Here is a 115,343-nt window from a genome sequence, read left to right on the forward strand (position 1 = left end):
GCTACTGCTCTTTTAATCACTTCGTTTATATCTGCCGGACTTTTCTTTGGCGCTGATTGTCTAGCGAAATCGAGTAAACCTTTTACAATCTCCCGACTTCTCATAGTTTCTCTTACAATTACATTTAAATCCTCCTGCATCTGAGGATTGTCTTTGGTCCGTTTCATTAAAAAGCTGCTGTAGGTAAGCACACCTGTAAGGGGATTATTAATTTCATGAGCTACTCCGGCTGCAAGTCGGCCTAACGAAGCCATTTTATCCGACTGAACGAGTTGAAGCCTAGTTTCATCCAGCCGTTTTATCATATTGTTGAAAGACTTACCAAGATAACCTAACTCGTCATTACCTAGATCTTTAATTGAATAATTAAGATTTCCTAAGGCAACCTCATTTGTTGCTTTAACAAGCTCCTTTGCAGGATCATCCACCCATCTTTTCACAAAGAAACCAATTATAAAACCGATTACAGTAATTGATACAATAGCAAAAAGTAACACGCGCAGCTGGTTTTGAATTAATTGTTCATCAATTGGTCCGAGGGAGATACTTACATCAAGAACTCCGAGCACAGTAGCTTCCTTTGGGTGTGCATGGCAATCGGCTGCCCAGCAGGATTTCTCATTATAAATCGGATTTACAATTCCCATGATTCGAGTAGAGTCGGGATGTAATCTAAAAATTCTTGTCCGGTCTTTCATGGGAAGTTTTTCGAGTGGTTTATTCTCGGCATGACATGCATAGCAGCTTTCTGCTTTTTTATCGAGCATACTTCCAATTTCATCCTGCCGGGTCGAATAAATTATTGTTCCTTCCTTATTAAGTATTCTCACATCATGAATTGCAGGATCTTTTCCGATCGTGCTGATCGTTTCCTGTATGTGTTCTCTTTGGTTTAACAGCATGCTGTAGCGCATGCTGTTTTTAACCGTTTCACTTAACTGATTGGAATGTCTTTCCACTTCCGCCAGCAACACATCATTCTGGGATTTTATATTAAAATAAGAATAGACTCCGATAGTTATTATGGCAGTAAAGCTCACAACAAATATCAGCTTCAAACCAATTCTCTTATAAATCCCTATTTCAGAAAGTCCTTTCATTTTATTTTTTCACCAGTTTCCCGGGCTTATCCTTTGGATACGAAAGATCTTCATGGCAGTCGCTGCAGGAAGGTGCAGAATATGTTTTTTCTTTATGACAGCTTTCACAGTCGAACTCAGAATGAGTATCATCAAGAGCGAGACCTGTTATCTTATGGTCGAAGTTTTCACTGGACCAGCTGCCGTGACATGTTACGCATTCTTTATTCAATCCTGTAAAATTAGATGGTGTTGTATGGCACCTAACACAGGATAATTTTGAATGGAATTTCGATAGATCAAAACCGGTTGAGACCTTATGGCTAAAGCCTGACACTTCCGAATTTGAATGACATGTAGTGCAGTTTGTTTTCGTTTCATGACAGCTTGAACATTTTTTATGCTGTTCGGCAAAAGTTCTTTTTACACTTTCAGGTTTTTTGATCTGCGAGTGACACTTTGAACAGCTTTCATTTGAATGACAGTCTGCGCAATCGATTCCGAATAAATCGGTATGATCTTTATGATAGAAGGTAACGAACTTTCCTTTATCTGTTTTAGTGTCGAATCTGATCTTATCTGGAGCCTTAATTTCGGGATGGATCCGTTTTGATTTATCGTTCTGTGTCTTAACCGGCGCTGCTTTCGATTTATCTTTTAGATCATGACATTCAACACAGTCTGTTTTTCCGCTCCAGGATCTGTGGCAGTTCATACACTGCTGGTGATATGCACCCTTTAAATCCGGTTTGCTTATATCTGTTCTCTTTCTCGAAGTTTCGTGACAATCTGAACAGCCAATGACATTTCCGGGAGGATTATAATGATGACAGGTTTTGCAACCGCCGGTCATGTCGGACATCTCAGCATGAGCAAGGTGAGTAAATTTCACCGGCGCATAAATATCTGTATCGCGTAACTTATCAATCACTATTATTCTAGGCCCTTCCTCGGCTTTTTGATCTATTCTTACCAAACTCTCGCGCGGACACGGCTTGATACATGGATTCTCTTTTGTCGGTATTTCGCATGAATGACAATTAGAGCAAGTAAGATTTTGATTTGCATGCGTCGGGCTCAATTTTGATTGAGCATTAAGAACAAAAGGAAGTGACAAGGTGAAAAGTATTAGTAGCTTTTTCATGACTGCACACTCCTTATCGAGAATTTCGCTTTTGTACCTGATGGCTGTGGAACACTTATAATCGGGAAGATCATTACAAAAGCCCTGAATAAAAGAATCTCTAAAGCAATAAATCCTGCTGTTACAGCAATTTCACCTATTGAAGGTATGTAACTCTCGAATACATAAGGTGGATTGTAAGCCACAATAAAATTATTTAACCTGTTCAGGAATACTCCGAAAATTACCAGGAATGCCGCTATTGAAAGTCCTAACGGCGACTTCTGAATTTGCGGCGATAAGAAAAGTCTTAATGGTACAATTACACCGATAACGATTTCGATTATGAACATCACACTTGCGGTGTTGAACTCTGTAAGGTATACGAATGTCTGTCGGATTACCATATCGCCAATCTTAAACGAAAGATAGATTCCGAGCAGGGGAGCAACCATACTTCCAAGATTCGACATGATGTGGGTTTCAGGTTTTAAATTAAATGACTTGGAGGTTAAATAAGATTCGAAGATTACCATTGGAAATCCGACTGACATTGCCGATAATAAGAATAACAGGGGCAAAATCGGAGTCTGCCATAACGGATGCATCTTCTCTCCGGCAATAATCATCAATGTACCCAGTGAGGATTGATGGAGACATGAAAGTACAACTCCGGCAATAATGAAAATGAACATCGTTTTATCCAGACCTCTGTCCAGCGCTCTTAACAGTCGATCAAGAGGATTATTTAATTTTTGTAGGAAACCAGGGAGATTAACTCTTCCGATAAAACGTTCGGTTACAATTGGCAGAAACTCAATATATAAAACAGTAAGATAGATCATAACGCACATACCAACTTCGAAGAGAGCCGAATTTCCGTTCCACATAATCAGCGGATGCCAGATATAGTAGTATCTTCCAAGATCTATACCAACACCTGCAGCTACGAAAGTGTAGCCGAGCATGGCAGTTAATAATGCAGGTCGTGTTATGAGGTGGTATTCTTCTTTATGCATAATATGGCCAAGTGCGGCAGTCGTAAAACCACCGGCTGCAAGAGCTACTCCGGCGGCTACGTCTATTCCGATCCAGATACCCCACGGGAATTCATTCGATAAATTGGTCACTGCCCCAATTCCGAATATTAATCTTGCCAGAACAAATAAAAGTCCTATCGCCGCAATGGCGGCAATGACTATTACTGTTGGTGTAAAATATCTTCTCGGTAGAGGGACTGCTTTCATATGCTCACTCATGATGTCCCTCCTTCTCTTTATTCGATTCAGCTTTTTTCTTATTTATCCACATCACACCTCCGAGTAGAGCGTATAGAGCGATTGGAGGTACAAAGTATGCGAAGATTCCATGCTGAATGGCTTCGCTGACGCCGGGGGCGGGATTTGTACCGAGTTTTGGAAACTGGAGTTCGGCGAAATCCCTGCTTGCCAAATAAAGCCATGCAGTACCTCCAACTTCATATTCACCGTAAATATGTTTATGATATCGTTCGGGGTAAAGACTTATTCTCTGATCTGCTAATTCAATAAGCGATTTTCTGGTTCCGTAAGTCAGAACTTCCATAGGACAGATTTCAACACAGGCAGGGAGTTTACCGACTTTAGTTCTTTCGAAACAGAAATCGCATTTACGAATTTCTGGATGCCATGCTTTTTCAAATTCAAATGCAGGAATCTGAAATGGACATGCTACCATGCAGTACCGGCAGCCGATACATTTATCAGTATCCCAGATTACCGAACCGTTTTCTTCTTTAGTAAATGCGCCGACAATACATGCGGAAACGCATGCCGGTTTGTCGCAATGCATACACTGAACTTTAACATTAACCGGAAAATCCTCGGTTCCTAAAGGAGGATATTCGTTAACAATTGTTAGTGATATATCATCGGGTCTGCGCATTTTTGCAAATACTGATCTGTCGTCATAGCTTTCAAGCGGAGCGGTTGGAAGGTCATGTGCAGTCTTACAAGCCCATTCGCATTTTCTGCATCCAATACATACTGTCGTATCGACAAGGACACCCATCCTGTCTTCAGCAAGGATATTTTTGGGTCCGGCTTTAACAGACTTTGTAGAAAGTCCCGTTACTCCGGCTCCAACCAGCGCAGTAGTTTTCAGAAATTTTCTGCGGGATTCATTCATCATTTATTCCTCCATGGATTAATTGAACCTTACCGGTACAATTTGATTAAATTAATTGGAGTTTATTATCCATTTCTAACTTACAATTTTAAGAGAAGTTTGTCAATTTAAGCATTACCAAAATTTCATTTTCCCTCATTTTTGAAAATATTTTTTTATCTTCATTCCCCAAATTTCAAAACTGAACAGACTATGAAAAAAAGTAAATCGACAGATATTGAAAAACTCAGGATGCTGATTAATCGGGTTGACGAAGACCTTCTGACACTCCTCTCTGAACGCAGAAGACTTAGCAGGGAAGTGTTTTTAGCAAAGGAATCAACAAAAAGTCCCATACGCGACCAAATGAGAGAAGAAGAACTTCTGAAACGACTTATCAGAATTGGAAAGAAAGAGGGACTTGATTCGACTTACATATCGAGGATTTTTTATGAGATCATTGAAGATTCTGTTCGCCTCCAGCAGAAATTTGTTCAGGGTTTAGTAGTAGGAAAAAGCAAATCTGATAACCTCAAAATTGCAATTCAAGGAATACAGGGTTCATACAGTTTTCTCGCAGCAAATAAATACTTCAGACATACCAAACAGAAACTGGATTTTGAATTCAAGAAAAGATTTGATGAAGTAATTGAATCCGTTGAAAAAGGAGATGCTGATCTTGCGGTCCTTCCGATCGAAAATACTACTTCGGGCGGCATTAACGAAGTGTACGATCTTCTTTTAAATACTACTCTTTCAATCATCGGTGAAGAGAAATTTGAAGTGAAACATTGTCTTGTGGGAACGGGTGATTCAGATCTTCAAAAAATCAGAAAAATATATGCCCACCATCAGGCTGCTTCGCAATGCAGCCGTTTTATCGAGAGTGTAAAAAACGCTTCCGTAGAGTATTTTTTTGATACCGCAATGTCGGTACGGAAAGTGAAAGAGGAGAAGAATAAATATTACACTGCAATAGCAAGCGAAGAAGCTGCTAAACTGTTCGGTTTGAAAATTTTGAAAAAGAATATTGCTAATCAGAAAGAAAATTATACGCGCTTCCTGGTTGTTTCCTCAAAATCTGAAATAGTTGATAAAAGAATTCCTTGTAAAACTTCTCTTATAATGGCCACTTCTCATTTACCGGGATCTCTTGCAGAAGCTCTTAATGTATTCAGGAAGTATAATGTTAATCTGACAAAACTTGAATCGAGACCGATAATTGGAAACGCATGGGAAGAGATGTTCTACCTCGATTTTGAAGGTAATGTTCAGGATGAATTAATTCAGAAAGTAATTGATGAACTTGGGCAGCATACTAGATTTCTTAAAATTCTCGGAAGCTATCCCTCCCAGGATTTAGTAAGGACAAAGATTGATCAGCATAAACTTAACGGGACGGAAATACAACAGTCAAAAAATATAATTCAACAAATTAAAGAACCATCAGTTATTAGTAGTAAAAAATCGAGAAGTTATAAACTTGCAAGCAGGGAATACAAACAGGAAGACACAATTATCAAAATTAAGGATATCCTGATAGGAGGAAATAATTTTGTGGTTATTGCGGGTCCTTGTTCAGTTGAATCGAAAGAAATGATTATGGAATGTGCGCAGGAAGCAAGAGAAAACGGTGCTCATATTCTGCGCGGCGGATGTTTTAAACCAAGAACCTCTCCTTATAGTTTTCAAGGACTCGGAATGGACGCGCTGGAAGATTTAACATCTGCGGGCAAATATTATGATTTGCCGGTTATAACCGAAGTGTTGGATACGCCATATGTATCGATGGTCGCAAAAACTTCGGATATTATTCAGATTGGTGCCAGAAACATGCAGAATTTTGCGCTTCTTAAAGAAGTCGGAAAAACCCAGAGACCTGTATTGTTAAAAAGGGGAATAATGGCATCAATCGATGAGTTGCTTAATGCGGCCGAATATATCCTTTCGCAGGGAAACCGGCAGGTGATTCTGTGTGAGCGAGGAATACGCACATTCGAAACGGCCACCCGAAATACTCTCGATATTAGTGCGATACCTGTGCTGAAAGAACTGACTCATCTGCCGATTATTGTAGATCCTTCACATGCAGTAGGGCAACGAGATAAAGTCGCACCCTTAGCCAAAGCGGCAAAAATTGTCGGGGCACACGGAATTATGATTGAAATCCATCCCGATCCCGAAAAGGCATTGAGCGACGGCGATCAATCCCTTTATTTTAATCAGTTTGAAGAATTGATGAAAGAGCTTGCGGATTTGTAATCTTTATATGTTGAATTATAGAATGGCTTTTTGAAATTGCAGGTAGATTAAGTAATAACTTGCATTTGTTTTTATGAATGTTATTCCATATTCCAATCCTAATCCTAATTTTATTCCATCGGAATCATAGTCTGAAAAATCAATTCCCGCTAGTACATTGAATGATGCACCTGCTTCCCATTCGTTAATGTCGCCGAATGTCCGGTCATTCAAATAGATTAATCCCGCCCCCTGTTCTAAATAAATCTTCTGATTCAGATTTACTCTCAGCATACCCCTCAAATAATAAGATTTGATAAAAGGATAATACCGCTGCTGACGGTTTTCAGGCAGGAAGTATTCGATCTTCTGAGCATACGTAAAACCGGTTCTGAAAGTTAATTCATCTGAAAACCAGGGGACCAGATCCAGGTAAACTGAAACGCCCAGGCTTGCGACAGAAGGTGAATTACCTTGAATTTCACCAAGCCCTGCAGTAAATCCCCCGCTTACTTTTTTGATCTGTGCACCTGTATTGAGGTACAAGAAAAAAAATATTAACAGAAACGCCAGCCGGTTTAACTTCATTTAATTATTATCAATTTTTGATTTTAAAAAAGTACCCTGAACAAATAAAATAAAAAAAGATTAAGATGAAACAGCAAAAAAGGTACAGTCTTTATTCGTCGGGTGACTGCATCGTATTCCAGAGTATCAGATAAACAAATAAACCCGGAATCATAAATGTAATCAGTGTTAAAAATGCCCATACAATTCTAATAATCCAGGGATTAATTCCCAGGTGCTCTGCAATTCCCCCGCATACACCGCCGAGATACCGGTCGCTTGCTCGTTTAAGATTCATTACTATATATGATTATATCCCTGATTCAATAGTGAATTGTAAACCATACAGTATCTACAGCGGGATCGGTTTTTTCAACGCGATGCTTTTTCCGGGCGGGTATCGCGAGATAATCTCCCGGCTTTAGATAAATAGTTTTTTCTTTTTCGAATTTTATTTCAGCACTGCCGGATATTAAAAGTACAAATTCATTTGAAGGTTGATCATACCAGTAATTTTGCGGTGAAGAATGTCCTCGCGATATTATCCTTTCAATCCTGAACGAATTATTCTCCATTAACACCTCGAGAAATTCCTGATCAATTCTATCTGGAATTCCCTCGTAAATATTCCTTACAGAAATCTCCATCTCCATTATTCCGGGTAATCCGCAATTATTAATTTGAATTCATTTGATGTGCTCGCTTCCTTCAGCACCGATTCGACTTCGAAAGGATCGAGCGGATTTGCAATGTGCATCATATTTTTTTCGAATCCGGCAAGCAGGTGCCGTAAAATCTTTCTGTTTATTAACTGACCGCCTGTCGCGGCTGCCTGTTTATTGTAAAACAGAAGTATCTTAATCGGAATTTCCCTGTTTAATAATTCTATCAGTCCAAGCGAACCGGCGGCAATAAATCCGAAATCGCCTGTTAACGCCCATACATTTTTAAAACCTGCCATATATGCTCCGATAGCAAGCGGTATGCTTCCGCCCATATATGTCACAATATCGATACAGTCGTAAGGAGGAAACGCAAACGAACTCGATCCGCTTGTATCTCCAGTAACGACTTCTCCTCTGAAGTTCTTAAATACGTCGAATAACGGCGCGTATTTTACCGCTGTGTTCTTTGCCCGTTCGGGAAAATCAACAGGGACTATCGGGAGGTCGGGCCTTGCAATCGTTGTCTGATCGCCGCCTAATTTTTTTGCAAGAAAAACTTTGTACTGATAATCCGAAAGCATTGGATGGACTACATGCTGATAAATATCTCTTCGGTAAATAAATTTTTTTGAAAGGTTGCTTTTCTTTTCAAATGAAACTTCATTTTTTATTTCAAGCGCATTGATTAAGAGCGCTACAGGCCTTTTCTCCAATTCAGATTCGTGAAATGCATTTATAACATCATCGTATATATCAGCTGTTGACGACTGAATAAATTTCATCGGCAAACCCTGAAGCACCGGGATTATTTCCAGAATATTGTCTGAATGTTTTCCGCTCTTATCCTCAAATATCAGTGTAACAAATCCGGCTGTAGTCTCGGCATAGAGAGAGTCCATTAGACTGTTCGCGGCTTTCAGAAGTCCGTGCGATTTCATCATTGAAGCGGATCTTTTACCGCAAATGCTTGCGCCATGGGCAATTGTGAACGCAACTTCTTCATGAAAAGAGTATTTGTTAAGCTTCATACTCAGTTCATTATATGCCTGGAATGTCTCTGTCCCTCCATACCCCGGGACGTGTGTAACAATCTCAACACCTAAATCGATAAGCGCTTGAGCAATAGCATGTGCGGCGGTAGTCTTCATCTACATATCCCCGGGAATGGAACCCGTTTATTCTCAAAATATTAATTGCTTTTAAAAAGGGCTTCTTTAAAATCGCTTCCTGTCGGATTCTGAAAAATACTCAAATCAAATTGAGGTACAACTGCCAGTATGTGATCGAATATATCAGCTTGGATGTTTTCATATCTCGCCCAGTCGGTTGTTGAAGTAAAAATGTAAATCTCGATCGGAATTCCTTCCGAACCGGGAGAAAGCTGGCGGACCATAAAGGTAAGATCCTTTCTTATATCATCCCTCTGTTTTAAATACTCTATAAGGTATGCACGAAAAGTACCGAGATTGGTTAATCTTCTTCCGTTTACTAAAACGGATTCATCAAAATTTTTTTCTCTGTTGAACTCGCTGATTTCCTTCTGTTTAATATCAAGGTAATTCTTGATCAGAGCATATTTCGAAAACCTGGAAAGCATTTCCGCAGAACAGAATTTTACGCTTGATTGATCGATGTAAATAGCACGCTTAATTCTTCGTCCGCCCGATAATGTCATTCCTCGCCAGTTCTTGAACGAATCTTCTATTAGTTTGTAAGTCGGGACCACCGTTATTGTTTTATCCCAGTTTTGGATTTTGATTACGTTGAGTGAAATATCAATCACGTCACCGTCGGCATTATATTTCGGCACTTCAACCCAATCGCCGACTTTAACAAGGTCGTAGGATGAGATCTGAATACTTGCGACAAAAGATAAGATCGTATCTCTGAATACTAATAGAAGAACTGCCGTCAGTGCGCCCAGACCGGTCAGAATTGCCCACGGCGATTCACCGACCAGATTGCCTATCAGAAGTATAGTGCCGAAAATGTAAAGAATTATTATAACTACCTGAAAATACCCTTTGATCGGACGTTCTTTATATTTTTCAGTTTTCTCGAAATAATCGCTCAATGAATTAAGTAATGCCGTTAATACGGAAATGAATATCAATATTCCGAACGAACTGACAAGAAGTTTAAGAAGATTTATCTGATCGGGGAGGAGATATGTGAAATAGTGAATTATAAAGAGCGGAACGAAATAAGAAACCCTGTTTAATACCCTTGAACTGAACAGGATATCATCCAGATTGGTATTGGTCGATTTAACAAGTTTTCTGATGATCTTAATAACAAATTGTTTGGTGATATAATAGGAGAAAATTGCAAGAAGAATTACTGCCAGAAATTTTATTTCGTTATCTAACCAGCTGAATTGCTCTACTAATTTTTGAAGAGTCTTGATAAAGCAGTCCCTCCATTTTTTAAATACCTGATGCAAAGTTAATAAAATTTTGATTTGAATTTGTGACCAATCAGATTTACGGAAAATAAATTGTGAATGAAGCAGAAAAAGTTATTACTTTTGGCTTCGTTTTTTAGCAGGTTATATAAATGAAGAAGAATGAAAATTTTAAAGCATATCTTGCCTGGATTTCGATCTGTATCATCTGGGGAACAACATATCTGGCAATTCGGATTGGTGTTGAAGATATGCCTCCGGTACTCTTTGCGGGATTCAGATGGATTATTGCAGGGCCGATTTTATTTACACTTCTCCGTTTAAAAGGTATGCCCCTTCCTAAAAAGGGGGATCTCATACCGATGGCGATTGTTGGACTCGCGCTCCTTGGGATCGGGAACGGATTCGTTGTCTTTGCTGAACAATCCGTACCGAGCGGTTTAACATCCCTGCTTATTACAACCGTCCCTTTCTGGATTGTTGGAATGGAAGCTTTTATGCCGAAGGGAACCAGATTAAACGCACTTACACTTACAGGATTATTGCTTGGATTAGCAGGAATCGTTCTGATTTTCGGAGGAGATGTTGAAAGTCTTGTAGAACCGGAATTCTTGGCGGGAATTATCAGTCTGATGATTGCAGTCGTTGGCTGGTCGGCAGGTACTCTTTATTCAAAATATAAGAAAGTAAGTGTTCACCCTTTGATGGGTGCTTCGGTTCAAATGATTATTGCCGGTGCGATTATGACTTTATTCGGAATTGCAATTGGGGAAACATCTTCATTCCATTTTACAGGCGAGAGCCTGATCGCATTTATTTACCTGATTATCTTCGGCTCGATTATCGGTTATGCTTCTTATATTTATGCCGTAGCTCATCTTCCGGTTTCCCTGGTATCAACCTATGCATATGTAAATCCTATTATTGCGCTTTTCCTCGGCTGGCTTGTACTGGATGAAAAGATTACTACGGAGATATTCATAGGAGCTGCAATAATTCTTGGCGGTGTTGCATTAGTTAAAAAAGGGACTTCTTTGAAAAGAGCCGGACTTGTAAAGGAATAGACTTTTATTAATTATCTACCAAACTCAAATAAGACTATTTTCAATGTCGGTTGAATTTAGTTGTCCGTGATACAATCAATAAATAAAGTGTTTTATCTGTTCTCCTTTAACCCCTACATCCGTCATTGCATCAATTCCAATTTCCAGGTGAAGGTCTAAAAACTTCTGAGTCACAATTCTATCCGACTCTTCCGTTTTAACACCTTCAGGAATCATCGGAAGATCCGAAACTAGTAAAAGAGCCCCACGTGCAATCTGATTGGCGTATCCAACAACAAATAGAGTAGCGGTTTCCATATCAATACCGATAGCGCCGAGTTTTTTAAGATACTTTTTGAATTCGTTATCCCATTCCCAGACGCGTCTGTTAGTTGTGTAGATTACACCTGTTCGGTATTCAAGTTTTCTCTTAAGAATTTTATCCGATACGAATTTATGCAGCTTGAAAGACGGAAGTGCCGGCACTTCAGGAGGAAAATAATCGTCACTCGTTCCATCTCCCCTTATTGCTGCTGTTGGCAGTATGAAATGTCCTATCTCAGTTGAATGTTTAAGTCCTCCGCATTTGCCGAGGAACAAAACTCCTTTAGGTGAACGGGCAACTAGAAGATCCATTATAGTTGCTGCGTTGGCCGACCCTATTCCGAAATTTATAATTGAAAGTCCTTTGCTGTTTGTTGCTGTCTGCATTGGCCGGCCCACTCCGTTAATATCGCACTTAAACCTATCCGCAAATTTCGTTACATAGTTGTGAAAATTGGTCAGCAGCAGGTAATCTCCGAATTCATCAATCTTTGTCCCTGTGTAACGCGGGAGCCAGTTCTTTGCTATTTGAAGTTTTGTTTTCATCCCTATTCCCTAAATCGATTTTATTCTTTCGAATTTATCAGTAATCATTTTGTTTTTATTCTCGAAATAATTATCAATTCTTATAACTAGTAATGCAAAGATATATCCCAGAATAGCTCCGATTATTGCCCCGCCTAAAACATCGGAGGGATAATGAACTCCGACATATGGCCTGGAGAGGGCCATTAATGATGCTACTGATATTAATATCCATCTTAATTTGGGAAAAATCTTTCCGAAGAAGAGTGCGGCCGCAAAATTGTTTACGGCATGTGATGAAGGAAACGAATACGATCCGGTGCATCCGGCTAAAATGTTAACATCAGGAAGAGCATTGCATGGGCGTACCCGCTGGAAAAAATCCTTTAGAAATGTGCTGCTCAGCTGATCTGAAACTATAACCAGCAGAATCATTCCGGCAGCTGCTATCTTGCCGATTCTTCCCCCTTTGAAGATAGAAATAAAAAAAAGTATGATATATGCTATATACCAGTGCTTGACTTCGGTAGTGAATGTGAAAAATTTATCCAGAATCGGTGTTGAGAGGGTGTGGTTTATAAAATAGAAAATCGAAAGGTCAATTTGATAAAGAACATCTACCATAGAATTTTCTTTGATTATTTAACAAAAATTGAGTATTTAAAACATGCTTGTTTAAGAAATCTTCTCTTTTTTCGAATATAAGATTGAAAGCAGCAGCAAATTAGTTACTAATTGGAGTTTTTCAAAATTTCTTTAAGGAATTTCTCTTAATAATTGAAAATTTTATACCGTGATACAAAGCAACCCGAATAATAAGAATTTGTCAAAAACCTACGAGCATAAACTCCAGGATTATATTAAAGAAGAGAATAAGAAGCAGTTGATCTCCCCTTTAAAATCCCTTGCTTATTTTACGTCGGCATCCGGTATTATTGCCCTGGTGCTGGAAGTAAGGTATTTCGCCGCACATAGCGTTCAGATCTATACATCTCGGCTCTCTTCTATTCTTGTTGCTTTTCTGATTCTTCTCATTTCGAATACAAAGTTCGGCAAAAAATATTCAGTTCCGCTTATTCACATTCTGCTTCTCTCTATTATACTTTCTTTCGGTGTGATGATTTATCTGATCCCCAAGACACTCATTTTTAATTCCCATCTGATAAGTCTTATTATTTTTATTGCAGCCCTCTTTTTAAGCTGGGAAGTTACAAATCAGATCTTTGTAGCGATCTATTATAATGTTGTCTTTGCAACTTCTATTATTCTTAACAGCAAGGAGATCTATATTCTGCCTAATATGGTGGAATCTGTTATTCTCGTTTTGATAATAAGTATAATGGCAATAATTGCAAGTTACATTAATTACAGGCTGCGGCTTGAAGCTTTTACCAAAGGATATGAAGTATCCCTCTCCGAAAGGAAATTCAGGAACATCTTCGATAATTCTGCCGAAGGAATCTTTCAAATCTCCATAAAAGGAAATCTTATTACCGTTAATCCCTCTATTGTTAAACTTCTTGGTTACTCCAATGAAGAAGAAATTCTGAAGCTGAATTTTATAAAGGATTTTTTCATTAGAGAGACCGACTGGGAATTATTGAATAAACTTCTCGATAAGCAGGGCAAAGTTAAAAATTACAGGGTTCAGTTCAGGAAAAAGGATGGGAATGAAATAACCGTGAGGATGAATGTCCGTGTTAATCTGAACGACGACGGTTCAACATTCTTTGAAGGAAGCATACAGGATATTACGCAGCAGGTTCAGGCCGAAAATGAAAAACAGAAAGCACTCGAAGCCTTACGCGAAGAAAAACTTAAATCCGATATTAATGCTAAAAAAGCCCAGCAGGAAAGTAATTTTAAATCCAAGTTCCTTGCAAACATGAGTCACGAAGTCCGTACTCCTATGAATTCTGTAATGGGATTTTTGACATTAATTGAGAATGACCTTTTCGACAGCAAAGAGGAACTAAAGAATTTTTCAAGGGATGCCCGGCTTGCGGCCGAATCGCTTCTTGATATTATTAACAACATCCTGGATATCTCTAAAATTGAAGCCGGCAAAATGGATCTAGACGAAGTTGATTTTAACGTTAATGCGGAAATCCATAAAGCTGTATCGATTGTTGCCCAGGCTGCAAAACAGAAAGGGATTCAGATTGAGGAAAATTTCAGCGAGGAGATTCCTAAATCGGTTTTCGGAGATCCAACACGGTTCAGACAGATTATTCTAAACCTTCTCAGCAATGCTGTTAAATATACCGATGAGGGAAAAGTATCTATTCTATCGAAGGTAAACGCAAAATCGGCAAATGCGATTGAACTTGTAACTGTGATTGAAGATACCGGCCAGGGAATTCCTACAGAAAAAATTCAGCTGCTCTTTGAACCCTATGTTCAGGTGAAAAATAAAAAAGGGAAAAAAGAAGGTACCGGTTTAGGTCTTGTTATATCAAAGGAATTTATCAAACTGATGGGCGGTGATATCAGAGTCGAAAGTAAAGTCGGTGTGGGCAGTAAATTCACTTTCACGGTCAAACTAAAATCGAATCTTGAACCTCTTCCTGATTATATTACACCCGAAATTGAAACCGATCCGAAACCGGTTGTTGCCGAACAATCGTTGCAGAAAACCGGTGAAATCAGTTCCGGCACCGGCGAATTTAAGTACAACAGTTCAGCAAAAAAGAAGATCCTTCTCGTCGAGGATAATCCGATTAGCCAGAACCTCGAAATGAAAATATTGCGGGAAGTCGGTTATGATGTTGATGCTGTATCAAATGGTTTTGATGCAATTGAAGCAATAAAAACCGGATCGTTCGATGTTGTTCTGATGGACGTTGAAATGACAGATATGGACGGAATTACTGCAACAAAAAAAGTAAGAGAACTTCCGGGAGTTAACGGTAAAATTCCGATTATCGCGGTTACCGCTCATTCAAGTATGAAAGACAGGGAAAAATGTCTGGCAGCAGGTATGGATGACTATATTGCCAAACCGATTAATATCCACTTCCTGAAACTTACTATCGACCAGTGGCTTAATAATTCGAAGTAAAGATTTTTCCTGCCGGAATTTTCTGTTCACCAAAACGAATCTGATTTTCCGCCCGCTGACCTTTTAATTATTTGAGCCGATTTGGTTGTCACATTCTCATTTTATATTATTTGATTGTAAAAAGAGGAAAAATTGGAAGTAAAAACTTTATCCTTCCAGGTAAATTCAAAAGGCCATACCGATATAATCGATATTACGGAAAATGTAAAATCCAGATTGAATGAATCCGGTATGAGAAATGGAAATGTACTAATCTTTGCACCCGGTTCAACAGCCGGAATTACTACCATCGAAAATGAACCGGGACTGATGAGGGATTACCCAGATTTCCTGGAACGGATTATACCTTCCAGTGGAAAATATCACCACGATGAAACATGGCACGATGGTAACGGATACGCACACGTCCGCGCTTCCCTTCAGGGAGCTTCTTTTACTGTACCGTTTGCCGAACGAAAGCTTCTACTTGGAACCTGGCAGCAGATTATACTAATCGATTTTGATAACCGTCCAAGAACCCGGAATATAATTGCTCAATTTATCGGAGAATAAAATATGAAGTTGTTCAGATCATTTTTAATTATCCTTTTTATACCGGCTCTCATTTCCGGTTGGGGGGATAAAGGTCATAAAATAATTACGAAATATGCTATGCAGTTATTGCCTGTTGAAATGAATTTCCCTTTTGATATCAGGTCTGCTATTGTTGACCATTCGACAGATGCCGATCACAGGAAGAAAGATGTTAAAGATGAATATCCCAAACATTTTATCGATATAGATTTTTATAAGGAATACCGCGACGGGCGAATGATCCAATCCTATGATTCGCTTGCGGCTCTATACGGCGACAGCGTAGTTACTGAAATGGGAACATTGCCATGGGCAACAATGCGGACTTACTCCAACCTTGTAAATGCTTTTAAAGAGAATAATCGTGATGGAATAATTCTCTACGGTTCGGATATCGCCCACTATATTGAAGACGGACACCAGCCGCAGCACACAACGCTGAATTATAACGGTCAGCTTACTAATCAGAAGGGAATCCATTTCAGATATGAAAGCGATATGTTTAAAAAATTCGCCGGGGAGATTGAAGATAATTTTTATAGCGTTTCACCGGATTATGTTTCCGATATTACTCCATTCATTTTTGATTATATAACAGAATCGAACAGTTATAACGATCTTATTCTTTATGCAGATAAATCGGTTTCTGAAATTACTTCTGGTGAATTTAACGACCACTATTACAGTTTACTCTGGTTCAAGACAAAGTACGTTACGTTTAACCGGGTTAGTCTTGGTGCTTATCGAACAGCATCCCTCATTTATTCTGCATGGGTCGACGCCGGAAAACCGGTAATTAAATAATATGAAAAGAAAAACGGTTGTAGTTTTCGGCAGTTCTATTCCTCGTCCCGGCGATAATGAGTATGAATATGCTTATCAGCTCGGCAAACAATTTGCGCTGGCCGGTTTTGATCTATGTACCGGCGGATTTCAGGGGATTATGGATGCGGTTTCCAAAGGCGCTGTTGAACACGGCGCTCGGGCTATCGGTATTACCCTCGATATTTATAATGTCCTTCCAAGCAAATATTTAACCGAAGAAATAAGGTGTAAATCTTTGTTTGAAAGGCTTACACGTCTCATCGAAACCGGAGATGCATTTGTTGCCCTGCAGGGCGGAACAGGTACTCTGGTTGAGCTCGCTATTGTCTGGGAGTATATGAATAAGAATATGATGGAATTCAAACCGTTTGCATGCCACAGTTCAATGTGGAAAGAGATAGTTCGGGTTATGGAGGAACAGATAACAAAAGAGAAAAGGAAAAACGGGCTGATTAAATCTTTTGATGATATCAATAGTCTTGCAGAATATATAATCACTTCGCTCAGTTAGAGCCGGTATTCAAAAAATCCTTCGTAATATTGTATACCGTTTCTGCGTTTAACTCCCTGATGCATTTAAATTTCAAATCCTTTCTGCTGCAGGTAAGCGGTCTGGGTGAATAATAAAAACACGGTGAACATTCGAGCTGAAGTGACGCTACCCTGTATTCAGTTTGCCAGGGATAGATATAGTTTTTATTTGTCGGACCTAGTATTGCGACCGTTTTTAATTTGAGCGCCGCGGCAATATGCATAAGACTCGAATCGTTGCTTACAAAAACATTACACCTTTTCATTACAGAAGCACTCTCAAGTATTGAACGTGCTTCAACACTGATTACAGAAGTGGAGTTTACCCTGCTGCAGATGTCAAGTTTCAAATCTTTTTCTTCAGGACCTCCGAAAATCAGAATTTTCGCCGAATCTCTTTCTATTAATGTCGAAGCCAGTTTGGCAAATTTTTCGGTTTCCCATCTCCGTTTGTCGTGGTTCTTAAGAGTTGAACATCCGGGGTGAAATCCAATGACCAGATCTTTGGGTTCGATTCCTTTGTCATTCAGAAAATTAGCTGCATACTTTTCATCAGATTCTGATATTACTAACCGGAGCGGGGGAATCTGTTCCGGATCCTTTCCGCTTAATTTTCCGCAGAGTTTAAAATTCGTTTCGACATTATGTTGGTTATCATTTTCCGTTATTGTAACATTATTCAGAAATCCAAGGTTTACAAAATTCCTCCGCAGATAATTTACTCCGCATCTTAAAGGAGAACCGATAATCCGGCTTATTAAATTATACTCTCTTCTGTTGGATGGATATACATTGATGGTAATATCGTATTCGCCCCGGAGCCTTAATACAAAACCGAGCGACTTTAACACGGAGGAATTTATAAAATCGTGATATAATACCCGGTTCACATTATCAAGATTTTCAAAAATCTCCTTTACACCTTTATACATTGCCAGTACGTCTATGCGGGCAGATGGATAATCCTCCTTCAATTTGTTCAGGGAGGGGGTGAACATTAAAGCATCGCCGATTCCCGATAATGCAATTACAAGAATTTTCATGATTGGCTTATAAAAAAGGGACAGTTAATACTGTCCCTGGTGATAATTATTTATTTCTAAGTTCCTGACCGGGTATCTCGGAAGTATCCATTCCGGCCTGTTTGCGATACTGTTTTATAAGTTCTTTAATCTGTGGATCATCCGGTACAAGTGATTGCAATCCCAAAAGCAGATCAATTGCTTCTCTGTACATGCCAAGATTATCGTAGTGAGTTAGCAGAATATCGTAAGGATTATACCAGCTTGAAAAATCTCGCGGATTTCTCTCGAGAGATCTTTTAGCCGATTCAATTACCTCGGTAGCCAGTTCCTCATATTGTTTACGCGCATTCGCACTGTAGTAAATTTTTGCGACGTCATGTTTTATCCTATAATCCATTGTTATAACGTGCCGCGGAATTTTATTTTCCATTTCTTCAAGTGCTTCAATAACCTTGGCATCGCTCTTCTCCTCATATAAATAATAAAGTGCAAGTCGTATGAACGCGTTCCTGTAATTCTGTACTAATCTTTCATGGTTCTCATCAAAGAAAATCGATTTATCATTGAGCCCTCTGAATAAAAATCCCGACTGAAAAGTTTCGCTGATGTCTACGTTTTTCGTCAGAAGGTTTTTTCTTAATACTTCTTCATTTATATATTCAATTGATTTGGCTTTCGACTTTGCAGGGACAAGGCGTAATGCCATTCCCTCCATCTGAAGATAATCGTCCAGACTTAAGCGGCTGTCGTCCGAGCAGGTAACGGCATAATAGACCGGGCGGTTCCATTTGCTTTGCATTATTATATCAAGGCAGATAAGATCCTGAGTTCTTATTGCGTTGATGTCGCCGAACTGAACGCTGTTTTTCATAGTCCATTTCAGTTTACCGGTATTAACAATTGCGGAATCTGTTACGCCGAATTCCTTAATAACATCGGGGGGAACATCTATTTGCATCTCGCGCGGATCCCATCTCATCGGCATCATCTGATCAATCTCTTCATCTGTAAACGAAATATCTACTTTCTGCGCGCCATGCGGAGTGGTGTTTTTAAGCTGTTTAATATACCATCCGGTGTTAAGAAGGCTCAGGTTTGCAATCCGGACGTCGCGGCGTATCCCCTCAACATCCTGAAGATACCATAACGGGAATGTGTCGTTATCGCCGTTTGTAAAAAGGATTGCATTGGGTGCCACACTCTGAAGAAGGTTGTACGCATAATCCCACGGTACATAATTCCTTGCGCGGTTGTGTTCAAAATAATTTGCGTTAAGCATGTTGACCGGTACAGCAATAAATCCTGTTACCATCAAGCCTGCTATCAGCGGATTAATGGATTTTATCTGAGTAAATTTTTCTTTAATAAGTTCAATCATTCCGTTCATCCCGATCGCAATCCAGATTGAGAATACAAAGAATGCGCCCACGTAGAAATAATCACGTTCCCGCGGTTGAGGCTGCTGCTGGTTCTGGTAAAACGCTGTAAGGTAACCGAGGAAAATAAACATCACAAGAAATACGGCTCCCATTTTCCAGTCCCTTCTGAAATGATAATACATTCCGAACAATCCTATAAAGAAGGGTATTCCGAGAAGATCTTTCCAGTCAACCCCGGAATCCTGATACGATGATTCACGACCGACATAATTCCAGAGCAGGTAACGGTTGAACATGTGATTCATCTGATAGGTCCATAGGAAATCCAGATCGCTTGAGTAATCAGTGTAGATTTTTAACTGATGAGGCTCATTCGAAAATCTTCTTTTGAATGTAGGGAAATCACCGTACTGCTCGCGGTTCAGGTACGATTCCAGTTCGGTAAAAGTCTTAGGGCTGTTCATATTGATAGGCGGTTCCTGATTCGCACGTATAATAATAATTGCGTACGAGGTCGTTCCTATCAGTGCAAATAGAAAACACTTTAATATCAGGTTGAAAGTCGGTTTGCCTTTGTTGGATGTCCAGATTATTCCCGCAATCAAACCGATGAAAATTACTGCCACAATTATCAGATCCAATACTGTATTGTTCTTGCCGAGTGTGGTAATCAGTTTTGGTACATATTTTACTAGACCCGGATAAACCGCTACCAGGGCAATACCGCCGATAATAAGGGGAATGTAAAAGGAGTTGCGCTGAAAAATTTTCTTGTACATCGCTCCCATAAAAATCAAACTTATTGCGGCAAGAATCATAAAAAATCTGGAATCAACCGATTGAAATTGTTCAGGTGAGGGTGGTGCGCTTTCGGTTTGAGATCCCCACATAATCATAGCAATTACCAGAACTATTGCGGCGTGAATAAGGAAAATATAACCGGTCTTTTTCAATACTTCTTCGTCAGTTAAGTATTTTCTGAATATTACAACCATCACTACCGGAACAATTGCAAGTACTGCCATCAGGTGAACACCGGTCGAAAGTCCGATGAGATATGCAATCAGGATAAGGTATTTTTCATTGTCGGGCTGATCGGCTCTTTCGTTCCATTGAATCATAAGCCAGATAACAATTGCGATGAAGAAAGTGGAGAAAGCGTATACTTCAGCTTCAACCGCATTAAACCAGAATGTATCGCTGAACGCAAGCGATAGGGCTCCTATTGCTGCGGGAATGTAAACAGTTAGAGATTCAAAAATTGTTTCAGCCGTCTTTTTCCTGTATAACTCGATCAGCTTGACTGCCGTAAGGTATAGAAACATTACCGTGAAGGCACTTGATAAAACAGAAATCATATTAACGCGGAGACCGATATTTTCGGTAAACGGAATCATCGAGAAGAGGCGGCCTAAAAGAATAAAGAACGGCGTTCCGGGAGGATGCGGCACCTGAAGCAGGTATGATGATGCTATGAACTCACCGCAATCCCAGAAAGAAACGGTCGGTTGCACCGTCATTAAATAAACAATTAAACTCAATAAGAATACGGCAAACGCAATAATCCGATTTAAAACTTTATTGCTCATTAATTCACCAATTATTGTTGAATGGAAATATTATCCGACTCTTCTTCGGATGGTTTTTTGAAAAGGAAGTCCAGGTTCTTCTTCTCACGGTTTACATGGTATTTTTCATATAATTCTATTAACCGCTGCATAGAAAGTTTATCAAGATCCTCGTCGTCTTTGTCCCTCTTAACCAGCATTTTATAGTCGTCAAGTTCTTTGGGATTGAACTTGCGTTCGTACTTTTTTAATGTTTCAAAATACCTTTTTTGCTCTCGGAGGCCCATTTTTCAAAGCTGTTATCTTCAAAAATTGCGAGCCAAATTAATCAAAAAAACAAAGAATAAAAAACTATATTTGGGCAATTCGAAATCGGAAAGTTGATTATGATAAATGTTTACAAACATAAAATGCCGATTGTTTCCATTGTTATGCCGACCTTCAACAGGAAGGATTATCTTGAAAGATCCATTAATTCAATTTTAGCCCAGACCTTCAAGGATTGGGAACTGATAATTTCAGACGATGGAAGTTCGGACGGAACATTCGATATTGCCGATAAATACCTGTGTAAATACGAAAATATCAGATACATCAAACATTCCAACCGTAAATCTCCTCTTGCTACGAACGCGGGTATTCTCGCATCCTCCGGAAGATACATAACATTTATCGGAAGCGATGATCAGTATAAACCCGATCACATTCAACTGAGAATCGGTTACATGCAGAACAATCCTGAAGTTGATATGATCCACAGCGGTGCGGAAATAATCGGTCATCCGTTTGTAAAAGACAAAAACGACCTCACTAAAGAGATTCATATTTCCGAATGTGTTATAGGGGGTACATTCTTCGGAAAAAGAGAAATTTTTTTCGAACTCGGCGGATTCAAGGACCTCAGCTACAGCGATGACTCCGATTTTTTCGAAAGGGCTGTTCAGAAATTTAAAGTAAGGAAAGTCGACTGGAATACTTACATCTATTACAGGGATACGCCGGATAGCATCTGTACTACAATTAAGTAGTGCGGGACAGGAAACTGGTCCGGCCCCGCTTCAAAATTTATTTTTCAGATTTGTAGAAAAGATATAGATAAATTGACAATACTGCTGTTACTACTACCTGCAGATAAATTGGAGTAGCAATTAATCCGCCTTCCATTATACCAAATGAAAGCAATCCGAATTTAACCGTGTAGTAAAACACTTTACTTATCAGGATGCTGGCAAACACCGCACCGAAAGTATTCCTGATGTAATTAAGAAAAAGACCGAAGAGGAATACGTTTAATATCAGTTCTGAACTTATCAATAAGGTCTTGATAACAGAGGGATGAGTTGATATGATAAACGAAAAAACAGGTAATGCCAGTGCGATCAGGTAACTGTTCTTTCGTGATGTATGAACAATAGACAGTATAAGCATTATTCTCATCGGCTCGAGCATATAAATCGGCAGCGCAAACATATGTGACAATGCCGGTGCAAAGGCGATAAAAAGTATAGCTATCAAATCGAGAAGAACCGATCTTACTTTAATATTGGAAAGAGATATTGCAGCAACATTCATAATTGATCCTCATTTCTTATTTCCTTGAATGCAATATAATATATTGATAAGTTTTAGACACAAAAAATGTAGTGTAAAATAACAGGTAACTATGGATAGAAGAGATTTTTTGAGAACCGCCGGACTCTTAACCGGTGCGGCAACTATTACGCCGGGTATTTATGGTAAAATGTTCGCACGAAGCAGTTATTCTGTCTCTCAGGCATACGACCTTGTGGCTATAAAAGGTGGAGAGCCGGATGTAATGTTCGATGAGGCTATAAAACAATTCGGCGGGATGAAATCATTTGTAAAGAAAAATCAGAAAGTGGTAATTAAACCGAATATCGGCTGGGATGTTATTCCGGAATTAGGCGCCAACACTAATCCTAAACTGGTTGCCCGGGTTATTAAGCATTGCTTTGATGCCGGCGCCAAAGATGTCTATGTTTTTGATCATACGTGCGACGACTGGAGAAGATGTTATTCCAACAGCGGGATTGAAAATGCAGTGAAAGACGCCAAGGGTACAATGGTACCGGGTAACAGCGAAAGCTACTATCAGGAAGTTTCAATTAAGAACGGTAAGAAACTAAATAAAGATAAAGTCCATGAACTGATCCTCGACAGCGATGTTTTTATCAACATGCCCATTCTAAAAAATCACAGTTCTACGCGTATTACTATTAACATGAAGAATCTGATGGGTGTTGTGTGGGACCGCGGCTACTGGCATCGTAATAACCTTCATCAGTGTATTGCTGACTTCGCTACGTTCCATAAGAAGCCTGCGTTGAATATTGTAGATGCGTATTATGTAATGATGAAAAACGGTCCGCGAGGAGTTTCGAAAACCGATGTAAGCATTATGAAATCCCAGATTTTATCGACCGACATGGTAGCCGCAGATGCGGCCGCTGCAAAACTGTTTGGCCTGGAACCCGAAATTGTTCCGCATATAAAATATGCTGACGAAATGGGAGTCGGTAAAATGGATTTAAGCTCTCTTCAGATTAAAAGGATCATTTTATAATTCGACAACGGAATTTTTCAGATTATTTTTAACCAGGATTCGGTCGGCTCTAAATGAATACATCTCTACTCCGGAAAATCAGAATTGTTCTTTCAATTGTATTTGTAATTCCGACTACAATTGTCCTTATCGATTTCAGCGGACTTCTTCCGGAAAATGCCGTTAATGGAATTATTTATTTTCAGTTTGTCCCTTCAATTCTAAAATCAATTTCCGTCTTCTCATTTATAACAACCGGATTTATATTAGTTTTTATTCTTACAATTATTTTTGGCAGAGTCTACTGTTCCACTATTTGTCCGCTCGGGTTCCTGCAGGATCTTGTTAATTTTATTTCCGGCAGGATCAGTAAAAAGAAAAAAAGAAGATTTATTTTTAAAAAAGAACAGAAGGCACTTCGCTGGACGCTTTTTGCAATACCGGTAATTCTGTTTCTTTTTGGAAGTTCATTCGGTATTACACTTCTTGATCCGTATAGTATGTACGGAAGGATCTCCGGGAATTTCTTCAGACCTGTACTCATAAGTTCTAATAATATTGCCGCATCAATTCTAGAATCATTTAAAATCTACTGGATATTTCCATTCGAAATTCATTCTTTCAATCCGGTTCCGTTCGCAATAACGGGGTCATTCTTCCTTCTGGTACTTTATCTCTCTTATTTTAATGGTAGATTATATTGTAATACCGTCTGCCCGGTCGGGACATTTCTCGGATTCATTTCGAGATTTTCATTTTTTAAAGTCCGTATTGAAAAAGAGGATTGTCTTCAGTGCGGTATCTGTGCGAAGGATTGTAAGGCGAATTGTATTAACAGCGATGAAATGAGCGTTGATATGTCCAGATGCGTGGCCTGTTTTAATTGCATTCAGTCATGTCCTACCGAAGGAATAAAATATCAGTTTGATCTTCCGGCAGTTCAATCCGGTAAATCATTCGATCAGTCAAAGAGAAATTTCCTGATTGCTACTGGAGTCTATTTTGCTTCTGTGTCGGAAGTTCTGGGCCAGGTTAAGAAGAAGATTGTTGCAAAAAAGGAGAGTACTGTTCCGGTGTTCAGGGAACATGCAATTTCACCACCGGGTTCTTTATCGCTTGAGAGATTTAACGGAACCTGTACCGCTTGCCATCTCTGTGTTAGTGCATGTCCTACTCAGGTTCTTCAACCGTCGTTTCTGGAATACGGATTCCTTGGAATGCTTCAGCCCCGGCTCGACAATGCGGCCGGATTCTGTAATTTTGAGTGCAAGATTTGCGGCGATGTATGCCCAACCGGCGCCATTCTTCCGTTATTGCTCAAGGATAAAAAATTAGTCCAGCTTGGCAAGGCCAAATTCATTAAGGAAAACTGCATTGTCGAAACAGAGAAAACTGATTGCGGGGCATGTTCAGAGCATTGTCCCACCAAGGCTGTTCATATGATTCCTTATCAGGGGAAACTTTTTATCCCTGAAGTAAGAGATGAATATTGCATCGGGTGCGGTGCCTGCGAGTATGCGTGTCCGACTAAACCGTATAAGTCGATTTATATTGAAGGGAATCCGGTACATCAGGTTGCAAAACTTAATCAGGAAAATTTAATCCCGCAGAAAAAAGTTGACTATAAAGAAGAGTTTCCATTTTAAATCCCTCTTAAAATCCGAGGGTTTAAAATTCCTCTTATTACTATTCCATAATCCTTATAAATGTTTTTTCATCAACAGTAAGCAGGCCATTCGGGACCAGCCGTTCTGTAAGTGATTTCCAATTCGGATTCTCGCTGAAGATCTTCTTAAACATCGGCAGAGCTTCTTCAATTCTCCCTTTATTTGCTAATGTTACGGCAGTCCAGTATTGCATTTCAAGGTTATCAGGAAACATTTTCATAGCGGAAGAATATTCTTCCATCGCCTTATCCATTTCATTCTTTTCGACAGCAAGATCGCCGTTATTCATATGTTCGTACGCGCGGTGAACTTTAAGTAGCCTTCTCAGTTCCACAAGCGGTTGCTGATGGTCATCTATTCTTAGATCTACTAGGCGGTCCAGCCAGATATTACCGGTCGGTTTTCCTCTTACAACTAACAATGCAGCCGATTGTTTCCCGCGAATATCGCCCCCTGCATTTTCGGCTGCTTCGAGTGCAGTCATTAATCTTTCGGCTAGCGAGCCTTTGGAATTCTTATATGCATCGGCCATGGCCGGCCAGACTTTGTCGTTAATCATCATATTTGCCTGAACGGAAAAATTTTCTCCCACAATATTTCCAGCTGGCTGAATACATTTAGATCCGGTATAAGAGGCGGCCCTGCCTTTGGAATCAAGCACAGCCAGCTGCCTGAAATCCCTTCCTTCATCACTGCTTATCAGAAGATCAACAACTTCCTGCGGACTCTTGCCGCTCTTAAGTAATTCTAAACCCCGCGGACCGAAAGAAGGATTGACAAAAGACTGTGTTGCAATTACTCCAACTCCTGCTTCACCCCAGCTTACGATTGTTCCGACCGAAAACCAGTGGGATTGAACAGCCACACCCATATCGCCGGTCTCCGGATCGAACGCAACTATAGAATATGTATGAGCTAACGGTTCATTCGAAAAAAAATTCTGAGCGTTCTTATCGGAAACTAAAACAAGCAATATTAACAGTATCAGATACTTTTTCATAATATTCTCCAATTGTTTTTTCCAAATTAATGCATCATAAATTTTCAAACAAATTTTTCGCAATGAATTGTTGATCCGGGCGGATTTAATTATGATTTGCTAATAAAAGAAAACAGACTTATTTTCGACCCCCATAAATAATAATTCAGAGCAATGGAGATAAAATGAAATCAGTAAAAGTTTTTTTGCTTTTTTTTATCGGGTCTGCAGCTTTACTGGCTCAGAACGATAAGAGCAGTGTTATGTTAAAAACCGTGGATGATTCGGTAAGCTACAGTATCGGTCAGAACATCGGCGTTAATCTCAAAGATCCTTCGATGAATATAAACTTTGACATACTGATGCAGGGAATTAAAGATGCTGTTTCTGGTCAGCAGAAATTATTAACTGATGAACAAATGCAGGATGTTATGATGGCGTTTAACCAGAAAAGAATGGCGCAAATTAAAGAGGAGGAGAAAGCCAGAGGCAGTATTAAAAAAGCCGAAGGAATTAAATTCCTTGAAGAAAACTCCCGGAAAGAAGGTGTTATTACACTGGCAAGCGGACTTCAATACAAATCACTTGTTAAAGGTGATGGCCCCTCTCCCAAGCCTGAAGACAGAGTAAAAGTCCATTATACAGGCACTCTTATTAACGGGACAAAATTCGACAGCAGCTATGACCGAAATGAACCTGCAGTATTTGGTGTAACTCAGGTGATTAAAGGATGGACAGAAGCACTTCAGTTAATGCGCGTTGGTGATAAATGGCAGCTCTTTATACCTTCTGAACTTGCTTACGGCGAGAACGGTGCCGGCGGAGTAATAGGACCAAATGAAGTACTGGTTTTCGAAGTTGAATTACTTGGAATTAATCCGTAGTTAAAATCTGTTGAAGGATACAAATGTAATCTAACCTGTCGTTTCAGACAGGTTAGATATTTTTAAAGAGTTGTTTCGTCTTTGGGTGATTCCGGTTCAGGTTCCTTAATTGTTTCTTGAGCCGGATTCTCTGACATATCAGCGGCAGGTTCTTCCAACTCAGCAGAATCAATTCTTACTTTAACGACTACCTTTTTAACAGGAGTTGAAAGATTGATTGCAATGCAGGGCATATGCATATCACTCGGAAAAAATATTGCAAAATAACCTGCTTCAGCAGTTAGAAAATTACCTTCCCCTTTTAAATAAAGAGCGTCCTTTTCGGGATTATATTCATGTGTTACAATCATTTTGTTCTTATGGGAATACCCCATTTTTTCTTTACCGTTAACCATAAACTGAACGTCGATATATTTTTTATGGGCTTCCCATCTGCCGGATGTCATCGGTTTTGTATCATACTCCTGGACAATTGCATAAATATTATCCCCGTCAATATCATATCGCCCCGGTTCAATATTGCTAAAATCGTTCGACCTCAGGTATTCAAAGGCCTTTTGCAATCTCTCGCCTATCGGGAAGTAGAGCTCTGCATTTTTTAGATGGTCGTATATCATAATGCCTCAATCAATTAATGAGAAATTTTTCAATTATAATTTAAACATCAATCCGCCGAAAATAGCAATGAAGTCGCTCTTCAAGTCATTAACATTCTTAAGGTCTTTCAGTTCACCCATTTTCACATAACGGAGATCGCCTGTAACAATTATATTTCCTAATTCAAGTTCAATGCCCGCACCTGCGTGATATCCAACTTCACTTTGAGTCTCAGAAGGAAATGAAGCTAGAACCCCGCTGTACTCAATTTTGGTATTATACCATCCAAGACCGGCTTCAATATGAATTATAGGTAGAAGCTTAAGCAATGCGGTTGCCATTATAGGGTATGATGTTGCTTTTACAATGCCGTCCATAAATTCTTCGGTTTTATAACCGATTGATCCTTCAATTGCCAGGCCGCCCAGATTAAGTCTGATGGCACCGGCAGGCATAAGAACTCCTTTTTCTGCATCGGAAGTTTTAATGTAAGCAACCTGCGGCCCTATTGAGATCGATTGAGGAAAAACGATCGAAAAACCTGCAAATAATAGAATGAGTGTAAAGATTGTCCTTTTCATTTCTACTCCGCCTTTGTTGATGTGCAAGTTAACCAAAAATTTTATATACCGAAATTATTTTGTAATGGAAAATTGAATTTGTGACGGATATTCCTTTGAAAAATAGATCCTGTGGTTGGCCTTCTGAAAATCCTCCTCTTTAGCATTATAAATATCAACGAACTTTTGCGGATTCCTGTCGAAGAACGGAAAGAAGCTGCTCTGAACCTGAACCATTATCCGGTGACCTTTCTTGAATGTATGATCGATATCCTGGAGATTTACTTTCACTTTTGTAACCTCGCCTGGAACAAACGGCTCAGGATTCTCATAACTGTTTCTGAATTTCCCCCTCATAATTTCGTAACGGATAAGCCGCTGGTATCCGCCCAGTTCTATGTTGTTAGGATTGGGATTTGGGTTCTGCATATCATCCGGGTAGACATCGATTATTTTTACAACCCAGTCGGCATCCGTACCTGTAGTCGAAACAAAAAGATCGGCTAATACCGGCCCGGTTATGGTTACATCTTCTGTCAAAGGCTCCGTTTCAAATGCAAGAACATCGGGACGGGCGGAGGCGAAACGCTGATCTTCACTCATATAAGTCCGGTTGTACATCTGCTGCGAATCATGAAACCTGGATGTGTAAGGAACCGGTTTGGATGGATCACTAAGGTATTCACTGAATAGTTTTCCGGAACTCGATGGCTTTTCCCAGACAAGCATATTTCCGCTACCGAAATAAAGATTTGCAGGAGTAGTATTTAACGGCGGCCATTCACTGTGATGAATCCATTTATCATCACCTGTCCTGTAAGTTACAGCTTCGGGAATGTTCAGTTCTCCTTCACCTTTAAGAAAATAATTGAAGAACGGATTTAAGATCTTCTCATTGTAATATTCAGATGTGTTTTCAGGAAAATTAAAATCGCCGAATGAACTTCCGTTGCTTCTGGACCATCCACCGTGACTCCATGGTCCCATAACAATGTAATTTTTGTTGGTACTGTTTTTTTCTTCTATCGATTTATAGATGTTCAAGGGGCCGTAGAGATCTTCGGAATCGTACCATCCGCCTACGATCAATGATGCCGGTTTCACATTTTTAAAATGCGGGAGATTATTTCTGGACTGCCAGAATTCATCGTATGTTCCGTGACTTGTAATTGCATTCCAGAACGGAAGCTTGTTGTGGAAAAATCTTGTCTGGATATTCGGTAAGGGACCGAGGTCTAGGAAAAAATTGTACATATCCGGCGAAGGATAAGGCGGTATCGATTTCCAGCTTGTGGTCAAACCTTCCCGCGGTTGATCAAATCCTTTAAAAAAATTGAAAGACATTGTTAAAGTCAAAGCACCGTTGTGATGCATATCGTCGCCAATAAACCAGTCTGATATCGGAGCCTGCGGCGATACGGCTTTCAATGCCGGATGAGAATCGATTAAACTCATAGCTGCATAGAATCCGGGATAGGAAATTCCCCAGATACCCACTTTGCCGTTATTGAATTTAAGATTTTTCACCAGCCAGTCGATTGTATCGTATGTATCGCTCGGTTCATCGAACTGGTTTCCCTTTTTATGGGGAATGTAAGCGCGCATATTATCGAATTCACCTTCGCTCATAAATTTTCCGCGGACATCCTGAAAAACGAATATATAGCCGCTTTTCGGGAAGCTGTCGTTCGGACCGAGAGAATTCGGAAAGTTCTCTTCACCGTACGGTGCCGCTGTATAAGGTGTTCGGATCATTAGAATAGGGTAGTCTTTCGTTGAATCTTTTGGTGTATAAACAGAAGTGAACAACGTTGTACCGTCCCGCATCGGAATCCGGTATTCTTTTTTATTGTAATTCTCTTTTATCCACTCCCGTCCCTGACCGAATACGGAAAACGAGACTAATAAGAAAAGAAGGATTATTTTCTTCATTATATTAACTCCGGAATTAATTTTCAGTTTTTAATTTCTGCCAGTCGGATAAATTTCTGTTCATCTGATTGATATGAACATCAACGTGATTCGAATAGATTTCCAGCCATTGGTCAAGATTTACTTTTCCCCTTTCAGGATGCAAAACATAATTATTCCATTTGGAATTTGGCAGCTTTTCAAGCAGCTTAACGGTTAATACTCTCAGAAAGGCAAATAATTCCAATGCTGTATCTATATCCTGCTTGTTATAATTCAATTCTTCTGCCCAAAGATCCTGATTATAAATCATAATTTCGGAACCCGGTTCGGCAATAATCTTGCGGCATCGCGAATACGCAACGGCTTCACTGTCGGCCATGTGTATTATAATTTCCCGTATGCTCCATTTGTCGGGCGAAGGTTTGAAATCAAATGCCTGTTTGGGGTAATTTTGAAGTGCTATTCTTAATTTGTCGAATCCGTTTCTGAAATTTTTCAGATTTTTTGAACGATCCATGTGCCCCCCGCTATTTAACCGGGTATAATTTTTTCTGCTTCAGTTAATTTCTCTTTTTTCCCGAGATCAAGAAACAAAGAATTGCTGTGATCAAAATAAACTATTCTGCTTTTATTTGCGATCTGAAGATAAAGATCGACCAGGGAGAAAATACTCTCCTCCGGCATGAGTTTAAAAATCTCCGGTTCAACAATCTGAATCCCGCTGAATGCCATTTCCGACATTTCACCTTCAGGAAGTCGGGTGTTTCTAATTTCTCCTGTTTTGATATTTTTCCAGCCGCACAATTTTTTTTCGTGATCGAATAAAAAATACCGGGATGACTTCCGTTTTTGAACAGCAAGAGTTGCTATTGAGTTGTTTCCCAGATGTTGTTTATAAAGTCCGGTCAGGTTTATATCTGAAATGATATCTACATTATGAATTAGAAATGGTTTTTCGTCGCTGAAGAACCACCGGACATTTTTAAGTCCGCCGCCTGTATCGAGAAGGAGATTAGATTCATCGGAGACGGCAATTTCAACTCCCCGGAATTTTTTTCTGTTAAGGAAATCGATTACCTGTCCCGCAAAATGATGTACATTTACGATGATGGACTTAAAGCCGGATTCAGAAATTTTTTTTATCGCATACTCAAGAAGGGTAATCCCGTTAACCTCAATAAGCGCTTTCGGTTTATTGTCGGTTAAAGGCTTAAGTCGTGTTCCGAGTCCTGCTGCAAGTATGAAAGCTTTCATCCGAATAATTTATTAACCCGAAAATTTTGTATGAGTAAGTATAACATTAATATCATATTTGCTTCTTAGATATGAAGCAAGGGACTCGGCACAGAAAACCGAACGGTGCTGCCCGCCTGTACATCCGTAGTTTATCATCAGGTCGGTCCATCCCCGTTCAATATAGTTTTTAACGGATTGTTCAACTATGTCGGTCGATTCCTTAAGGAATTTCATTGCTTCGGGCTGTGATTCAAGGAATTCTTTTACAGGAAGATCTTTTCCTGTAAGGTGCTTGTACTTTTCTATACGGCCGGGATTGGGAATAGCCCTGCAGTCGAATACAAATCCTCCTCCATTTCCGGTGAAATCGGAAGGGATTCGCTCCCGGTAGGAGAAACTGCTGATCCGTACATTCAGCTTACCCGTTGATTGAGAGGGGAGAGGGAAAAAACCGCTGTTCATTTTATCAATGATTAATCCAAAGCAGTTATAAAGCTCCGGCATTTTCAAACGGATCTTTTTTGAATTTAATACCGATTCGAGATTGTTAATAGCAAAAGCAATACTCGTAATAAAATGAGCTTTACCCTGAAAATATCCTCTATACCCGTAAGCACCCAGCATCTGAAGTATGCGGATCAATGCAAAATCGTAGAAATATTTTTTGAATTGTTTTGAATCGATCTTTTTCAATTTATTAACCGACTCGATATAAAATTCGAGCAGTTCACTTCTAAGCTGTCCATCGAAATTTAACTTGGAACTGAAAAGAAAAGAAACCGCATCGTACTGAAGCGGACCTTTTCTACCGCCCTGAAAATCTATAAAGAATAATTCCTCATCTAAAACCATTATGTTTCGCGAATTGAAGTCGCGGTACATAAAATAATTTTTTTCGGCTTTTAAGAGATGTCCGGTTAATGTTGAAAAATCCTCCTCAAGTTTCTGCTCGTCGAATTGGATGCCGGCAAGTTTCAGAAAGTAATACTTGAAGTAGTTTAAATCCCAGAGAATCGATTGCCTGTCGAATGAAGGCCGAGGGTAGCATTTATTATAATCAATTCCTTTCGAACCGTGAATCTGGAATCGGGTAAGATCAATTAATGATCTTTGGATCAAATCAAGATCGTAAGGTGAGAATTGTTTCTTACCGGCCGGTAATGTGAGAATATTGAATAAAGTCTGATCCCCCAAATCTTCAATCAGGTAGATATTCTCTTTCTGATCCGAAGCATAAATCCGCGGAACATTCAGATTAATTTTTTTAAAATGTTTTGCGAGGTAAGCAAATGCCGAATTCTCTCGCTTATCGGGATTATATACTCCAACAGCCGAATTTTTTATTCCTCGCAATCGGTAGTATTTCCTTGCAGATCCTGATTCAGGAAGGGGAGTAAATGAAACTGATCTTTCGCCGGACCACTTCCCGAAAAGATTTTCCAGTTTATTTCTTACATTCATAATTCACTAATTCGAAATTTCAGGTTGACTAAAGTACCATTCAATTCTTGAGCATTGAGTACAGATTAAAGCAGAAGCAGTTCTATTCGCCCAGTCGAACCCGAAAAATGTCATGGCGGTTGTATTCAATAAAACATCCCGGGCTTCAAACTTGTCGTGCCCGCAATTAGGGCAAACAATTTTCTTCCCCATATTCCTGTAAGAAGCGATGAATGGTTGTTTCGGATTTCTGTCGAATATACCCATTTAGAACTCCAATTTATTAATAGAATTAACCGGCAAATTAATTATTACTTACTCTATCAAAATCTTGGGCGTCTTGGTCTTTCCTCATTAGGATCGAAATATTTCCTTGGCAGCTTTTCATCACGCATTGAGGCGTTATAAACAAATGCCGCCATAATAACCGCCGACTGCATCAGATCCCCGCGGATAGTGAGATCATAAACATCCATGTTGGAATGATGTGTCCTTGTATCATAGTGGAGTTCATCCTGAATGAACTGGAATCCGGGCAGTCCGGCACCGTCGAAAGACTGATGATCGGTTCCGCCTGTGTTTCTTATAGTTACTGTAGCAGCTCCTAAACTGTGGAACGGTTTAAGCCATTCCTGGAAGATCGGAAGAACTGCTTCGTTACCTTGTGTGTAAATGCCCCGGATTCTCCCTGCGCCGTTATCATAATTAAAATAGGCAGAGAGTTTATCGTAATCCGGTTTCTTCTCTTTCTTGTCCCGATCGAAGAAGTGATTTTTAACATATTCTCTAGATCCGACAAGGCCGACTTCCTCGGCATCCCACATTGCAATCCTGATAGTTCTGCGCGGTTGAATACCGATAGCTTTAAGGATTCTTAAAGCTTCGAGTGCAACTGCGCAGCCTGCCGAGTTATCCGTAGCGCCGGTGCCGGCATGCCATGTATCGAAGTGTCCGCCGAGAATTACAATTTCGTCTTTTAATTTTTTATCGGTGCCGGGGATTTCTGCAATAATATTATATCCTAATGAATCGGTATCAACAAAATCCGCTCTATATTCCATTTCAAGTTTAACCGGAACATTCTGTTTCAGGATTCTTACAATCCTGTTATAATGTTCAACTGCAATTGCGATCTGAGGAATAACATCCGGCGAGCCTTTTCTGTATGAACCTCCGCTCTGAACAAAAACAGTTCCGTATCTTCCCTGAGCCGGTTCAACCGTAACAGCCGCACCTTCACTTATAAGGAATGAAGAAATTGCCTGACGAAGACGGTTGCGCGCCATGAATTCTTCCATCCTGTTTGCAAAAGGGGAACGTCCGCCAGGTTCCGGTAGATTTTCCAGCTGTTTCAATTCCTCGTCGGTATATCTCTTAGCATCAGGTTCAAATGAAGTCTGGACTTCCTGTTCGCCCTGAACAAATACGATCGCGTTTTTCAGTTTCCCTTTAAACGGCTGCAGGTCTTCCTCTTTTTTTATTTCCATAAGCACTGGGGGTCCTTCAAGTGTACCGTTTAATCCCGGTGTCCAGGCTTTAGGATATCCAATGATCGGCATATACTGCGGCTCGGTCATAGCGAAGTAGAATTTTTTCAATTCCCATCCGCGTCCGAACGTTCCCCACGATTCCATCCGGGCATTCTGAAGACCCAGTTCATTCATACTGGAAATAATCCATTTACCTGCTTCTCTATATTGATCGGAACCGGCTAACCGGGGTGAGTAGATGTCGGTCAGATAGCTTAAATACTCCATCACTTTGGAGTTTTCAAGCCCTTCTCTTTTAATTCTCTGCATTACCTGGTGATCAATTTTCTCCTGGGCTATTGATACAAATGAAACGAGCAGGACAAAAAATAATGTGCAGAATTTTTTTAACATGATGACCCTCTGAATAATTAATTATTAATAAATTTTTCTATCTGCCTGCGGTGGCGGAGTATATGTACAATTGCATGTTCGAACATCATTTCGATATCGTAAAGACCCCAACGTGTTGGCTGTCTGGTAGCCAGGATCTGCTGATCGGTCATATTCCAGAAACCCTCGATTGAATTTGCTGTAAATGTAAGCGCTTTATTGATCGCTCTAACGGCTGACTTGGCATTTTCAATTTTAAATTCGGGGTTAACCGGAACAAGTGCTAAAAAGGTTCTGATCTGGTTGGCGTATCTGTAAGCAGCGTTTACAACATGATTTATTATTGATTTTATTGATCGGCAGTCTTCGTCGGTTGTTTTTGCATCGTAAATTCTTTCGAATTTTTCAGGAGGGAGGTTTTCTAGAATCCTGATAAGATCAGAAGCGGCGCGTTCATACTCATCCATTAATGCGCCAATAGCTCCGGTGCGGAAAGAGTTTTTAATCATTAATTGATCTATAAAAATTTATTCTATAAACACTTATGGAAAATAGTAAATAATTATTATTCACTCCCGTCATAATTTAGAATGGGCCTCAGCCACTTTTCAGCTTCCTTCAAACTGATCCCTTTCCTTTTTCTGTAATCATCCACCTGATCCTTGCTGATTTTTCCAACTGAGAAGTATTTGGCTTCGGGGTGCGCAAAATATAAACCGCATACCGATGCTGCCGGATACATTGCAAAACTCTCTGTCAGACCGATACCAATTTGTTTCTCAACATCAAGCAATTTCCATATAGTCAGTTTTTCTGAATGATCCGGCTGGGCTGAATAACCTGGTGCCGGACGGATACCGGTATACTCTTCTGCAATCAAATCCTCGTTAACAAAATTTTCGTCCTTTGAATAACCCCAGATCTCTTTCCTTACTTTTTCGTGCAGATATTCGGCAAATGCTTCGGCAAGTCGATCTGCAACTGCCTTCGTCATTATAACATTATAATCGTCATGAGCTTTTTCGTACTCTTCAATTATTTTTTCGATTCCAATACCGGTCGTAACGGCAAACATTCCAATATAATCCTCATTACCTGTTTCCCTTGGAGCGATAAAATCCGCAAGAGCTATGTTCGGGAGGTTTTCCGACTTTATCATTTGTTGACGGATAGTATGAAGTGTTTCAAGAATTCCGTCTCTCTTTTCATCTCGGAAAACAATTATGTCGTCATCGAAAGAGTTTGCCGGAAAAAGTCCAACTATTCCTTTGGCTTTTAAGAGTCTGCTTCCTATTATCCGGTCGAGAAGATTGTTTGCATCATTAAAAATTCTTTTGGCCTCTTCACCATACTTTTCGTTTCCGAAAATATCAGGATATCGGCCTTTTAGTTCCCATATCGAAAAAAATGGAGTCCAGTCGATATATTTTCTTATCTGATGTAGATCTGCGTCTTCAATAACGGTAACACCGTTTGACGATGGTTTAGGAACGGAAAATTTATTCCAGTTAATTTGGACTTTGTTTTTTCTGGCCTGATCGATAGGGATATATTCCCGCACAATTTTTCTTTTATAATGTTCCTGCCGCAGTTTTTCATATTCTGATTTAGCATTACTTATAAATTGGTCTCTGTGTTCACTGCTGATCAGACTGCTTACTACATTAACGCTTTTGGAAGCATCAAGAACGTGAACCGTTGCTTCCGAATATTCCGGAGCTATTTTAACCGCTGTATGAATTCTTGATGTTGTAGCTCCGCCAATAAGGAGGGGAATCTTTAATCCCATCCGTTCCATCTCTTTTGCAACATGAACCATTTCATCGAGCGAAGGCGTGATCAGTCCGCTCAAGCCGATAATATCGACATTTTTTTCGATTGCCGCGGAAAGGATCCTATCCGAAGGAACCATCACTCCGAGGTCGATTACATCATAGTTGTTGCAGCCGAGTACAACGCCAACAATATTTTTTCCTATATCATGAACATCGCCTTTTACTGTCGCAAGCAGAACGGTTGAAGCGGACTTTTTTGAAGTGCCATCCGATGCTTTCGGCTCTAAATATGGTATTAGGTAAGCAACCGCTTTTTTCATTACCCTTGCACTCTTAACAACCTGAGGCAGAAACATTTTTCCGGAACCGAATAGATCTCCAACAACATTCATTCCCGCCATAAGCGGTCCTTCAATTATCTCGAGGATAGAGGCGTATTTGTTGCGCGCTTCAGCGCAATCCTGTTCGATGTATTCAGTCACACCATTAATTAAAGAATACTTCAGTCTCTCCTCAACACTCTGTTTTCTCGATTCATTCTCTTCCTTCTCAATTTTACCTTCCTTTACAATTCTATTGGCATACTCAACAAGCTTTTCGGTAGCGTCGCTTCTTCTATTTAGGAGGACGTCCTCAACCAACTCAAGCAGATCTTTCGGAATCTCCTCGTAGACGGCCAGTTGTCCCGCATTTACAATTCCCATGTCCATTCCTGCTTCAATGGCATGATAAAGAAAAGCTGAATGCATTGCCTCCCGGATTTTATCGTTGCCGCGGAAGGAAAACGAAACATTGCTTACACCTCCGCTCACTTTTGCCAGCGGAAGATTTTTCTTTATCCATCTAACGGCTTCAAAATAATTAAGAGCATACTGATTATGTTCCTCAATGCCCGTTGCTACGGCAAAAATATTCGGATCGAAAATAATATCCTGCGGAGGAAATCCGACTTCCCGGGTAAGAATTCTGTATGCTCTTTCGCAGATTTTAATTTTCCGTTCGTATGAATCGGCCTGTCCGTCCTCGTCGAATGCCATTACTATAACAGCGGCACCGTATCTTAAAATTTTTGCGGCATGCTCTTTAAATATTTCCTCACCTTCCTTCAGGGAAATAGAATTTACGATTCCCTTGCCCTGAAGGCATTTTAATCCTGCTTCGAGAACACTCCATTTGGATGAATCGATCATAACGGGAATTCGCGATATGTCGGGTTCGGCAGCAAGCAGGTTCAGAAATTTGGTCATCGCTTCTTCAGAGTTGATCAATCCCTCGTCCATATTCACGTCAAGTATCTGCGCCCCGTTTTCAACCTGGTCTCTTGCAACTGAGAGCGCTTCCTCAAAGTTACCCTCTTTTATTAATCGTGCGAATTTTTTCGATCCGGTTACATTAGTTCTTTCACCGATATTTATAAAATTCGAATCGGGGCGCAATATCAGCGGTTCCAATCCGCTTAACCGGAGAAGAGGTTCCACTTCCGGAATCCTTCTCGGTTTATACTTCGCCGCAATTTCTGAAAAATACTTTATATGCTCGGGAGTTGTACCGCAGCACCCTCCAATTATATTTACTAAACCATCTTTGAGATAATCCTCGAGCACAGAGGACATGGTGCCGGGCGTTTCGTCGTATCCGCCGAATTCATTCGGCAGCCCGGCGTTAGGATACAGACTAACAAATGTAATCGAGATGCGGGACATTTCTGTTATAAATGATCTCATTTGTGAAGCGCCGAGCGAACAATTTAATCCTACGCTCAATAAATTCTTTGTGTGAGCGATCGAGATCCAGAAAGCTTCCGTATTCTGGCCTGATAAAGTTCTTCCGCTCATATCGATTATCGAACCGGAGATCATAATCGGAAAATCCTTGCCTGTTTCATCCATCAATTCCATTATTCCGAAGAGAGCCGCCTTTGAATTGAGAGTATCGATAATTGTCTCAACAAGCAGGAGATCGGCTCCGCCGTCTATTAATCCGCGTGCCTGTTCTTTGTATGCATCCTTCATCTCATCAAACGAAACGGCACGGAATCCGGCATCCATTACATCCGGCGAAAGCGATAGAGTTTTATTAGTCGGCCCGAGCGCGCCTGCAACGAATCTTGGTTTGTCCGGAGTCTTACATGTAAATTCGAGAGCAACTTCTTTTGCGATTCTGGCCGCCTCGAAATTTATTTTGTAAACGAGGTGCCCGGTTTGGTAATCGGATTGTGAAATTGAAGTCCCGTTAAAAGTATTTGTTTCTACTATATCGGATCCCGCTTCAAAGTACTTCCTGTGAATTCCTTTAATAATCTCCGGTTGCGTTAGGACGAGCAGATCGTTGTTTCCTTTTATTTCAACCGGGTGATCTTTAAGAAGCTCACCCCGGAATTCCTCTTCTGTTAATTTGTGGCGCTGAATTAGTGTACCCATTGCGCCGTCAAGAACAAGTATCCGCTCCTCTAAAATTCTCTTAAATGTATCTAATGTAGAAATCATAATGTTTCTTTCTCTGGTTTGTAACTGTTAAGATTTTTTCCCCGGCCGTTGCGGTGTTTTGATTCAAATTATAGTTATACTTAACTTTCGCTCAAATATAATAAATAAAAGAGAAGTATATGATAGTAGTAACCGGAGGAGCCGGATTTATAGGAAGCGCCATCGTTTGGAAATTAAACCGGATGGGGATTGATAAAATTATTATCGTGGATGAACTTGGTAAAGACGACAAGTGGAAAAATCTTAACGGATTGAAGTATGAGGATTTTATTCACAAGGACGATTTCATTTCGATGATAATGCAAAGCCTGGTGCCATTCAAAGTTTCATCAATTATTCATATGGGCGCTTGTTCATCAACTACTGAAAAAGATGCGGATTACCTGATGGATAACAATGTTCATTATTCCCAGGAGCTTGCAAAGTATTCGCTGAACAACGGAGTTCGGTTTATATACGCCTCTTCTGCGGCTACATACGGAGACGGAACAGCCGGTTACGAGGATAATGATTCTCTCCTGAACGAACTTCATCCTTTGAATATGTACGGCTATTCGAAACATCTCTTCGATACCTGGCTGAAACGGAACGGGATGATAGATAAAATTGTCGGCCTGAAATTCTTTAATGTTTACGGACCTAATGAATATCATAAGGGGGATATGCGAAGCGTGGTTCATAAATCTTTTGAACAGGTGCGGGATACCGGAAAGGTAAAACTCTTTAAATCCTATAAACCTGAATATAAAGACGGTGAGCAGAGACGAGATTTTATTTATGTTAAAGACGCAGTTGATATGACTCTTCACTTTTTTGAACACAGGAATTTCAACGGAATATTTAATATTGGAACGGGAAGAGCTCAGTCGTGGCTTGAACTTGTTACCGCCGTTTTTAAAGCACTTAACAAACCTGTTAATATTGAATTTATTGAGATGCCGGAGGAGATAAAAGGCAAGTATCAGTATTTTACCGAAGCCGATACAACAAAACTGAAACTTACAGGATACGATAAAAAAATAAGCAATGTTGAAGAGGGTGTAAGCGATTATGTTAAAAACTATCTTCTCAAAGATCAGTATCTCGGTTTAAGTAAAGAATAATCCGGAGGAAAATTGGTAAAAGACACAACCCGGGGTGAATTCAGGAAACGGCTCTATTTTCTTACACTCAAACTGATTGAGTTTATCGACCTCCTTCCGAAAGATAATGTTTCTCAGCGGATTGCCGATGAAATATTCAGCAGCGGTACAAGTGTGATAAGCAATTATATAGAAGCCACCGCGGCTGATACCAAAAAGGAACTTAAGGATTTTACACTTGCCAGCGTGAAATTTGCCAATGAATGCAAGTTATGGCTAGCTCTTGCAAGAGACAGCAAAAGGGCTAAATCCGAAAAGGTAAAATGGTTTCTCGATGAACTCGACGAGATTTCCATACTTCTGAGCGATTCAGTCAAATAAAAGAAAATTATTATGCAGCTTGCGACTCTCTGTTATGTAATTGATAAAGATAAAACATTGATGCTCCACCGAATCAAGAAAAAGGAAGATATCCACGAAGGGAAATGGAACGGCCTCGGCGGGAAGTTTGAAAAAGGCGAAACACCTGAAGAATGTGTTGTAAGAGAAGTGAAAGAAGAGAGCGGCTTAACAATAAGTAAACCGAGACTGCATGGATTTATTACATTCCCGATGTTCGACGGTAAGAAAGACTGGTACGTTTTTATGTTTACCGCTAAGGATTTTAAAGGAAAACTGATCGATTCGCATGAGGGTAAACTCGAATGGATTCAGAATGATAAACTGCTCGAATTGAATCTCTGGGAAGGGGACAGGATCTTTATTCCCTGGCTCTTTCAGGATAAATTTTTCAGCGCACGCTTCGATTATTCGAACGGTAAATTGAAAAACTATTCGGTCGAGTTTTACTAAGAAAAGGGAGTTTAGTATGCCGAGAATAATTCCACCGCCAGCAGAAAATCAACCTAAAGTCCCGGATCTAAATCAGGAGAGATTTTTTTCGGAAACACTCTTGAGTCAGAGAATTCACTTCTTTATAATCTTTTTCGTTATTGTAGTAACCGGTGCAATTATTGCCGCAAATTTTTCCAATTCATATCTTGTGATTATTCTCTCGATGGGAACCATAATTTCGTGGGGACTAACACTCACAATTCTGAGATTATCTCTCAGGATCAGATTCATTAATAAAAAAATGGGCCCGGAAGGAATAAATTTTGTCTCGGCGTTTTTAAAACTTCCGTTCAGAATTCTCGGCTGGTTCAGCGATATTTTTATTCCCGTTGTCTGTTCGCTGCTGATTACCTCCGGACTTATTCTCTCAACATCCGGTTACTTCGATTTAAAACTGGTTCCGCGAAAAGTTGAACAGACTTTTAAAGAGGGCATTAAGATCGGAAGCGATACGCTTAAAAAAGCGAAAGAGCCGGTCCGGATAAAAGAATTTAAAAACATCGACAGTGTAATTCAGAATTAATCCGTTGAAGGAAAAAATCTAACCTAGTTTTCTTTTAAAGAATCCGCCTATCAGATCGTTCACGTTCTCCGGATTTTCAAGCGGGGACATATGGCCCGCACCCGGAACAACAGCGAATTCAGCCCCCGGAATCTTTTCAGCCATAGCCCTCATTACAGGCGGGGGAGTAAGTTTATCGAATGAACCGCAAATCACGAGTACCGGGATCTTAATATTGTGAAGCGAAGCGGTTGTATCGGTTCTGCTCAATATTGCGATTATGCACCCTTTCACTCCGATTGGGTCGTGCTTATATGATTTGCTGAGTGTGGATAAGAACGTTTCCTTCTGGTTCTCAGGAGCTTCATCGGAAAAACAGTTTGTAACAAAAGCATCCGCAAATTTTTTAAGTCCTTCAACATTAATCTGATTTATTGCCGCAGCACGTTTCAATTTACCCGCATTATCATCTGCTTCCGGACGGGTATCCATCAGAATAAGAGCTTTGAAAAGATCCTGATGTCTTTCGATTGCGCGAAGAGCAATATATCCTCCCATCGATAAACCGCAGAGCACAGGTTTTGTTAATTTGAGAACCGATATTACCGTTAGTAGATCATCTACAAAAAATTCCAGCGTATACTGACCATCACCCACAAAACTTTTACCTAAGCCCCGTACATCGTAAGCAACGCAATAATAATCCTTTTCCAAAAATTTAATTTGATTTTCCCACATAGTATGGTCATATGGAAATCCGTGGACGAATACAACGTGTTGTTTTTCCGGATTGCCGAAAGTATTTACCGAGAGTCCGTTGATTATCTGGTTCATATCGCCTCAAAATTAATTTACCTGTTGGACGAAAATATGCCTCTTGAACAGAATATCCAAAATGTGACTTATATCCGGAGATAAAAAAATATGTTTGGATACACTATTTTCTTTTCTAAATTAAACCCGCAATAAATTCCGGTTGTCTCTTGACCGAAAACTAAAATTTGAGGTAAGTATGAAAAGGATCAAAATTCTTTCTCTATTCGCTATTATCGCTGTCACATTAGGGGGTTGTAATCAGCCCGATAATGTTGAACCGAAAATGCAGGATAACATTGAAGCGCCTCAGTTCATTCTAATAGATAATTCGGATATTCTAAACGGTATTGAGGATGCGACACTGGATTCGGATATGAAATTTAATTCCTCTTTATTCAACTTCGGATTTATGAATATGGGTGGAAATCTTACTCCCGGTAATCCGGTTCTTAGAGGAAATCCCTGGCTTGAAAAATTTGATTTTACAAAACAGCTCGGCATGATCTTCAGAAAACTAAACCTGGATGAAACTCAGAGAGCTGCTGTAAAGGAACTTATTAAAGGATATCATGAATCTCTGAAACCTCTGTTAATAGAGTTCCGGGCCGCAAACGAGGCAATTGTAAAAGAAGCTAATGAGAAAAGAAAAGAGATAATGACCAACCTTAGAAACGGTGAAATAACAAGACAGGAAGCCTCTGCACAGTTATTCAGATTAAATAGAGCCACGAGGGATAAAATAAAAGATAATCCTGAGTCGCTAAGAATTGCAGATGAAATCTGCAGATTAAATTCTAAACTTCTGGAAGATATAGAATCACTTCTGAATAATGAACAGAAAGTGAAATGGGAACAGATGGTTCAACGTTTGAAAAAAGATTGCTGATTCACACTAAGAAATTTCAAAGCCGGTCCGCAAAGGCCGGCTTTTTAAATTCTATCCTTTTATTACTCCAATAGGTTTTAACTTTGCTACCTTCGTACTTATTCCGGCATTATGCATTACATCCACAACATCAAAAACGTCCTTATATGCATGAGGCATCTCCTCTGCAATTGTTTTATATCCTTTTGCCCGGATGACAATTCCTTTGGAAGTTAATTCATCGATCAGGTTTTTACCTTTTGCTTCTTTAAGCGCCTGATTCCTGCTTTGGACCCTTCCCGCACCGTGACAGGAGCTTCCGAATGTTTCCTCCATTGCCCTGGGAGTTCCAACGGATATAAAAGAGTACCTGCCCATATCTCCGGGAATGAGCACCGGCTGACCGGTGTCCCGGTATTTATCCGGAATAAAAATGCTTCCGGGTGGAAAAGCTCTGGTTGCACCTTTGCGGTGCACGCAGACTTTCTTTTTTACACCGTCTATAATATGTTCTTCAATCTTTGCAATGTTATGGCAGACGTCGTAAATAAGTCTGAATTCCAGTTCGTTATCAGAAATGCCAAATGTTCTTTTGAAACTTTTCATGGCGAGATACATGATTATCTGACGGTTATTCCAGGCAAAGTTTGCCGCGGCTTTCATTGCGCTTAAATAATCGGCTCCTTCTGATGATCGGATCGGGGCGCATGCCAGCTGTTTATCTGGAAGTCTGAAACCGAATTTCTTTTCGGACCGGAGCAGGAGTTTAAGATAATCTTCGCAGACCTGATAACCGAGCCCTCTCGACCCGGTGTGGATCTGAATTACTATTTGATTCTTAAAGAGACCGAATACTTCAGCTGATTTTTCGTCATAGATTTCTTCAACAAAGTCTATTTCGAGAAAGTGGTTGCCGGATCCGAGAGTGCCTGCCTGATCCATACCTCTTTCAATTGCGCGTTCGCTTACAGAATCTGGATTGGCATTTTTCAATTTCCCGTTTTCTTCGGTCAATTCGAGGTCTTCGCTGCATCCGAATCCGTTAGATACAGCCCATTCGGCTCCCTCTTTAAGAATCCTTTTAGTCTCTGATGTGTTTAATTTTTTAATTGCGCCGCTGGCACCGACTCCTGTTGGAATATCGGCGAATAAATTTTCTACGAGTTTGCGGATATTTAACTTAACATCTTCGAGTTGCAGAGATGTCCGGGCTAACCGGACACCGCAATTAATATCATAGCCAACGCCGCCGGGTGATATTACACCATCATTTAAATCAGTTGCGGCAACTCCGCCAATCGGGAAACCGTAACCCCAATGAATATCCGGCATGGCAAGCGAATATTTCTGAATGCCCGGGAGCTGAGCCACATTAACAACCTGTTTTATCGCTTCGTCGGATTGAAGTGTTTCGTCTATCATTTTGCGGGATGTATAGATTCGGCCGGGTACAAGCATTTCTCCGGTTTTCGGGATCTCCCAGAGATTCTCATTCAGCTTTTCAATTTCAATTCCTTTTACCTTCACTCATTCCTCCGCAAAATATCTGTCGTGAGAACCGGATTTTCTCTCTCAGATATCAAATACAACAATTGTCTTAAATTTATTTCCCTCTTTTACAATTTTCATTTTATGATAGGTTACGGCTTTGATTTCAACTTTCAACTTATGAATCTCCAGGTCATGTTTCTGACCGAACAGTTCAATTTCGAGCTGGTAACCGGATTCGGTCTGTTCTATAAGCAGATTTTGGATGGTAACAAAGACCCAGCTTTTTGTATATAGTTGAAAATTTAATTCGCTTAATAATTCTGTCAGGAGAACTTCGAGAGAGGGTGCGTTGAAGATAAATTTTTTGGAAGATTCTTTTTGAAATGAACTGATATCCATCGCCGCTTCCCTCCATGCATAACAGGAAGACATGAATAATTCATTTAATGAAGATCCTTCCACTTCTACGGCAATATCCGCCGTATGATCTATAAATTTGTAAGGCATAAAAAATCCCGATCATTGTCGGGATTAATTTAAGTATGTTTTATAATAGAGGAAAGAAAATTAGAAGTAGTAGAGATATTTGATTTTGAATACCGAAACCCTGTCGCTTAACTCCATCGAACGTGTATTGTTAAACCTGTCGTGTACTTCGTTGATTGCAAGGTAGATCCAGCTTTTAGGCGAGAATTGATATGAGAAGAGTCCGCCAAAAAAGATCCTTTCCATCTTATCGGTCGATTTGACGAAAAGATTATCGACATATAAATAGAAATTAAGGTCGTTGACCGGAGTAATCGAAATCCATGGTCTTGAATTTAATGTTATATCCTCTACATCACCGGCGGGATTTCCTTCAATCCATATATCCAATGAAGTTCCGAGCCGGATAATGTCGGATGCTTTTAATGAAAATCCGGATCCCACCCATGAATAGAATGCCAGATAATTACGGGCAAAGTTATATGTCTTTGTATAACCGCTATAAAGATTGGCGTTCCATGCGGGATTAATATTGAACCATGAACTAAGGCTTAATTCGTACGAGTCGTATCTGACATCAAGATCCTTCGATTTACCTAATGAAGCATTTATTTCGAATCCCCAATTGCTTCTGAACTGCATGTTGTAACCGAAAAGCCATCCGTGATCTGTGTAACCGTCCACCTTCTCATATTCAACGAAAGGGCCGGTATAAATTAAAATCTGGGATATTGCCCCTTCCCGCGGGTACCAGATCGGTCCGGTAAATGAAACAAAGTTGGCTGTTCCACGCCAGGGGACATATCCAACCTGGTTAATATCAAATTTTTCGCCGATGTATCTGCTTCTTATTCCGGTAACCCAGGTTTCAGCAAAATCTACATAACCTACAGAGGCGGCAAAATCGCCTTCCGAGTTCTTAACCGAGCGCGCAATCTGATAAGAGAATTGCCAGGAAGGTCCACGGAATGCGCCGTCGATATCGATAACCCCGTAGGTATCATCACCTGTCTGCTTACCTACGAACAATACACCGATATTCGAATTATCCATAATCTGCTTTTTTACTCTTCCCGAAATGAAAAGAGCCGAGGGTTCAACGCCGGGAGAACCGTCGTAATTTGTAAAATCTTTTTCAGGAGTCCGTGCAACAAATCCTCCGTATTCCCAATCCTCGTATCGTCCGAATGCTTTCGCACCAAATGTGATCGGAACTTCTCGGCCGTCGGGCAATTTTTTCCCGATTCTACGTGAATAAAAAAGTTCCAGCGGTGTATAAAAACCAGTATTCCTCTGACGCCCGGAAGGCATAAATATTTCATTGCCCTGAACAAAGAATGGTCTTCTCTCTGAGAAAAAAGTTTCATACCTCGAAATGTTAAATTCGTAAGGGTCGGCTTCGATCTGTGCAAAGTCCGGATTTGCAGTTGCCTGTAATGTGAGCTGCGGGGAAGGATTGTAGAAAACATCGAGGCCGGCATTGGGATCCATTTTATATTTATTATTGCCAAGATAAGTAACCTTACCGAAGGCAGTCGGATAAATCTCCAGATTCAACCCTTTTACAGAGGGTTTAAAATCTTCAAAAATGAGTTTGCCGAACTTTGAAATTCTCTGTCCTTCATTCTGTTCATATTTGCACCAGTATTGGTCTTCGGAAATCATAGGGATCCATCTGTCTAAATCAAGTCCCCAGAAATCAAGGTCTTCATTGTACTGGATCGATTTATAAGGAATCTCAATTTCAACTACATAACCCCAGTCGTAAACCCTGCTGTCGGAGAACCAGATTCCGTCCCAGCTGTAATCTCGGTTTCGCGCATCGTCGAGGAGTCTGCAATCAGCGCGCACCCCCGACGCGCTGACTGCAAATTTGTAAGCTGTTCTCCTGTCTCCGAAAGTATCGAGCATAATAGAGACGATGTCCCCTCCGCCATCGTCAAGTTTGCCCGTATTCTGCTGGATATTCTCAATATTGTCGTAACAGACAATCAGGCAATAGAGAGAATTTTCGGTGGTTAAAATTTTGGCATATGTTCTTTTGGAAGGATCTTTTCCATAATAAGGTGACAACTGGAAAAATCCGTTTATTTCCGGAGCTTTATCCCATTCCGCATCAATAATACCGTCCAATTTTATCGGCGTGTCGATTTTCTTTAATGATATAGTCTTTTCTTCGTTATTGGCATTGCAAAGGAGAGGTACTAATAAAAAGAGTGTCAATAGGTTCTTCATGTACTTTCCTTTATTCTCTGAACTTTAGACGGCATCTACTTTTAAAAGGTTGCATCATAAGAATAAATCCCTGTAAAAATTTTTTCCCGTCTGACTGAATTGATTTTTGAGAATGATTCTCGTTAATTTATCCCCGAGACAAAAATGAAAGAGAAGTTAATTTTCATATTGTTCTGCCCGCTTTTTTTCACCCAACAGGTTCAATCCGGTTCTACTCTTTTATATTACTCATACCACGAATTGAACCTTCAGAATCCGGTTGACGGAAGGAAGAAAACGATTCTCTATAAAAAGGGAATTGATGCACTTAATGCCGGAGATACATTAATTGCCGAGAATTTTTTCAGTGAGTCAATCCGCGAGTATAAGGATGCAGCATCATTTTTCGAGCTAGGCAGAATTTATTTAAAAAAGAATACTTACTTGACGCGTAACCTCGCATACGAAAATTTCAGGAGTGCGGTATTAATAGAACCGGATAACATTGAGTACCGGTATGCGTTCGCAGATCTGATGAAGGACTTTGCCCGCTTGAGCTCTTTTAATGAATACCTGAAGATAATCTCAATAGACAGTACGCAGGTTGATGCTTGGCAGAATCTTGGTGAACTGAAAGCAATTGATTTTAAAGAATACAATAATTCTGTACGAGATATGGGAGGACTCTATGGAGACCTTGGGGAATTTACCGAAAGAGATTTTTATGATTCCGAAAATTATTTTAAGGAAGCTCTTTCAAGGGATTCACTTCATTATAAAACCAGTTTGCAATTAAGCCTTCTTTACGAGATTGCCGGATTATATCCGGAAGCCATCAGCCTGCTCGAACGGTTAGTTAGAAATAATAAAGGTGATAAAGAAATTCATCTGTTATTGGGGTTGCTTTACTACAGGTCATTTAAGTACAAGGAATCGAACAGGGAATTTCAAACAGCTATCGGACTTATGAATACTGAAGAGCGGGATGATTTTACTTTTAATTCGGTCAGACTTTTTCTGGAGTCTTCATTCAGAGAAGTATTTGAAAGTTACGGAAAGGATGAACTGAAAGAATTTGTAAATGAATACTGGAAAAAATCCGATCCCCTTTTTATGACAGAATATAATGAACGGCTCCTTGAGCATTATGCGCGAGTTACATATGCTGATTTGAATTTTGATCTCCCTTCAGCCGGAATAAAAGGATGGAAATCGAATATGGGTGAAACTGTTGTAAGATACGGCCAGCCGATGAAAAGGTTGCGGGTAAGACCGCAGATAGATGATACAAAAGTTAAAATGAAAACAGAAGTCTGGACTTATAATGACATGGCAATTGCATTCACAGATATGGCGTCGAGCGGAAATTTTAAATTTGTCTGGCCGGCTTCGGAAAAAGACAAGTTGGTTCCGCAGGTACCTGGCAATTATAATGATTTTGCAGAATACCTGAGGAAGGAACGGCCATCAAGGTATCTGCCAAGATTTGAAGGACCGGAAATTGATGCATCGTATTCAATTCTCCAGTTTAAAAGCAGTAAAAGAAATCATACCGATCTGTATCTCCATTGCTTCTTATCCGATTCTCTAAGTAATTCTTCCGGCAAACAGATTCTGAATACCGGATTTTATTTTTTAAATAGAGATTATGATGAAAAGTTCAGCAGGCGAGATAGAATTACTATTGATAGTAAAGATGGTGATAAGATTGCGACGAATTTAAATTTCACGGTTCTTCCGGATTCGGGCTTTACCGCTTTCGAGATTATTCGCGAGATTGATAAGGGGACTTTTTCTTCACGCAATCCGTTCAGAATTAAGAAATTCAGTAATGAAAAAATAGACATAAGCGATCTCTGTTTTGCTGAAGAAGTCTCTGATGTAAACTCTAAAGGAATTTCTTTTCACCGCAATAAAATTATCATAAGTCCGATCCCGCGAAACATAATAAGTAAAGGTAGACCCGTACATATCTACTATGAGATTTATAATTTGGTTAAAGATGGAATAGGGTTGACCGATTTTGAGCAGAATATAACAATAAGTGATTACGGAAGGGAGGAAGGATCCGGTTTCGCAAGATTTGTTTCATCAGTTTTGAATTTTCTTGGCATCACGAGTGACGGCAGAATAACTTTATCCTCGAAATACAGGACAATAGAAAATGACGCGCAAATCTATTTCCAGCTCGATTTCGGAAATTATTCCCCTGGTGAATACCTGATTGAAATTTCTGTAACGGACAATATCTCCGGACTACAGACCAGGACTGCAAATAAGTTGACGATAGTTGATCAATAACACGAATATTCGATATTAAAAAATAATTTTCTATAAGAGCTTATTTCACTAACTTCATATCGTAAATCATTTTTATTTCTCCATTTATTTTCAGTTATGAGGCATGCGCATGATTCCGGTTCCCGGTTTCGACAATACAAAATATCTTACAGAACAGACAGCAGAGATTCTAAAAAGGGTTGAGAGATTTAATCATAAACTCTATCTCGAGTTCGGCGGTAAACTTCTTTTCGATTACCATGCCGCACGGGTACTGCCCGGATTCGATCCGAATGTGAAAATGCGATTGCTTCAAAACCTCAAGAGCGAAATTGATATTATCCTCTGCATCTTTGCGGGCGATATAGAAAGAAAAAAAGTACGAGCTGATTTCGGAATTACATATGACTCTGATGCTCTTAAAACGATCGACGATTTTAAAGAATGGGATATTGATATTAATGCCGTCGTTATTACTCGATACGACGAGCAGCCGTCTGCAAAGGCATTTAAAAATAAACTCGAAAGAAGGGGCATAAAAGTATATACTCATAAATTCACTAAAGGATATCCGACCGATATAGATCTTATTGTAAGCGATCAGGGATACGGAGCCAACGAGTATATCGAAACAACCAGGCCGATTGTTGTAGTAACAGGTCCCGGACCCGGAAGCGGTAAACTGGCAACTTGTCTAAGCCAGTTGTATCATGAGCATAAAAAAGGTATTAAGGCGGGTTATGCCAAATTCGAAACTTTCCCGATCTGGAATCTTCCTCTTAACCATAAAGTCAATATAGCATACGAAGCGGCTACGGTTGATCTGAAAGATATAAACCTTATAGACCACCATCATCTTGAGGCTTATAACGAAAGAACGGTTAATTACAACCGGGATATCGAAGCGTTCCCTTTGTTGAAAAGAATTCTTGAGAAAATTTCGGGCGAGGAATCGGTTTATAAATCCCCTACCGATATGGGAGTAAACAGGGCGGGATTCGGAATTGTTAACGACGGTGCTGTACAGCAGGCGGCGCATCAGGAAATCATAAGACGATATTTCAGATGCTCTGCTGAATATGCGATGGGATTTGTGGATTCAGAAATTCTTCAAAGGTCGGAAATGATTATGAAGAATATCGGTGCAAAAGTGGAAGACCGCGTGGTTGTCCGTTTTGCAAGGGATTCTGCTCTCGATGCCGAAAAAAATGGGAAAGGGAATGAAGGGGTCTTTGTTGGAGCTGCAATAGAATTAAAGGATGGTTCCATCGTTACAGGAAAAAATTCTCCAATCATGCATGCGGCATCAAGTTTAATTCTGAATGCTTCCAAAAAATTGGCCGCATTGCCGGATAATCTTAACCTTCTTCCGCCGAATATTATGAAGTCTCTCCAGTTACTTAAAAAAGAAATTTTAAACGGTAAGGTGATGAGTCTCGATCTTGAGGAAACTCTTATTGCGTTGAGTATAAGCGCGATATCAAATCCGGCGGCACAGATGGCTCTTGAGAAACTTAAAGATCTCGAAGGGTGTGAAGTCCATATTACTCATATCCCGACAAGAGGGGATGAGGCGGGTTTAAGAAAACTGGGAGTTCACCTGACTTGTGATCCCGACTTTTCCTCAAAGAGTTTGTTTGTTTCCTGATCAGAACTGTGTAAATAAATACTGCTTTATCAAGTCTTGAATAATTTAGTAGGTTATTCAGATTCTCTTCAATACTACCATAGTCATATCGTCATGCTGAGGGTAGTTATCAACAAATTTTCTAACATCCTTTAGAACAAGATGGATCAATTCTTTTGCCGGAAGATGCCTGTTTTTTTCAAGCAGTTTTACGAGTGTATCTTCACCATACTGATCGTGTTTCTCATTCATAGCTTCCGTAAATCCGTCGGTATAGAGAACAAACAGATCCCCTCTTTTTATTTCAATCTCTTCTTCTTTAAGTGTCGAAGAAAATATTGATCCCTCTTCCAATCCAAGAGCCATTCCCTTACTTAAAAGAAGGCGTGTTCCGGCGGCTTCCTGACTGCACAAAATTCCGGGATTGTGTCCTGCCCGCGAATAGGAAATAGTGTTATTATTCACGTTGAGAATTGCATAGAACATGCTTACAAAAGAATTCTTTTCAATTGTTTTATAAAGCAGCCTGTTCACTTTTACAAGTACATTGGAAGGTGAAATATTCTCCTCTGCGTGTGCCTGGAGAATCCCTTTTGTAAGTGTCATATAAATTGCCGCGCCGATTCCTTTACCGCTAACATCGCCAATTGCAATTCCGACCTTGTTGCCGCTCAGCTTTACAAAATCGTAATAATCGCCTCCGGCTTCTACAGCGGGAATTGAAATACTTCCGATTTCATAACCCGGAATAACCGGTTCCTCTTTCGGAAGAAGACTTAGCTGAACTTTTGCCGCAATTTCCATCTCCTTCTTCAGTCTCTCACGTTCTGAAATTCTCTGGACATGCGACGGTAATCCGTAATTACCCAGAATAAATTCTTCTTTCCTGATACGGCTTACCAGATATATTACCGGGATTGCAAGATATGCTATGATCAGAATTGCAAAGTTCCAGTCGTATGCCGGATTATCGGCAGCGTACAAAACATATCCGCGCGATACAAGAATAGAAGTGAAACTCAAACTTATAATTGTTAGAAGATCGAATAGAAAATAAATGTATGCAATGCCGCATCCGAAAATAAATCCGGCAAGCAGGTTGATTGCGAAGTTATTCAACGAAGGGGGAGTGGAAGCAATTACAAACGCGAGAGTTGTTACTAACCCGGAAAGCAGAATTGAAACCCACTTCCTTTTCCATCTCTGATAAGAGATGTTTACAATAAAAAACGGAACACTGATCGCGGCTAAAATTGATACAGACGCACCTTCCAGAATAGTTGCAAGCACCGGGATGTAAGAAGCGAATCCCTCCATCAATCCTGCCGGTGATAGAAAAATCTTTGCTTCAGGTTTATTGAGTATTAAACCGACAACCAGGTAACTGAATGCCAGTGCATTGCCGAGTACAAAACCTTTAAAGAGAGCCGTTCCGGAATCGATTGCAAAAAAATGTCCCTTTATAAATGCGTCTATCCCTTTCAATTTGCCTGGCCATAAACTCCTCGCATATGACTCCCCGACTGTCCATGAAGCAAAAATTAGTATCGACATAAAGAATGAAATGATCAATCCGTTCACAAGAAGAACAATTATCTTAGTATAGAGGAAAGAGACATCACCTATCATCGCGCCCTGCCCGATTGCGGGCCAGTAGTTAATCAGATTGATAAGGGATAGTAGAAAATATAAAATAAAAAAGATTCTTCCGACGCTTATCCAGACTTCGCCCTGATGATATTTCTTTAAGAAAAGATAGAATGCGAGTATGATCAGAAAAATCACAAAAATTACTGATACAGTTCCGTAGATAGCTTCACTGGCTTCAAAATATTCACGTTCCTGTTGAGGGACTTCAAAGTAGTAGGAATACCCTCCAATGGTATTACCCGATACACGGGATGTAATAACGATTTTTGCATTGAGGCGCGGTTCGGTCCTTTCCCATCGGAATGAAAAATCGGTCCTGTTCCTGAAATTCTCTTCCCTTGTTTCGATCAGTTTCATTTCCCGGAAATCATTTCCGATCTCGTTTGAGAGATAAAGTGAAATCAGCTCGGTCGCTTCGGACTTAGACAGAGATGGTATTGTAGTCGTGTCCGTTAATGTCTTGTTGAACCCGAATATCTCGCCTGTGTTGGAAACATCAACTGTGTAGGATAACTGCTGCATCTGTCTCGGAAGGTTTTGATGAAAGTAAACTGTCCAGCTCAGGTTAGACCATTTTTCGTTCCAACCGTAATTTTTAAATTCCTTTCCGCCGAGTTTTTTAATTATATACCTGATTTCCACTGGTGAATAGTCGAGAAAAGCTTCCACGTAAAATTTATCCGGATCGATATTCTGTTGAGTCAAAAATTCTTTTGCAATCTCTACGGCTTCCGGCCGGGTAGTTTTCAATTCCATACTTTCATATGGGTTTAGCGGGTAAAAAACTATTATGAGACCTAAAATGGCAATCCAGGAAATGATCCAATAACGATGTGAAGCAAAATAATTTTGCATTATTTCCCGCCTTCGGAAATTTATAATAATATCTGTTGTTTTAAGACGGCTAAAAAATAGAAAGGTTTATAATCAGTAGCAATTTTAAGATTTTTTTGATTTCAATCCTGCTCGCAATTATTTCATGCAGCTTCAAGTTTGCGCAAGTATTCACCAAAATCCCGGTCTGATCCGAGTATATGATTAATTGTCCAATCTTTCAGGTAATCGATGGTTTTAATACTGAGCAGCAGGTTATTCCTTATTGAATCCTGCTTGAATTCAGAAAGCTTTCCGATAAATTCCTGGTGCTCCTCAATATGCTTATTAAAATCCGGATAGAGATTAAGGGACTGCATCTCTTCTTCCAGTTTGAAATGATAAATAGTGTATTCTTCAAGACGGTTTATTACCCCATTCATAATGAATTGAGAAGTCCCGATTCTCTGCGCATCGTATAGGTCATTTATTATTTCAATAAGCCTTCTGTGCTGGTCATCAATTACACGAATGCCAATACTGAAGGATTCCTTCCAGGTGATATTAGACATTTAATTTTCCTCTATATACAATGATATTATCGAATAATAACCGGATTTGTTTAGATTAGAATTTTTCAACTTCTACCTGTACACACATTATTTAAAGAAATTACGATGAGCCCGTAAAAATCGTTATATTCGCATAATAAAAATCAATCCTGATCTATTATGAAAGAACCTGTTGTCGATAAAAATTTAGCAATAGAGCATGGTTTAACCGTTGAGGAATATGACCTGATCTGTGAACGGTTAGGACGAATTCCCACATATACCGAACTCGGAATCTTTTCTGTAATGTGGAGTGAACATTGCAGTTACAAGAATTCAATTGCACTTCTTAAGACGCTCCCGAGAAGCGGCGGTAAACTTCTGGTTGGTGCGGGTGAAGAGAATGCGGGACTGGTAGATATAGGAGACGGACAGGCGATCGCATTCAAAATTGAGAGCCATAATCACCCCTCTGCTGTCGAACCCTATCAGGGTGCCGCAACCGGTGTCGGCGGAATTCTTAGAGATATTTTTACAATGGGTGCCAGGCCGATCGCATGCTTGAATTCGCTCCGTTTCGGCCCGCTTCAGGACGCCAGAACACGTTACCTGTTTGAAGGTGTTGTAAAGGGTATTGGAGATTATGGAAATTGCTTCGGTGTTCCTACTGTTGCAGGTGAAGTTTATTTTGATGAATCCTACAGGACAAATCCGCTTGTAAATGCTATGGCCATCGGAATTGTGGATACCAAACATGTTGCCTCTGCTACTGCCCACGGTAAAGGAAATCCTGTAATGATTGTCGGCTCATCTACAGGAAGAGATGGAATCCATGGCGCAACTTTTGCCTCGGAAGAGATTTCGGAAAAATCGGAAGCCAAGCGCCCTTCGGTTCAGGTTGGAGACCCTTTCACAGAAAAACTGCTTCTCGAAGCAACACTCGAAATTATTAAACAGGGTTTGATTGTTGGAATTCAGGATATGGGTGCTGCGGGAATCTCCTGCTCTACATCCGAAATGAGCGCTAAAGGGGAATCGGGTATGAATATTAATCTCGATATGGTTCCTCTTAGAGAAGACGGTATGAGCGCTTACGAAATTATGCTTTCCGAAAGCCAGGAGAGAATGCTGGTTGTTGTTAAGAAAGGGAACGAGGAGAAAGTAAAAGAAATATTTGATAAGTGGGACCTCAACTGCGAAATTATCGGAGAAGTGACAGATGATAAAAAACTCGTTATAAACCACAACGGGAATATAAAAGCTGAAGTACCTCCCTTCGATCTCGTCCTGGGTGGTGGCGCTCCGGTTTATATTCGCGATACTCAGGAACCTCAATATCTTTCTCAGACAAGAAATTATGACTTGAAGTCAGTTCCGGAACCGGAATGCATCGCCGAAACATTCGAGAAAATTTTAGGATCGCCGAATATCGCGTCAAAAAAATGGGTCTATGAACAGTATGATTCCATGGTACGAACAAATACAATTGTAGGCCCCGGCTCGGATGCTGCGGTTATTTATATAAAGGGAACAAATAAAGCCATAGCTGCTAAAACAGATTGCAACGGCAGGTACGTTTATCTTAATCCAAAGGAAGGCGCTAAGATTGCTGTTGCGGAGTCTGCTAGAAATGTTGTTTGCTCTGGTGCCATGCCTCTGGCTATTACAAACTGTCTTAATTTCGGAAATCCGTATAAACCGGAAGTCTACTGGACTTTTAAAAAAGCAATTGAAGGTATGGGGGAAGCATGCAGATTCTTCAATACCCCTGTGACCGGTGGAAATGTAAGTTTTTATAATGAAAGTCCCGATGCTGCTGTTTACCCGACCCCGGTTATAGGAATGGTTGGCCTTATTGAAAAAACTGAAAATGTTACAACCGGAGAATTTAAGAAGGAAGGAGACCTGATATACTTGCTTGGTGAAGATTATGAAGAGATCGGAGGAAGTGAATATCTTAAAGAGGTTCACGGACTTGTAACAGGCGAAATACCCAAAATCGATTTGCAGACTGAAAAAGATCTTCATAATATACTATTAGAGCTCATTGATTCCCGGTTGATTAATTCGGCTCATGATGTCTCGGAGGGTGGAATACTGGTTAGTCTAGCCGAGAGCTGCATTATCAATAAAGAAAAAATGATCGGCGCCAAAGTGAATATTCATATTAAAACCAGAGAGGATTTTACCTTCTTCTCCGAAAGTCAATCCAGAATTATTGTCTCGGTAAGTCCGGAGAACAGAGAGAAGTTCGAGAAGTTAGCCTCTCATAGTTTCACTCCGTTTACCTGTCTCGGTGAAACTGGCGGTAAGAGTTTAAGGATAAACGATCAGTATGAATTCCAGCTGGAACTTCTCTCTGGTATCTATTACGATTCGATTGGAAAGAAGATGGACCATATAAAAGGATGATATGATTAAATTCAGGATATTCAAATATATCGGATCATTCATTCCTCTTCCTATATTCAGAAAAATTCTGGAATTCGTAAAACATTACTTTATAGGATTATTTAAAAGGATAGATCAGAATAATCTTTTCTTTGCCGGTGCCGGTATCGCGTATTCGTTATTCCTTGGTATGATACCGCTTATCCTTCTTATCTTCTCTTTGTTAAGTAACATTTTTGATGTCAAAACTCTTCAGGAACAGATTTTCCAGATAATCGATACTGCCATACCCTATCCCGTCTATGCCGCTTATATGAAAAAAGTAATTGAGACCCGGCTTCCGGAGTTTGTTGGGTATCGTACAATTGTCGGTTATGTTGGAGCTATTGGTTTATTGATTACATCAACATGGATTTTCAGCAGTATGCGTACAATCTTAAACCAGATTTTTCATACAAAGATTCAGAAGAACGCATTTATCGGGATGCTGAGGGATCTGGGGATGGTTATCCTGCTTGTCATTTTTATTTCACTTTCAACTTTTGTTTTTCCTATTATAAATTTGACACTCGAAGTTGCCCAGACATCGGAGATGATGAGCAAGTTTAACGTGAGCCAACTCTGGAATTTTATAGTGCGGATTATGTCGCTATTGATAATGCTGGCCATGTTTTTCGCTCTCTATTATCTTATACCTTATGAAAAACTTCCGAAAAGGGTTGCGCTTCTTAGTGCATTCTGGACAACTCTGCTTTGGGAAATTGCCCGAAATGTTTTCGGCTATTATATTCAATACTTTTTCAGTTCGAATGCTCTCTACGGCGCATTCGCTTTAATCGTTGTTATTTTATTCTGGGTTTATTATTCGTCATGCATTTTTATTATTGGGGCTGAAATTGGACAGCTCTTCAGGGAAAGACTATTGCTGAAGAAAAAAAACAAAGTGATCAACAATAATCTCCCTGTCTGAATTTATTTAACAGGTTATTAAATCAGTCTACTTTTTTAATCGAGTACTAACAAGGATAATTATAAACACTATACGGATTTACTATGACTTCAAAAAATAAAATCTTTAATTCCTTTTTATCGACCGTTTTTGCATTATCTCTATTAATACTCCCTGCAGAAAAGATCTTTTCACAATCCATGCCCCTTGCTGAGAAACAACTGAATAACGAGAAAAAAGAAAAACTTCTTACTCAGGAAGAAAAGGAATCGGTAAAAGCCAGAAAGCTTAGAGTAAAGGAGAGGACAAAATTTGCATATTATAATGAAGACGGAAGTTTCTCTGCTCAAAAAGTACTTTTAGAAAAAGTCTATTTCGATGAAAAAGGAAATAGAACCGAACAGATAATTTTGAAAGCTGATTCACTTCTGGACAAGCGGTTTACATATGATTACGATTCGCTTGGTAATAATATAAAGAGTGAAATCTATAACGAGTACGATAATATAATATTCAAACGTGAATCCGTTTATAATGATAAATCGAAAGAGATTTCCCGAAAATACTGGGAAGCCAAATCAAAAGGGGAAAGTAATGCTGAACTGAAATACAACGATCAGAACCTCCTCAGTGAATTGATTGCATACAGACCAAACGGAAAAATTGCATCGATTGTTAAAATGATTTATGAAAATGGACGCCTTGCAAGCGTTGAAACGCATAACGACAAAGGAAAAATTCTGGATAGATCGATTTTGAATTATGATGACCGCGGAAATATAACAAGCGAAATTTTTACTACACCTAAAGACACAGCTGCATTCAAGTATACATATAATCCGGACGACTATCTCATTAAATCCGAATACCCCGACGCAACCCGATATATGGATTACGACGAGAACGGAAATGTGATTGAAGATAAGCAGATTTACTACACCGGTGAACGCGAATTCAAGGTGAGGTTTTCCTATTATGATAACGGACTCATCAAAGAGGAAATCAGATATTCGGCGGACGATAAACCTTCATTCTATTCCGTCTTTGAGTACGAATTCTATAAATGATTAGTTTATTGCCTCTCGGCAGTACTTCTGAAATCGGTGCGACCTGCTTTTACCTTAATATCTCGGGTACCGGCATTCTTCTCGATTGCGGAATTGACCCGAAAAAAAAAGGAATCGAATCTCTCCCCGGTTTTGCACTTCTCGAGGATCTTCCGCTCGATTTCGTTCTAATTAGTCATTCTCATCAGGATCATATCGGCTCTCTCCCGTTTCTCGTCCAGAAATTTCCATATGTCATTATTTACTCAACCGCACAATCAAAAGAAATTGCAGATGTAACTCTTCACAATACCGCGAATATATTAGCTCAAAATGCTGATCCGGAAAATAATCTGAAGATTTACACTCACGAAGAGATCGACCTTCTAGTGAGAAGCATTCGCGGGGTCGATTATAAAGAGAGGATTGAACTCAAAGGGATGCGGCATAGTTCCGTTGAACCTGTCAGAATATCTTTCTACGATGCCGGACATATTCTCGGCTCAGCTTCCATTCTGATTGAATTCTCGGGCAGAAGAATTTTATTTACCGGTGATATCAATTTATCTGACCAATCGATAATGATTCATGCCGACCTGAAAGGGATTAAAAAAGTAGACCTGCTTTTACTCGAGACTACATATGGCTCCACCGATTCGGCAATACTTGGAACCTGGAAGAGCGAAGGTGACCGCTTAACTAAAGCCGCTAATGAAATTCTGAATAAAGGGGGTTCCGTATTAATCCCTGCATTTGCTCTCGGTAAAACACAGGAATTGCTTACCCTGCTTTATGACCGGATGATGAAAGGAAAATTGACTGAGACCGGAATTTACACTGGCGGAGTCGGCAGAGAAATTTCTGCTTTATACGACCGGAACCGGTTTATTACAAGACGTAAAGAAAAAAATCACGTCCTAAAAGAAATACCTCAGAAAAATATTTTTGAAGTTGAAGATTACAATTACTTTCTAAAAAATCCTTCAATTGTACTTGTCTCAAGCGGGATGTTGCTTCCCGGAACAACTTCTTTCAAGTTACTTAATTATTGGTTAAATCAGCGGGAGTTCGCTGTTTTCGGAGTAGGGTATATGGACGAGACAACACCCGGCTACCGGCTTATGAATTCTTCCAGAAATGATGAGATCCGGCTAACCGACTTCAGTTCACCTCAAAAAGTTAAATGCCTTGTCGAACGCTTTTATTTCCCTTCTCATGCCCGGAGGGAGGATCTTCTTAAAATTGTTGAAATTGTTAATCCGGGCCGGATTTTTCTTATTCACGGTGATAAAGAGTCGATCGACTGGGTCGGTCGGAATATACTTCAGAAATTCGAACGGATAAGCATTAATACTCTTTCCGAAGGAAATATGATTTCGGTCTGGAAAAGTTAAACTGTCTTTAAAATCTTTTGATTTACACTTGTCCACTTAATTTTTATATTTGATACCGTTAGGAGGTAAAATTCAATCCGCAACTCTAATATTCATTCAAGATGAGCGGGGTGATCTTAAACTTTGTTCTGGTTTATTCAAACTGTTTGCGTTACTTGAACAAATTTGAAATGTAATCGGAATTGTAAATGGAATCACCGATTGTTTTTCTAAATTCAATTAAGGAGGATTCTGAATGAAAATTTCAAAACTCATCATTCTATTAGTAATTGTTGCAATGGCTTCTTCAATTGCACAAACAAAAAGCACCACATCAAAAAGCAAAACCGTTAAAAAAACCGAACCGGTTGAGCAGTATGTTCCGCCTCCGCCACCACCTCCGGCTAAGGATGGAGTATTGATCCATCTCTCGAGCGGTATGGATAGCCCTCAAAGAGTTTTAATGGCTTTAACTATGGGCTTAAAAATGGCCGATGATCACGATGTTTATATCTATATCGATATTAGTGCCGTCCACATTGTATTGAATAATTCAAAGAGTCTTGAAATGCCTAAGTTCGAACCGTCAAAAATTCTTATCGATAAAATTCTGAACAAGGGAGTCAGAATTGCCGTTTGTCCCACCTGCCTGGAGTCTGCAAATAAAACACAGTACGATTTAATGAAAGGTATAAAACTAGCCAATAAAAACGATTTCTTCGATTTCACTCAGGGAAGAATTCTTACGCTCGATTATTAGTTTTTAAAAAGGAGTGTCCGATTGGTGGGAAGCCAATCGGACATTTTATTGCATCGAGGATCTGTAAAAGAAAAATTAATTAGAATTTTACGTAGGACAGTTCTGCAACTTTTTCAGGATGCTGCTCTAGGTATTTCTTCATCAAATGTGAAAGATAAAATTTCTCACTCATCTTGCGTACACCTTCAAACTCATTGAAAAGAGATGTCCTCTGAACCATATAGACGGCCTGGGTATTCCCGATTTTAATAAGTGAAAGTGCAGCTACGATGCGTGCAGCATATGATTCGTCATCCCGGAGTATCTGCATAAGCTCGATTACTGATTTCTCCGATTTCATTTCTCCCAGAAAATATGCGCAGCTGATCCGCAGTCCCTCATTATCGGATTTTAAGCCGACAAGCAGATTAGCTTCGATTATTTTGAACTTGGCCTTTACTACAGGATCGATTTCCTGACCAGCAAATGTTGTTGCGGAGAATAATAAAGCGGAAATAAGAACTATCGAAAGGATCTTTAAGGTTTTCATGGTGCCCCCCATGCATGTTTGTTATTATTATTTTCAGTACAAGTGTTTTCTAATTTCTATTGTATAAGACGATGCCTTTTTTAGAAAGGTTGCTTGTGGATTTTTTTGTGCCTATCCATTCATGCAGGTGGGTTACCGGTAAATAATGTTGAATTGGGATGAAAAATCAATCCGACTTGAATTCTCTGAAAATATTCAAAACTTTTTTATAAAAAAGAAAAACGAAAAGAACCATTACACCGATTATTATCATTCCTTCCATTTCAATTCCTGAACTTACTGACGTCAATCTAATCAACCGCTCTTATAAAATATATGAACCAGCGCACCGGATTTATAAATGGTGAGCCATCTCACTTAATAATAGATCCGAACTAAAATCAAAAGAATAATTTTTGCGGCAGATCAATAATAAATTGAAAGAACATTAAAATATTTTTGAATTGATTTTGCTGAATTAACAAATCGGATTCTTGGAGAAGGGAATCAGAAAAATCGGGAATCATTTATTCCACTTATCTATGTGAAAATGCAATCCCTCTATTTTTAAAACAAAACAACCCCACACTATTGTGTGAGGTTGTTTACTTTAGTAGCGGGGCTAGGACTTGAACCTAGAACCTTCGGGTTATGAGCCCGACGAGCTACCAATTGCTCCACCCCGCGGTGTAATATTTATAAGCCATTCTAAGAACATTTTCAAACTTGGGGCTCAAATATATAAAACCTATTCCCCTGAGTCAAATTATTACTTACTCTTTCAGTCCTCTCTTGATACTTACTCGCTCATTCGCAATATTCGCACTAAACAAAACTGTTGCCAATGCTCAAATCGTTACTTATTAAAGATTACGCTCTGATCGAAAATATCCATGTAGAGTTTGGAAAGGGATTGAATATCATTACCGGCGAAACCGGTGCTGGTAAGTCGATTCTTATTGATGCGATGGGACTTTTACTCGGCGAAAGAGCCTCGGTTGAAGTGGTTAGAAAGGGATCCGATAAATCGGTTGTCGAGGGTATCTTCGAAATCGAGGGGAATAAAAAAGTCCAGAACCTCCTAACGGAAAATGAAATTGAATTCTCCGGCGAGTTGATCGTAAGAAGAGAAGTTTCGCTTAAGGGAACCAACCGCTGTTTTCTGAATGATACACCTGTCACTTTGAATCTGATTAAGGAAGCCGGCGATCTGCTCGTTGACCTGCATGGACAACATGAACATCAGTCGCTTCTCCGCGTTGAGACCCATATTGAGATGCTCGACGATTCGGCGGGACACAAAAATCTGATTGACGATTACAAAGGCAGGTACTCCGGATTAAACTCTTTTCTGGGAGAACTGAAAGATCTTCTTCAGAAAGAGAACCGGTTGAAGGAGAAAAGAGATCTTTACGAATTCCAGATCAAGGAGATTGATTATGTCTCTCCTGAAGTTAATGAAGATGAAAAGCTTGAAAGCGAACTGAAAATTCTCGAAAATTCAGAAAGACTCCTTTCAACCGCGAGTGAAATTTATCAATTGATCTATGAAAACGAGGATTCTGTTCTCGGGCGAATGTCGGAAATCCGGAACAAACTCAACGAGCTTTCAAAAATTGATCCCTCGTTTCTTGAAAAAGTAAATGAAAGCGAATCCGTTATTGCCATCTTGAATGATATCTCTGCTTTTGTAAGATCCTATAAAGATCGAATTGATATTGATCCTGAAAACCTGGAAAAAATACGTCTCCGGCTCGGTTCAATTAATTTATTAAAGAAAAAATACGGCGGTTCTTTAAATACAGTACTCGAACACCGCGAAAAGATCGGTACAGAATTCAACCTGGCTCAAAATTTCTCTTCAAAAATCGAATCTCTCCGGAGTGAAATAGAAATCGTTAGAAAAGAGTGCGGTCTTCTTGCAAAAAAAATCTCGACCAGCAGGAAAAGTGCCGCTAAAAAAGTAAAAAAGGAAACCGAAGTAGCTCTTAAAACACTGGGAATCCATGACTCGTGCTTTGAAATAAAGATTGAGAACGAACCTGCGGATGCATCATCGGAAAATTTTATTATTGCAGAGGGACGTAAATATAAATGCGATTCCAATGGATTTGATATTGTAGAGTTTTTCGTTTCAACAAATATCGGGGAGGATCCAAAACCTCTTGTAAAAGTTGCTTCGGGCGGAGAGATTTCCCGGATTATGCTTGCCCTTAAATCGATTCTTGCCAGGACCGATAAGCTGCCGATTTTAATCTTCGATGAAATTGATACGGGTGTCAGCGGACGAATTGCACTGAAAGTCGGCCAGGCACTCAAATCTCTCGCTTCATTTCATCAAATAATTGCAATTACACATCTCCCGCAGATTGCCGGTTTATCCGATTTTCATTTCGCGGTTGAAAAGAAAAAATCGGGTGAACGTGTGGTCAGTTCCATACGATTGTTGAATAATGACGAAAGGATAAACGAAGTCGCCAAATTAATCAGCGGCGAAAAGATTACAGAAGCTGCTCTGAACGGTGCCAGAGAACTGATCAACCTGAAATAGTTGTTGAACCTCACAGACATTCAATTTTTGGCTTTGCAACTATTATTTAGTTAGTTAAATTCATCATATAATAAATATGGAATTCGGAGGAATCTATGAAAAAAATTTTTGCAGCCTCACTAATATCCCTTCTCCTGTTGTCATCGATTCAGGTATTAAAAGCACAGGACGATCTTGAAACAACTTTGTCTAAACTCTCTTCCACAGTAGGCAAATCTTATGTTGCGCCGGTAATCTCGGCGTTCGGTTCCAATCTTAATTCCGGATGGGTAAATATCCTGCCTCCTGCAACAAAACTGGGTTTTCATCTGAATATTAAAGTTATCGGAATGGCTTCATTCTTCTCCGATGATGTAAAAAACTTTAACGCTGCGAGCGATTTTTATTTCAGTTCTTCGCAGGCCGATCAGATTCTTTCAGCTTCCGGTTACGGATCCTCACACCCGGCTTACGCAACTTTAAAAAATGAGCTTACAAAAGCCCAGTTCAATGTTAATTTCTCCGGACCTACAATTGTTGGAAGTAAAAATGAGGGATTAAAAGTTAAATTCCCCGGCAAAACAATTCAGTCGGGTGGCCAAACTTATACTTTGAATCCCTACGAGTTATCGGTTCCGGAAGTAAAAGGATTTCTAGATGATCTGAATATTTTTCCAACCGCTGCTATTCAGGGTACTATAGGTACAGTTGCCGGTACGAATGTTTCTTTCAGATATTTCCCGAGTGTTAATATTGAAGATATGGGAAAATTCAGTTTCTGGGGAATGGGCGCAATTCACAATCCGGGCGCATGGCTAAAAAATCCGCTGCCGCTCGATATCGGCATCGGCTATTTCTACCAGAAGATGACTGTTGGGGATATCTTCGAAAGCAATGCGACACAGTTCGGTTTGTATGTCGGAAAAACCATCGGTATGATTGTTTCTGTTTCACCTTATGCCGGCATAACTTTTGAATCCTCTAAAACTACTGTTCAGTATGATTATCAGTCGAATCAGGAAGTAGCTCCCGGAGTTCTTGTTCCGCCGACTAAACTGAAATTCGAACTCGAAGGCGAAAATTCAACCGGCTTTGTTGTTGGTATAAATATTAAACTTGTTGCGGTTAATATTAATGCTGATTATAAAGTTGCCAAGACAAAAACAGCAAGTGCCGGGGTTTCATTCGGATTATAATATTCATGTCAGAGCCTTGAGGAGAGAACTTCAAGGCTCTTTCAATTCCTTATTCAATCTTCATTGCGGAGTTAAGTAATTCTTTAAGCGAATTCACGTAGGGGAGGAGATCGCTCATATTTCCCTTTGTGATCGATAGCTTTTTGGTCATGAGTGCCTGCATCGGTGAAAGGGATTTATTCAGTATCCTTTCCCAAGTTTCCTTATCGGCTTCGATTATAAACTCTGAAATGTTAAAATCGTCCCCGGTTGCAATTCTGGCCTCCCTGCATTCCCCGTTATTAAGGTCCAGGAAAACCGGATTCAATCCTGTTTTGCCGGTCTGGTTTAAGATTAGCTTCCATTTCCAGCCTTCAGAAGAATTTTTATATTCCTGATTATTATTGATCGATTTGCAGAGCTGCGCGGCCCACTCTCCGCTGAAGTATTCCATAATATTTTCTCATCCTATAAGTTGTGACGATTAAAATAGCTAAATTTGTTTTAGTATGAAATCAAGAATTGCCCGATGAAAGAAACAGCAATCTATATTCACATCCCGTTCTGCGATCATAAATGTATCTATTGCGATTTCTACTCGATTATTTCATATGAGAATATCCGCTCCTACTTCCAATCATTAAAAAAAGAAATTAATTTTTATGCTGAAAAATTCTCCTCCGGCAGGGAGATAATTTCAATTTTTTTGGGCGGGGGAACCCCGTCCTTTATGGAGCCCGAGTACATCGGCGAAATTATTAATGAAGTAAAATCCTCCTTTAACGTAAGAGAAAATGCCGAAGTAACAATGGAAACTAATCCGGGCACCGTATCGAGAGCTAAACTGGAAAGTTTTATAAGTACGGGAATCAACAGGATCAGTATCGGTATTCAATCTTTTGATGATAAGGAATTGAAATTTCTTACACGGATTCACGACTCTGCAGCGGCGGTTGAAACAGTTCTGAAAGCAAAAGAAGCGGGATTTAATAACATCAGCATCGACCTGATTTTTAATCTTCCCGGGCAGACAAAAAAAATCTGGCGCTCAAACCTTGAACAGGCTGTCGCGCTTCCGGTTAAACATATTTCTGCTTATAGCTTAATACTTGAACCGGGTACAATTCTGAATAAAATGGTTATCGATGGGAAAGTAAAACTGGAAAGCGACGATCACGATGCTGATCTATATGAATTCACAATTGATTTCTTATGCGGGAAAGGATTCGAACAGTATGAAGTTTCAAATTTTGCTATGCCCGGATACGAATCGGTGCATAATAATGCTTACTGGCGTTACAGGGATTATCTCGGATTCGGCACATCCGCTCATTCTTTCATAGATGGAATTAGGTGGTGGAATTTTTCGAGCGTTAAGTTTTATAACGAAGCTGTAATCAGGAATCAGAATGGTGTTGCAGGGAAAGAAAGATTAACAAACGAACAGAAATTGAATGAGTATGTTATGCTGGCTTTGAGAAGCAAGGGACTTGATATAAATAAACTTGAATCAGTATTTGGAAATGAATGGATAAATAAAAACCAGGCAAATATTAATTTTCTTTTTCAAAATGATTATATAAAATTTGACAATACACTAATAAAATTTACTCCTAAAGGGTATGCATTGTGTGATGAATTATTACTAAGATTCCGCTAGGCAATTTTCACTTCTAAATTATATTGACTTTAATTGAAAGTATCATAATTTAATAGCTAAAAAAGGTGTTTATTGTGAAAAACAAGAATACCTGTATCCTCCTTCTTCTTTTGTATTTACTTTTCCACGGGTCAGATCCGGAGATTTTTGGTCAAGAGGTTAAAACCAGCTACCTGCCGAAATTAACAACTTATACTCCCCGTTACTCAAAATTTAACATCAATAAAATTTCTACTTATGTCTATAATAATGGCGAGGCTGATATTGATAGAAGCTCGAACTCCGGCTTCGAATTTCCGATTGGAACAGATCACTATGCTGTTTATAAATCAGGATTACTTTGGGGCGCAAAAATTAGTGGAAAAATATATTCGGGTGGTTCAGCGTATAATTCCGGATTGTCCCCCGGCAGAATCTTGGAAAATGGTAATGCAGAAGATCCGAATTCAGAAAATGTAAGGGTCTTTAAAGTAAGACCCGATTATAAAACAGCAGCATTTACTAATGAAATCCTGGATGAGAATAAAACCAGTCAGGAAATATTTAACCAATATGAAAAAGATTGGAATGAATGGCCGGCTAATAACGGTGCCCCTTTCGAAGATATAAATCACGACGGTAATTATGACCCGGTGATTGATATTCCCGGAGTAGCCGGTGCAGATCAAACTCTCTGGTTTGTTGCTAACGACCTTGATTCAACACAGACAAAAAATCTCTACGGTTCTTTACCAATGGGAATAGAAATGCAGGTAACAGTTTGGGGTTTCAATAGAAACGATGATTACGGTAATGCATTATTTAAACGTTATAAAATAATTAATAAGAGTGAGAATATTTTTGATGAAATGTATTTTGGAATCTGGTCCGATCCCGATCTGGGAGGCGATGCCAGTGATGATCTGGTTGGGTGTGATACATTATTAAGTCTTGGTTATGTATTTAATAGTAGAAACTCACATCCTTTTTTGGAAGTAATTGGTTCATCTATGGGATTTGGTTTACTTCAAGGTCCTATTGTTGATGGATTACCTTCGGATAAAGCTAATTTTGGAAATAGAATTATTTATGGTAAGAAAAATCTTTCTATGACGGCTTTCTCATGGTTATATAAGTATGGACCTCCTTTATATGGGGACGTAATAATTGGTAATCCAAACGGAACAATTGAACTTTACAATTATCTTCAAGGGAAAACGAAAACCGGAAATCCCTGGCCGGTTCCTTCAGAATTCGGCGGCGGTTATACAAAATTTCCAGCATCCGGAGATTATATAAGAAAAACAGGATTTTATGACGGAGTGCAATATCCTCCTACGGATAGAAGAATGATGCTCTGTTCCGGTCCTTTTAACATGGCACCGGGTGATACACAGGAAGTTGTTTTTATGCAGTTAGCTGCCGGTGCTGATGGTGTAACTAAAAATCTTGCTGCTATTGAATTGCTAAAACTTTCAACTCTCTCTTTGAGGAATTCTTATTTCAATAATGGTCAAATAGTTTTCAGTAAGACAATTCCGGAAGTTATTGTAACTAATCTTGATAGCTTGGTCATACTAAACTGGGGTGAAGACCAGAATCAGATTAATCAGATTGAAAACAGCAATACTCTTTACAAATTCGAGGGTTATAATGTTTATCAACTTCCTAAGGCAGATTCCAAAATCGTTGAAGGAAAATTAATCGCGACTTATGACGTTAGAAACGGTCTTACAGAAATTAGTTCGCTCGACTTTGATCCAGACAGCCAGACTCTATCACAGGTAATTAAAGCGAAAGGAAGCAACTCCGGTATTAAAAGACATATTTATATAACCCGGGATTATCTAAATAGTAAACCACTCACAAATTGGAAAGAATATTATTTCGGAGTAACTCACTACTCGTATTCTTTTTTGCCAATACTGTCGAATTACTATGAATCAAATATCAATGTTTATAAAGCTGTTCCTAAACCGGTTTCTCCAACTATAACTTCGCAATTTAAAATTGGAGATCAATTCACTGCGGAAAGGATTTCGGGTTCCACCTGGAGATGGTTTAAAGGAAAAGTTGTGGACCCGTTCAGATTGACTAATAGCGAGTATGAAATTACCTGCAAAGTCGAAAATGATAAACCTTTCTTTAATATCAAAAATTTGACTTCCGGAAAAACTCTTTTTACAAATCTTCCTGAACCAAATTCAATGGATGATTTTCCAATAGTGGAAGGAATTTTACTTACGATTGACTTCAGCACGACTCATCCATTCACCAATCAGCATATATTTCGTTATAAAACTTATGCTCCTGAATCCAACTTAAGTTTGTGGGATCAGGAATTTGATAAAGTGATTGTATTCCCTAATCCGTTTTATGGAAGGACAAATAATGAGTTATTTAATGACGATTGTTTTGTTACTTTTACTTATTTACCTCCCAAAGCGATTTTTAGAATTTTTAACCTTGCAGGTCAGCTTATTAGAACTATAGATAAAGATTCGAACGAAAAATCACTCCGTTGGGATTTGAGGACCGATTCGGGACAGATTGTTCCAAGTGGAATCTATATCGTAAACATAGAATTCCCGGATGCTGGACTTTCAAAAAATCTCAAATTAGCAATTATAAGTTCGCAATAAACACGATCCTGTTAAGAATTAACACAAATAATAAATTAATTATCTGAAGAATCCGGATTTAATCCTTCCTGAATTAATATCTTTTATAGAAATTATATATATTGGGTTAAACCTGGCATATGTTTGATTTTGTAACAATTTATAATTTCATAGATGTTTTATCTTTCTGAAATATGGATTGATTGAAGATTTAAAAAAAATTTGACTAAACCGGTCATATAATGAAATTAAAATTACATTGGCAGATACTTTTAGCATTTTTTGCAGCAGTTATTTATGGAATTCTATTAACCGAATATGTAGAATATATTTCATGGCTCGGCGATCTCTTTTTAAGAGCGCTTAAAATGGTTATCATACCTCTTGTGTTCAGTTCAATTGTCTCCGGTGTTACAAACATTGGCGGAGGTAAAAACCTCGGACGCCTCAGTATTAAAACAATTACCTATTACATTGCAACAAGCACACTTGCAATACTTACAGGTTTGTTCTTTGTTAATATTCTTAAACCAGGGGTGGGAGCTGATCTCGGATTTTCAAAAGAAGTAGAAGGACTTGCTGCAGCTTCTGAATCAATCGGTTCAATTTTAATGAATATAATCCCTGTAAATATCTTTCAAGCATTCACCGAAATGAATATGCTGCAGATAATATTCTTTGCCATTCTATTAGGTTTTTTCATTAGTCAGACAGAAAAAAAATATCAAACACCGCTGATAGATTTTTTTAATTCCGTTTTTGAAGTAATGATGAAGCTGACGATGTTCATAATTAAATTCACTCCGCTTGGCATATTCGGTATTGTTTCCGGCATAGTAGCGGAACATGCGGGTAATCCTTCTGCACTTTTCGATATCGTGGGCAGACTTAGTATTTATATGGCAGCGGTCCTGTCTGCGCTAATTGTCCATTCTTTCGTCACGTTACCATTGACATTGAAACTGATTGGAAAAGTGGACCCTGTAAAACATTTTAAAGCTATTACAACCCCGTTATTAACAGCTTTTTCAACCGCTTCTTCAAATGCAACTCTTCCGTTAACTATGGAAGCTGTTGAAGATAATTGCGGAGTCTCTAACAAAATAACAAGCTTCACACTTCCTCTCGGCGCAACTATAAACATGGATGGAACCGCTTTGTATGAATGTGTAGCTGCAATTTTCATTACTCAGGCATACGGAATTGAACTTACCATTGTTCAGCAACTGATAGTTGTTGTTACTGCCTTGTTAGCTTCTATTGGCGCCGCAGGAATCCCAATGGCAGGATTGGTGATGATATCGATTGTGCTTACAGCTGTTGGGCTACCTCTTGAAGGTGTCGGATTAATTCTTGCTGTCGATAGGCTTCTTGATATGTTCAGAACAACCGTTAATGTTATTAGTGATAGTTGCGGTGCTGTTGTTATTGCCAAAACTGAAGGTGAAACACTGTTAATTGAATAAATACTATTTTGGAAATTAAATCCGGAGTTGAAATGCAAGAAAAAAATAATTTATTAGTCCCGCTCGCAGTATTATCCGGAGCGATTGTATTATCTGTTTTAATTTTTTCGTTTGTTTGGAAGTCTGCTCGAAATGCCGACCAGACTATCACCGTTACCGGCTCGGCCAAAAAAACAATTGTAAGCGATCTCGGAATTCAGCGCGGAACACTTCAGGCGGCAAGTTCCGATCGTAGAACCGCGTATCAGATCGTAGCCCAGCAGATGCCGGTCGTTCTTAAATATCTTGCCGATAAAGGCTTCACAAAGGAACAGATCGAGGTTTTTGGAATTACAGGCTATCCTGTTTTCGAAGTCAGCTCTCAGGGATACCAGACTCAAAATGTTTCCCATTACGTTTACAGTCAGAGATTTGAAGTCAGGTCCAATGATGTTCAGAAGATAAAGGATCTCTCTCTTACATTAAGTTCTCTTGTTGAAAAAGGTCTCGATGTTCAGGTCGATATGCCCGAATACCTTTTTACCAAGATCGACGACCTGAAAATTGAAATTCAGGCCGAAGCAGCTAAAAATGCTATGGATCGTGCCGGTAAAATTGCAGAGGCCACAGGCAGGAATCTCGGTTCGCTCCGGAACGCTAGAATGGGTGTAATTCAGATTACTCCGCTCAACTCCAATATGGTTACTGATTACGGAATTAATGACGTAAGTTCGATTGATAAGGAAATTACAGCAGTAGTAAGCGCGTCTTTTGAGATCGATTAAGTGTTTTCCCTGTTTTTTCTGCCGAAAATAAAAGATTCTTAATCCGGCAGCTCAGGGAGAATCCGTAAAAGATTTTTGCTAATTCAATTAATTATTCCTACTTTTGTGCATTCTAATTCGCCCCTCGTGGGCGATTTTTATTTGTGTAATATGGATAAAGTGCAAATTTTTACAAAATTCGAAGAAATTATAGCCTCCCTCGGCTTTCTCCTTATCGACGTTGTTCTGCGTGGCGATAACCACCTCCGCATTATTGAGATTTATATAGATAGTGAAAAAGGAGTTTCGGTTGACGACTGCTCTCTGGTAAGCAGGGCAATTAACGAAGCAATTGAAAAAGAGGATCTTGTTGGAAGCAATTACAGGTTAGATGTTTCCTCGCCGGGTGTCGACCGGCCTCTAAAATACCTGGCACAGTACATTAAACACCTGAATAGAAAATTTGAGGTTGAATATAATGCCGATGGTGAAACGAAAAAACTGAATGCTAAACTGTTAAAAGTCGACGGCGATCAGTTGTACTTCATTGAAAAAACAAACGAATTCAAAATAAATTATAAGGATATAATCAAAGCGAAAGTTTTAATCAGTTTTTGATTACGGAGGAGAATAAATGAACACCGAGATAGTAGAATCCTTTTCCCAGATGGTCCGCGAAAAGAGTCTTGATAAAGACGTACTGGCCGGAATTATTGAAGAAATATTCGGACTTATGGTTAAAAAGAAATTCGGACAGGAAGCCAAATACGATGTTGTTGTTAATATGGATAAGGGTGATATCGAAATATTTCTTGAGCGGGTTATTGTTGAAACTGTCAATGATCCGAGTACCGAAATAAGTATAGATGAGGTTAATGAAAAAGGAAACGACGACGACCTGGAAGTTGGTGAGGATTATGTCGAAAAGATCGAGCTTCACCATTTCGGAAGAAGATTGATAAATCTCGCACGCCAGAGCTTAAATCAGAAAATCAGGGAAATTGAGAAGGATATCGTTTATAACGAGTATAATGAAATGATCGGTGAAATTGTTGTCGGAGATATCTATCAGGTTCGGCGTAATGATGTTCTTGTAAATCACAATAAGAATGAGCTGCTTCTTCCGCGAAACGAACAGATACCCCGCGAAAAATACCGCAAGGGCGATACCGTTCGCGCAGTTGTTAAGGAAGTTAAAAAGACTCCTAACGGACCGATTATTATAGTTTCCCGTGGCGATAATTTATTCCTTAGGAGATTATTCGAAATTGAAATACCGGAAATTTATGACGGTGTTATTGAAATAAAAGGAATTGCACGCGAACCCGGTGAAAGAGCTAAAGTTGCTGTAGAATCTCAGGATTCCAGGATTGATGCTGTGGGTGCCTGCGTCGGTATGAAAGGCGTAAGAATCCACGCAATAGTCCGTGAATTGAATAATGAGAATATCGATGTCATCAACTATTCCGAAGATCCCATTGTATTTATTCAGAGGTGTCTCGCCCCTGCAAAACTGAAACAGATTGAAATCGATGAGGATGATAGAAAATGCGTTGTTACTGCCGATAGCGATCAGGTCTCTCTTATTGTCGGAAGAAGCGGTGTTAACATCCGCCTGGCCATGAAACTGAGCGGTTACGATATCGAAGTGATCCGTCAGGAAAAACCGCTAGAAGAATATGAAGAGGATATCGAATTGCCTGAACTTAGAGAAGAACTTGGCAGCGATATTGTCGACCTTCTTATCAATCATGAATTCGAAACTGCTGTCGATGTTCTTAAAGCTGGCATCGATAAATTGAAAGAGATAGAAGGAATTGACGAGGAAAAAGCTAAAATGATAATTGAAACCCTCGAAAATCAGTTTGAAGAAGAGGAATAAATTAAAACGGAAAAATTGAAAGAACTGGTTAAGATAAATTTCAAAATAAGGTAAATCCAGATGTCCGAAACTGCTAAAGAAAAAAAATTAAGACTTTATAAGTTCGCTTCAGAGTATAATCTCTCTACTGATTCTTTGTTGGAGTATCTTCAGAAGAAAGGATATGAAGTAAAATCTCATATGGCCCTCCTTTCAGAAGAGATGCTGGCCGATATCAAATCCCACTTTAAAAAAGATATTGAAAAAGCCGAGAAACATTACAAGAAAATCTCCGATTTCCAGAAGAAAAGAGGGGATAAGCAAGAACCTGAGGTCCCTGCTCAACCTGTTCATGTGGAAGAAACTCTTAAAGAGGAAAAAACCGAAGAGCTTGTTGAAAATGTTGAAATCCTTGAAGACACTCCTTCTGTTGAAGACCTTGTTGAAGAAAAATCCGAAGAGTCTGAACAGGTAGTTGAATCCGTTGTAGAAGAGGACGTTGAAGAATCCAAAACTTTCAAAACTAAATCGGAATTGGAGCTCGAGACTAAGAAAAAGGGGTTGACTATAGTTGGTAAAATTGATCTTGAGCAGAAGAAGAAAGAAAAACCGAAAGAATCGTCTAAAACAGATGATAAAGATTCCGTACTAAAGCCGAAAACCGCTGCCTCCGCTTCCGAAGAAGAAGATTCCGATGCCAAGAAAAAGAAGAAGAAAGTTCTTAAAGCAAAAAAGAAAACCAAGACTGCGGAAGACGGTACTGAGGAGGTTGTTACCAAAAAGAAACGGAAAATAAAAAAACTAGAAATCGATAAACGCGAAGTTGAAGAAGCTATAAAGAGAACTATTCTTAGTATGGATGAATCCTCGGTTGGCGACCGCGCTTCTGTACGAAAAAAGAAGAGAAAAGAAAAACTGGAGATTCAGGAAAAAATCCTAGAACAGAAACAGCTCGATCAGAAAAAGATTCAGGTTACGGAGTTTATCGCCGTTAACGAACTCGCTAATCTTATGGGTGTTCCTGTCAGCGAGGTTATTCAGAAGTGTATCGGTCTTGGTCTGATGGTATCAATTAATCAAAGATTAGATGTTGAATCAATTACACTTGTTGCCGATGAATTCGGATTTGAAATAGAATTGCAGGAGGACTATCAGGCCGAACTCGATTCTGAAACTCCCGATGCGGAAGAAACTCTCAAATTCCGTCCGCCTGTTGTTACAATTATGGGTCACGTCGATCATGGTAAAACTTCGCTTCTCGATTATATAAGAAGAACAAATGTTGTTGCAGGAGAATCGGGCGGTATTACACAGCATATCGGTGCTTACCAGGTTGATCTTGAAGGCGGTAAGAAAATTACTTTCCTCGATACTCCCGGTCACGAAGCATTTACCGCGATGCGTGCGCGCGGCGCAAGCGTTACCGATATTGTAATCCTCGTTGTTGCTGCTGATGATGCAGTAATGCCTCAGACTGTTGAAGCTATCAACCATGCACAGGCAGCTAACGTACCGATTATTATTGCCATAAATAAAGTAGATAAACCGAACTCAAATATTGAAAAAATTAAACAGCAGCTTGCCGAAAGAAATATTCTTGTTGAGGACTGGGGTGGTAAATACCAGTGCGTAGAAATTTCTGCTAAGTTCGGAAAAAATGTCGACCTGCTTCTAGAAAAAATTGCTCTCGAGGCCGAATTGCTTGATCTAAAAGCCAATCCTAATCGTCTTGCTACCGGTGTTATTATTGAATCGCAGATGGATAAAGGGAAAGGTGTAACGGCTACGGTACTTGTACAGAAGGGAACACTACGTATCGGCGAACCGTTTGTTGCCGGAGTTGTACACGGAAGAGTTCGTGCTATGTTTGATGAAAGAGGTAATAAAGTATTTGAAGCCGGCCCTTCAACACCGGGACTTGTACTCGGATTCGAGAATGCACCTCAGGCCGGCGATACTTTTACAGTAGCTGAATCTGAAAGAGATGCCCGCGAAATTTCATTTAAACGTCAGCAGATCAAACGCGAACAGGATCATCGTCAGATCCGGCATATTACTCTCGACGAAATTGCTAGCCAGATTAGCCGCGGAGGATTTAAAGAACTTCCGATTATCGTAAAAGGCGATGTGGACGGTTCAATTGAGGCACTGGCCGATTCATTGATGAAACTATCGAATCAGGAAGTTGCCGTAAGAGTAATTCACAAAGGGGTTGGTGCTATATCCGAAGGTGATGTTCTTTTGGCCGCAGCCTCACAGGCAATTATTATCGGATTCCATGTGCGCCCGAATACTAATGCCAGAAAACTTGCAGAACAGGAAAAAGTTGATATTCGTCTCTACAACATAATCTACGATGCTATTAACGAGGTTAAATCAGCTCTGGAAGGAATGCTCTCTCCAGTACTCTCGGAAGAACTTGTTGCTACGGTTGAAGTCCGTGATATTTTCAAAGTTCCGAAAGTCGGAACAGTCGCAGGATGTTATGTTCAGGATGGTAAAATCGAACGCAAGAACAAGATCCGCCTCTTCCGCGATGGAATCGTAATTTATGAAGGGGACCTTACTTCGCTGAAGAGATTTAAAGACGACGTACGCGAAGTTGAAAAAGGTTTTGAATGCGGTCTCAGTATTGCGAACTATAACGACCTTAAAGTCGGCGATATTGTTGAATCGTATAAAATAATTGAAACTAAGAAGAAACTTGTTTAATGACTCACAGATTAGATAAAGTCAGCAGTTTGATAAAAGAAGAACTCAGTTTGATCTTTCTTCATAAGGTGCAGGATTCTGCGGCGGGACTCGTTACAGTTACGAGCGTAAAAATAAGCCCGGATCTGCGTCATGCGAAAGTTTATCTGTCGGTTTATGCAAAAGAGAAACGTGATGATGTTCTTGAAAAAGTAAATGGATTGAAAGGAATGATAAGAAGTGAACTCGCTTCACGTGTCAATATGCGTTACGTTCCGGAACTCCATTTCTTTATTGATGATACTCTCGATTATGTTGAAAAGATTGAAGGATTGTTTAAACAGATTCATTCGACTGATGAAACAGGTAAAGATGATAACGAAATCAGCAATAAATAATTATGAACCTGATTTTGAAGCGGGTGAAATAATTTTAATCGATAAATCGCTTTTTAAATCCTCCTTCGATATTGTCTATAAGGTTAGAAAAGCAATTAATGTAAAAAAAGTCGGGCATGCCGGTACACTGGACCCGATGGCTACGGGCCTGCTTATTGTTTGTACCGGAAAAAAGACTAAGGAGATTTCGGAATTCAGGGGGCTTGATAAAACTTATGCCGGTACTTTCTGTCTGGGTAAAACAACCCCTTCGTTCGATATGGAAACTGAATTCGATTCGGAATCCGGAATCGAGGGAGTGACAGCAGAAAAGGTTATTGAGTTTGCCTCTGCTTTTATCGGTAAAAGTTTTCAGATTCCGCCGATCTACTCTGCAGTTAAACATAATGGTAAATCACTCTACCAGTTTGCCCGTAAAGGAGTGGAAATTATTAAAGAGCCGCGGGAAATTTTTATTTCCTCATTTAAAATAACCGGTATCGAATTACCGGATGTTTATTTTGAAATAACCTGTTCCAGCGGGACTTATATTAGAGTAATCGCAAACGATTTTGGGAAAAAGATCGGCTGCGGTGCTTATTTGAAAAAATTAAGGCGTACTAAAATAGGCGATTATAATGTTGATGAGGCCCTCACTATTTCTGAATTCACTGATAAGTATAAAGAACGGGCAATGGCATTACAAAATTAGAACTTAACAATGATTCTCTTTACTGAACTTAATAATTATATAAAACAGGGAAATGCGGTTGTTACTGTAGGCACGTTCGACGGCTTGCATCTGGGGCATCTTAAGATAATGGAAAAAATGAAAAGTATTGCCTCTAAAGTTAATGGTAAAACTATAGTGATTACTTTCGAACCGCATCCCAGAAGCATTGTTTCGAAAAACTTCGATTTGAAACTGTTGACATCGCTTAATGAAAAGAAAAAAATTCTGGAGAAGGCAGAAATAGATCAACTCATATTGATAAATTTTACGCAAGAATTTTCGCAACTGACTTCCGACCAGTTTATCAAACAATATCTTGTTGATAAAATCGGTGCGGTCCATATGGTTGTAGGTCACGATCATAAGTTCGGAAAAGACCGTCTTGGTGATGAGGATAAACTTCGCGAACTCGGCAGAATGTACAACTTTGATGTAACTGCTGTCCCACCCGAAAATATGGACGGGGAATTAATAAGCAGTACGAAAATAAGAAATTACCTGTTAGAAGGGCGAGTAGATAAAGCCAACTTACTGCTGGGAAGAAATTATTCTTTTACGGGAGTGGTAGTTAAAGGTGCTCAAAGAGGAAGAGTCCTCGGGTTTCCAACCGCCAATTTGAAACTTGACGATCCCCATAAAGCTATTCCCAAAAAGGGAGTTTATATTGTATCCTGCAGATGCGAACAGGAGAATTTTTACGGTATTATGAATATCGGATTCAGACCGACATTCGAAAACAGAAATGAACTTGTTATCGAAGTCCATATCCTTAATTTTAACAGGGATATCTATGGAAGGGAATTGAGTATCGACTTTATTCAACGTCTAAGAGATGAAAAAAAGTTTGCTTCCAAAGAGGAATTGATATATCAGATTGAAGAGGATAAAAAAAAAGCAGTAGAATTAATAAATGTTTTAGTTAACTAATTGATCCCGGTCCGGTTAATGGTTTCTGGGATTATATCGAACAAATAAACAAGGAGTAACAAAATGTCGTTATCTAAAGAAAAGAAAAACGAATTGATCAAGAAGTACGGTAAAAACGAAAAAGACAGCGGTACCGCTGAAGTTCAGATCGCACTATTGACAGAACGGATTAATAATCTGACTTCTCATTTCGAAGGTCATAAAAAAGATCATGCTTCAAGAAGAGGATTGATGCAGATGGTTGGTAAAAGAAGAAGACTGCTTGATTACCTTGCGGCAAAGGATATTGAGAGATATCGCAGCATAATTAAAGAATTGAACATAAGAAAGTAAAAGAGGAATTAAATGGTATATACCAAAGAAATTGAATTAGGGGGCAAGTTATTAAAAATAGAAACCGGAAAACTTGCTAAACAATCGAACGGAGCTGTTACTGTTCAGTATGGCGATACGGTCGTTTTAGTTACTGCCGTTGCTGGAGAATTGCGGGATGAAATCGACTTTTTCCCTTTGAGTGTTGAATACAGAGAAAAAGCATTTGCTGCAGGAAAAATACCCGGAGGCTTTTTTAAACGCGAAGGCAAACCGAGCGATAAAGAGGTTCTTAGCGCTCGATTGATCGACAGACCGATAAGACCCCTTTTCCCGGAAAATTATCGGAATGATACTCAGGTAGCTGCGTTTGTCTATTCCTACGATCACGAAAATGATGCCGATGTTATCTCGGCTGTCGGAGCTTCCGCCGCTCTGGTTATCTCCGACATCCCTTTCTTCGAACCGATTGGTGAAGTGAGAGTTGGAAGAATTAACGGTCAGTTTATTGTCAACCCTACTAATATTCAGGTTGAAGAAAGCGATATTGAACTGGTTGTAGCCGGAACCGATAGCTCTATTATGATGGTTGAAGGCGAATCTAAAGAAGTGAGCGAAGAAGTAATGCTCGACGCTCTTAAGTTTGCTCACAATGAAATTAAAAAAATTGTAAAAGCTCAGAATGAACTTCGCGAACTCTGCGGTAAACCTAAAATGGTCGTTCCTGAAAAAGCTATCGATCAGAATCTTCTGAACGATGTTAAAGAATTCGCTCTTAACCGGTTTAAGGATATTGTTTCTTCTGTTCTTGCTAAAGAGGAAAGATCGGCTAAAAATAGGGAACTTGAGCAGGACGTATTAACCGCCCTGGCGGAGAAATACCCCGAACAGGAAAAAGCCATTAAAGAAATTCTCCACGATATGGAGAAAGATTTGATGCGCAACAGAATTCTTGAAGAAGGCCTGAGACTTGACGGAAGAAAAACCGATCAGATCCGCCAGATCTCAATTGAACTCGGTATCCTGCCCCGTCCTCACTCTTCCGCGCTTTTTACACGCGGCGAGACCCAGAGTTTAACAACTCTTACTCTCGGCACAAAGCAGGATGAACAGATAATTGACGGACTTCAAACTGAATTCAGGAAAAGGTTTATACTGCATTATAATTTCCCTCCGTTCAGTGTTGGTGAAACCGGAAGGTACAGCGGTGTTGGCAGAAGGGAAGTAGGGCACGGAAACCTTGCCGAAAGATCTATTAAAAATATTCTTCCTCCCGAAACTGTATTCCCTTACATGATCCGTTTGAATTCTGATATACTCGAATCCAACGGCTCGTCTTCAATGGCTACAGTGTGTGCCGGGTCGCTTGCTCTTATGGAAGGCGGCGTTCCTGTTAAATGCTCTATTGCAGGTATTGCTATGGGTCTTGTAAAAGAAGGCGACCGTTACGCCATCCTTTCTGACATTCTGGGAAATGAAGATCATCTTGGTGATATGGATTTTAAAGTTGCCGGATCGGAAAACGGAATAACCGGTTTCCAGATGGATATTAAAATCCAGGGTATTTCATTCGAGATTATGGAGAAGGCGCTTGCTCAGGCAAAAGCCGGAAGAATCCATATCCTTAAAATAATGAACGAAGCTATACCGGTTTCCAAACCTAATATTTCCACTTATGCTCCAATACTTCTTTCAACTAAAATCAGCACCGACAAGATCGGTGCGGTTATTGGGCCAGGCGGAAAAGTTATCCAGAAAATGCAGAAGGATTTCAGCGTCGAAATTAATATTGAAGATGACGGTACTGTCAGTATTGCCGGTCAGGATCACCAGAAAGCGAAAGAAGCCAAAGAATATATTAAGTGGCTTACTGCAGAACCGGAAATCGGTAAGAATTATAACGGAAAAGTTATGAAGATTACCGACTTCGGCGCTTTCGTTGAAATTATTCCCGGGACGCAGGGACTGCTTCACATTTCGCAGATCGACAACAAACGGGTAAATAAAGTTTCCGATGTTTTGAAGGAGGGTGATATGGTGAAAGTAAAACTTCTTAGCATCGAAGGCGGAAAATTTTCTTTATCAAGAAAAGTTCTCCTTAAAGATAAGGAAGAAGAAAAAACCAGTACTGAAAACGAATAGTTCGATATAGCAGTAATCCAGTTTCCAATTACCTGTCCGGTTTTGCCGGACAGGTAAATTACAATCAGATTGGAATCTGCATACTTAATGTTTTGATTTCGAAGTATAAAAATTTGCGGACGGATACAGAATAATGAAGATCGGTAATCTTGATATTGAAAAAAAACTCTTCTTAGCTCCAATGGCTGAGGTGACCGATGCCTCTTTCAGAAAAATTGCTAGAGAGAACGGGGCGGGGTTTACTTTTACTCAGATGGTTAGTGCCGCAGGTGTTGTAAATAACAATTTTGAAACATTAAGACTCCTCTCATTTAATCGTTCCGAAAAACCGATTGGCGTTCAGGTCCTCGGAAACAATCCCGATATACTCGGAGAAGCAGTAAAAGAAATCGCAAAACTTAAACCCGACCTAATCGATCTGAATTGCGGCTGTCCTGTTGATAAAGTGGTTAGTAATAATATGGGCTCAGCCCTTCTGGAAGATACTAAGACTATCGGCAGGATCGTTAGGAAGATGACCGATTCTTCAGGCGGAATTCCGATCTCTGTGAAACTCCGTTTAGGAAAGGATAAGAGCAATATAAATATTCTTGAAACTGCTAAAGCGGCAGAAGCAAACGGGGCTTCTCTTTTATTTGTTCATGCCCGTACCAGAGCGGATAAATATGAATCCGAACCTAACTGGGAATGGCTTAAAAAGGTAAAAGAGAATTTGAGTATTCCTATAGTAGGTAACGGCTCAATCTTTACGCCTGGCGATGCCAAAGAGATGCTTGATCTTACAGGTTGCGATTCCGTTATGGTTGCCAGAGGTGCTCTCGGCAATCCCTTTATTTTCAACAGGTTTAATAATCTGATAAGTACAGGAATTGATCCGGGTTTACCGGAACCTGGATTTGTTAAAGATGTACTTCTCAGACAAATCTCTTATCTTCACAAAGAGTTCGGGGAAATTCTCTGTATCGATAAGGCTAAAAAGCATTCTATCTGGTATTTCAGGTTTTATCCGGGCATTGACCATTTCCTTGAAAAAGTTTTTTCACTTAATGATCTGGCTTCAATCAATTCTCTGATTGAAGAACACTCGGAGAATATTATAAAAGGAAATTTTAAAGTAACTGAATTAAGCGACATCAATAAAAAATTTAAGAAAAAAGTGCTCTTCTGGTTAACCGATATTGATGCAGAAATTCTCGGTTAGTCATTTGTATGCACAAATGAGTTTTACATGAATAAAGAAATAATTATCAGTTCCTCAACTTCTCAAAACAGAGTTGCTATTACGGAAGACGGCAACCTGGTCGATTTCTTCGTCGATCATCCCGAAAAACAGAGAATGGTTGGCGATGTTTATCTGGGCAGAGTTGCAAGAGTCCTTCCCGGAATCAGAGCGGCATTCATCGATATAGGGCTTAAGCACGACGCATTCCTTCACTTCTCCGATATAGGTGAACGCACCGAAGCATTGCAGGGCATATTTGACGACGACGACGATGATGAATCCGATAAATCTCCCGAACGGCAGAATACTCAATCCTCTCCGGATCAGATGAATCAACCGACTCTCGAGTTGCCAAAACCTGAATTAAGAGAAAGACAATCAACAAAACTCCATAAGGGACAGGAACTTCTAATTCAGATTTTGAAAGAACCGGTAAAAGATAAAGGCGTACGTGTTACATCTTCTGTCTCAATTCCGGGTCGCTTTTGCGTCCTTCTTCCAATGGATAACAAAATAGGTGTCTCTAAAAAGATTGCCGATTTCCGTGAAAGAAAGAGACTTAGAAGAATCGCACGCGGAATAATTCCTTCGGATTGTGGACTTATTATTCGCACTGCCGCTAAAGATCAGGATGAGGAATCTCTCTCGGCCGATTTGAAATACCTTGTTAAGATCTGGGCGGATCTTCAGGAGGATGCTAAAAAACTTGATCCACCCTCGCTCCTCTATAAGGATTTAAGCACTACTGTAAGCGTTATCAGAGATCTCTTTACGCCTGATGTTTCAAAAGTCTTTATCGATTCGAAAAAATTATTTAAGGAAATCAGGAATTATGTCCAGTTCATTCAACCCGGACTTATTGAACGGATTGAATTGTACAAGGACGACCGTCCGATATTCGAAGCATTCAAGGTCGATGAACAGATTAAAAGTCTGATGCGGAGAAATGTTGCCCTCCCCAGCGGCGGCCATATTGTAATAGACCATACCGAAGCGATGACGGTTATTGATGTTAACAGCGGCCGTTATGCTGCAAAGAAAGATCAGGAACTTAATTCTCTTAAAACCGATCTTGAAGCTTCCAGGGAAATTGTAAGGCAGCTTCGGCTCCGTGATATCGGCGGATTAATTGTTGTTGACTTCATCGATCTCGAAGATGAAAAGAACCGTAAAAAGATATATGACGAATTGAAAAAAGAATTCAAAAAAGATAGAGCGAAAACCGCTCTCCTGCCTATGACTGAATTTGGACTTATGCAGATTACTCGTGAACGTGTGAGGGAAAATATTGTTCAATCGATGACAGAAGTATGCCCTTATTGCCAGGGGACAGGATTAATGACTAAAAAGTCGAACCTTATGCATGAAATTGAAGCATGGCTGAAACGGTATAAGATGGAGGGTAAATTTAATTCCTTGATCCTGCGTGTTCATCCGTCTCTGGGTGAAAAATTAAATCAGGGATTTATTTCAACATTGAAGAAAATTCAACTAAAGTATTTTGTTAAAATTACTCTCGACCAAAGTGAAAAAATAAATCCCCAGCATTTTAGATTTGTTGCTAAAAAAACCAATGAAGATATTACAGATGAATTTGCGTGATTGTAAGGTGAACCGTAACAACTAAAATCAATTTATTTTTACTTAAATTTATTCGTTGAAAAACCGACAAATATTGTAAGGAGTGGTTAAATGAAGTTTTTTATCGATACTGCAAATATCAATCAGATTAAAGAAGCTGCATCATACGGTTTGCTCGACGGTGTTACTACCAATCCTTCTCTTGTAGCCAAAGAGGGAAAAAATTTTAAGCAGCTGCTTGAAGAGATAATTAAGATAGTTGACGGACCAATTAGTGCTGAAGTTGTGGCAACGGATTTTGATGGGATTATGAAAGAAGCCGGCGAACTTGCCAAGATTCATGAAAACATTGTTGTTAAGGTCCCGCTTATTAAAGAAGGTATTAAAGCTGTTAAAGCACTTCACGAAGAGGATATCCGTACCAATGTTACTCTCTGTTTCTCGGCATCCCAGGCACTTCTGGCGGCCAAAGCAGGAGCAACTTACATAAGTCCTTTCGTTGGAAGGCTCGACGATATCAGTCATAACGGTATGGACTTGATTAAACAGATTGTCCAGATATATAAAAATTATAATTATAAGACTCAGGTGCTTGTTGCCAGTATCCGTCATCCGCTTCATTTGGTTGAAGCTGCTTTAATGGGTGCCGACGTTGCAACAATGCCGTTCGATGTTATCGAAAAACTTTTTAAACACCCTCTGACCGATAGCGGTCTTGAGAAATTTTTAAGCGACTGGAAAAAACTAAATCAAAAATGAAAATGAAAAAGACAAAATTTTACTCGATCCACGAAAAACTTGGCGCTAAAATTGTCGACTTTGCCGGATTCCAGATGCCGGTTCTCTATTCTTCAATAATTAATGAGCATAAGGCAGTTAGAACATCGGTTGGAGTATTCGACGTTTCCCATATGGGGGAGATTTTTATACGCGGGGATAAAGCGCTCGACTTTGTTCAGCACATCACAATTAATGATGCATCCATCCTGATAGACGGAAGAGTTCAGTATTCGGCAATGTGTTACAAAGATGGCGGAATAGTTGACGATCTCCTTGTCTACAAAATTTCTGATAAAGAATTTATGCTTGTTGTAAATGCATCCAATAAGGATAAGGATTTTGTCTGGATGAAAGAGAATAATCCGTTCAATGTTTCTATTGAAGATGAAAGCGACGAATATTCTCTTCTCGCAGTTCAGGGCCCGAGTTCAAAACAGGTTATTGAAAAAATCTGCGATAAACCCCTGGATCTTGAATACTATCATTTCTTTAAGGCAAACGTTGCCGGCGTTGATATGATTCTCTCAAGAACAGGTTATACGGGCGAAATCGGCTATGAATTATATTTTAAGGGCGATGAATCTGTTGCACTAAAAGTCTGGAATGCTTTGTTTGAGTCCGGAAAAGAATTCAATATTCAGCCGGTTGGACTTGGCGCCCGCGATTCGCTCCGCTTAGAGATGGGTTTCTGCCTCTACGGTAACGACATCGACCAGACCACAAACCCCCTTGAAGCCGGCCTGGGATGGATTACAAAACTGAAAAAACCTTCTTTTATTGCCAGAGATGTTTTATTGAAAGTGAAAGAGGAAGGTCTTAAAAGAAAACTGGTTCCGATGATTTCGGAGGAAAAAGCTTTCCCGCGCCACGGTTATGATCTCTCTCTTAACGGTAAAAAAATAGGTCATATTACAAGCGGTACGGTCAGCCCGGTTATCGACAAAGCGATTGCACTCGGATATGTTGATTCGGAATATGCAATAGAGGGAAATCAAATTAATTTTTTAATCAGAGGTAAAGAAATTCCGGCGGTCATAATCAAACTGCCGTTTGTGAAAAAATAATATGAAAATAAATGTTTTATTCTCCAATATTAATCTGGACGAACTCTACTTCACAGGAAAAACCTGTGTTGTAATAGATGTATTACGCGCATCAACTGTAATTGTAACCGCACTTGCCAACGGCGCAAAGGAGGTTATTCCCGTTAATACGGTAGATTTTGCGGTTAAAGTATCCGGCGATGCTTTCAGAAGCCAGACAATACTCGGCGGAGAAAGAAATACAAAGAAGGTGGAGGGTTTTACGCTCGGTAATTCGCCTCTGGAATATACTCCCGAAGTTGTATTGAATAAATCGATCATACTCTATACTACAAACGGTTCAAGATCAATCGTTAAAGCGAAATTTGCAGAGAATCTGTTCATTGCTTGTTTCAATAATATCGGTGCGGTTGTAGAACATCTTACATCATTGAAAAAAGATGTCGAGATTATATGTGCAGGTACCAACGGTGGATTCAATATGGAAGATGCTGTTTGTGCCGGAAACATAATTGCGCTATTGAATTCTAATAAGAATGAAATTCAGCTTTCAGATTCTGCAATTGCCTGCGGTCTTCTTTATAAAACTTACTCAAAGAGCATCTTAAAAATGCTAAAGAATACCGAACACGGAAAACTGCTGATTGAAAATGGATTTGCTAGTGACATAAAAGAATGCGCAAAAATTGATGCTGCGGAAATTGTCCCTTTTTATAATTCGGGTGTAATTAAAAAAAATGATTTGAATAATAAGTAGCTTAGTCGGGCAATAATTTATCAGTAAATGAATGCCAAAAAAAAATAACACAAAAGAAAATAGAGCCGAAGGGAAGGAATATTTTGTTGTATCTCCGGCTAAGAAAAAAAAGCTGCTTGGAATTTTTCTTATAGTATTTGCACTGCTTATTTTTTTAAGCGTACTATCTTATTCCCGTTACGACGATTCCTCCTTTTCCTTCCGGTTTACCGATTTATTCAATATCTTCAGTTCCAATCCGGAATTGAGGGATAAAGCTGCCGATACTCATAACTGGCTCGGAATATTCGGTGCATATATTTCAAACTTTTTCATCCATTCGACCATCGGATATTTTTCGCTGATCTTCCCGGTTATCATGTTTGTATGGGGCTATGCAGTAATAAAAACGAATATTTATAAACTTGCAATCTACACTACAAATTTCCTTCTTGTAATGGGAATTCTCCTGGCAACATTTTTCGGAATGCTCAGATTTACTCCCGAGATCGGTTTATTTACCGATATCTATGAACTCTCAGGAAATGTAGGCGCGTTTTTCGGAATAGCCGTTGGAAAATTGCTCGGCGGACTCGGCAGCATAATATTTCTTCTGGCAGCTATGGTTGTAACTCTTATAATTGCTTTCGATATAAGATTTGGCGCAATCCTTGCTTTCATAAAAGGATTATTTCAATCGGATGGGAAGGAAGATTTTGAGGAAATACCTAAGTCTGATGAAATTGTTAAGTCCGATGAGAACCTGGCTAAGATAAAAGACTTGCGAAAGGAAAGTAAATTGAAATCCCTTTTTACTGATGCGGATGATGCAGAAGGGGAAGATGAGACGATTCCGGAGACAAGGATTAGAATTGTTAAGAAGGATGAACCTGATAAAATAATTGAACCGGAGCCGCTGAAAGAAAACGAACCGGCTAAACAGAAAAAAACTGAATCTGCCAAACAGGATAAGCATAAAAGTGAGGAAATCCTTCCCGCAATTGATAAAGAAGCTGAAGCTTCTCTTCCGGATCAGTGGAATGAAGAAATCAAATTCATTCCGCCTAAAATTGATCTTCTTGTTCCCGCAGAAGATGAAGAAGTTAAAGTTCACGAAAGTGAATTGAAAAGAAATGCAGAACTTCTGAAAGAGAAACTCGCATTATTCGATATTCAAATTGAAGATATAACGGTTACACCCGGTCCGGTAGTAACTTTATATGAGATAGTACCCGCACCCGGAGTAAAAATAAGCAGAATAGTAAGTCTTGAACATGATATCGCTCTTGCACTTGCTGCGCGTGGCATCAGAATTATTGCCCCTATTCCCGGTAAGAGTGCTATCGGTGTCGAAATTCCTAATGCCAAAGCATCAATTGTCAGGGCACGATCTGTAATTAGTAAGTTGAAAGAAGCTAAAGAGGAATTACCCCTTGCTCTGGGTAAAACAATTTCAGGCGATGTTTATATAACGGACCTGGCTAAAATGCCTCATATGCTGATTGCGGGATCAACCGGTTCCGGAAAAAGCGTTGGCATTAATATGATTATCAACAGTCTTTTGTATGCCAAACACCCTTCCGATATAAAATTTGTTATCGTAGACCCTAAGAAGATAGAACTCTCATTCTATAAGAAACTTAACAAGCATTACCTTGCTGTATCTCCGGACCTGGAGGAGGAGATTATTACAAATCCTTCTAACGCTCTGCTGGCTCTTAAAGCGGTTGAGTACGAAATGGAAAAGAGGTACGACAAGCTTGCTAAAGCAGGTGTAAGAAATATTGTAGATTACAATAAAAAAGTGCTTAACCCTAAAACCCGTCCGAAAGATACCGAGGAAATGAAGCACTATAAATTGCCATACATAATTGTGATAATTGATGAGCTTGCGGATTTGATGATAACATCCGGCAAAGAAGTAGAAGAACCGATTGCACGACTTGCACAGTTAGCTCGCGCCGTCGGAGTTCATCTTATACTTGCAACACAGCGTCCTTCAGTTAATGTTATTACCGGAGTAATTAAAGCGAACTTCAGCGCCAGAATGGCCTATCAGGTTGCAACCAAAATCGATTCCAGAACCATCCTTGATATGAACGGAGCCGAACAGCTTCTGGGCAGCGGCGATATGCTCTTTCTACCGGGCGGTATGCCCAAGCCGATCAGGATTCAGAATGCTTTCATTTCCACTGAAGAGGTGGAACGGGTTACTAATTTTATTTACGCTCAGGAGGGATTTTCCAAACGGTATTTCCTCCCTTCAATGTTTGAAAAAAAGAAAGCTGATGCGGGAAGTTTTCTATCCGATCTCGATCCGATGTTTGATGAAGCTGCCAGAGTTGTTGTTAGACACCAGCAGGGATCGGTCTCCCTGCTTCAGAGAAGGTTGAAACTTGGTTATTCGCGTGCTGCCAGAATAGTGGACCAGCTGGAACAGGCCGGTATTGTTGGACCTTCGGAAGGCAGCAAAGCCAGAGAAGTAATTGTTGAGAACGAAGAACAACTCGAAACTATCCTTAGATCTTTATAATACTATGAGATTTAAAATTTTTTTATTCGTTTTTATAGCCCCGATTTTATTTGCCCAGTCCGGGAATGAGATACTAAAAAAAGTCCAGGCAAAATTTAATTCGATTACCAGTTTCAGTGCTGGTTTCTCCCAAAGTATTTTCGGTCCCGACGGAAAACCTGCCGGTAAAGAGAACGGCACTTTCGTTTATAAAAGGAAAAATAAATTTATTGTCGATCAGAAAAGGGGAATGATAATCTCTGATTCGGAATCGGTCTGGAATTACGATAAAAAAAATAAAAAAGTAGTTATTAGTACATTTTTTGATGAACCCACTTCTTTCTCAATTGAAAGATTTATTTTCGATTATCCATCGCAATGCAGAGTTAAATTTGTAAAAGAAGAATCTTCTGATCTCGAAAAGGTTATATTATTAACTCCCCGCGATGAGCAACTGGATTTGAAAGAGATAAAAATCTGGATCAATAATTCGGATATGGTTGTAAAATTGCAGATTGTTGATCTGATCGATATGAAATACATTTTTTCATTCTCGGATATAAAAGAAAATCCTGAAGTCTCAGATCTAAAATTCAATTTTACTCCTCCAAAAGGGACTAAGATTATTGACTTACGCTGATAAAAATAAAATTATCTTAAAACGATTAACGGGTTATCTCCTGCCGGTTATCTTAACTTTCCTATTCCTTTATCTCGCTTTTGTAAATGTCGACCTTAATAAATCATTCTCCCTCATTACAAATGCTTCTGTTCTCTGGCTTTTTGTATATATCATAGTTTTTTTCATCTCCCATTTTATTAGAGCTTTGCGCTGGAAGATTATGGTTAGACCTGTTAAGGAGGATGCTTCCACATTTAATTTGTTTGGTGCGGTAATGATCGGGTATGGAGTTAATTGTGTTATACCCCGGCTCGGCGAGGTCTATCGCGGCTTATTCATCGGTAAGTGGGAAGGAATCTCGCGGTCCACTATGTTTGGTACCGTTATTATCGAAAGAATAATCGATACCGGTTCATTTGCCCTCGCTTCTCTTATAAGCGTTTTTCTTTTTCCGGGGAATCTTTTTAATGAAATATTATGGCTCAGGACATCATTGATAATCGGATTTGCCTCAATTCTTCTGATAACAGTTTTCATTGTGATCATTGTAAAGTACGAACAGAAGTTTACCGTTACGATTGTTAATTTTATCGCCCGTTTTAACAAACGTCTTTCTGAAAAACTTTCCAGCGTCTTCTCAACACTTATTAGCGGCTTTTCAAGTATACGCGGATTTGCAAGTATTCTTAATGTCGTAATTTATACTATAATCATTCTACTCCTCTATGCACTTAATTCATATGTCGGTTTCTTTATGCTCGATATGCAAAATTACGGGGAAATCAATTTTGCAATGGCTTGGGTTTTTATGACTATCAGTGCTTACGGCGTTGTTATCCCTACTCCGGGCGGTACTGGTTCCTACCACATTATTTCTATATTTGTTTTAACAAATCTGTACGGATTTGAATACGAACTGAGTGCGGCTTATGCTCTTTTAACGCATTTTATTTCCTATTTTGTTTTTATCGGTTCAACTATCGGTTCTATTTACCTGATAAACAGAAACCGTGAAAAAAAAGGGATCAGCAAAGAAAATTTTTATTCTGTTTTTAATATTTACCCGGATCAAAAATGAAAAAAATTCTTATTCTGTTTCTTTTGTTGCCTGTTTTGAATTTATATGGACAGTGGGATTTCGGTATTTCAATGGGGCTCGATTTCAAATCAGCTCCAACATACAGGGATTATATTAATTTTAATTTTGCTCCGCCGGACAACAAATTAAAATCATTTAACAGCTCTGTAAATTTCTCTGGCGAAGCAGGATACTTATTTAATAATTCGTTTCAGATCGGATTGGAATACAGCATTGTAATCGATTCCTATAATTCACCGCTCGGCTCAGGCGGGATTTATGAAATTTCTTATCTTATGCACAGACCGAGTGTAATTGGTTATTATGTTATCAGCGGGGCCGGGTATAAATTCAAATTCGGCGGAGGTCTCGGTTTGAGGTTTGTCTCCCTTAACGAAGAAATAATTACGAAAAGCGAATATGAATCATCCGGATGGGGATTTTTAATTAAAGGAGAAGCCAATACTCTTTTAAGCAGTAATCTTTATGTCCTTTTAGGACTCGATTTTCGTTACGATCTTCCGGGTGAACTCTCCTCAGATGTAAATAAAAAGATTACGAATTTTGCAACCGGCGAAGTAGTGAATCTTAACGCGATCTCTATAGGCGTTAAGCTTGGAATCTCATATCTTCTTTAACGGAATTCTATGTCAATACTTGAAGCAATAATACTCGGAATTATTCAGGGCTTAACAGAGTTTATCCCGGTTAGCAGTACTGGTCACCTTACTGTAACCGGTAAACTGATGGGACTTATTTCGGAATCTAAACCCGAAAGATGGACCGCTTTCATTGCTGTTATTCAAATCGGAACTCTTGCCGCTGTACTAATCTATTTCTGGAAAGATCTTGTAAATATTTTAAAAGACTTCCTTCTGGATAATTTCATTAAAAGAAAAAAAATCCGTGATCAGAATCAGAACTCTATAATGGGCTGGTTTTTAGTTCTCGCCACAATACCGGTTGTAATTATCGGGTTAGGCTTTAAAGACATAATTGAAGGGGTGCTGACAAAAAACTTATTCGTGATAGCCGGAAGTCTTATTACACTTGCTCTAATTCTTGCAGCAGCTGAGAAATACGGTAAGTTCGACCGTCATGCTTCGGATTTCAAGTGGTACGATGCGCTCCTGATCGGAATTGCTCAATCGGTTGCGCTTATTCCCGGTTCTTCCAGATCAGGTACAACAATTACAGCGGCAATATTCCTTGGATTCAACCGGGAGACAGCAGCCCGCTTCTCGTTTCTGATGAGTATTCCGGCTGTTGCGGCAAGCGGATTACTTCAGCTCTATCAGGCTTTGGAGTATATAGATTCTTCGGGACTGATTAACCTGATCATTGCAACGTTTGTATCGGCAGTTTTCGGATATCTTTCGATCGAATTTTTGTTGAGATATTTAAGAAGAAAATCAACATTTGTTTTTATAGTATACCGGATTCTTGCAGGTCTGGTAATACTGGTTTTAATTTACTCGGGAATTATTCAACCATAAGGAGTAATTATGATTAAAAAAATATTTGTTCTAATTATGATTTCACTTTTTATATCAGCCTGTTCAAATAAAAATGAAAATTTAAAATCAGAAGAAAACAAACAAACAATAGAGAAAGGAGATCAATTGGATCAGTTAATGGATTTGAAGAATAGCGAAAAATTGATTGCAGCCATTGAAACTAATATGGGCACATTCGAAGTAGAACTTTATGCGAGAGAAGTGCCTAAAACTGTTAAAAACTTTGTCGGCCTGGCTTCTAAAGGATACTACAACGGGGTCATATTTCATCGTGTAATAAAAGACTTCATGATTCAGGGCGGCGATCCTACCGGTACTGGAATGGGCGGAGAAAGTATTTACGGCCCTAAGTTCGAAGATGAATTTGTACCTTCGTTAATGCATGATTCACCGGGCATTCTATCGATGGCCAATGCCGGTCCTAATACGAACGGCAGCCAGTTTTTCATAACAGTGGTACCTACACCGTGGCTGAATGCCCGTCACTCCGTTTTTGGTAAAGTGATTAAAAATATGGATCTCGTAAATGCAATAAGTCAGGTGCCTACAAATAATATGGACAGGCCTCTGGAAAATGTTGTAATGCAAAAAGTAACTGTTGAGAAAAGAGCGTATTAATTAATGCAGCCCAAAGAATTTTTTACCTCCAGATGGGGATTAATTCTTGCAACGCTCGGTATTGCAGTTGGAACGGGCAATATCTGGCGATTCTCACGTGTCGTTGCTCAGAATGGCGGTGGATCGTTTTTAATTCCCTGGGTTGTATTTCTTCTAATCTGGTCTGTGCCCCTTATAATTGCCGAATTTGCTCTTGGCAAATCGACCCGACTTTCACCAATCGGTGCAATTGGAAAAACCGCGGGTAAAAAGTATGCCTGGATGGGAGCGTTTATTGCTTTTGTTTCCACCGCTATTATGTTCTATTATTCAGTGGTAGCAGGCTGGTGTATCCGTTATTTTATATCCGCCTTCTCCGGTGATCTTTTTAATACGTCGAATCATCTGGAATACTGGAATAATTTTTCCACGGGCGGTATGCCGCTTCTTTATCACCTGATTGCAATTTTGATTGGCGGAATTGTTATTTACAGGGGTATCGTTAAAGGTATAGAAAAGGTTAATAGAATTCTTGTCTCTTCATTATTGATTATTCTAATAATTCTGCTTATTCGTGCTGTTACACTGCCCAATGCATTCGAGGGAATTAAGTATCTCTTTACTCCCCGTTTGGAATTTTTGCTCGATTATAAAGTGTGGCTTAATGCACTTACACAAAACGCGTGGGATACAGGTGCGGGCTGGGGACTTATTATGACTTATGCTGTCTATATGAAAAAGAAAGAGGATGTAGCACTTAATGCTGCATTAATCGGTTTCGGTAATAATTCAGTCTCCCTGATAGCCGGAATAACAATCTTTTCAACTGTATTCGCACTTAGTTCGACCGATGCGATGGTTCAGATTTCACAATCAGGTCCGGCCAATACCGGGTTAACTTTCATATATCTCCCTCTGCTGTTCACAAAAATGTCCGGCAGCATTCTACTCAATACAATTTTTGCTTCTCTTTTCTTCCTGGCATTGTCTTTTGCTGCGTTAACATCGCTTTTTTCGATGATGGAATTGGCAACCAGCACAATAATTGATTTCGGCTTGTCTCGGAAAATCGCGATAGTAATTGTTGGTGTTGCAGGATTTACTTTTGGAATACCTTCAGCGTTAAGTATGGACTTTTTTATTAATCAGGATTGGGTGTGGGGAGTAGGTTTAATACTGAGCGGGGCTTTCATCGCATTTTCATTGATTAAATACGGCGTCGATAAATTCCGTATCGATTTTATTAATGGTGAAGGAAGCGATATTTTTATAGGTAAATGGTACAATTATATTATAAAATATCTGGTTCCTGTTCAGGTTGTTATTTTACTCTCCTGGTGGCTTATATCATCGACTACGTGGGACCCTGAATGGTGGAATCCGTTTCATGTGGAAAATCTTGGTACTTGTCTTGCCCAATGGTTCTTAGCTATTTCTGTTTTTGTTCTGCTTAATAAATTTTTTGTTAAATATATTCTTGAGTCGGAAAGGTAATATGGAAACTTGGATAACTGCTTTTTTTGTTGTGGGAATTGTCTGGGGCGGTGTAGCCTTTTTTCTGGTTAAGGCAATTCGGTTCGAAAAAAATAAAACAAAAGAAACTGATTAAATGGCTAAGAAATCAATTCCATCCGTTAATGAGATCCCGAAATTTCTTCATAAGGAAAAACTTCTTCCTGTTTTCTTTCTTGTTGGTGAAGATGATTATACAATCGAAAAAACAGTTGAAGAAATAAGGAAATTTGTTGAACCCCTTATTTCGTCTGAATTTGATAAGGAATTTATTAATGCTGAAAGAAATGTAAACCTTAATCAGATTCTTGATGCTGCGTATTCATTCCCTTTCGGAGGAGGTAAAAAATTAATAGTAATTAAAAATTTCGAAAGTATTGCAAACAAGAAGGAGCTGAACAATTATATTAATTCCCCCGCCGAATTTACTGTGATGATAATAACTCAGATATCAAAACCCTCGGATTTGTCGAAAGAGCCTTATGCACTCCTGATTGATAAAAAATTTTTATTTGAAGCTAAAACTGAAGGCGGTAATGACCTGATTGAGTGGCTTATCAGGATTTCGGAACAACTCAATTCCCCAATCGATTATGATACGGCGCAGGGATTAATCGAAATTGTCGGAAACGATAAAGGTCTGCTCGAAATGCAGGTCCGGAAGATTTCGGATTATTCAATCGGTAAACCGAAACTCAGTTTCGATGAAATTAAAAAACTGGTTTCACCTACTAAGCAATATTCAATTTTCGAACTTCAGGATGCAATTGGTGCAGGTAATAAATCGAAAGCTCTCGAAATTGCATTCAACCTAATTGATGCAGGAATTTCCATAGTTATGATTATTAGCATGCTTGCGAAATATATTAGTGCAGTATCTCAGGTTTCGGAATTAACCCGTTCAAATGTAAACGACAACGAAGCCGCAAGAAAGATCGGTGTTAGCTGGTATTACTATGTCAATTGCAAAAAGGCCCGGTTCCTTCTACCGGATGAAAGGCTACTTAAAGCCTCCCGGGCATTATTTAATGCCGATATGGCTGTAAAATCCAGTAATACTGAGTTTAAAACAATTCTGATAATGATGCTTTCTGAAATGATGGAAAATTAAAAACTTGGAAAATCTTGAAAAAAAGCAACTTTATGACTAAAATTAATTCAAAAATTTTGAAACAATCTCAAATTTGACTGGGTATAATTGACACTTAATCGGAATCTAATAGAGTTAACAGACGAGGAATTAATAAAGGAATTTCAGGTTTCCAATACAATGGACGCTTATGAAATTCTGGTTCGGCGTTATAAAGATCCGCTAATGAATTTTGTTTTCAGGTTTGTGGGGGACCGGGATGCATGTTCGGATATAGTTCAGGACACAATGATAAAATTTTATCTCAATAAGGACTCATACCGCGAATTCGCAAAATTCTCCACCTGGATTTATACTATTGCGGGTAACCTGGCTAAAAATGAATTGAAAAGAAGAAAAAGAAGAAGTCTCTTCTCAATTGATAACTCCGATGACGAACGTTCTATACAGATTGAGGATAAATCCTTTTTAGCTCCCGATCGGTCCGCTGATAGTGAGATTAAAAACCAAATTATTCAGAATGCTCTGCTAAGGGTAAAACCGGTCTATCGGGAAGTTGTAGTTCTTCGTGACATTCAGGGTCTATCTTACGAGGAAATCGCTGAAATTACAAAATTGTCTATTGGTACCGTAAAATCCAGAATCAACCGGGGGAGAACTCAATTGCAAAAACTATTGAAAAATATTTATAAAGAGTAAATCTATGGGAATAAACATCTACAATGATCAGGACAATAAATTTGAAAAATTAATTGAAGATTTAAAAGATCTGCCGAAGATCAATGCACCGGATAATTTTGAATTTCAGCTGATGACTAAAATTCAGAATAAAAATTTCGGGGTAGATAAAGAACCGAGAGAGAAGTTCAACGTAATTAAATTTTTTGCTCCGTCTGCTGTTGTTGTAACTGTAATTATCCTCTTTTTTATTTTTCTGCCTGCTAATGATCAACAGAATGAAAATCTGCTTATGAGCGATCCTCCTCAAATCATTTCTCAAACGGATCAATCTGCTTCCAATGGAGATTTAGAAAACACCGCTACTTCATCGTCTCAAAAGAACTATCCGCCTGCTGAGAACAGGTCTCTTCAATCCGGTTCGGGTGAATTAGCTATTAATCCAAACGATGCAGTATTATCGAACAATCCCAAATACCCGATTTCACGTAGCAGGTCGGTAGCGCTTGATGATTTTATCTCTGGAAATAAGCAGAAGAAGAGCAGTCTTCAGCAGGGAAATGTTGTTAGGGGTGGGGAATCGGCATCCGAATTCGATGGCTTTTTCATCAGGGAGGAGTTGGATCCCAAAACACTACAGAAATACCGGACTACGTTGGACTCTATTAAAAAAGCTGAGGCGCGTACAGATTCATTAAAAAGAGCTAAAAAAACAGAATAATCCCAAAAAACGACTAAATATTTGTTTTTTTGAGACATCATCCGTAAATTTCGACCTCAAAAATCAGCAAGGAAGTAGTTATAAATGAAAACAGGTATTCATCCAACCTACAGAAAATGTGAAGTTTCATGTGTTTGCGGAAATACATTCGTAACACGCTCAACAGTAAGCAGTATTAAGCTCGAAATTTGTTCCGAATGCCATCCATTCTTTACCGGAAAACAGAAAATTGTCGATTCTACCGGTCGTGTTGAAAGATTCAAAAAGAAATATGGTTTTAAACAAGCTTAAACAATTACTTTATTATTGCACAAGGGCTGTTCGGTTTTACAGCCCTTTCGTGTTTTAAATGGTCCTGCAATTATTAGCTTTTCTTTTTATAATGGATTTTTATCATGAGCGATGAACAGAAAACCGTTTCAGGTAGTTTGAATCTTTATCAGGGTGTTAGGGGCTTTGCAGTAAAAATATTGAATCGAATTGACAGAACCGATGCCTATCTCGATAAACTCCTTGAAATTGAATTAAAAAACTCGAACCTCTCCGGCCCGGATAAAGCTCTTTTGTTTGAAATTGTCCATGGCGTTATGAGATGGATGGGCAGAATCGACTGGATTCTGAATGGATTTTATAAAGGGCAATTCTCTAAAGTTGTACCGAATATTAAAAATGCTTTGAGAGTAGCTCTTTACCAGATCCTTTTTCTTGATAAAGTACCCGACTACGCGGCGGTGAATGAAGCTGTTGAGTTCGTAAAAAAGCTTCAGGGACAGAAATATGCTGATGTAGCCAATGGTGTTTTGAGAAATATAATACGCAACAAGGAGGGAATTAGATATCCCAATCCTGATGAAGATCCTGTTGCATACCTCAGCGCTTACTACTCTCATCCCTCCTGGATTGTAAAAAGGTGGACTGCACGTTTCGGTAAAGAGGAAACAGAACGATTACTTATAGCCAACAACAACAAACCCGTTCTTACACTTCGTGTCAACAATCTTGTAACAACTAAAAGCGACTTTAAAAAGCTTCTTGATTCAGTGCAGCTGAAATATTCTGATAGTAAAGCAGTTGAACAGTTTATTCGTTTAAGCTCCCTTTCCAACATTACCGATTGGGAATACTTTGCAAAAGGATTTTTTTCTGTTCAGGATGAAAGTACCGGATTCCCTGTTCTATTGCTTGATGTTAAACCCGGTATGCGGGTTCTTGACCTTTGTGCAGCACCCGGCGGTAAAACCGCCTTTATTGCTGAACTGATGGAGAACAATGGTGAAATAGTTGCTTTGGACCGTTTCGAAAGCCGTTTAAAGATTCTCAATAAAAATCTTGACCGTCTTAAAGTCTCTATCGTAAATACAATTGCAATTGATGCTAATGAGTTCTCTGACGAGAAGGGATTCGACCGTGTCCTAATTGACGCGCCATGTTCGGGACTCGGGACTCTAACAAAAAAACCTGATCTTAAATGGAAGAAAGACTTGGGTGATATCAGAAAAATTGTTAATATTCAGCAGGATTTAATTAGAAAGGGAGCATCACTCCTGAAGCCCGGCGGCTACCTCGTCTACAGTACATGTACTATTGAGCCGGAAGAGAATTTCGAAAATGTTAAGAAATTCTTAAATGAAAATCAGGATTTTAAACTCGTTGATGCATCCTCTATTATTCCCGGAGAATTTGTGAGTCCGGAAGGATTTGTTCAAACATTTCCTCATATTCATGATTTTGACGGCTCTTTTGCCGTAAAACTGGTTAGGGAACATTAACTAACTCTATAGATTATGAATGAAGCTTTAAAAAAATTTGCGACAGAATTAAAAACTTCCCGAGAAGCTAAAGAAATATCACTCAACTATATTGCCAGCCGGACAAAAATCGATATCAGATTTCTTCAGGCAATTGAAGAAGGCAATTTTGATCTCTTACCTGAAATTTACATGCGTGCGTTTATAAGGGAATATGCTCAATTCTCCGAAATTGATGTTAAAGAAGTCTTAAAAAAATTCGATCTTGCTAAACGCGGCCTGCTTGAAGAAAATTCCTCACAGGAAAAAGAACCGGATGAATCCTCAGCCGCGGAACAGACAATGAGTGAAAAGGTTGAAACAAAACCTGCTCAAAAAATCATGGAGGAAACCGAACCGGATTCTAAAGAACCGGCAGATCATCAAGTAACCGCAGAGATTCCTCCCAAAAAAATTGAAATAAAAAATTTATATGTCCTTTCATTTTCCGTGCTTGTTATAATGTTATTAATTGCCTATTTCATTTTTTTCAATGGTCCGTCCAAAGAAATTATTGCTGATATACCCGACCAGGACAGGATTGAACAATCCGGCGAACGTTTTGAACTGGAAGCAACGCCTCAGGCCAACGAATATATGCCTGAAGACGATAGCCTTAAGCTGGATTTAACAGGCTTGGGCCGTGTTTGGGTAAAAGTCCAATCCGATAGTAGAATTATTTTTCAGGGTTTCCTTTTGGAAAAACAGAACTCTTCTTTCAAGGCGCTGAATGAATTTAGAGTTTCAGTTGGTAATGCCGGATTAATTTCAATGGATCTAAATGGCAAACAATTGCAGATACCGGGAGCCAGGGGGGAAATAAGAAACTACATAATTAATTCAGATACAGTGAAATCATATATATTATCAGTACCGTCAAAGAATGAAACCGGATCCCCAAACTAGAATTGATCAACTCCGAAAGCTGATTAAAGAACACGATTATAACTATTTTGTTCTTGCCAGACCAACAATCAGCGATTATGAATACGACCGGCTCCTCAATGAACTGATTCAAATCGAGAAAGAGAATCCACATTTAGTTACACCTGATTCACCGACTCAGAGAGTAGGGTCGGATATATCTAACGAATTCAGAACTGTCACACATTCAATTCCGATGCTCAGTTTATCCAATTCCTACAGCGAAGATGAAATTCTAGATTTCGACAGGAGAGTAAGGGAAGGCCTCCCGGCGCATGAGAAAATTGAATACGTATGCGAACTTAAAATTGACGGTGTTTCAGTCAGTCTGAAATATAGAAATGGAAGACTTATAACCGCAGCTACGCGGGGCGACGGAACTACAGGTGAGGAAATAACAAACAATATCAGGACAATTAGATCCGTACCACTTACAATTGAAAAAGTACCCGGAAAGGATTTAAACCTTGTAGAAGTACGCGGTGAAATATACATGGAAGTTGAACAGTTTAACAGGCTGAACGAAGAACGCGAGCTAAACGGTGAAAAGACTTTCGCAAATCCGCGTAATTCAACCGCAGGTACAATAAAATTATTAGATCCCAGAATTGTTGCCCGGCGGCCTCTTCAGATCTTTGTCTATTATCTTTTTTCCGAATCTGATCAGCTTGTTACTCATTCTGAAAATCTGGAGCTTCTTCAAAAACTCGGCTTCAGGGTAAATAAGAATTACAAACTGTGCACATCCTTAGACGAGGTTTTTTCTTTCTGCCGGTTCTGGGAGGAAAAAAGAGAAACACTTCCATATGAAATTGACGGAGTGGTTATAAAAGTTAATTCGCTAAATCTTCAGAAAATATTAGGTAGTATTGCAAAATCGCCCAGATGGGCAATCGCATTTAAGTTTAAAGCCCGTCAGGCAAAAACTAAGTTGAACAGAATAACCTGGCAGGTTGGAAGAACCGGAACTCTTACTCCTGTAGCTGAACTTGATCCGGTCTTTTTAGCCGGTTCAACCATTAGCCGCGCTACTCTCCATAATATCGACGAGATAAGGAGAAAAGATATCCGGGAGGGCGATGCTGTTATAATTGAAAAAGGCGGGGATGTAATTCCCAAAGTAGTCTCTGTTGTTCTCGATAATCGTCCCAAAGATTTAAAGATTGTTGTTCCTCCGGATAAATGTCCGGTCTGTAATTCCTCTCTATTCAGGCCCGTGGATGAAGTGGCGATTTATTGCGAGAATAATTCATGCCCTGCGCAGGTTAAGGGAAGACTTCTTCATTTTGCATCCAGGGGTGCAATGGATATCTCAGGGCTCGGAGAATCATTGATAAACTTATTTGTCGATTCAGGGTTTTTAAGCAGCTATTCCGATATCTATTATCTTGCCAATCGAAGGGACGAATTAATCGGAATAGATCGTCTTGGAGAAAAGAGCATCGATAATCTTCTTAATGCCATTAGTGAAAGTAGGAAAAGACCATTTGATAAAGTCCTGTTTGCTTTGGGTATACGCTATGTTGGAGCCGGCGCAGCTAAAAAACTCGTGCAGTACTTCTTATCGATCGATAAACTTATTGAAGCCCGGCAAGAAGAGATTGAAAATGTTCCGGAAATCGGGCCGAGTATTAGCATGAGCATTAAAAGATTCTTTTCCGATCGGAATAATATTAAAGAAATTGAAAGACTAAGAGATATCGGTTTAAGTTTCTCGACGCATGCAAAATCGGAAAAATCACTAAAGCTCAATGGGGCTTCATTTGTTTTAACCGGTACTTTACCGAACTACTCAAGGGAGGAAGCCAAAGAATTGATTGAAAAGAACGGCGGAGTAGTTGTCTCTTCCGTTAGTAAAAAAACTAATTTTGTCCTCGCCGGCGAAAATGCGGGCTCAAAACTCGATAAAGCGGTTTCGCTGGGTATAAAAATTCTTACAGAGGATCAGTTTCTGGAAATGATAAGGTGAAAAAATGTTCGAAAAATTAAAATTGAAAATGGCCCATTATTATATCCGGAAAAAATATCTTAAACCTGTTGGGGAATCCTTCTCATATAATAATATTATCTCGAAAAGCAAGGATTTTTTTGTTTTGATGCCTAATGATGATAAGGATTTTTATCACGGACTCGAACTGATTAAATACCTTCGAATAAATAACAAAAATGTTACATTGTTTCTGCCTGAGCATAAATATAACCTGATCCCGGAAAAGGAAAAATTCCGCTATATCAGTTACCATGAGGATCAAAAATCCAGATTAAATCTGCCGGCCAAAAACCTGGTACAGCGGCTAAAATCGAAAGAGTATGAAGTAGTTGTAGATCTTAACCGGAATGAGGACGTATATTTCAGTTCCATAACCAATATCGTTTCTTCAAGGTTTAGAATCGGGTTTAATAAGGAAAGATCGGAAAACTATTATAACCTTCAGATTGTCAATTCAGCGGGTGATCCGGAGCTTATTTACAGGAATTTTGTGAATTTTTTAAGGATGTTTTAGAAATCGAACTTTTGAATAATGAAATGAATTTGTAGATTAGGGACGTAATTAATCAATTTTGGCGAATAAATGAGCGAAAATATCAATTTTGAACTTAGGCGGTCGGGGGATATTACCGTTTTTAAATTAAATGAAAAACGGTTCGATGCATCGATTGCTGGTTTTGTAAAAGGCGAGTTTACTATCCTTATGCACACCGAAGAAGTAAAAAAACTCGTGATAGATCTCTCTGAAGTCGAATATTGCGACAGTTCAGGTTTAAGCGCCATCCTTCTTGCTTTCCGAATATTACAGTCGAACGAAGGCCATATTAGATTGGCATCTCCTACTAAGAATGTAAAAACATTGATCGAAATTTCCCAGTTGGACAGAGTTTTAACAATCTGTAATACTGTTAACGAAGCAGTAAAAGACTTGGAAAGTATATAGCTGTAATTAAATCTCTTTTAATTAGAGTGCTTTCAAAGGAAATAAAATTCAATTCCCAAATTTGCCTTCAAACATTATATAATTAATTTTATTTTTGATTGTAAGTTCTGATTATAATCTGTATCTGCTGAGTTTTTATGATTTCTAAAGATGTATTGAGTAGAATAAAACTTGTAGTTTTCGACCTGGATGGTACAATCCTGGATGACAATGGTAATCTGGACGGCGATACTGTTGTGCTTGTTAATAAATTGAAGAATACGGGCGTTCAATTTTCCATCGCTACAGGAAGACTACACAGCGCTGTTCTCGATTTTGTCGATACACTTACTCTCGAACTTCCTCTGATAACTCTGGATGGCACATTAATAAAAAATCCCGTCTCCGGTGAAGTTATCCATCAATCAACTTTGCCCGAGAAAATCGTGGTCAAAGCATTGGCTCTTGCCGAACGGTATTTCCTGAAAATAGCATTATGCCATGGCGACGCAATCTATTATACTGAGGAGAATTCCGTTATTCAAAATCTATTGGAAAAATTCGGCGCCAGGTATGTATTTATCAATTCTTATGACGGGTACACAAGAGATACACTCGAAATAGTAATGACAGGAGACTATAGCGACCTCGTCCGCCAGGCTTCCAATAAACTTTCGTTCCCGTATACATTCGGCGTAAGAAATTCCTTTTATAAATCACAAAGTCACGGCGGAATCTATTATCTTGAAATTAGAAAAATGGGGTCTAGTAAAGGTGAGGGACTGATAAAACTCTGCAGGCATCTCGGAATTAAAATTAAAAATACCGCCGTTATTGGCGACTGGTATAACGATAAATCATTATTTGAAAACGATTCTTTGAAAATCGCTGTTGCAAATGCCGTTCCTGAAATAAAAAGGCTTTCCGATATGGTGACAAAGAGAACAAATAATGAGGGAGGGGTAAACGAATTTTTAAAATTATTGCTAAAAGCTAAATCATAAGTAAAATGAACAGGAATAAAGAAAAGGTAATGAGACAGAGTCTTCGACTCAAAATTCTGATAATCATCGTTACAATCATTCTGATTGTTATGATGTTTCCCCGGGGAGAATCGATTGAGTCGGATGTGACTGTTGGTTCTGTCTGGATAAAAGACGATCTAATTGCCTCCACTACCTTTGAAGTTCTTAAAAGCAGCGATATTTTTGAAAAAGAAAAAATACAGGCTGCCTCAAGAGTTCAGCCGATTTTTCTAAGGGATAACAGCATTTCCTCGCTTACAATCGACTCTGTACGTAAATATAACCGTATTATACCAAACCTTATCGACTCAAGAAAAATTGAAGGAGAATCTCCGAATACAGCTTTCCTTAGCAATAATTCGTTTGATGTTTTTTCACGTTTCAAGAGAAGAGCCGCCTCGTTTAACGGCGTTAGGACATATTCGCTAACAGAGGTGCTTCGTCTATCGAGGGATCTTCTCGAAAGAGTATATCAGAGGGGACTGCTTAATCTATCTTACAAAGAGATTAACCGGGACAGCATTTCGGTTAGAGACGGAAAATTCGAACACGTGTTCCCGAAAACGCTCTATCTCGACCGTGAAGTAGCAAATGAATACATACGCGGTTTTATTACACTGAACATCGGGACAAATAACGATTTAAATGAAGCTGTTACTGAATACGTCTCCTATTTCCTTAAACCGAATCTTATTTACAGTTACGAGCTGACCAACACGGCGATTCAAAATGCAAAGGATAAAGTTCCGCGCAACGTCGGTATCGTCAATGAAAATGAAAGAATTGTTGCAAAGCACGACCGAATTACACCCGAAGTTAAACTGAAGATCGATTCTTATAGAATTGCTAAAGGGGAGGAGATCGGTTTCTGGTCCCGGCTAGCCCAGAATATCGGTAAATTCACTCACATTTTCGTAATTCTGATTCTTCTCATAATCTATGTCTATTTATTCAGAAAGAGAATTTATAACGATAATCTTAAGATTCTTCTTATTTCAATAATTATTCTCTTCATCAGTTTTATTACCTACCTGATATATAACCTGAATGTATCCGCGCCGGTAGAATTTCTTGTAATTGTTCCGGTTGCCTCGATGCTTCTAACTATCATTTTTGATTCCAGAGTCGGTTTTTATGGTACAATAGTTATCTCTTTGATTGTCGGCGGATTAAGAGGTAACGATTATGTCTTCGCAATAATGAATATTGTGGCCGGCGGACTATCGGCCTATACGGTTAGAGATATTAAAAACAGAACCCAAATCTTCCGGTCATTCTTTTATATTCTTGTTGGATATGTGTTAAGTATAATTGCATTCAGTCTGGAAAGATTCGCGTCATTCGATCAGATGCTGGTCAGCTTTGCTTTCGCTGCATCCAATGCTCTTATCAGTCCGGTGTTTACATACGGACTCATTATTTTCATTGAGCGGATTTTCAAAATAACCACCGATCTAACACTGCTTGAGCTAACCGATTTCAACCATCCGCTGCTAAAAGATCTGGCGCATAACGCGCCCGGTACATTCAATCATTCAATGGTGATAGGAACTCTTGTAGAGACAACCGCAGAAGCAACAGGTGCTAATCCAATCCTTGCACGTGTCGGAGCTTATTATCACGACATCGGGAAATCACTGGACCCGGCAAGTTTTGTTGAGAATCAGATCAATTCGGAAAATATTCACGAGAAACTCACACCGGAAAGAAGTGTTGAACTGATCCGGAATCATGTTGAAAAGGGAATAACTCTGGCTCAGAAAAGTGATTTACCCCAGGAGATAATTGATTTTATCCCAATGCATCACGGTACAATGATTATTTCTTATTTCTACGAAAAAGCTAAAGAGCTTTACGGCGAGGAAAATGTTGAAGTCGATAATTTCCGCTACCCCGGACCTAAGCCGAATACAAAAGAGACAGCACTGGTTATGCTTGCCGATGCCTGCGAATCGACTGTTCGATCCGTTTCGGAAAGTGACCCGCAGAAAGTCGGAAACATTATTAATAATCTTATTAATGCCCGGGTGGATGACGGGCAGCTCGACGACGCCCCTCTGACTTTCAAGGATTTAAGCAAAATCCGGGAATCGTTTCACAAAATTCTTATCGGTCAGCATCATAAACGAATCCGGTATCCAAAACAGGAAGAACTTGAATCTGATAAGGATGACGATTAAATACCATGGAAGAATTCCTGAAAGAATATCTTACCATTTTACGCTTTGAGAAAAATCTTGCCGATAATACTATCAAATCGTATGAAAACGATATAAAAAGTTTTCTGGATTATTGTTTTAACAGTAATGTAACCGATCTTAATAATCTTACTGCAAATGATCTGACTCGATTTTTTGAGCAGCAGCGTCGGATAGGGAAAGACAGTTCCACCTCAGCAAGGTATATGTCATCAATAAAGGGATTCTTCAGCTATCTTATTGATAACGGATATATTGAATTGAATCCGACTGAAAAACTGATGTCCGTTAAAAAATCACGGAAGCTGCCAACTGTTCTCTCTTTCGATGAAGTAGAGAAAATTTTGAACATCCCCGATACTTCTGAAATTACTGGCTTGAGAGATAAAGCACTTCTGGAATTATTCTACTCGTCAGGCTTGCGGGTATCGGAACTTATCAATATTAAAATCAACGACCTTTTTTTTAATGATGAAGTAATAAGGGTGTTGGGCAAAGGATCCAAGGAAAGAATAGTTCCTGTTGGAAGCAGCGCTATCAACTGGATTACAGAGTATCTTAAAAGGTCCCGCCCGTATCTCGAAAAAAAATCGGTAAGTCAGAATTTTCTGTTCCTTAATAAAAGGGGTACAAGACTTTCAAGAATGTGGATCTGGAAAATAATCGACCGGTGCGCGAAAGATGCAGGTATTACCAAGGAAATTCACCCGCATACATTCAGACATTCATTTGCAACCCACCTTCTGGAAGGAGGAGCAGATCTCAGAGCCGTTCAGGAAATGCTCGGTCATGCCGATATATCAACCACTCAGATTTATACGCATATAGACCGTGAATATGTAAAACAGGTTCACAAAGATCATCATCCCAGAGGTTGAGCAGGTGAGCGGATCAAATATTCTGAAATATTCTTTCCTTTTTCTTTTCCTGTTTATTCTAATTAGCTGCAAACCGGTTGAAACTGACAGCGAAATTGAAGGTTTTTCAATCTGTCTCGGTGAATTTCCGCACTTCGACCAGGCCGAGTTGTTTAAGTCGAAACTTGATATTCAATTGTGGAGCAGAACTTCAATCAAGTCGGAAGAGGAGCGTCATCTGCTGCTTATCGGAAATTTCGATTCCTCCTTTGATGCGGGTAATGAAGCGCTTGATTTGTTCCGTAAAGGACTTATTACTAATTATAAAATTTATGAAAAGGGAAAATTCGTTTATGATGATTTCACAAACGTAATGTTTGTCGCCAGATTTCAGGGAAGACCTTCGGTTTATTCTTATAACATGATGACACGGCAATCCAGATTATTCTGGAGCCGCTGGGGAAGAAAGGTTATATCGTTAAACCACTCAGCGGACCGGAGCTATCTCTTTTTTGTTACAGCATTAGGCTACGGCAAACAGGGAAGTTTTTCTTATGTGCGTGATGCACGTGCTTACCGTTTTAAAAGTTCTGCGGAGGAGGTGGATGAATTAACGGAATTAGGCACCGGACTGCAGATTTATACCTATTGGGACGCAAAGGATACTTTTAAAGTTAATTTTACAAAACCCGACTCGATTAACTCAGACATTCTGATTCAGGAAATTTCATCATATCTGTATGATGGAAAAGTCATTGATCACAAAAAACGTACTTTCAGTTTGACGCGTGAGGGTTTTCCGAAACCACCTTCAATTCAACCACGGCTTCTCTCCGGTTCTATGGCAAAATCAATTCGGCTTACCCGGCATGAAAACCTGTCTTATATTTATCTGCGCGACTTGAAAGAAGGATCTGAAGTTTTAATCGGTAGCTTTTCCGGAGAATTGTTTGATGCAAAGTGGTCTGTGGATGATAATCATCTTTTTCTTATTGTCAGAAATAGAATAGTTAAGAGAGGAAAAACTGAAGAACAGCATGATTTGATGATTATCGATACGGCTCTTAAGAAGCTGGTCAGGACCTTTCACTCAAATTATTATCAGAATTTATTAGTTCACGGAAACTTCTTATTTTTTGACAGCCGATCGGGCACAGATTCATTCATTACGATATACGATTATCAGAATGATGATGTTTTCGACGAAATCAGATTACCCGGCGGATGCGGAATAAACAACCTTTAATGCAGATATAATGAAAACATATTTAAGAATTCTCAGCTACGTAAAACCTTACTGGAAGCACCTTTCGGCATCAGTTTTATTCTCCATTTTTCAGGCATTACTTAACGGAGCATCGATCTACCTTGCCATTCCCCTCCTCGATACATTGTTTCAGCAGGCGGGAGTTGCTGCCGTCGGTTCACAAAATGTTCAGCAGGATTTAGGGCAAAAAGCAAGCGGCTGGCTTAGTAGTATTATAAATGACGTTATTAATTATTTTAAAAGTTTAATATTCAGCGGAACAACTTCAGAAATACTTCTTAAAATCTGCATCCTCATTGTTATCGCATTCCTCGGTAAAAATCTTTTCGGGTACCTTCAATCGTATTACCTTGCGTTTGTAGAGCAGGGGATGATACGTGATCTAAGGAATGAATCCTACCGTCATCTTCATAAACTTCCAATGAGCTATTTTAAGAACGAAAAGACGGGAAACCTTATCTCCCGGATAACAAACGATGTTAATATGGTTAATACAAGCGTCTCGGCGGTTTTCCTGAATATGATACGCGAACCGTTAACTATAATCGTGTTCATTGCAATTGCAGTCTCTATCAGCTGGCAGCTCACTCTCTTTTCTTTTATCGTCCTTCCGTTTTCTCTTATCATTATAAGTTACATCGGATTGATCCTGCGGAAGCAGAGCGGATTGCTTCAGCAGAAAATGGCTGATATTACTACAAATCTTCACGAAACCATAACCGGTGTTAAAATTGTTAAAGCATTCGGAATGGAGGATTATGAGAATAAAAAGTTTTTCGGGGAGACAAATAAATTCTTCAGACTTGTTCTTAAGATAACTCGAATTCGAAACATATCTAGCCCGGTTACCGAATTTTTAAGTGTTATTGTAGGTGTAGTTATTATTTATTTCGGTGCTCAGCTTGTACTGGTTGATAAAACAATTAAGCCGAGTGAGTTTATTACATTCCTCTTTGCTATCTTTCAACTGATGCCACCTGTAAAAGAATTAAGCAGCGTTAACAACAGAATCCAGGAATCGAGCGCGGCGGCCGACAGAATCTTTGAGATTCTCGATACGGAACCGGGAATTAAGAATGCTGAGAAACCGGTTAAAATCTCTTCATTTAAAGACAGAATTGTATTTGAAAATGTCTCCTTCCTTTATGAAGATTCAGGTGAGGCCGTACTCGACCGGATAAGTCTGGAAGTTAAAAGAGGTTCGGTTCTTGCAATTGTTGGAAGCAGCGGGGCCGGTAAAACTACTATGGTAGATCTATTACCGCGGTTCTACGACCCTACTTCCGGAAGGATCCTTCTGGATGATATTGATATAAAACAGATCCGGCTTGAAGATCTAAGAAGGCTGATGGGAATTGTTACTCAGGAAACAGTTCTTTTCAACGAATCGGTCAGGAGCAACATTGCATACGGTCTTGATGATTATCCAGAAGAGAAATTGATTGAGGCGGCAAAAGCCGCCAACGCGCATAATTTTATTATGGAACTCCCGAAAGGATACGATACGGTTATCGGCGAGAAAGGTACAAAACTCTCCGGCGGGCAGAGACAGCGTATTTCTATTGCGCGGGCTCTCCTTAAAAATCCACCGATAATGATACTTGATGAGGCAACTTCCTCTCTCGATAACGAATCGGAAGTTCTTGTTCAGGAGGCAATCGAACGGCTGATGTTCGACCGTACAACATTTGTAATCGCTCATAGACTTAGCACAATCAGGAATTCCGACAGGATTATTGTGCTCGATAGGGGCAGAATTGTCCAGGACGGCAAACACGAAGCCCTGCTGGCCGACGAGAAAGGGATCTATCGGAAATTATATGAACTTCAGTTCAGAGATTGAATTTGACACAAACAATTAGTCCGGTTATAAATAAGTTCGATCGAGTGCTGTTTGCGTTCATACTCATTTTTCTGGCAAGTATGACCAATTCCATCTTTCTCAATCAGATCGGATATTTCGGCGCACTGTTTCTGATACTTGCCCGATGGTATAAAACTCGTGAAAATAAATTTTTCCGTACAGGTCTGGAAATTCCTTTCATCCTATTTTTAACTGCAGAGCTGGTGTCGGCTCTATTTTCTATAAATCAATCTCAGGCGTTTACAATATTTTTCAAACGATTGGTTCTTATTCCCGTAGTTTACATGATAGCTGCTTCGGCCGACAGCGACGAGAAGGCGAAACTCTATTTTAAGGTCTTTGTTGTTGCTGCTCTATTAACCGTAGTTGTCTATCTCGGGATTGCATACCGCCATTATATATTACAACTCTACCGTCTTGAATCGAAAGGTCCTTCGGTTTTTCAATATGTTATGACCGCAGGCGGATTAATGAGTTTTATTGTAATAATACTTTTTGCGTTTCTGGTTAATGAAAAAACAGAATTGAAGTACAGAGTGCTTATCATGATCTCATTTCTGATCTCTTCAGCAGCACTTATTTCGAGCTATACCAGAGCGGCCTGGCTCGGTGCATTTGCCGGAATACTTTTCATCCTCTTGATCAAAAAATACTGGAAGCTTCTAACTCTTCTAGCAGGAGCCTTTATATTGCTCCTTTTTGTCTCGGAGAAAGAGAGTAAAATCTGGTCAATTAACCCGGATAGTATTGAAAAAGAACAGATCTCATTTAATACTGAGGGAAGAGCGGTTAGCTTTTATAAGTCCGGCTCATTTATATATGTTGCTGATTATGAGAAGGGTGTATCAGTTTATAATATGTCGGGTAATCTGCTTCATTCAAATCCGACTGAAGCGCCGGCAACCAGAATAGAACTTTGGAAACCTGGATTTGTACTTATCTACCTAATCGATTCCCGTTTTCATATCGGCGAATTATTTGGGGAAGGGGAAATTAAACTGACTGCCGCCTCGCAGACACCCGGATTAACCCGGGATCTGGAATTCAACAATTCCTCCTTCTATACTGCCGATTTCGACAGCGGACTGACAGTTTACAATAATCCACTCGATTTGAGCGATAGAATCCGTTACCCGCATCTGGAAGGAATTGCCAGGGTGAGCGCCGACTCTTCCGGAATTGCAACCTATGATATTAAAAGAAGTCTCCTTTCGGTGTACGAATATGACAATGACGAGTCGCTCAAACTTATCGATACGGTTACGGTTAAAACGCCCACGTACTATGTGTGGAAATTTGGTCAGACATTATTATTCCAGACCGATAAGAATCTTCTTCATTTTCAATTACAGGAAGATAGTTTAACAAAAATTGATGAATATGATATTCAGGGAATATTCAGAATTGATAAAAGTGATAGTAGCATGTTCGGTGCTACTGTAGGAGGCAGATTTTATAATATCGGATTGAATAATGAAGAAATTAAATTTGATCTGATCCTGGATGTCGGGAAAAATATAACCGACTTTGCCTCAGATGGCAACCGGCTGATTTACAGTACTCTCAAATTAAACCGCCTGGCCTCCATTATCGATCCTTACCACGAAACAAATATTGAACGTCTGCATCTCTGGAGAACAGGATTTAAAATTCTTGCCGATTATCCTCTCTTTGGAGTTGGAGATATCGACCTCGGCCAAATCTATTCGGAATACAAGCCGGAATACGTTAAAGAGAATTACGGTCATCTTCATAATAATTATATCCACTTCCTTGTAATTCTGGGTATTGCCGGTTTTATTATAGTTGTTTATCTCCTCTATTCAATTTTTGCTCTAAATCTCAAAATCTATAAACATTTGAAAGACATTCCATTCTCATCTTCATATTCTCTCGGGACTCTTGGTGCGTTTACAGGATTTTTAGTCTCGGGCCTCGCAGAATGGAATTTCGGCGACCAGGAAATTATTACCATGGTCTGGTTTACACTTGGACTTAATATTGCTTTCTATAAAACGTATATTAGAGACGGCATTAATAGAAATCGGGAGTGAGCTTATTGTTAAAAATATCCTCCATAATAATTGCCAAGAACGAGGAATTGAATATAAAGCGATGTCTCGATAGTCAGATCGGTGTTATTGATGATATCGTTCTTATTATTGATTCAAGCACTTCAGATAATACATTCAAAATCGCTTCGGCTTATCCCGGCATCCATTGTGAAGTTGTTGAATGGAAAGGGTATGCCGAAACAAAAAATTACGCGCTCGGACTTGCACGTAACGATTGGATTTTCTGGATAGATGCAGATGAAGAAATTACAGAAGAACTACGATCGGAGCTGGATGAATTTAAGCAGTCCAATCCCGTATACAGCGCATATTCGGTAGCTCGCAGGGCATTTTTCCTTGGCAGGTGGATAAAACATAGTGGCTGGTACCCTTCGAGGGTTGTGAGGCTCTTTAATAAGAATTTTGCCCGTTTTAATAGTAAGTCGGTTCATGAAGGTCTTGAGGTCAAAGGCGGGACCGGTATTCTTAAGAACGATCTGAATCATTTTACGGATCCTTCAATTGAACATTATTTCTGCAAATTCAATTCCTATACATCACTTGCGGCAAAAGACCTTTATGAAAAGAAGAGGAAAGTCTCTGTCGGTGATTTTTTGATAAGACCGGTTTTTCTTTTTTTCAAAATGTATATCTTACGACTAGGATTTTTAGACGGGATACACGGATTAATCCTGGCTCTTTTCTCGTCGGCATATGTTTTTACCAAGTATGCAAAACTTTGGGAACTAAATAGAAAAATAAAATGATTGGAATAATCCCGAATATCGATAAACCTGATATAGTAGGTACGCTTACGCGGATTGTTGAGGACCTTCATAAAAATAATCTTGATTATGTTATAAGCAGTTCTATCCTCCAATTCGGAAGCAGTTTTAATTCAATCCTTAAAGAATCCAGATACGTCCCAATTGAAGATCTAATTAGATCATCACATATAGTGATCTCCATAGGCGGGGACGGAACTATGCTCACTACTGCTTTTACTGTCAGGAACAATTCAACTCCGATACTTGGCGTAAATATCGGTAAGCTAGGATTTTTGGCCGAGTTCGATGTAAATAGTTTTTCTGAGTTCATACCGGAAATAAGGGATAAGAATTATGTTATTGAAGACCGAATGGCACTTGTTGGAACTATTGAAGAATCTTCGTCTATTGAATTATATGCAATTAACGATATCGTAATTGATAAAGGTCCCTGGCAGAAAATGATAGAGCTTACCGTAAAAGTAGACGATGATTATGTCTCTACATTCTCGGCCGACGGAGTAATAATAGCAACGCCGACAGGCTCAACCGGATATTCACTTTCAACGGGAGGCCCGGTAGTTAATCCCCGCGCGGATGTGATAACGCTTTGTCCAATTGCTCCACATACACTTACTATGCGCCCGCTGGTGATATCAAGCGATCAGAAGGTTACCATACTTGTTAAATCACTGCATCAGAAAATACAGGTTAGCTGCGACGGTCAGAGGGTTCATTCATATAATTCTCCTTCAGCAATTCATATCTTTAAAAGCGACAAACCTTTTAAACTGGTCCACTCCAGTAAAACAAATTATTTCGAGATACTTCGCAATAAACTTTACTGGGGACTCGACGTAAGAAAAACCAATAATTCCGGATAGGTGATAGGATGAAAAAAACATTTCTCTTTCTGATTCTTTTCGGTATGGTTATCACAGCACAGGAAAAGAATAAATTAATTAGCGATCAACGTTCAGGTAAAACGATTCTGATTGGATTCTGCGACAGAAAGGCTTTCGCAGATACAAACTTTGCATGGTGGTACGATTCAGAATACCAGAATTATGAAATAGATAAAGGAGTTGTCGATTCTATTAATAGTAAATTAGATAATCTCTCTATCACAATTGTTATGGCAACCTGGTGCAGCGACAGCCGCAGGGAAGTCCCGCGGTTCTTCAGAATACTGGATGAATTGAATTACGATACAGATAATCTCAAAATGATCTGCGTCGACAGAAAAAAAGAGAGCCCCGAAGGAAATGTTCAGTCGATGGATATCAAATTTGTTCCCACATTTATTTTTAACCGGGGTGGTACTGAGATTGGTAGAATAATTGAAACACCAAAAATTAGTCTGGAAAGGGATCTTAAAGAAATTGTTTATAGATAAAAAAATACCGGATCAGATCCGGTATTTTTTTTTCACATCATTTTATAAATCAGTTTTTGCTTGGTTCCATTGTTGTCACTTTAACCTCAGAAACATCCTTGTAGTTTTTCGGTTTCCTGGAAGATCCGTTTTTCTTAGCAGCAATTTCCACCTCAATTTTTTCCGCATCATTTTTCTTCCCGTTACCGTTTCCGTTCCCATTGCCATTCCCGTTACTGTTCTTAGATTCATGATAAGCATAGATCTGGTTCTTAAAATTTCTAAGCACAATACTGTTTTCGTCCTTATGGAGAACGTATTGAGGTAATATCGGTATCTTACCCCCACCGCCGGGAGCATCGATTACAAAGTGTGGAATTGCAAGCCCGCTTATGTTACCGCGCAGAGCAAACATGATCTCCAGACCTTTATCAATTGATGTACGGAAATGATTTGCCCCTCTGGTTTCGTCGGCCATATAAAGATAATAAGGTTTCACTCTGATTTTAAGAAGCTTCGTAAAGAGTTCTCTCATTACTTCAGCATCGTCGTTAACCCCTTTCATCAGAACCGACTGATTTTGAACCGGGCACCCTGCATTAGCCAGCATTTCGCACGCTTTAGTGCTTTCCGGAGTAATCTCCCAGGGATGGTTGAAATGTGTGTTTATATAGATCGGGTGATATTTCTTAAGCATCTCGCACAGCTTTGGTGTTATCCTGTGGGGAAGTACGCAGGGCATCTTTGTCCCGAGCCTTATAATCTCTATGTGAGGGATTGAACGCAACCGCTGGAGTATCTTCTCGAGCATTGTATCAGTTAACATTAGCGGATCTCCGCCGGACATAATTACGTCCCTGATCTCTTTATGTTCTTCGAGGTATTTAAATGCGGATTCCAGCTGCCGCATAGAGATTTTATCTGAGTTGCCTACTTTCCTTTTGCGTGTGCAGAATCTGCAATACATACCGCACTGGCTGGTAGTAAGAAAGAGCGCACGATCCGGATATCTGTGGGTAATATTCGGAACAGGACTCATGGCATCCTCCTGAAGAGGATCTTCGTAACCGTCGAGGTCCTCGAGTTCCTGAACATCCGGAACGCACTGAAGCCAGATCGGATCTCCCGGATAACGGATCAGACTCAGGTAGTAAGGATTTATTCTCGCCTGGAAAAATTCGTCGAGCCCTTCTGCGACCTTCCGGTCTATGTTGAACTTCTCTACAAGTTGATCAACCGTATGAATGCTGTCTCTAACCATTTGCTGCCAGAGTTCCATGACATGTGCCCTTTGTGTTTTGTTATTTTATATATTTTCCGAAAACAATTAAATGATCATTTAGTTTATAGAAATCTCTTATCTCGGCCACTATCGAATAGTTATTCCTGAAATAGAAATTCCTTGTTGCTTCATAATTGTCTTTGGAAGATGTCTCTGCCAGAATCCATCTTCCGTTATTCTCTTTAACAAAACTTTCTGCATGGTTTATCAGCTTTTTCCCGACTCCTTTGTTCTGTGTCCTGTTATCAACAACAATCCAGAACATGTCGAATGTTCCGTCGGTAAGTGCTCTTTTACCCGTACAGTGATATCCCAGAATTTTTCCTTCCTCATCATAAACAAATACGTTATAGTATTCATGATTCGGATTAGCAATTGCTTCATCGATCAATTCGACTGCAATTTTTTTCTCTTCGGTACTGAAATTATCAGTCCCTTCTATTATAGTTGCTATTTGTTCTCTGTCGTCAGATTGCAGCTTGCGTATCATATTGTCTTCTTTCTAAAGCCAGCATTGTAAGCCGGTAAAGTAAATCTTCGTAATTAATTCCGGCAGCTGCAGCCGAACGGACAAATCCCGAATCTGGAGAAATATCGGGATTGGGATTAACTTCAATAACGTAAGGAATATTCCTGCTGTTCAATCTTATATCAACACGGGCATAGTCTCTGCACTCAAGGGCTTTATAAGCATCCATTGCCATCTGCTCGATTTTTATTTTGAGTTTCTTTTCGAGCGGGGCAGGGCACTTCGGTGTAGTGTGCTTATAATAGATACTATCGGGC

103 protein-coding genes and 1 tRNA gene (2 of these 104 only partly in view) are annotated in these 115,343 nt (G+C 39.4%); 66 read left to right on the forward strand and 38 right to left on the reverse strand.

Annotated elements, in window-relative coordinates; all coding sequences use genetic code 11:
• The 4 genes in view from PLZ15_12145 to PLZ15_12160 are tightly spaced (at most 1 nt apart) and all read right to left on the reverse strand, a layout consistent with a single transcriptional unit that may run on beyond the window.
• On the reverse strand, positions 1 to 1,100 hold the 5' portion of the coding sequence (locus PLZ15_12145; GenBank protein HOI30498.1) for an ATP-binding protein. It extends 784 nt beyond the left edge of the window; 1,100 of the gene's 1,884 nt are visible here — the first part of the coding sequence; it begins with the start codon at positions 1,098 to 1,100; its stop codon lies beyond the left edge, outside the window.
• A gap of 1 nt (position 1,101) precedes the next feature.
• The gene (locus PLZ15_12150) at positions 1,102 to 2,223 is read right to left on the reverse strand and encodes a cytochrome c3 family protein (GenBank protein ID HOI30499.1); all 1,122 of its coding nucleotides are present in this window, start codon (positions 2,221 to 2,223) and stop codon (positions 1,102 to 1,104) included.
• Positions 2,220 to 3,461, reverse strand: coding sequence for a Ni/Fe-hydrogenase cytochrome b subunit (gene hybB / locus PLZ15_12155; GenBank protein HOI30500.1), 1,242 nt, complete (start codon positions 3,459 to 3,461; stop codon positions 2,220 to 2,222). The genes PLZ15_12150 and hybB overlap by 4 nt, the downstream gene beginning before the upstream one ends.
• Positions 3,454 to 4,371 carry a 4Fe-4S dicluster domain-containing protein gene (locus tag PLZ15_12160; protein ID HOI30501.1) on the reverse strand — a complete coding sequence of 306 codons (918 nt, stop codon included), beginning with the start codon at positions 4,369 to 4,371 and terminating at the stop codon, positions 3,454 to 3,456. The genes hybB and PLZ15_12160 overlap by 8 nt, the downstream gene beginning before the upstream one ends.
• A 189-nt stretch (positions 4,372 to 4,560) precedes the next feature.
• Here PLZ15_12160 and PLZ15_12165 point away from each other — a divergent pair, with 189 nt between their 5' ends.
• Positions 4,561 to 6,609: a bifunctional 3-deoxy-7-phosphoheptulonate synthase/chorismate mutase gene (locus PLZ15_12165; GenBank protein ID HOI30502.1), complete on the forward strand. Its 2,049-nt coding sequence runs from the start codon at positions 4,561 to 4,563 to the stop codon at positions 6,607 to 6,609.
• Between the two features lie 15 nt (positions 6,610 to 6,624).
• Here the strand turns inward: PLZ15_12165 and PLZ15_12170 are convergent, their stop codons facing one another.
• The 5 genes from PLZ15_12170 to PLZ15_12190 all read right to left on the reverse strand — a co-directional run bounded on the left by PLZ15_12170 (position 6,625) and on the right by PLZ15_12190 (position 10,263).
• Positions 6,625 to 7,176, reverse strand: a complete 552-nt coding sequence (locus PLZ15_12170) for a hypothetical protein (GenBank protein HOI30503.1) — start codon at positions 7,174 to 7,176, stop codon at positions 6,625 to 6,627.
• A gap of 91 nt (positions 7,177 to 7,267) precedes the next feature.
• Positions 7,268 to 7,453, reverse strand: coding sequence for a PspC domain-containing protein (locus PLZ15_12175; GenBank protein ID HOI30504.1), 186 nt, complete (start codon positions 7,451 to 7,453; stop codon positions 7,268 to 7,270).
• A gap of 25 nt (positions 7,454 to 7,478) precedes the next feature.
• On the reverse strand, positions 7,479 to 7,802 hold the full coding sequence (locus PLZ15_12180) for a cupin domain-containing protein (GenBank protein HOI30505.1): 324 nt from the start codon (positions 7,800 to 7,802) through the stop codon (positions 7,479 to 7,481).
• 5 nt (positions 7,803 to 7,807) lie between these two features.
• On the reverse strand, positions 7,808 to 8,968 hold the full coding sequence (locus PLZ15_12185) for a thiamine pyrophosphate-dependent enzyme (protein HOI30506.1): 1,161 nt from the start codon (positions 8,966 to 8,968) through the stop codon (positions 7,808 to 7,810).
• 41 nt (positions 8,969 to 9,009) lie between these two features.
• Positions 9,010 to 10,263: a mechanosensitive ion channel gene (locus PLZ15_12190; protein HOI30507.1), complete on the reverse strand. Its 1,254-nt coding sequence runs from the start codon at positions 10,261 to 10,263 to the stop codon at positions 9,010 to 9,012.
• Between the two features lie 113 nt (positions 10,264 to 10,376).
• Here PLZ15_12190 and PLZ15_12195 point away from each other — a divergent pair, with 113 nt between their 5' ends.
• On the forward strand, positions 10,377 to 11,288 hold the full coding sequence (locus tag PLZ15_12195) for an EamA family transporter (protein ID HOI30508.1): 912 nt from the start codon (positions 10,377 to 10,379) through the stop codon (positions 11,286 to 11,288).
• A 75-nt stretch (positions 11,289 to 11,363) separates the two neighbouring features.
• On the opposite strand, the gene PLZ15_12200 is transcribed toward PLZ15_12195, so the two are convergent.
• Both PLZ15_12200 and PLZ15_12205 read right to left on the reverse strand, forming a co-directional pair.
• Positions 11,364 to 12,137 carry an AMP nucleosidase gene (locus tag PLZ15_12200; protein HOI30509.1) on the reverse strand — a complete coding sequence of 258 codons (774 nt, stop codon included), beginning with the start codon at positions 12,135 to 12,137 and terminating at the stop codon, positions 11,364 to 11,366.
• A 9-nt stretch (positions 12,138 to 12,146) separates the two neighbouring features.
• Positions 12,147 to 12,740 (reverse strand): phosphatase PAP2 family protein, encoded by a 594-nt coding sequence (locus PLZ15_12205; GenBank protein ID HOI30510.1) that lies wholly within the window; start codon positions 12,738 to 12,740, stop codon positions 12,147 to 12,149.
• Between the two features lie 199 nt (positions 12,741 to 12,939).
• On the opposite strand from PLZ15_12205, the gene PLZ15_12210 reads away from it, so the two are divergent.
• The 4 genes from PLZ15_12210 to PLZ15_12225 all read left to right on the forward strand — a co-directional run bounded on the left by PLZ15_12210 (position 12,940) and on the right by PLZ15_12225 (position 17,086).
• Entirely contained in the window at positions 12,940 to 15,177 is a 2,238-nt protein-coding gene (locus tag PLZ15_12210) for an ATP-binding protein (GenBank protein HOI30511.1), read from the forward strand.
• A gap of 132 nt (positions 15,178 to 15,309) precedes the next feature.
• Entirely contained in the window at positions 15,310 to 15,729 is a 420-nt protein-coding gene (locus PLZ15_12215) for a secondary thiamine-phosphate synthase enzyme YjbQ (GenBank protein HOI30512.1), read from the forward strand.
• Positions 15,730 to 15,732: 3 nt separating this feature from the next.
• Positions 15,733 to 16,554 carry a hypothetical protein gene (locus tag PLZ15_12220; GenBank protein ID HOI30513.1) on the forward strand — a complete coding sequence of 274 codons (822 nt, stop codon included), beginning with the start codon at positions 15,733 to 15,735 and terminating at the stop codon, positions 16,552 to 16,554.
• A gap of 1 nt (position 16,555) precedes the next feature.
• A complete protein-coding gene (locus PLZ15_12225) occupies positions 16,556 to 17,086 on the forward strand; it encodes an LOG family protein (protein HOI30514.1) in 531 nt (176 codons plus the stop codon).
• Here the strand turns inward: PLZ15_12225 and PLZ15_12230 are convergent.
• The 3 genes from PLZ15_12230 to PLZ15_12240 are packed head-to-tail and all read right to left on the reverse strand — an operon-like array spanning position 17,079 to position 21,365.
• On the reverse strand, positions 17,079 to 18,149 hold the full coding sequence (locus tag PLZ15_12230) for a glycosyltransferase family 9 protein (protein ID HOI30515.1): 1,071 nt from the start codon (positions 18,147 to 18,149) through the stop codon (positions 17,079 to 17,081). The genes PLZ15_12225 and PLZ15_12230 overlap by 8 nt on opposite strands.
• 46 nt (positions 18,150 to 18,195) lie before the next feature.
• Positions 18,196 to 21,099, reverse strand: coding sequence for a DUF2723 domain-containing protein (locus PLZ15_12235; GenBank protein HOI30516.1), 2,904 nt, complete (start codon positions 21,097 to 21,099; stop codon positions 18,196 to 18,198).
• 11 nt (positions 21,100 to 21,110) lie between these two features.
• Positions 21,111 to 21,365: a hypothetical protein gene (locus PLZ15_12240; GenBank protein HOI30517.1), complete on the reverse strand. Its 255-nt coding sequence runs from the start codon at positions 21,363 to 21,365 to the stop codon at positions 21,111 to 21,113.
• Between the two features lie 99 nt (positions 21,366 to 21,464).
• On the opposite strand from PLZ15_12240, the gene PLZ15_12245 reads away from it, so the two are divergent.
• Entirely contained in the window at positions 21,465 to 22,106 is a 642-nt protein-coding gene (locus PLZ15_12245) for a glycosyltransferase family A protein (protein ID HOI30518.1), read from the forward strand.
• A 37-nt stretch (positions 22,107 to 22,143) separates the two neighbouring features.
• On the opposite strand, the gene PLZ15_12250 is transcribed toward PLZ15_12245, so the two are convergent.
• A complete protein-coding gene (locus PLZ15_12250) occupies positions 22,144 to 22,650 on the reverse strand; it encodes a hypothetical protein (GenBank protein ID HOI30519.1) in 507 nt (168 codons plus the stop codon).
• A gap of 91 nt (positions 22,651 to 22,741) precedes the next feature.
• Between PLZ15_12250 and PLZ15_12255 the strand changes: the two genes are divergently transcribed.
• Together PLZ15_12255 and PLZ15_12260 are read left to right on the forward strand one after the other, a co-directional pair.
• On the forward strand, positions 22,742 to 23,662 hold the full coding sequence (locus tag PLZ15_12255; GenBank protein HOI30520.1) for a DUF362 domain-containing protein: 921 nt from the start codon (positions 22,742 to 22,744) through the stop codon (positions 23,660 to 23,662).
• A 53-nt stretch (positions 23,663 to 23,715) separates the two neighbouring features.
• Entirely contained in the window at positions 23,716 to 25,287 is a 1,572-nt protein-coding gene (locus PLZ15_12260; GenBank protein ID HOI30521.1) for a 4Fe-4S binding protein, read from the forward strand.
• A 40-nt stretch (positions 25,288 to 25,327) separates the two neighbouring features.
• On the opposite strand, the gene PLZ15_12265 is transcribed toward PLZ15_12260, so the two are convergent.
• On the reverse strand, positions 25,328 to 26,308 hold the full coding sequence (locus PLZ15_12265; protein HOI30522.1) for a DUF1028 domain-containing protein: 981 nt from the start codon (positions 26,306 to 26,308) through the stop codon (positions 25,328 to 25,330).
• Between the two features lie 164 nt (positions 26,309 to 26,472).
• Here PLZ15_12265 and PLZ15_12270 point away from each other — a divergent pair, with 164 nt between their 5' ends.
• Positions 26,473 to 27,171, forward strand: coding sequence for an FKBP-type peptidyl-prolyl cis-trans isomerase (locus PLZ15_12270; protein ID HOI30523.1), 699 nt, complete (start codon positions 26,473 to 26,475; stop codon positions 27,169 to 27,171).
• Positions 27,172 to 27,233: 62 nt separating this feature from the next.
• Here PLZ15_12270 and PLZ15_12275 read toward each other — a convergent pair whose 3' ends face one another.
• From PLZ15_12275 to metH, 10 genes are read right to left on the reverse strand one after another with little or no spacing between them, the layout of a single operon-like run.
• Positions 27,234 to 27,788, reverse strand: coding sequence for a YhcH/YjgK/YiaL family protein (locus PLZ15_12275; protein HOI30524.1), 555 nt, complete (start codon positions 27,786 to 27,788; stop codon positions 27,234 to 27,236).
• Positions 27,789 to 27,821: 33 nt separating this feature from the next.
• The gene (locus PLZ15_12280) at positions 27,822 to 28,349 is read right to left on the reverse strand and encodes a hypothetical protein (GenBank protein HOI30525.1); all 528 of its coding nucleotides are present in this window, start codon (positions 28,347 to 28,349) and stop codon (positions 27,822 to 27,824) included.
• 54 nt (positions 28,350 to 28,403) lie between these two features.
• On the reverse strand, positions 28,404 to 30,260 hold the full coding sequence (locus PLZ15_12285; protein HOI30526.1) for a CocE/NonD family hydrolase: 1,857 nt from the start codon (positions 30,258 to 30,260) through the stop codon (positions 28,404 to 28,406).
• A 16-nt stretch (positions 30,261 to 30,276) separates the two neighbouring features.
• Entirely contained in the window at positions 30,277 to 30,759 is a 483-nt protein-coding gene (locus PLZ15_12290; GenBank protein HOI30527.1) for a DinB family protein, read from the reverse strand.
• Between the two features lie 14 nt (positions 30,760 to 30,773).
• Positions 30,774 to 31,496, reverse strand: coding sequence for a nucleotidyltransferase family protein (locus PLZ15_12295; GenBank protein ID HOI30528.1), 723 nt, complete (start codon positions 31,494 to 31,496; stop codon positions 30,774 to 30,776).
• Positions 31,497 to 31,508: 12 nt separating this feature from the next.
• Positions 31,509 to 32,939 carry an RNase adapter RapZ gene (locus PLZ15_12300; protein ID HOI30529.1) on the reverse strand — a complete coding sequence of 477 codons (1,431 nt, stop codon included), beginning with the start codon at positions 32,937 to 32,939 and terminating at the stop codon, positions 31,509 to 31,511.
• Between the two features lie 6 nt (positions 32,940 to 32,945).
• A complete protein-coding gene (locus PLZ15_12305; GenBank protein ID HOI30530.1) occupies positions 32,946 to 33,185 on the reverse strand; it encodes a hypothetical protein in 240 nt (79 codons plus the stop codon).
• Between the two features lie 56 nt (positions 33,186 to 33,241).
• Positions 33,242 to 34,801, reverse strand: coding sequence for a M20/M25/M40 family metallo-hydrolase (locus tag PLZ15_12310; protein ID HOI30531.1), 1,560 nt, complete (start codon positions 34,799 to 34,801; stop codon positions 33,242 to 33,244).
• A gap of 17 nt (positions 34,802 to 34,818) precedes the next feature.
• A complete protein-coding gene (locus PLZ15_12315; GenBank protein ID HOI30532.1) occupies positions 34,819 to 35,289 on the reverse strand; it encodes a DinB family protein in 471 nt (156 codons plus the stop codon).
• A 56-nt stretch (positions 35,290 to 35,345) separates the two neighbouring features.
• Positions 35,346 to 39,041, reverse strand: a complete 3,696-nt coding sequence (metH, locus tag PLZ15_12320) for a methionine synthase (protein ID HOI30533.1) — start codon at positions 39,039 to 39,041, stop codon at positions 35,346 to 35,348.
• Positions 39,042 to 39,160: 119 nt separating this feature from the next.
• On the opposite strand from metH, the gene rfaD reads away from it, so the two are divergent.
• The 4 genes from rfaD to PLZ15_12340 are packed head-to-tail and all read left to right on the forward strand — an operon-like array spanning position 39,161 to position 41,540.
• Positions 39,161 to 40,144 (forward strand): ADP-glyceromanno-heptose 6-epimerase, encoded by a 984-nt coding sequence (gene rfaD, locus PLZ15_12325; GenBank protein ID HOI30534.1) that lies wholly within the window; start codon positions 39,161 to 39,163, stop codon positions 40,142 to 40,144.
• Positions 40,145 to 40,156: 12 nt separating this feature from the next.
• Complete coding sequence (locus tag PLZ15_12330; GenBank protein HOI30535.1) at positions 40,157 to 40,504, forward strand: four helix bundle protein; 348 nt, start codon at positions 40,157 to 40,159, stop codon at positions 40,502 to 40,504.
• Between the two features lie 9 nt (positions 40,505 to 40,513).
• Positions 40,514 to 40,975, forward strand: coding sequence for an 8-oxo-dGTP diphosphatase (locus tag PLZ15_12335; GenBank protein ID HOI30536.1), 462 nt, complete (start codon positions 40,514 to 40,516; stop codon positions 40,973 to 40,975).
• A 16-nt stretch (positions 40,976 to 40,991) separates the two neighbouring features.
• On the forward strand, positions 40,992 to 41,540 hold the full coding sequence (locus tag PLZ15_12340) for a hypothetical protein (protein HOI30537.1): 549 nt from the start codon (positions 40,992 to 40,994) through the stop codon (positions 41,538 to 41,540).
• An 18-nt stretch (positions 41,541 to 41,558) separates the two neighbouring features.
• Here the strand turns inward: PLZ15_12340 and PLZ15_12345 are convergent, their stop codons facing one another.
• Positions 41,559 to 42,353, reverse strand: a complete 795-nt coding sequence (locus tag PLZ15_12345) for an alpha/beta fold hydrolase (GenBank protein ID HOI30538.1) — start codon at positions 42,351 to 42,353, stop codon at positions 41,559 to 41,561.
• A gap of 178 nt (positions 42,354 to 42,531) precedes the next feature.
• Between PLZ15_12345 and PLZ15_12350 the strand changes: the two genes are divergently transcribed.
• Complete coding sequence (locus PLZ15_12350) at positions 42,532 to 43,221, forward strand: hypothetical protein (protein ID HOI30539.1); 690 nt, start codon at positions 42,532 to 42,534, stop codon at positions 43,219 to 43,221.
• Between the two features lie 51 nt (positions 43,222 to 43,272).
• Here the strand turns inward: PLZ15_12350 and PLZ15_12355 are convergent, their stop codons facing one another.
• The 3 genes from PLZ15_12355 to PLZ15_12365 are packed head-to-tail and all read right to left on the reverse strand — an operon-like array spanning position 43,273 to position 47,412.
• A complete protein-coding gene (locus tag PLZ15_12355; GenBank protein ID HOI30540.1) occupies positions 43,273 to 44,727 on the reverse strand; it encodes an RtcB family protein in 1,455 nt (484 codons plus the stop codon).
• Between the two features lie 45 nt (positions 44,728 to 44,772).
• Entirely contained in the window at positions 44,773 to 45,198 is a 426-nt protein-coding gene (locus tag PLZ15_12360; protein ID HOI30541.1) for an archease, read from the reverse strand.
• Positions 45,199 to 45,258: 60 nt separating this feature from the next.
• Positions 45,259 to 47,412 carry a DUF5916 domain-containing protein gene (locus tag PLZ15_12365; protein HOI30542.1) on the reverse strand — a complete coding sequence of 718 codons (2,154 nt, stop codon included), beginning with the start codon at positions 47,410 to 47,412 and terminating at the stop codon, positions 45,259 to 45,261.
• A 144-nt stretch (positions 47,413 to 47,556) separates the two neighbouring features.
• Here PLZ15_12365 and PLZ15_12370 point away from each other — a divergent pair, with 144 nt between their 5' ends.
• Both PLZ15_12370 and PLZ15_12375 read left to right on the forward strand, forming a co-directional pair.
• Positions 47,557 to 49,692 carry a GWxTD domain-containing protein gene (locus PLZ15_12370; GenBank protein ID HOI30543.1) on the forward strand — a complete coding sequence of 712 codons (2,136 nt, stop codon included), beginning with the start codon at positions 47,557 to 47,559 and terminating at the stop codon, positions 49,690 to 49,692.
• 109 nt (positions 49,693 to 49,801) lie between these two features.
• Positions 49,802 to 51,319 carry a DUF1846 domain-containing protein gene (locus PLZ15_12375; GenBank protein HOI30544.1) on the forward strand — a complete coding sequence of 506 codons (1,518 nt, stop codon included), beginning with the start codon at positions 49,802 to 49,804 and terminating at the stop codon, positions 51,317 to 51,319.
• 57 nt (positions 51,320 to 51,376) lie between these two features.
• Here PLZ15_12375 and PLZ15_12380 read toward each other — a convergent pair whose 3' ends face one another.
• Both PLZ15_12380 and PLZ15_12385 read right to left on the reverse strand, forming a co-directional pair.
• Positions 51,377 to 53,803: a PP2C family protein-serine/threonine phosphatase gene (locus PLZ15_12380; protein HOI30545.1), complete on the reverse strand. Its 2,427-nt coding sequence runs from the start codon at positions 53,801 to 53,803 to the stop codon at positions 51,377 to 51,379.
• A gap of 122 nt (positions 53,804 to 53,925) precedes the next feature.
• Positions 53,926 to 54,333 carry a bacteriohemerythrin gene (locus PLZ15_12385; protein ID HOI30546.1) on the reverse strand — a complete coding sequence of 136 codons (408 nt, stop codon included), beginning with the start codon at positions 54,331 to 54,333 and terminating at the stop codon, positions 53,926 to 53,928.
• Positions 54,334 to 54,492: 159 nt separating this feature from the next.
• Between PLZ15_12385 and purL the strand changes: the two genes are divergently transcribed.
• From purL to PLZ15_12410, 5 genes are all read left to right on the forward strand, one after another.
• Positions 54,493 to 56,724, forward strand: a complete 2,232-nt coding sequence (purL, locus tag PLZ15_12390) for a phosphoribosylformylglycinamidine synthase subunit PurL (protein HOI30547.1) — start codon at positions 54,493 to 54,495, stop codon at positions 56,722 to 56,724.
• A gap of 1 nt (position 56,725) precedes the next feature.
• Positions 56,726 to 57,673 carry a YihY/virulence factor BrkB family protein gene (locus PLZ15_12395; protein HOI30548.1) on the forward strand — a complete coding sequence of 316 codons (948 nt, stop codon included), beginning with the start codon at positions 56,726 to 56,728 and terminating at the stop codon, positions 57,671 to 57,673.
• Positions 57,674 to 57,756: 83 nt separating this feature from the next.
• Positions 57,757 to 58,719 carry a hypothetical protein gene (locus PLZ15_12400; protein HOI30549.1) on the forward strand — a complete coding sequence of 321 codons (963 nt, stop codon included), beginning with the start codon at positions 57,757 to 57,759 and terminating at the stop codon, positions 58,717 to 58,719.
• Positions 58,716 to 60,092, forward strand: coding sequence for an MBL fold metallo-hydrolase (locus PLZ15_12405; GenBank protein ID HOI30550.1), 1,377 nt, complete (start codon positions 58,716 to 58,718; stop codon positions 60,090 to 60,092). The genes PLZ15_12400 and PLZ15_12405 overlap by 4 nt, the downstream gene beginning before the upstream one ends.
• A 235-nt stretch (positions 60,093 to 60,327) precedes the next feature.
• Positions 60,328 to 60,831: a peroxiredoxin gene (locus PLZ15_12410; GenBank protein HOI30551.1), complete on the forward strand. Its 504-nt coding sequence runs from the start codon at positions 60,328 to 60,330 to the stop codon at positions 60,829 to 60,831.
• 79 nt (positions 60,832 to 60,910) lie between these two features.
• On the opposite strand, the gene PLZ15_12415 is transcribed toward PLZ15_12410, so the two are convergent.
• Both PLZ15_12415 and PLZ15_12420 read right to left on the reverse strand, forming a co-directional pair.
• Positions 60,911 to 61,360: a HEAT repeat domain-containing protein gene (locus PLZ15_12415; protein HOI30552.1), complete on the reverse strand. Its 450-nt coding sequence runs from the start codon at positions 61,358 to 61,360 to the stop codon at positions 60,911 to 60,913.
• A gap of 593 nt (positions 61,361 to 61,953) precedes the next feature.
• Positions 61,954 to 62,026: transfer RNA gene (locus tag PLZ15_12420), tRNA-Met, on the reverse strand.
• A gap of 157 nt (positions 62,027 to 62,183) precedes the next feature.
• Here PLZ15_12420 and recN point away from each other — a divergent pair.
• Positions 62,184 to 63,890 carry a DNA repair protein RecN gene (gene recN, locus PLZ15_12425; GenBank protein HOI30553.1) on the forward strand — a complete coding sequence of 569 codons (1,707 nt, stop codon included), beginning with the start codon at positions 62,184 to 62,186 and terminating at the stop codon, positions 63,888 to 63,890.
• 95 nt (positions 63,891 to 63,985) lie between these two features.
• A complete protein-coding gene (locus tag PLZ15_12430) occupies positions 63,986 to 65,065 on the forward strand; it encodes a hypothetical protein (GenBank protein HOI30554.1) in 1,080 nt (359 codons plus the stop codon).
• Positions 65,066 to 65,114: 49 nt separating this feature from the next.
• Here the strand turns inward: PLZ15_12430 and PLZ15_12435 are convergent, their stop codons facing one another.
• On the reverse strand, positions 65,115 to 65,498 hold the full coding sequence (locus PLZ15_12435; GenBank protein ID HOI30555.1) for an SCP2 sterol-binding domain-containing protein: 384 nt from the start codon (positions 65,496 to 65,498) through the stop codon (positions 65,115 to 65,117).
• A gap of 75 nt (positions 65,499 to 65,573) precedes the next feature.
• Between PLZ15_12435 and hemW the strand changes: the two genes are divergently transcribed.
• The 42 genes from hemW to PLZ15_12645 all read left to right on the forward strand — a co-directional run bounded on the left by hemW (position 65,574) and on the right by PLZ15_12645 (position 113,296).
• Positions 65,574 to 66,704: a radical SAM family heme chaperone HemW gene (hemW, locus tag PLZ15_12440; GenBank protein HOI30556.1), complete on the forward strand. Its 1,131-nt coding sequence runs from the start codon at positions 65,574 to 65,576 to the stop codon at positions 66,702 to 66,704.
• Between the two features lie 74 nt (positions 66,705 to 66,778).
• On the forward strand, positions 66,779 to 69,325 hold the full coding sequence (locus PLZ15_12445) for a hypothetical protein (GenBank protein ID HOI30557.1): 2,547 nt from the start codon (positions 66,779 to 66,781) through the stop codon (positions 69,323 to 69,325).
• A gap of 221 nt (positions 69,326 to 69,546) precedes the next feature.
• Positions 69,547 to 70,770, forward strand: coding sequence for a dicarboxylate/amino acid:cation symporter (locus PLZ15_12450; GenBank protein HOI30558.1), 1,224 nt, complete (start codon positions 69,547 to 69,549; stop codon positions 70,768 to 70,770).
• A 32-nt stretch (positions 70,771 to 70,802) separates the two neighbouring features.
• The gene (locus PLZ15_12455; protein ID HOI30559.1) at positions 70,803 to 71,534 is read left to right on the forward strand and encodes an SIMPL domain-containing protein; all 732 of its coding nucleotides are present in this window, start codon (positions 70,803 to 70,805) and stop codon (positions 71,532 to 71,534) included.
• Between the two features lie 150 nt (positions 71,535 to 71,684).
• Positions 71,685 to 72,131 (forward strand): hypothetical protein, encoded by a 447-nt coding sequence (locus PLZ15_12460; protein HOI30560.1) that lies wholly within the window; start codon positions 71,685 to 71,687, stop codon positions 72,129 to 72,131.
• 16 nt (positions 72,132 to 72,147) lie between these two features.
• A complete protein-coding gene (nusA, locus tag PLZ15_12465; protein ID HOI30561.1) occupies positions 72,148 to 73,395 on the forward strand; it encodes a transcription termination factor NusA in 1,248 nt (415 codons plus the stop codon).
• 60 nt (positions 73,396 to 73,455) lie between these two features.
• A complete protein-coding gene (gene infB / locus PLZ15_12470; protein ID HOI30562.1) occupies positions 73,456 to 76,086 on the forward strand; it encodes a translation initiation factor IF-2 in 2,631 nt (876 codons plus the stop codon).
• Positions 76,086 to 76,463, forward strand: a complete 378-nt coding sequence (rbfA, locus tag PLZ15_12475) for a 30S ribosome-binding factor RbfA (protein HOI30563.1) — start codon at positions 76,086 to 76,088, stop codon at positions 76,461 to 76,463. Before infB ends, rbfA begins: the two co-directional genes overlap by 1 nt.
• Entirely contained in the window at positions 76,438 to 77,154 is a 717-nt protein-coding gene (truB, locus tag PLZ15_12480) for a tRNA pseudouridine(55) synthase TruB (protein HOI30564.1), read from the forward strand. The genes rbfA and truB overlap by 26 nt, the downstream gene beginning before the upstream one ends.
• A 9-nt stretch (positions 77,155 to 77,163) precedes the next feature.
• A complete protein-coding gene (locus tag PLZ15_12485; GenBank protein HOI30565.1) occupies positions 77,164 to 78,102 on the forward strand; it encodes a bifunctional riboflavin kinase/FAD synthetase in 939 nt (312 codons plus the stop codon).
• 63 nt (positions 78,103 to 78,165) lie between these two features.
• Positions 78,166 to 78,435, forward strand: a complete 270-nt coding sequence (gene rpsO / locus PLZ15_12490) for a 30S ribosomal protein S15 (protein HOI30566.1) — start codon at positions 78,166 to 78,168, stop codon at positions 78,433 to 78,435.
• Positions 78,436 to 78,447: 12 nt separating this feature from the next.
• On the forward strand, positions 78,448 to 80,556 hold the full coding sequence (gene pnp / locus PLZ15_12495) for a polyribonucleotide nucleotidyltransferase (protein HOI30567.1): 2,109 nt from the start codon (positions 78,448 to 78,450) through the stop codon (positions 80,554 to 80,556).
• Between the two features lie 133 nt (positions 80,557 to 80,689).
• Entirely contained in the window at positions 80,690 to 81,757 is a 1,068-nt protein-coding gene (dusB, locus tag PLZ15_12500; GenBank protein HOI30568.1) for a tRNA dihydrouridine synthase DusB, read from the forward strand.
• 27 nt (positions 81,758 to 81,784) lie between these two features.
• Positions 81,785 to 83,380 (forward strand): Rne/Rng family ribonuclease, encoded by a 1,596-nt coding sequence (locus PLZ15_12505; protein HOI30569.1) that lies wholly within the window; start codon positions 81,785 to 81,787, stop codon positions 83,378 to 83,380.
• A 90-nt stretch (positions 83,381 to 83,470) separates the two neighbouring features.
• Positions 83,471 to 84,118: a fructose-6-phosphate aldolase gene (gene fsa / locus PLZ15_12510; GenBank protein ID HOI30570.1), complete on the forward strand. Its 648-nt coding sequence runs from the start codon at positions 83,471 to 83,473 to the stop codon at positions 84,116 to 84,118.
• A gap of 2 nt (positions 84,119 to 84,120) precedes the next feature.
• Positions 84,121 to 85,203: a glycine cleavage system aminomethyltransferase GcvT gene (gene gcvT, locus PLZ15_12515; protein HOI30571.1), complete on the forward strand. Its 1,083-nt coding sequence runs from the start codon at positions 84,121 to 84,123 to the stop codon at positions 85,201 to 85,203.
• Position 85,204: 1 nt separating this feature from the next.
• On the forward strand, positions 85,205 to 85,939 hold the full coding sequence (locus PLZ15_12520) for a 2-phosphosulfolactate phosphatase (protein HOI30572.1): 735 nt from the start codon (positions 85,205 to 85,207) through the stop codon (positions 85,937 to 85,939).
• Between the two features lie 31 nt (positions 85,940 to 85,970).
• Complete coding sequence (locus PLZ15_12525) at positions 85,971 to 88,451, forward strand: DNA translocase FtsK 4TM domain-containing protein (protein ID HOI30573.1); 2,481 nt, start codon at positions 85,971 to 85,973, stop codon at positions 88,449 to 88,451.
• 4 nt (positions 88,452 to 88,455) lie between these two features.
• Complete coding sequence (locus PLZ15_12530; protein ID HOI30574.1) at positions 88,456 to 89,070, forward strand: outer membrane lipoprotein carrier protein LolA; 615 nt, start codon at positions 88,456 to 88,458, stop codon at positions 89,068 to 89,070.
• A complete protein-coding gene (locus PLZ15_12535) occupies positions 89,057 to 90,130 on the forward strand; it encodes a lysylphosphatidylglycerol synthase transmembrane domain-containing protein (GenBank protein ID HOI30575.1) in 1,074 nt (357 codons plus the stop codon). The genes PLZ15_12530 and PLZ15_12535 overlap by 14 nt, the downstream gene beginning before the upstream one ends.
• On the forward strand, positions 90,127 to 90,768 hold the full coding sequence (locus PLZ15_12540) for a hypothetical protein (protein HOI30576.1): 642 nt from the start codon (positions 90,127 to 90,129) through the stop codon (positions 90,766 to 90,768). The genes PLZ15_12535 and PLZ15_12540 overlap by 4 nt, the downstream gene beginning before the upstream one ends.
• 9 nt (positions 90,769 to 90,777) lie before the next feature.
• Positions 90,778 to 91,626: an undecaprenyl-diphosphatase UppP gene (uppP, locus tag PLZ15_12545; GenBank protein HOI30577.1), complete on the forward strand. Its 849-nt coding sequence runs from the start codon at positions 90,778 to 90,780 to the stop codon at positions 91,624 to 91,626.
• A 126-nt stretch (positions 91,627 to 91,752) separates the two neighbouring features.
• The gene (locus PLZ15_12550; GenBank protein HOI30578.1) at positions 91,753 to 92,265 is read left to right on the forward strand and encodes a peptidylprolyl isomerase; all 513 of its coding nucleotides are present in this window, start codon (positions 91,753 to 91,755) and stop codon (positions 92,263 to 92,265) included.
• Between the two features lie 3 nt (positions 92,266 to 92,268).
• On the forward strand, positions 92,269 to 93,738 hold the full coding sequence (locus PLZ15_12555; protein ID HOI30579.1) for a sodium-dependent transporter: 1,470 nt from the start codon (positions 92,269 to 92,271) through the stop codon (positions 93,736 to 93,738).
• 115 nt (positions 93,739 to 93,853) lie between these two features.
• Entirely contained in the window at positions 93,854 to 94,867 is a 1,014-nt protein-coding gene (gene holA / locus PLZ15_12560; GenBank protein ID HOI30580.1) for a DNA polymerase III subunit delta, read from the forward strand.
• Positions 94,868 to 94,954: 87 nt separating this feature from the next.
• Positions 94,955 to 95,545, forward strand: coding sequence for a sigma-70 family RNA polymerase sigma factor (locus tag PLZ15_12565; GenBank protein ID HOI30581.1), 591 nt, complete (start codon positions 94,955 to 94,957; stop codon positions 95,543 to 95,545).
• 4 nt (positions 95,546 to 95,549) lie between these two features.
• Entirely contained in the window at positions 95,550 to 96,245 is a 696-nt protein-coding gene (locus PLZ15_12570; GenBank protein HOI30582.1) for a hypothetical protein, read from the forward strand.
• A gap of 84 nt (positions 96,246 to 96,329) precedes the next feature.
• Positions 96,330 to 96,536: a 50S ribosomal protein L31 gene (gene rpmE / locus PLZ15_12575; protein ID HOI30583.1), complete on the forward strand. Its 207-nt coding sequence runs from the start codon at positions 96,330 to 96,332 to the stop codon at positions 96,534 to 96,536.
• Positions 96,537 to 96,640: 104 nt separating this feature from the next.
• Positions 96,641 to 98,014 carry a 16S rRNA (cytosine(967)-C(5))-methyltransferase RsmB gene (gene rsmB, locus PLZ15_12580; GenBank protein ID HOI30584.1) on the forward strand — a complete coding sequence of 458 codons (1,374 nt, stop codon included), beginning with the start codon at positions 96,641 to 96,643 and terminating at the stop codon, positions 98,012 to 98,014.
• Positions 98,015 to 98,029: 15 nt separating this feature from the next.
• Positions 98,030 to 98,938, forward strand: coding sequence for a DUF4115 domain-containing protein (locus PLZ15_12585; GenBank protein ID HOI30585.1), 909 nt, complete (start codon positions 98,030 to 98,032; stop codon positions 98,936 to 98,938).
• Complete coding sequence (gene ligA / locus PLZ15_12590) at positions 98,916 to 100,925, forward strand: NAD-dependent DNA ligase LigA (protein ID HOI30586.1); 2,010 nt, start codon at positions 98,916 to 98,918, stop codon at positions 100,923 to 100,925. The genes PLZ15_12585 and ligA overlap by 23 nt, the downstream gene beginning before the upstream one ends.
• 4 nt (positions 100,926 to 100,929) lie before the next feature.
• Positions 100,930 to 101,460 (forward strand): hypothetical protein, encoded by a 531-nt coding sequence (locus PLZ15_12595; GenBank protein HOI30587.1) that lies wholly within the window; start codon positions 100,930 to 100,932, stop codon positions 101,458 to 101,460.
• A 69-nt stretch (positions 101,461 to 101,529) separates the two neighbouring features.
• Positions 101,530 to 101,889, forward strand: a complete 360-nt coding sequence (locus PLZ15_12600; GenBank protein HOI30588.1) for an STAS domain-containing protein — start codon at positions 101,530 to 101,532, stop codon at positions 101,887 to 101,889.
• A 137-nt stretch (positions 101,890 to 102,026) separates the two neighbouring features.
• Positions 102,027 to 102,872, forward strand: coding sequence for an HAD-IIB family hydrolase (locus PLZ15_12605; GenBank protein HOI30589.1), 846 nt, complete (start codon positions 102,027 to 102,029; stop codon positions 102,870 to 102,872).
• A gap of 29 nt (positions 102,873 to 102,901) precedes the next feature.
• Entirely contained in the window at positions 102,902 to 105,073 is a 2,172-nt protein-coding gene (locus PLZ15_12610) for an HDIG domain-containing protein (protein ID HOI30590.1), read from the forward strand.
• A gap of 5 nt (positions 105,074 to 105,078) precedes the next feature.
• Entirely contained in the window at positions 105,079 to 105,969 is an 891-nt protein-coding gene (gene xerD / locus PLZ15_12615; GenBank protein ID HOI30591.1) for a site-specific tyrosine recombinase XerD, read from the forward strand.
• A gap of 4 nt (positions 105,970 to 105,973) precedes the next feature.
• A complete protein-coding gene (locus PLZ15_12620) occupies positions 105,974 to 107,194 on the forward strand; it encodes a hypothetical protein (GenBank protein ID HOI30592.1) in 1,221 nt (406 codons plus the stop codon).
• Between the two features lie 10 nt (positions 107,195 to 107,204).
• Positions 107,205 to 109,058, forward strand: a complete 1,854-nt coding sequence (locus tag PLZ15_12625) for an ABC transporter transmembrane domain-containing protein (GenBank protein HOI30593.1) — start codon at positions 107,205 to 107,207, stop codon at positions 109,056 to 109,058.
• 2 nt (positions 109,059 to 109,060) lie between these two features.
• Positions 109,061 to 111,133 (forward strand): O-antigen ligase family protein, encoded by a 2,073-nt coding sequence (locus tag PLZ15_12630; protein ID HOI30594.1) that lies wholly within the window; start codon positions 109,061 to 109,063, stop codon positions 111,131 to 111,133.
• Positions 111,134 to 111,138: 5 nt separating this feature from the next.
• Entirely contained in the window at positions 111,139 to 111,900 is a 762-nt protein-coding gene (locus PLZ15_12635; GenBank protein HOI30595.1) for a glycosyltransferase family 2 protein, read from the forward strand.
• Positions 111,897 to 112,784: an NAD(+)/NADH kinase gene (locus PLZ15_12640; GenBank protein ID HOI30596.1), complete on the forward strand. Its 888-nt coding sequence runs from the start codon at positions 111,897 to 111,899 to the stop codon at positions 112,782 to 112,784. The genes PLZ15_12635 and PLZ15_12640 overlap by 4 nt, the downstream gene beginning before the upstream one ends.
• An 8-nt stretch (positions 112,785 to 112,792) precedes the next feature.
• Entirely contained in the window at positions 112,793 to 113,296 is a 504-nt protein-coding gene (locus PLZ15_12645; GenBank protein ID HOI30597.1) for a thioredoxin family protein, read from the forward strand.
• Positions 113,297 to 113,345: 49 nt separating this feature from the next.
• Here PLZ15_12645 and PLZ15_12650 read toward each other — a convergent pair whose 3' ends face one another.
• The 3 genes in view from PLZ15_12650 to PLZ15_12660 are tightly spaced (at most 22 nt apart) and all read right to left on the reverse strand, a layout consistent with a single transcriptional unit that may run on beyond the window.
• Positions 113,346 to 114,554, reverse strand: coding sequence for a KamA family radical SAM protein (locus PLZ15_12650; protein HOI30598.1), 1,209 nt, complete (start codon positions 114,552 to 114,554; stop codon positions 113,346 to 113,348).
• A gap of 22 nt (positions 114,555 to 114,576) precedes the next feature.
• Positions 114,577 to 115,047 carry a GNAT family N-acetyltransferase gene (locus PLZ15_12655; protein HOI30599.1) on the reverse strand — a complete coding sequence of 157 codons (471 nt, stop codon included), beginning with the start codon at positions 115,045 to 115,047 and terminating at the stop codon, positions 114,577 to 114,579.
• Positions 115,025 to 115,343, reverse strand: the 3' end of a protein-coding gene (locus PLZ15_12660) for an ATP-grasp domain-containing protein (protein HOI30600.1). Its footprint extends 740 nt past the window's final position; only the last 319 of its 1,059 coding nucleotides appear in the window; its start codon lies off the right edge, out of view; the stop codon is at positions 115,025 to 115,027. Before PLZ15_12660 ends, PLZ15_12655 begins: the two co-directional genes overlap by 23 nt.

The sequence above is a fragment of the Melioribacteraceae bacterium genome (genome assembly GCA_035362835.1).
In the GTDB taxonomy this organism is placed as follows: Bacteria; Bacteroidota; Ignavibacteria; order Ignavibacteriales; family Melioribacteraceae; genus DSXH01.

What these genes read in the sequence shown, in the direction of transcription:
- PLZ15_12655 (HOI30599.1), bottom strand. Translation starts at nt 115,047, where the DNA reads ATGATACGCAAGCTGCAATCTGACGACAGAGAACAAATAGCAACTATA.
- PLZ15_12460 (HOI30560.1), top strand. Translation starts at nt 71,685, where the DNA reads ATGGATAAAGTGCAAATTTTTACAAAATTCGAAGAAATTATAGCCTCC.
- PLZ15_12555 (HOI30579.1), top strand. Translation starts at nt 92,269, where the DNA reads ATGCAGCCCAAAGAATTTTTTACCTCCAGATGGGGATTAATTCTTGCA.
- fsa (HOI30570.1), top strand. Translation starts at nt 83,471, where the DNA reads ATGAAGTTTTTTATCGATACTGCAAATATCAATCAGATTAAAGAAGCT.
- PLZ15_12230 (HOI30515.1), bottom strand. Translation starts at nt 18,149, where the DNA reads ATGAAAATTCTTGTAATTGCATTATCGGGAATCGGCGATGCTTTAATG.
- xerD (HOI30591.1), top strand. Translation starts at nt 105,079, where the DNA reads ATGGAAGAATTCCTGAAAGAATATCTTACCATTTTACGCTTTGAGAAA.
- PLZ15_12245 (HOI30518.1), top strand. Translation starts at nt 21,465, where the DNA reads ATGATAAATGTTTACAAACATAAAATGCCGATTGTTTCCATTGTTATG.
- PLZ15_12275 (HOI30524.1), bottom strand. Translation starts at nt 27,788, where the DNA reads ATGATATACGACCATCTAAAAAATGCAGAGCTCTACTTCCCGATAGGC.
- PLZ15_12225 (HOI30514.1), top strand. Translation starts at nt 16,556, where the DNA reads ATGAAAAGAAAAACGGTTGTAGTTTTCGGCAGTTCTATTCCTCGTCCC.
- hemW (HOI30556.1), top strand. Translation starts at nt 65,574, where the DNA reads ATGAAAGAAACAGCAATCTATATTCACATCCCGTTCTGCGATCATAAA.
- ligA (HOI30586.1), top strand. Translation starts at nt 98,916, where the DNA reads ATGAAACCGGATCCCCAAACTAGAATTGATCAACTCCGAAAGCTGATT.
- PLZ15_12270 (HOI30523.1), top strand. Translation starts at nt 26,473, where the DNA reads ATGAAATCAGTAAAAGTTTTTTTGCTTTTTTTTATCGGGTCTGCAGCT.
- PLZ15_12165 (HOI30502.1), top strand. Translation starts at nt 4,561, where the DNA reads ATGAAAAAAAGTAAATCGACAGATATTGAAAAACTCAGGATGCTGATT.
- PLZ15_12485 (HOI30565.1), top strand. Translation starts at nt 77,164, where the DNA reads ATGATTCTCTTTACTGAACTTAATAATTATATAAAACAGGGAAATGCG.
- PLZ15_12570 (HOI30582.1), top strand. Translation starts at nt 95,550, where the DNA reads ATGGGAATAAACATCTACAATGATCAGGACAATAAATTTGAAAAATTA.
- rpsO (HOI30566.1), top strand. Translation starts at nt 78,166, where the DNA reads ATGTCGTTATCTAAAGAAAAGAAAAACGAATTGATCAAGAAGTACGGT.
- PLZ15_12150 (HOI30499.1), bottom strand. Translation starts at nt 2,223, where the DNA reads ATGAAAAAGCTACTAATACTTTTCACCTTGTCACTTCCTTTTGTTCTT.
- PLZ15_12380 (HOI30545.1), bottom strand. Translation starts at nt 53,803, where the DNA reads ATGCAAAATTATTTTGCTTCACATCGTTATTGGATCATTTCCTGGATT.
- hybB (HOI30500.1), bottom strand. Translation starts at nt 3,461, where the DNA reads ATGAGTGAGCATATGAAAGCAGTCCCTCTACCGAGAAGATATTTTACA.
- PLZ15_12645 (HOI30597.1), top strand. Translation starts at nt 112,793, where the DNA reads ATGAAAAAAACATTTCTCTTTCTGATTCTTTTCGGTATGGTTATCACA.
- PLZ15_12430 (HOI30554.1), top strand. Translation starts at nt 63,986, where the DNA reads ATGAAAAAAATTTTTGCAGCCTCACTAATATCCCTTCTCCTGTTGTCA.
- PLZ15_12195 (HOI30508.1), top strand. Translation starts at nt 10,377, where the DNA reads ATGAAGAAGAATGAAAATTTTAAAGCATATCTTGCCTGGATTTCGATC.
- PLZ15_12650 (HOI30598.1), bottom strand. Translation starts at nt 114,554, where the DNA reads ATGGAACTCTGGCAGCAAATGGTTAGAGACAGCATTCATACGGTTGAT.
- PLZ15_12640 (HOI30596.1), top strand. Translation starts at nt 111,897, where the DNA reads ATGATTGGAATAATCCCGAATATCGATAAACCTGATATAGTAGGTACG.
- PLZ15_12405 (HOI30550.1), top strand. Translation starts at nt 58,716, where the DNA reads ATGATTAGTTTATTGCCTCTCGGCAGTACTTCTGAAATCGGTGCGACC.
- PLZ15_12370 (HOI30543.1), top strand. Translation starts at nt 47,557, where the DNA reads ATGAAAGAGAAGTTAATTTTCATATTGTTCTGCCCGCTTTTTTTCACC.
- metH (HOI30533.1), bottom strand. Translation starts at nt 39,041, where the DNA reads ATGATTTCTACATTAGATACATTTAAGAGAATTTTAGAGGAGCGGATA.
- PLZ15_12205 (HOI30510.1), bottom strand. Translation starts at nt 12,740, where the DNA reads ATGGTAGATGTTCTTTATCAAATTGACCTTTCGATTTTCTATTTTATA.
- PLZ15_12400 (HOI30549.1), top strand. Translation starts at nt 57,757, where the DNA reads ATGACTTCAAAAAATAAAATCTTTAATTCCTTTTTATCGACCGTTTTT.
- PLZ15_12415 (HOI30552.1), bottom strand. Translation starts at nt 61,360, where the DNA reads ATGAAAACCTTAAAGATCCTTTCGATAGTTCTTATTTCCGCTTTATTA.
- nusA (HOI30561.1), top strand. Translation starts at nt 72,148, where the DNA reads ATGAACACCGAGATAGTAGAATCCTTTTCCCAGATGGTCCGCGAAAAG.
- PLZ15_12240 (HOI30517.1), bottom strand. Translation starts at nt 21,365, where the DNA reads ATGGGCCTCCGAGAGCAAAAAAGGTATTTTGAAACATTAAAAAAGTAC.
- recN (HOI30553.1), top strand. Translation starts at nt 62,184, where the DNA reads ATGCTCAAATCGTTACTTATTAAAGATTACGCTCTGATCGAAAATATC.
- PLZ15_12305 (HOI30530.1), bottom strand. Translation starts at nt 33,185, where the DNA reads ATGGGTATATTCGACAGAAATCCGAAACAACCATTCATCGCTTCTTAC.
- PLZ15_12360 (HOI30541.1), bottom strand. Translation starts at nt 45,198, where the DNA reads ATGCCTTACAAATTTATAGATCATACGGCGGATATTGCCGTAGAAGTG.
- PLZ15_12525 (HOI30573.1), top strand. Translation starts at nt 85,971, where the DNA reads ATGCCAAAAAAAAATAACACAAAAGAAAATAGAGCCGAAGGGAAGGAA.
- PLZ15_12595 (HOI30587.1), top strand. Translation starts at nt 100,930, where the DNA reads ATGTTCGAAAAATTAAAATTGAAAATGGCCCATTATTATATCCGGAAA.
- PLZ15_12285 (HOI30526.1), bottom strand. Translation starts at nt 30,260, where the DNA reads ATGAAGAAAATAATCCTTCTTTTCTTATTAGTCTCGTTTTCCGTATTC.
- PLZ15_12395 (HOI30548.1), top strand. Translation starts at nt 56,726, where the DNA reads ATGATTAAATTCAGGATATTCAAATATATCGGATCATTCATTCCTCTT.
- PLZ15_12265 (HOI30522.1), bottom strand. Translation starts at nt 26,308, where the DNA reads ATGAAAAAGTATCTGATACTGTTAATATTGCTTGTTTTAGTTTCCGAT.
- PLZ15_12435 (HOI30555.1), bottom strand. Translation starts at nt 65,498, where the DNA reads ATGGAATACTTCAGCGGAGAGTGGGCCGCGCAGCTCTGCAAATCGATC.
- PLZ15_12455 (HOI30559.1), top strand. Translation starts at nt 70,803, where the DNA reads ATGCAAGAAAAAAATAATTTATTAGTCCCGCTCGCAGTATTATCCGGA.
- PLZ15_12185 (HOI30506.1), bottom strand. Translation starts at nt 8,968, where the DNA reads ATGAAGACTACCGCCGCACATGCTATTGCTCAAGCGCTTATCGATTTA.
- infB (HOI30562.1), top strand. Translation starts at nt 73,456, where the DNA reads ATGTCCGAAACTGCTAAAGAAAAAAAATTAAGACTTTATAAGTTCGCT.
- PLZ15_12345 (HOI30538.1), bottom strand. Translation starts at nt 42,353, where the DNA reads ATGAACCAGATAATCAACGGACTCTCGGTAAATACTTTCGGCAATCCG.
- PLZ15_12605 (HOI30589.1), top strand. Translation starts at nt 102,027, where the DNA reads ATGATTTCTAAAGATGTATTGAGTAGAATAAAACTTGTAGTTTTCGAC.
- PLZ15_12290 (HOI30527.1), bottom strand. Translation starts at nt 30,759, where the DNA reads ATGGATCGTTCAAAAAATCTGAAAAATTTCAGAAACGGATTCGACAAA.
- rfaD (HOI30534.1), top strand. Translation starts at nt 39,161, where the DNA reads ATGATAGTAGTAACCGGAGGAGCCGGATTTATAGGAAGCGCCATCGTT.
- PLZ15_12365 (HOI30542.1), bottom strand. Translation starts at nt 47,412, where the DNA reads ATGAAGAACCTATTGACACTCTTTTTATTAGTACCTCTCCTTTGCAAT.
- PLZ15_12255 (HOI30520.1), top strand. Translation starts at nt 22,742, where the DNA reads ATGGATAGAAGAGATTTTTTGAGAACCGCCGGACTCTTAACCGGTGCG.
- PLZ15_12170 (HOI30503.1), bottom strand. Translation starts at nt 7,176, where the DNA reads ATGAAGTTAAACCGGCTGGCGTTTCTGTTAATATTTTTTTTCTTGTAC.
- PLZ15_12280 (HOI30525.1), bottom strand. Translation starts at nt 28,349, where the DNA reads ATGAAAAGGACAATCTTTACACTCATTCTATTATTTGCAGGTTTTTCG.
- PLZ15_12300 (HOI30529.1), bottom strand. Translation starts at nt 32,939, where the DNA reads ATGAATGTAAGAAATAAACTGGAAAATCTTTTCGGGAAGTGGTCCGGC.
- PLZ15_12175 (HOI30504.1), bottom strand. Translation starts at nt 7,453, where the DNA reads ATGAATCTTAAACGAGCAAGCGACCGGTATCTCGGCGGTGTATGCGGG.
- gcvT (HOI30571.1), top strand. Translation starts at nt 84,121, where the DNA reads ATGAAAAAGACAAAATTTTACTCGATCCACGAAAAACTTGGCGCTAAA.
- PLZ15_12295 (HOI30528.1), bottom strand. Translation starts at nt 31,496, where the DNA reads ATGAAAGCTTTCATACTTGCAGCAGGACTCGGAACACGACTTAAGCCT.
- PLZ15_12315 (HOI30532.1), bottom strand. Translation starts at nt 35,289, where the DNA reads ATGATTAAAAACTCTTTCCGCACCGGAGCTATTGGCGCATTAATGGAT.
- PLZ15_12540 (HOI30576.1), top strand. Translation starts at nt 90,127, where the DNA reads ATGAAAAAAATTCTTATTCTGTTTCTTTTGTTGCCTGTTTTGAATTTA.
- PLZ15_12250 (HOI30519.1), bottom strand. Translation starts at nt 22,650, where the DNA reads ATGAATGTTGCTGCAATATCTCTTTCCAATATTAAAGTAAGATCGGTT.
- PLZ15_12530 (HOI30574.1), top strand. Translation starts at nt 88,456, where the DNA reads ATGAGATTTAAAATTTTTTTATTCGTTTTTATAGCCCCGATTTTATTT.
- PLZ15_12160 (HOI30501.1), bottom strand. Translation starts at nt 4,371, where the DNA reads ATGATGAATGAATCCCGCAGAAAATTTCTGAAAACTACTGCGCTGGTT.
- PLZ15_12235 (HOI30516.1), bottom strand. Translation starts at nt 21,099, where the DNA reads ATGAGCAATAAAGTTTTAAATCGGATTATTGCGTTTGCCGTATTCTTA.
- PLZ15_12520 (HOI30572.1), top strand. Translation starts at nt 85,205, where the DNA reads ATGAAAATAAATGTTTTATTCTCCAATATTAATCTGGACGAACTCTAC.
- PLZ15_12310 (HOI30531.1), bottom strand. Translation starts at nt 34,801, where the DNA reads ATGTTAAAAAAATTCTGCACATTATTTTTTGTCCTGCTCGTTTCATTT.
- PLZ15_12350 (HOI30539.1), top strand. Translation starts at nt 42,532, where the DNA reads ATGAAAAGGATCAAAATTCTTTCTCTATTCGCTATTATCGCTGTCACA.
- PLZ15_12505 (HOI30569.1), top strand. Translation starts at nt 81,785, where the DNA reads ATGAATAAAGAAATAATTATCAGTTCCTCAACTTCTCAAAACAGAGTT.
- PLZ15_12610 (HOI30590.1), top strand. Translation starts at nt 102,902, where the DNA reads ATGAGACAGAGTCTTCGACTCAAAATTCTGATAATCATCGTTACAATC.
- purL (HOI30547.1), top strand. Translation starts at nt 54,493, where the DNA reads ATGAAAGAACCTGTTGTCGATAAAAATTTAGCAATAGAGCATGGTTTA.
- rsmB (HOI30584.1), top strand. Translation starts at nt 96,641, where the DNA reads ATGAGCGATGAACAGAAAACCGTTTCAGGTAGTTTGAATCTTTATCAG.
- holA (HOI30580.1), top strand. Translation starts at nt 93,854, where the DNA reads ATGGCTAAGAAATCAATTCCATCCGTTAATGAGATCCCGAAATTTCTT.
- PLZ15_12410 (HOI30551.1), top strand. Translation starts at nt 60,328, where the DNA reads ATGAAAATTTCAAAACTCATCATTCTATTAGTAATTGTTGCAATGGCT.
- PLZ15_12340 (HOI30537.1), top strand. Translation starts at nt 40,992, where the DNA reads ATGCCGAGAATAATTCCACCGCCAGCAGAAAATCAACCTAAAGTCCCG.
- PLZ15_12600 (HOI30588.1), top strand. Translation starts at nt 101,530, where the DNA reads ATGAGCGAAAATATCAATTTTGAACTTAGGCGGTCGGGGGATATTACC.
- PLZ15_12625 (HOI30593.1), top strand. Translation starts at nt 107,205, where the DNA reads ATGAAAACATATTTAAGAATTCTCAGCTACGTAAAACCTTACTGGAAG.
- PLZ15_12585 (HOI30585.1), top strand. Translation starts at nt 98,030, where the DNA reads ATGAATGAAGCTTTAAAAAAATTTGCGACAGAATTAAAAACTTCCCGA.
- PLZ15_12375 (HOI30544.1), top strand. Translation starts at nt 49,802, where the DNA reads ATGATTCCGGTTCCCGGTTTCGACAATACAAAATATCTTACAGAACAG.
- rpmE (HOI30583.1), top strand. Translation starts at nt 96,330, where the DNA reads ATGAAAACAGGTATTCATCCAACCTACAGAAAATGTGAAGTTTCATGT.
- PLZ15_12220 (HOI30513.1), top strand. Translation starts at nt 15,733, where the DNA reads ATGAAGTTGTTCAGATCATTTTTAATTATCCTTTTTATACCGGCTCTC.
- truB (HOI30564.1), top strand. Translation starts at nt 76,438, where the DNA reads ATGATAACGAAATCAGCAATAAATAATTATGAACCTGATTTTGAAGCG.
- PLZ15_12260 (HOI30521.1), top strand. Translation starts at nt 23,716, where the DNA reads ATGAATACATCTCTACTCCGGAAAATCAGAATTGTTCTTTCAATTGTA.
- dusB (HOI30568.1), top strand. Translation starts at nt 80,690, where the DNA reads ATGAAGATCGGTAATCTTGATATTGAAAAAAAACTCTTCTTAGCTCCA.
- PLZ15_12385 (HOI30546.1), bottom strand. Translation starts at nt 54,333, where the DNA reads ATGTCTAATATCACCTGGAAGGAATCCTTCAGTATTGGCATTCGTGTA.
- PLZ15_12180 (HOI30505.1), bottom strand. Translation starts at nt 7,802, where the DNA reads ATGGAGATTTCTGTAAGGAATATTTACGAGGGAATTCCAGATAGAATT.
- PLZ15_12200 (HOI30509.1), bottom strand. Translation starts at nt 12,137, where the DNA reads ATGAAAACAAAACTTCAAATAGCAAAGAACTGGCTCCCGCGTTACACA.
- uppP (HOI30577.1), top strand. Translation starts at nt 90,778, where the DNA reads ATGTCAATACTTGAAGCAATAATACTCGGAATTATTCAGGGCTTAACA.
- pnp (HOI30567.1), top strand. Translation starts at nt 78,448, where the DNA reads ATGGTATATACCAAAGAAATTGAATTAGGGGGCAAGTTATTAAAAATA.
- rbfA (HOI30563.1), top strand. Translation starts at nt 76,086, where the DNA reads ATGACTCACAGATTAGATAAAGTCAGCAGTTTGATAAAAGAAGAACTC.
- PLZ15_12450 (HOI30558.1), top strand. Translation starts at nt 69,547, where the DNA reads ATGAAATTAAAATTACATTGGCAGATACTTTTAGCATTTTTTGCAGCA.